At 71.9% G+C, this 103,430-nt stretch carries 78 protein-coding genes, 1 rRNA gene, 1 other RNA gene and 1 pseudogene; 47 read left to right on the top strand and 34 right to left on the bottom strand.

What is annotated here, in order from left to right; translation table 11 throughout:
* Positions 1 to 64: ribosomal RNA gene (gene rrf, locus CW362_RS45835) — 5S ribosomal RNA — on the top strand; the annotation flags it as partial.
* Positions 65 to 216: 152 nt separating this feature from the next.
* Here rrf and CW362_RS12525 read toward each other — a convergent pair.
* From CW362_RS12525 to CW362_RS12505, 5 genes are read right to left on the bottom strand one after another with little or no spacing between them, the layout of a single operon-like run.
* Entirely contained in the window at positions 217 to 1,527 is a 1,311-nt protein-coding gene (locus CW362_RS12525; protein ID WP_103549481.1) for a DUF58 domain-containing protein, read from the bottom strand.
* Positions 1,527 to 2,525 (bottom strand): AAA family ATPase, encoded by a 999-nt coding sequence (locus CW362_RS12520; RefSeq protein WP_103549480.1) that lies wholly within the window; start codon positions 2,523 to 2,525, stop codon positions 1,527 to 1,529. The genes CW362_RS12525 and CW362_RS12520 overlap by 1 nt, the downstream gene beginning before the upstream one ends.
* A complete protein-coding gene (locus CW362_RS12515) occupies positions 2,525 to 3,739 on the bottom strand; it encodes a DUF4350 domain-containing protein (RefSeq protein ID WP_103549479.1) in 1,215 nt (404 codons plus the stop codon). The genes CW362_RS12520 and CW362_RS12515 overlap by 1 nt, the downstream gene beginning before the upstream one ends.
* Positions 3,736 to 4,494 carry a DUF4129 domain-containing protein gene (locus CW362_RS12510; protein WP_103549478.1) on the bottom strand — a complete coding sequence of 253 codons (759 nt, stop codon included), beginning with the start codon at positions 4,492 to 4,494 and terminating at the stop codon, positions 3,736 to 3,738. Before CW362_RS12510 ends, CW362_RS12515 begins: the two co-directional genes overlap by 4 nt.
* Positions 4,495 to 4,498: 4 nt before the next feature.
* Positions 4,499 to 5,812 carry a DUF7847 domain-containing protein gene (locus CW362_RS12505; RefSeq protein ID WP_103549477.1) on the bottom strand — a complete coding sequence of 438 codons (1,314 nt, stop codon included), beginning with the start codon at positions 5,810 to 5,812 and terminating at the stop codon, positions 4,499 to 4,501.
* A 140-nt stretch (positions 5,813 to 5,952) separates the two neighbouring features.
* On the opposite strand from CW362_RS12505, the gene mtnA reads away from it, so the two are divergent.
* The 7 genes from mtnA (at position 5,953) to CW362_RS12465 (ending at position 14,648) form a co-directional block, all read left to right on the top strand.
* Positions 5,953 to 7,098, top strand: coding sequence for an S-methyl-5-thioribose-1-phosphate isomerase (gene mtnA / locus CW362_RS12500; protein WP_103549476.1), 1,146 nt, complete (start codon positions 5,953 to 5,955; stop codon positions 7,096 to 7,098).
* An 8-nt stretch (positions 7,099 to 7,106) separates the two neighbouring features.
* Complete coding sequence (gene mtrA, locus CW362_RS12495) at positions 7,107 to 7,796, top strand: two-component system response regulator MtrA (RefSeq protein WP_192582811.1); 690 nt, start codon at positions 7,107 to 7,109, stop codon at positions 7,794 to 7,796.
* A 1-nt stretch (position 7,797) separates the two neighbouring features.
* Positions 7,798 to 9,882 carry an MtrAB system histidine kinase MtrB gene (gene mtrB / locus CW362_RS12490; protein WP_103549474.1) on the top strand — a complete coding sequence of 695 codons (2,085 nt, stop codon included), beginning with the start codon at positions 7,798 to 7,800 and terminating at the stop codon, positions 9,880 to 9,882.
* Positions 9,872 to 11,716: an LpqB family beta-propeller domain-containing protein gene (locus tag CW362_RS12485; protein WP_103549473.1), complete on the top strand. Its 1,845-nt coding sequence runs from the start codon at positions 9,872 to 9,874 to the stop codon at positions 11,714 to 11,716. The genes mtrB and CW362_RS12485 overlap by 11 nt, the downstream gene beginning before the upstream one ends.
* Before the next feature lie 135 nt (positions 11,717 to 11,851).
* On the top strand, positions 11,852 to 12,688 hold the full coding sequence (locus tag CW362_RS44035; RefSeq protein ID WP_206300939.1) for a ComF family protein: 837 nt from the start codon (positions 11,852 to 11,854) through the stop codon (positions 12,686 to 12,688).
* A gap of 315 nt (positions 12,689 to 13,003) precedes the next feature.
* Positions 13,004 to 13,696, top strand: coding sequence for a ribosome hibernation-promoting factor, HPF/YfiA family (gene hpf, locus CW362_RS12470; RefSeq protein ID WP_376450563.1), 693 nt, complete (start codon positions 13,004 to 13,006; stop codon positions 13,694 to 13,696).
* Positions 13,697 to 13,901: 205 nt separating this feature from the next.
* Positions 13,902 to 14,648 (top strand): response regulator, encoded by a 747-nt coding sequence (locus tag CW362_RS12465; protein WP_103549469.1) that lies wholly within the window; start codon positions 13,902 to 13,904, stop codon positions 14,646 to 14,648.
* A gap of 3 nt (positions 14,649 to 14,651) precedes the next feature.
* Here CW362_RS12465 and CW362_RS12460 read toward each other — a convergent pair whose 3' ends face one another.
* Both CW362_RS12460 and CW362_RS12455 read right to left on the bottom strand, forming a co-directional pair.
* Positions 14,652 to 15,917: a winged helix-turn-helix domain-containing protein gene (locus CW362_RS12460; RefSeq protein ID WP_103549468.1), complete on the bottom strand. Its 1,266-nt coding sequence runs from the start codon at positions 15,915 to 15,917 to the stop codon at positions 14,652 to 14,654.
* A gap of 94 nt (positions 15,918 to 16,011) precedes the next feature.
* Complete coding sequence (locus CW362_RS12455) at positions 16,012 to 16,578, bottom strand: GNAT family N-acetyltransferase (RefSeq protein ID WP_103549492.1); 567 nt, start codon at positions 16,576 to 16,578, stop codon at positions 16,012 to 16,014.
* Between the two features lie 244 nt (positions 16,579 to 16,822).
* On the opposite strand from CW362_RS12455, the gene secA reads away from it, so the two are divergent.
* The gene (gene secA / locus CW362_RS12450) at positions 16,823 to 19,663 is read left to right on the top strand and encodes a preprotein translocase subunit SecA (protein ID WP_103549467.1); all 2,841 of its coding nucleotides are present in this window, start codon (positions 16,823 to 16,825) and stop codon (positions 19,661 to 19,663) included.
* Positions 19,664 to 19,836: 173 nt separating this feature from the next.
* Here the strand turns inward: secA and CW362_RS12445 are convergent, their stop codons facing one another.
* Positions 19,837 to 20,499, bottom strand: a complete 663-nt coding sequence (locus CW362_RS12445) for an Rv3235 family protein (protein WP_103549491.1) — start codon at positions 20,497 to 20,499, stop codon at positions 19,837 to 19,839.
* Between the two features lie 355 nt (positions 20,500 to 20,854).
* Between CW362_RS12445 and CW362_RS12440 the strand changes: the two genes are divergently transcribed.
* Together CW362_RS12440 and CW362_RS12435 are read left to right on the top strand one after the other, a co-directional pair.
* Positions 20,855 to 21,370: a DUF6912 family protein gene (locus CW362_RS12440; protein ID WP_103549466.1), complete on the top strand. Its 516-nt coding sequence runs from the start codon at positions 20,855 to 20,857 to the stop codon at positions 21,368 to 21,370.
* Between the two features lie 57 nt (positions 21,371 to 21,427).
* Complete coding sequence (locus CW362_RS12435) at positions 21,428 to 22,093, top strand: HAD family hydrolase (RefSeq protein ID WP_103549465.1); 666 nt, start codon at positions 21,428 to 21,430, stop codon at positions 22,091 to 22,093.
* A gap of 32 nt (positions 22,094 to 22,125) precedes the next feature.
* Here CW362_RS12435 and CW362_RS12430 read toward each other — a convergent pair whose 3' ends face one another.
* Positions 22,126 to 22,692 carry a DJ-1/PfpI family protein gene (locus tag CW362_RS12430; RefSeq protein WP_103549490.1) on the bottom strand — a complete coding sequence of 189 codons (567 nt, stop codon included), beginning with the start codon at positions 22,690 to 22,692 and terminating at the stop codon, positions 22,126 to 22,128.
* 625 nt (positions 22,693 to 23,317) lie between these two features.
* Here CW362_RS12430 and CW362_RS12425 point away from each other — a divergent pair.
* The 4 genes from CW362_RS12425 (at position 23,318) to CW362_RS12410 (ending at position 33,145) form a co-directional block, all read left to right on the top strand.
* A complete protein-coding gene (locus CW362_RS12425; RefSeq protein ID WP_103549464.1) occupies positions 23,318 to 28,255 on the top strand; it encodes an NAD-glutamate dehydrogenase in 4,938 nt (1,645 codons plus the stop codon).
* A gap of 303 nt (positions 28,256 to 28,558) precedes the next feature.
* Positions 28,559 to 29,029 (top strand): GtrA family protein, encoded by a 471-nt coding sequence (locus tag CW362_RS12420; RefSeq protein ID WP_240657761.1) that lies wholly within the window; start codon positions 28,559 to 28,561, stop codon positions 29,027 to 29,029.
* A 37-nt stretch (positions 29,030 to 29,066) separates the two neighbouring features.
* Positions 29,067 to 31,997: a bifunctional glycosyltransferase/CDP-glycerol:glycerophosphate glycerophosphotransferase gene (locus CW362_RS12415; protein ID WP_103549462.1), complete on the top strand. Its 2,931-nt coding sequence runs from the start codon at positions 29,067 to 29,069 to the stop codon at positions 31,995 to 31,997.
* Complete coding sequence (locus CW362_RS12410; protein WP_103549461.1) at positions 31,994 to 33,145, top strand: glycosyltransferase; 1,152 nt, start codon at positions 31,994 to 31,996, stop codon at positions 33,143 to 33,145. Before CW362_RS12415 ends, CW362_RS12410 begins: the two co-directional genes overlap by 4 nt.
* 112 nt (positions 33,146 to 33,257) lie before the next feature.
* Here CW362_RS12410 and CW362_RS12405 read toward each other — a convergent pair whose 3' ends face one another.
* Together CW362_RS12405 and CW362_RS12400 are read right to left on the bottom strand one after the other, a co-directional pair.
* A complete protein-coding gene (locus tag CW362_RS12405; protein ID WP_103549489.1) occupies positions 33,258 to 34,085 on the bottom strand; it encodes an ABC transporter ATP-binding protein in 828 nt (275 codons plus the stop codon).
* A gap of 4 nt (positions 34,086 to 34,089) precedes the next feature.
* Positions 34,090 to 35,010 carry an ABC transporter permease gene (locus CW362_RS12400; RefSeq protein WP_103549460.1) on the bottom strand — a complete coding sequence of 307 codons (921 nt, stop codon included), beginning with the start codon at positions 35,008 to 35,010 and terminating at the stop codon, positions 34,090 to 34,092.
* Between the two features lie 161 nt (positions 35,011 to 35,171).
* Between CW362_RS12400 and CW362_RS12395 the strand changes: the two genes are divergently transcribed.
* Entirely contained in the window at positions 35,172 to 35,840 is a 669-nt protein-coding gene (locus tag CW362_RS12395) for a TetR/AcrR family transcriptional regulator (RefSeq protein WP_103549459.1), read from the top strand.
* A 246-nt stretch (positions 35,841 to 36,086) separates the two neighbouring features.
* Here CW362_RS12395 and CW362_RS45600 read toward each other — a convergent pair.
* The 4 genes and pseudogenes from CW362_RS45600 to CW362_RS12375 all read right to left on the bottom strand — a co-directional run.
* Positions 36,087 to 36,194: pseudogene (locus tag CW362_RS45600) on the bottom strand (ADP-ribosylglycohydrolase family protein); the annotation flags it as partial.
* Between the two features lie 67 nt (positions 36,195 to 36,261).
* Complete coding sequence (gene galE, locus CW362_RS12385; protein WP_103549458.1) at positions 36,262 to 37,242, bottom strand: UDP-glucose 4-epimerase GalE; 981 nt, start codon at positions 37,240 to 37,242, stop codon at positions 36,262 to 36,264.
* A 121-nt stretch (positions 37,243 to 37,363) separates the two neighbouring features.
* Complete coding sequence (locus CW362_RS12380; RefSeq protein WP_103549488.1) at positions 37,364 to 38,959, bottom strand: glycosyltransferase family 2 protein; 1,596 nt, start codon at positions 38,957 to 38,959, stop codon at positions 37,364 to 37,366.
* Positions 38,960 to 39,014: 55 nt separating this feature from the next.
* Positions 39,015 to 40,343, bottom strand: coding sequence for a glycosyltransferase 87 family protein (locus CW362_RS12375; RefSeq protein WP_103549457.1), 1,329 nt, complete (start codon positions 40,341 to 40,343; stop codon positions 39,015 to 39,017).
* Positions 40,344 to 40,544: 201 nt separating this feature from the next.
* On the opposite strand from CW362_RS12375, the gene CW362_RS12370 reads away from it, so the two are divergent.
* Complete coding sequence (locus CW362_RS12370; RefSeq protein ID WP_240657760.1) at positions 40,545 to 42,098, top strand: glycosyltransferase family 39 protein; 1,554 nt, start codon at positions 40,545 to 40,547, stop codon at positions 42,096 to 42,098.
* Here the strand turns inward: CW362_RS12370 and CW362_RS12365 are convergent.
* Positions 41,992 to 42,489 carry a MarR family winged helix-turn-helix transcriptional regulator gene (locus tag CW362_RS12365; RefSeq protein ID WP_103549456.1) on the bottom strand — a complete coding sequence of 166 codons (498 nt, stop codon included), beginning with the start codon at positions 42,487 to 42,489 and terminating at the stop codon, positions 41,992 to 41,994. The two genes, CW362_RS12370 and CW362_RS12365, sit on opposite strands and share 107 nt — an antisense overlap.
* A gap of 125 nt (positions 42,490 to 42,614) precedes the next feature.
* Between CW362_RS12365 and CW362_RS12360 the strand changes: the two genes are divergently transcribed.
* The gene (locus CW362_RS12360) at positions 42,615 to 43,028 is read left to right on the top strand and encodes an organic hydroperoxide resistance protein (RefSeq protein ID WP_103549486.1); all 414 of its coding nucleotides are present in this window, start codon (positions 42,615 to 42,617) and stop codon (positions 43,026 to 43,028) included.
* 33 nt (positions 43,029 to 43,061) lie between these two features.
* Here the strand turns inward: CW362_RS12360 and CW362_RS12355 are convergent, their stop codons facing one another.
* From CW362_RS12355 to CW362_RS12315, 9 genes are all read right to left on the bottom strand, one after another.
* Positions 43,062 to 44,747 carry a hypothetical protein gene (locus tag CW362_RS12355; protein WP_240657759.1) on the bottom strand — a complete coding sequence of 562 codons (1,686 nt, stop codon included), beginning with the start codon at positions 44,745 to 44,747 and terminating at the stop codon, positions 43,062 to 43,064.
* An 84-nt stretch (positions 44,748 to 44,831) separates the two neighbouring features.
* The gene (locus tag CW362_RS12350) at positions 44,832 to 46,088 is read right to left on the bottom strand and encodes a hypothetical protein (RefSeq protein WP_103549485.1); all 1,257 of its coding nucleotides are present in this window, start codon (positions 46,086 to 46,088) and stop codon (positions 44,832 to 44,834) included.
* Positions 46,089 to 46,306: 218 nt separating this feature from the next.
* A complete protein-coding gene (locus CW362_RS12345; RefSeq protein ID WP_103549455.1) occupies positions 46,307 to 48,517 on the bottom strand; it encodes a bifunctional glycosyltransferase/CDP-glycerol:glycerophosphate glycerophosphotransferase in 2,211 nt (736 codons plus the stop codon).
* A 1-nt stretch (position 48,518) separates the two neighbouring features.
* A complete protein-coding gene (locus tag CW362_RS12340; protein ID WP_103549454.1) occupies positions 48,519 to 50,678 on the bottom strand; it encodes a bifunctional glycosyltransferase/CDP-glycerol:glycerophosphate glycerophosphotransferase in 2,160 nt (719 codons plus the stop codon).
* Positions 50,679 to 50,801: 123 nt separating this feature from the next.
* Complete coding sequence (locus tag CW362_RS12335; protein ID WP_103549453.1) at positions 50,802 to 53,084, bottom strand: bifunctional glycosyltransferase/CDP-glycerol:glycerophosphate glycerophosphotransferase; 2,283 nt, start codon at positions 53,082 to 53,084, stop codon at positions 50,802 to 50,804.
* 152 nt (positions 53,085 to 53,236) lie between these two features.
* A complete protein-coding gene (locus CW362_RS12330; RefSeq protein WP_103549452.1) occupies positions 53,237 to 54,148 on the bottom strand; it encodes a carbohydrate ABC transporter permease in 912 nt (303 codons plus the stop codon).
* Entirely contained in the window at positions 54,145 to 55,485 is a 1,341-nt protein-coding gene (locus tag CW362_RS12325; protein ID WP_206300938.1) for a carbohydrate ABC transporter permease, read from the bottom strand. The genes CW362_RS12330 and CW362_RS12325 overlap by 4 nt, the downstream gene beginning before the upstream one ends.
* Positions 55,486 to 55,492: 7 nt before the next feature.
* A complete protein-coding gene (locus CW362_RS12320) occupies positions 55,493 to 56,899 on the bottom strand; it encodes an ABC transporter substrate-binding protein (RefSeq protein ID WP_103549451.1) in 1,407 nt (468 codons plus the stop codon).
* A 290-nt stretch (positions 56,900 to 57,189) separates the two neighbouring features.
* Positions 57,190 to 60,918 carry an FHA domain-containing protein gene (locus CW362_RS12315; RefSeq protein ID WP_103549450.1) on the bottom strand — a complete coding sequence of 1,243 codons (3,729 nt, stop codon included), beginning with the start codon at positions 60,916 to 60,918 and terminating at the stop codon, positions 57,190 to 57,192.
* Between the two features lie 492 nt (positions 60,919 to 61,410).
* Here CW362_RS12315 and CW362_RS12310 point away from each other — a divergent pair, with 492 nt between their 5' ends.
* The 4 genes from CW362_RS12310 to CW362_RS12295 all read left to right on the top strand — a co-directional run bounded on the left by CW362_RS12310 (position 61,411) and on the right by CW362_RS12295 (position 66,595).
* Entirely contained in the window at positions 61,411 to 63,096 is a 1,686-nt protein-coding gene (locus CW362_RS12310) for a serine/threonine-protein kinase (protein WP_103549449.1), read from the top strand.
* 126 nt (positions 63,097 to 63,222) lie between these two features.
* A complete protein-coding gene (locus CW362_RS12305; protein WP_103549448.1) occupies positions 63,223 to 64,464 on the top strand; it encodes a serine/threonine-protein kinase in 1,242 nt (413 codons plus the stop codon).
* A gap of 99 nt (positions 64,465 to 64,563) precedes the next feature.
* Entirely contained in the window at positions 64,564 to 65,670 is a 1,107-nt protein-coding gene (prfB, locus tag CW362_RS12300) for a peptide chain release factor 2 (RefSeq protein WP_103549447.1), read from the top strand.
* Positions 65,671 to 66,007: 337 nt separating this feature from the next.
* Positions 66,008 to 66,595, top strand: a complete 588-nt coding sequence (locus CW362_RS12295; protein ID WP_103549446.1) for a hypothetical protein — start codon at positions 66,008 to 66,010, stop codon at positions 66,593 to 66,595.
* A gap of 96 nt (positions 66,596 to 66,691) precedes the next feature.
* Here CW362_RS12295 and CW362_RS12290 read toward each other — a convergent pair whose 3' ends face one another.
* Positions 66,692 to 66,883, bottom strand: coding sequence for a hypothetical protein (locus CW362_RS12290; protein WP_103549445.1), 192 nt, complete (start codon positions 66,881 to 66,883; stop codon positions 66,692 to 66,694).
* Between the two features lie 302 nt (positions 66,884 to 67,185).
* Here CW362_RS12290 and ftsE point away from each other — a divergent pair, with 302 nt between their 5' ends.
* The 5 genes from ftsE (at position 67,186) to ssrA (ending at position 71,240) form a co-directional block, all read left to right on the top strand.
* Positions 67,186 to 67,875 carry a cell division ATP-binding protein FtsE gene (ftsE, locus tag CW362_RS12285; protein ID WP_037619290.1) on the top strand — a complete coding sequence of 230 codons (690 nt, stop codon included), beginning with the start codon at positions 67,186 to 67,188 and terminating at the stop codon, positions 67,873 to 67,875.
* Between the two features lie 33 nt (positions 67,876 to 67,908).
* Positions 67,909 to 68,826, top strand: a complete 918-nt coding sequence (ftsX, locus tag CW362_RS12280; RefSeq protein WP_103549444.1) for a permease-like cell division protein FtsX — start codon at positions 67,909 to 67,911, stop codon at positions 68,824 to 68,826.
* A 67-nt stretch (positions 68,827 to 68,893) separates the two neighbouring features.
* Complete coding sequence (locus tag CW362_RS12275) at positions 68,894 to 70,060, top strand: S41 family peptidase (protein WP_206300937.1); 1,167 nt, start codon at positions 68,894 to 68,896, stop codon at positions 70,058 to 70,060.
* 81 nt (positions 70,061 to 70,141) lie between these two features.
* The gene (smpB, locus tag CW362_RS12270; RefSeq protein WP_206300940.1) at positions 70,142 to 70,684 is read left to right on the top strand and encodes an SsrA-binding protein SmpB; all 543 of its coding nucleotides are present in this window, start codon (positions 70,142 to 70,144) and stop codon (positions 70,682 to 70,684) included.
* Positions 70,685 to 70,851: 167 nt separating this feature from the next.
* Positions 70,852 to 71,240: a transfer-messenger RNA gene (gene ssrA / locus CW362_RS12265) on the top strand.
* 95 nt (positions 71,241 to 71,335) lie between these two features.
* Here the strand turns inward: ssrA and CW362_RS12260 are convergent.
* From CW362_RS12260 to CW362_RS12235, 6 genes are all read right to left on the bottom strand, one after another.
* Positions 71,336 to 72,349: a LacI family DNA-binding transcriptional regulator gene (locus tag CW362_RS12260; protein ID WP_206300936.1), complete on the bottom strand. Its 1,014-nt coding sequence runs from the start codon at positions 72,347 to 72,349 to the stop codon at positions 71,336 to 71,338.
* Positions 72,349 to 74,604: an alpha-xylosidase gene (yicI, locus tag CW362_RS12255; RefSeq protein WP_103549440.1), complete on the bottom strand. Its 2,256-nt coding sequence runs from the start codon at positions 74,602 to 74,604 to the stop codon at positions 72,349 to 72,351. Before yicI ends, CW362_RS12260 begins: the two co-directional genes overlap by 1 nt.
* 11 nt (positions 74,605 to 74,615) lie before the next feature.
* Positions 74,616 to 75,437, bottom strand: coding sequence for a carbohydrate ABC transporter permease (locus CW362_RS12250; RefSeq protein WP_103549439.1), 822 nt, complete (start codon positions 75,435 to 75,437; stop codon positions 74,616 to 74,618).
* The gene (locus tag CW362_RS12245) at positions 75,434 to 76,399 is read right to left on the bottom strand and encodes a carbohydrate ABC transporter permease (RefSeq protein WP_103549438.1); all 966 of its coding nucleotides are present in this window, start codon (positions 76,397 to 76,399) and stop codon (positions 75,434 to 75,436) included. Before CW362_RS12245 ends, CW362_RS12250 begins: the two co-directional genes overlap by 4 nt.
* On the bottom strand, positions 76,396 to 77,691 hold the full coding sequence (locus CW362_RS12240; protein ID WP_206300935.1) for an extracellular solute-binding protein: 1,296 nt from the start codon (positions 77,689 to 77,691) through the stop codon (positions 76,396 to 76,398). The genes CW362_RS12245 and CW362_RS12240 overlap by 4 nt, the downstream gene beginning before the upstream one ends.
* A gap of 355 nt (positions 77,692 to 78,046) precedes the next feature.
* On the bottom strand, positions 78,047 to 79,336 hold the full coding sequence (locus CW362_RS12235) for an MFS transporter (RefSeq protein ID WP_240657758.1): 1,290 nt from the start codon (positions 79,334 to 79,336) through the stop codon (positions 78,047 to 78,049).
* 83 nt (positions 79,337 to 79,419) lie between these two features.
* Here CW362_RS12235 and CW362_RS12230 point away from each other — a divergent pair, with 83 nt between their 5' ends.
* The 11 genes from CW362_RS12230 to CW362_RS12185 all read left to right on the top strand — a co-directional run bounded on the left by CW362_RS12230 (position 79,420) and on the right by CW362_RS12185 (position 90,963).
* On the top strand, positions 79,420 to 80,412 hold the full coding sequence (locus CW362_RS12230; protein WP_103549483.1) for a LysR family transcriptional regulator: 993 nt from the start codon (positions 79,420 to 79,422) through the stop codon (positions 80,410 to 80,412).
* A gap of 311 nt (positions 80,413 to 80,723) precedes the next feature.
* Positions 80,724 to 81,737, top strand: a complete 1,014-nt coding sequence (locus CW362_RS12225; protein ID WP_103549436.1) for a hypothetical protein — start codon at positions 80,724 to 80,726, stop codon at positions 81,735 to 81,737.
* The gene (locus tag CW362_RS43255) at positions 81,734 to 81,898 is read left to right on the top strand and encodes a hypothetical protein (protein WP_162684053.1); all 165 of its coding nucleotides are present in this window, start codon (positions 81,734 to 81,736) and stop codon (positions 81,896 to 81,898) included. Before CW362_RS12225 ends, CW362_RS43255 begins: the two co-directional genes overlap by 4 nt.
* Complete coding sequence (locus CW362_RS12220) at positions 81,898 to 84,171, top strand: bifunctional polysaccharide deacetylase/glycosyltransferase family 2 protein (protein WP_103549435.1); 2,274 nt, start codon at positions 81,898 to 81,900, stop codon at positions 84,169 to 84,171. The genes CW362_RS43255 and CW362_RS12220 overlap by 1 nt, the downstream gene beginning before the upstream one ends.
* Complete coding sequence (locus CW362_RS12215) at positions 84,168 to 85,571, top strand: acyltransferase family protein (RefSeq protein ID WP_240657757.1); 1,404 nt, start codon at positions 84,168 to 84,170, stop codon at positions 85,569 to 85,571. The genes CW362_RS12220 and CW362_RS12215 overlap by 4 nt, the downstream gene beginning before the upstream one ends.
* A 416-nt stretch (positions 85,572 to 85,987) precedes the next feature.
* A complete protein-coding gene (locus CW362_RS12210) occupies positions 85,988 to 86,305 on the top strand; it encodes a hypothetical protein (RefSeq protein WP_103549434.1) in 318 nt (105 codons plus the stop codon).
* The gene (locus tag CW362_RS12205; RefSeq protein WP_103549433.1) at positions 86,302 to 87,642 is read left to right on the top strand and encodes a hypothetical protein; all 1,341 of its coding nucleotides are present in this window, start codon (positions 86,302 to 86,304) and stop codon (positions 87,640 to 87,642) included. Before CW362_RS12210 ends, CW362_RS12205 begins: the two co-directional genes overlap by 4 nt.
* A gap of 91 nt (positions 87,643 to 87,733) precedes the next feature.
* Positions 87,734 to 88,357, top strand: coding sequence for a hypothetical protein (locus CW362_RS12200; RefSeq protein ID WP_103549432.1), 624 nt, complete (start codon positions 87,734 to 87,736; stop codon positions 88,355 to 88,357).
* 20 nt (positions 88,358 to 88,377) lie between these two features.
* Positions 88,378 to 89,067, top strand: a complete 690-nt coding sequence (locus CW362_RS12195) for a hypothetical protein (protein WP_103549431.1) — start codon at positions 88,378 to 88,380, stop codon at positions 89,065 to 89,067.
* 205 nt (positions 89,068 to 89,272) lie between these two features.
* Positions 89,273 to 89,929 (top strand): hypothetical protein, encoded by a 657-nt coding sequence (locus CW362_RS12190; RefSeq protein WP_103549430.1) that lies wholly within the window; start codon positions 89,273 to 89,275, stop codon positions 89,927 to 89,929.
* Entirely contained in the window at positions 89,917 to 90,963 is a 1,047-nt protein-coding gene (locus tag CW362_RS12185) for a hypothetical protein (protein WP_103549429.1), read from the top strand. Before CW362_RS12190 ends, CW362_RS12185 begins: the two co-directional genes overlap by 13 nt.
* A 76-nt stretch (positions 90,964 to 91,039) precedes the next feature.
* Here CW362_RS12185 and CW362_RS12180 read toward each other — a convergent pair whose 3' ends face one another.
* Complete coding sequence (locus CW362_RS12180) at positions 91,040 to 92,056, bottom strand: sigma-70 family RNA polymerase sigma factor (RefSeq protein WP_103549428.1); 1,017 nt, start codon at positions 92,054 to 92,056, stop codon at positions 91,040 to 91,042.
* A gap of 156 nt (positions 92,057 to 92,212) precedes the next feature.
* On the opposite strand from CW362_RS12180, the gene CW362_RS12175 reads away from it, so the two are divergent.
* The 3 genes from CW362_RS12175 (at position 92,213) to CW362_RS12165 (ending at position 95,451) form a co-directional block, all read left to right on the top strand.
* On the top strand, positions 92,213 to 92,608 hold the full coding sequence (locus CW362_RS12175) for an SgcJ/EcaC family oxidoreductase (protein WP_103549427.1): 396 nt from the start codon (positions 92,213 to 92,215) through the stop codon (positions 92,606 to 92,608).
* Positions 92,609 to 92,796: 188 nt separating this feature from the next.
* Positions 92,797 to 94,176 carry a nitrate/nitrite transporter gene (locus CW362_RS12170; RefSeq protein WP_103549426.1) on the top strand — a complete coding sequence of 460 codons (1,380 nt, stop codon included), beginning with the start codon at positions 92,797 to 92,799 and terminating at the stop codon, positions 94,174 to 94,176.
* A gap of 123 nt (positions 94,177 to 94,299) precedes the next feature.
* Entirely contained in the window at positions 94,300 to 95,451 is a 1,152-nt protein-coding gene (locus CW362_RS12165) for a uroporphyrinogen-III synthase (protein WP_103549425.1), read from the top strand.
* Here CW362_RS12165 and CW362_RS12160 read toward each other — a convergent pair.
* Entirely contained in the window at positions 95,400 to 95,957 is a 558-nt protein-coding gene (locus tag CW362_RS12160; RefSeq protein ID WP_103549424.1) for an anthrone oxygenase family protein, read from the bottom strand. The genes CW362_RS12165 and CW362_RS12160 overlap by 52 nt on opposite strands.
* A 207-nt stretch (positions 95,958 to 96,164) precedes the next feature.
* Between CW362_RS12160 and CW362_RS12155 the strand changes: the two genes are divergently transcribed.
* The 6 genes from CW362_RS12155 to CW362_RS12130 all read left to right on the top strand — a co-directional run bounded on the left by CW362_RS12155 (position 96,165) and on the right by CW362_RS12130 (position 103,412).
* Positions 96,165 to 96,752: a CGNR zinc finger domain-containing protein gene (locus tag CW362_RS12155; RefSeq protein WP_103549423.1), complete on the top strand. Its 588-nt coding sequence runs from the start codon at positions 96,165 to 96,167 to the stop codon at positions 96,750 to 96,752.
* A gap of 224 nt (positions 96,753 to 96,976) precedes the next feature.
* Positions 96,977 to 97,507 carry a sigma-70 family RNA polymerase sigma factor gene (locus CW362_RS12150; RefSeq protein WP_037619265.1) on the top strand — a complete coding sequence of 177 codons (531 nt, stop codon included), beginning with the start codon at positions 96,977 to 96,979 and terminating at the stop codon, positions 97,505 to 97,507.
* Positions 97,508 to 97,545: 38 nt separating this feature from the next.
* Positions 97,546 to 98,331, top strand: a complete 786-nt coding sequence (locus CW362_RS12145; protein WP_162684052.1) for an anti-sigma factor family protein — start codon at positions 97,546 to 97,548, stop codon at positions 98,329 to 98,331.
* 85 nt (positions 98,332 to 98,416) lie between these two features.
* Positions 98,417 to 100,807 (top strand): HelD family protein, encoded by a 2,391-nt coding sequence (locus CW362_RS12140; protein WP_103549421.1) that lies wholly within the window; start codon positions 98,417 to 98,419, stop codon positions 100,805 to 100,807.
* A 515-nt stretch (positions 100,808 to 101,322) separates the two neighbouring features.
* Positions 101,323 to 102,756, top strand: coding sequence for an NAD-dependent malic enzyme (locus tag CW362_RS12135; RefSeq protein ID WP_103549420.1), 1,434 nt, complete (start codon positions 101,323 to 101,325; stop codon positions 102,754 to 102,756).
* A 374-nt stretch (positions 102,757 to 103,130) separates the two neighbouring features.
* Positions 103,131 to 103,412 carry an HU family DNA-binding protein gene (locus CW362_RS12130; protein WP_103549419.1) on the top strand — a complete coding sequence of 94 codons (282 nt, stop codon included), beginning with the start codon at positions 103,131 to 103,133 and terminating at the stop codon, positions 103,410 to 103,412.
* Positions 103,413 to 103,430: the final 18 nt, after the last annotated feature.

Below are 103,430 nucleotides of genomic sequence, written 5' to 3'. Positions count from 1 at the left end.
TAAGCCTCACAGCGCCGATGGTACTGCAGGGGGGACCCTGTGGGAGAGTAGGACGCCGCCGAACAAATTTTGAAGAAAACCCCCGTGCCGGGGATACCGGTACGGGGGTTTTCTGCGTTCAGGAACAGTTTTCCCGGAACCGAAAGCCGACCCCACGGGCCAGGGTTTCCTCGCTCTCGGTCCTCTACAGGTTCCGTCTTCTACAGGCCCCGTCTCCTACAGACGGCCTGCCGCCTTCAGGGCCAGATAGGCGTCAGCGAGAGCCGGTGCCAGGTCGTCCGGAGTCGCGTCGACGACGGTGACCCCGCGACGCCGCAGTGTTTCGGCCGTACGTCGGCGTCCGGCCTCGGCCTGGGCCGCCGCCGCTGCCTCGTACACCGCGTCGACGTCTCCCCGGGCCTTCGCCATGCGCGCGATGTGCGGGTCCGCGACCGATGCCAGCAGGACCGTGTGGCGCTGGGTGAGGCTGGAGAGGACGGGGAGCAGGCCCTCCTCCACAGGGGCGGCGTCGAGGGTCGTCAGAAGCACGATCAAGGAGCGGCGCGGCGTCGTACGCAGGGCCGTGGCGGTCAAGCCGCGGGCGTCCGTCTCGACGAGCTCCGGTTCGAGGCCGGCCATCGCGTCGACCAGGGACGGGAGGACGTCGCCCGCCGCACGGCCCTGGACGAGGGCGCGTACCCGGCGGTCGTAGGCGAGCAGGTCCACGCGGTCGCCGGCACGGGAGGCAAGGGCGGCGAGGAGCAGGGCCGCGTCCATGGAGGCGTCGAGGCGGGGGGCGTCGCCGACGCGGCCCGCGGAGGTGCGGCCGGTGTCGAGGACCAGCAGGATGTGGCGGTCGCGCTCGGGACGCCAGGTGCGTACGGCGACCGTCGTCCGGCGGGCCGTGGCGCGCCAGTCGATGGAACGGGTGTCGTCGCCGGGAACGTACTCGCGCAGACTGTCGAACTCCGTTCCCTCACCGCGCGTCAGCACGCTGGTGCGGCCGTCGAGTTCGCGGAGCCGGGCCAGTTTGGAAGGAAGGTGCTTCCGGCTGGTGAAGGGGGGCAGGACGCGTACGGTCCAGGGGACCTCGTGGCTGCCCTGACGGGAGAACAGGCCGAGGGGGCCGAACGAGCGGATCGTGACGCGGTCGGCGCGGCGGTCACCGCGGCGCGTGGGGCGCAGACGGGTCGTCAGACGGCGGCGTTCGCCGGCGGGGACCGTCAGGCGGTGGCGGGACGCCTCGACCTCCGTGCCGGGTTCCCAGCTGCTCGGCGGCCAGGCGTCCCGCAGGTGTGCGCGCAGCGGGCGGCCGGAGGGGTTGGTGACGGTGAGCGTGACGTCCGCGGATTCGCCGAGGCGTACCGAGGTGTCGCCGGAGCGGGTCAGGCCGAGGCGTCGTACGGGAGCCGCGAGGGCGGCGTCGCAGGCGCAGGCCAGGGCCAGCGGGACGTTGACGGCGAGGATGCCCGTCCAGCCCGGTCCCCAGATGCCGACGGGGAGGGCGCCCAGGGCCGCCAGGAGGGCGGCGCGTCCGGTGAGTGCCATCAGCGGGGGACGGGGACGTGGGCGAGGATCGCGTTGATGACGGAGTCGGCCGTCACGCCCTCCATCTCGGCCTCGGGGCGGAGCTGGACGCGGTGGCGGAGGGTCGGCAGGGCCAGGGCTTTGACGTCGTCGGGGATGACGTAGTCGCGGCCGGTCAGCCAGGCCCAGGCGCGGGCCGTGGCGAGCAGGGCGGTCGCGCCGCGCGGGGAGACGCCGAGGGTGAGCGACGGCGACTGGCGGGTCGCGCGGCACAGGTCGACGACGTAGCCGGTGATCTCGGGGGAGACCGTCGTCTTGGCGACCGCGGCGCGGGCGGCCTCGAGGTCGGCGGCGCCGGCGACCGGACGCAGTCCCGCGGCGCGCAGGTCGCGCGGGTTGAAGCCCTCGGAGTGGCGGGTGAGGACGTCGATCTCGTCCTGGCGGGAGGGCAGCGGGATCGTCAGTTTGAGCAGGAAGCGGTCCAGTTGGGCCTCGGGGAGCGGATACGTTCCCTCGTACTCGACCGGGTTCTGGGTCGCGGCGACCAGGAAGGGCTCGGGGAGCGGGCGGGGGGTGCCGTCGACGGTGACCTGGCGTTCCTCCATCGCCTCCAGCAGCGACGACTGGGTCTTGGGAGGCGTGCGGTTGATCTCGTCGGCGAGCAGGAGATTGGTGAAGACCGGGCCGGGCTGGAAGGAGAACTCGGCGGTGCGGGCGTCGTAGACGAGCGAGCCGGTGACGTCGCTCGGCATCAGGTCGGGGGTGAACTGGACGCGCTTGGTGTCGAGTTCCAGCGCGGACGCGAGCGCGCGGACGAGCAGCGTCTTGGCGACTCCGGGGACTCCTTCGAGGAGGACGTGTCCGCGGCACAGGAGGGCGACGACGAGGCCGGTCACGGCGGGGTCCTGGCCGACCACGGCTTTGGCGATCTCGGTGCGCAGGGCTTCCAGGGAGGAGCGGGCGGTGTCCGCGTCCCCGGAGCGCCCGGTGTACCCGGCTTTGTCGGTGGTCGGGTCCATCATGAAATGCGTACCTCTCTTTCGAGGGCGTCGAGTTGGTCGGCGAGGGAGACGAGGGCCGCGTCGTCGCGGGGCGGCGGTCCGAAGAGGAGCGGCAGCAGGGCCCCTGAGTCGCCGTCGAGGCGGGCGGCCAGGGCGGGGAGCAGGGTCTCGGGCGCGTGTGCCCGGGCCGGGGATACGCCGATGAGGGGGGCGAGGCGGGTGCGGGTGGCGGAGCGCAGAGCGGCGGCCGCGCGGTCGCGGGCGGAGGCCTTGCGGTAGAGGCGGGCGCGGCCTTCGGTGGTCTCGGAGGCGCGGATCGCGACGGGAAGCCGTTCGGGTACGAGGGGGCCCATGCGGCGTGCCCGCCACAGCGCCGCCAGGACGGCGGCGACGAAGAGCTGCACTGTGCCCCAGAGCCAGCCCGAGGGGATCAGGTCGAAGAAGCTCCGGCCGCCCGTGCCGGTGGCCGAGTCGTCGGAGAGCGAGGGGAGGTACCAGACCAGACGGTCGCGGGAGCCGAGGAGCTGGAGCGCGAGCGAGGCGTTGCCCTGCTCGTCGAGACGGTCGTTGGAGAGGATGTCGGGGGCGCCGAGCACGACGGTGTCCCCGCCCGCGGAGCCGGTCGGCACGCGCAGGAGCGTGGGCAGTCCGTCGCTCGGGTAGCAGGTGTCGGCGTCCGGGTCGGTGGTGGTGTAGCGGATGCCGCCCGTGTCGGCGGGGCCCGCCCGGCGGGCGGCGGGCAGTTCGCAGCGGGGGGAGAGCGTCGAGTCGAAGCTGACCGCGGGGTCGGCGGTGACGCCGGGGACGAGGGTGCCGATGGAGGGCGGTCCGGGGGAGACCAGGACCGTACGGCCGCCGGAGCGTTCCGTCGTCGTGCGCAGGAGGGTCTGCCGGCGCTCGGTCAGCAGGTCGGGGGCCGCGACCAGCAGGGTGGTGTCGGGGCCGGCCGCGGAGCGGGCCTCGTCGAGGGTGGTGACCACGCGGGTGGGGACGCCCCGGTCGGCGAGGAGCTGGGCGAGGGCCCTGCTGCCGGAGGGGTCGGCGGAGCGCGGGTCGAGGCGGCCGTGCCGGGCCTCCGAGCGGACCGCGGCTATCGCGACGGCGGCCACCAGCAGGAGGACGAGCGCGAGGACGACTCCGCGTGTGCGGGTCCACCACTGGCGGGCGGTGGGCGAGGACGAGGTGGGGGCAGGGGGCGAGGACGAGGTGGGAGCGGGGGCGGCCTCGGTCATGAGGTGGCTCCCGGGTGGCCGTCGTGGGCCGTGTTCCGGTCCGTGCCGCGGGTGTCGCCCGCGAGTACGGGCCTGGTGCGCTCCAGGTCGCGGTCGAGCTCGGTGAGGCGCTGGTACGCGCGCGGGTCCCCCGTCCTGCCGCCGTACGTGATGTCGTCGAAGTCGTGTGCGGCGGCGCGCAGCCGGTCGGTGTGGGAGGGCAGGGAGCGGCTCGCCTCCGCGGCTGCCTCGTCGGCCGTGCGGCCGGGGCGCGGGTCGAGGAGGGCGCGTTCCTCCAGGGACCGCACGACGGCGCGCATCCGTTCCTGGACGGCCTGGTTCCAGTGGCCCCGGGCGGCGTGCGCCTCGGCGGCGGCGCGGTGTTCGGCGGCGCTCCTGGGGCGGTCGTCGAAGAGGGCGGCGGACGGGACGGGGGTGCGGTGCGGGGTGCCCAGGCGCCACCACAGGGCGGCCACGACCGCCACGGCCGTGAGGACGATGACGACGAGCCCGAGCGTTCCGCCGGGTGTCGCGGCCGAGGCGGCGCCGAACAGCCGGTCGATCCAGTCCCAGAAGGCGTTCAGGGCACGCCGGACGAGGCCGGGGTCGTTCTCGTGGTACATCCGCTTGGACAGTTCGCGTCTGGCCGCCTCCCGGGCGGCCTCGCGCGGTGTCGTCACCGGTGGTGTGCCGTCGTGCCGTGACGCGAGGGCCGCTGCCGCACCGGTGCGCGGCCCCGCGAGTACCGCCGTGAGAACTCCCCCCGCCCCGTTCAACGCATCAGCTCCCCGGGGTGGTGCCGGAGGTCTCGCCGCCGTAGCCCTGGAGCCCGGCGGCCCGGGCCAGGTCGAGGTCGAGCGCCTCGCGGCGGATGCGCCGGTCGATGTACAGGAGCACCGTGACGCCCGCGGTGATCGGGAAGGTGATCATGGATCCGATGACCGAGCCGACGCCGCTGACGATGAGGAAGGTCCAGCCGAGGTCGCCGCCGGAGCTGTCGAGGAAGCCGGCGAAGCCGTCGCCGCTCAGTGCCGCGGCGAGGACGGCGAAGGGGATCACGATGATCGACGCCACGATGTTGGCGATGATCGTGGCGAGCAGCTGGATCCCGAACACCCGCCACCAGGAGCCGCGGACGAGTTTCGCGGAGCGGCGCATCGACTTCACGATGCCCTGCTTCTCCAGCATCAGGGCGGGAGAGGCGAGCGAGAAGCGGATCATCAGCCAGAGGGCGACGAAGCCCGCGGCGAAGGCGCCGAGGACGGCGAGCGCGACACCGGCCTCGTTCGAGCCGGCCGCCACGACGAGCAGGCCCGGAGCCGCTCCGGCGCCCAGGACCGCGACGGCGATGAGGGGCAGCAGCAGGGTCAGGCCGAACAGCTTGGCCAGCTGGGGACGGGCGTCCCGCCAGGCCTCGCCGGTGGTCACCGGCTTGCCGATCACGGCGCGGCTGGTCACCGAGGTGAGCAGGGCCGTCGCGACGATGGTGCCGAGCAGGGTGACGAGCAGGACGAGGCCGGAGCTGAGGAGGGTGTCGCCCATGGCCCGGGTCAGCTCGCCGAGGGTGGCGCTCGGGTCGTTCAGCGCCTCCGTGCTCGCGCTGTCGTCCAGGACGAAACCCTGGAGCAGGATGACGGCGACCTGCGTGACGACGGCGACGGCCAGGGAGATGCCGAGGACCGTGCGCCAGTAGCTGCGCATGGTCGAGACGGCGCCGTCCAGGATCTCGCCGACGCCGAGCGGGCGCAGCGGGATCACACCGGGCTTGGCGGCGGCCGGCCGGGCGCCCCACTGGCCGCCCCAGCCCGCGGGTCCGCCGGGTCCGGGGCCGTTCCACCCGCCGTGTCCGCCGTTCTGGCCGCCGGGGGGCCGACCGCCCCAGCCGGGTGCGGCGGGGGGCGGGGCCTGCGCGGGGGCCTGGGCGCCGGGCGCGGACCACTGGCCGGGCGGCGGCTGCTCCTTGGACCACTTCGAGGGCTGCTCGGGCGGGGTCGTTCCGTCCTGGTCGGCGGGCTCCGGGGTGCCGGAGGAGTCCGGCTCCTTCGCGCCGGAGGGGGCGGATCCGGGCGACGCCCAGCCCGGAGTGTCGTTCATCGTCGCTCCTTCACGGTGCCCGTTGCGCGGTCGCGGCGGCAGGTCGACAGCCATCGTGTCACGGCGCGCCCGGCGGGGGACGGGCCCCGTATGGGCTGCACACCTTCAATTGTCCGCCGGGTACGGGGCAGACTGGGCGGATGGCCGATCACTACGCGCAACCCCGCGAGAACGACGGGCCGACGGAGACACCCGCGATCCGCTGGCACGAACCGCCCGAAGGCCCCGTGGTGGTCCTTCTCGACCAGACGCGGCTTCCCGCGGAGGAGGTCGAGCTGGTGTGCACGGACGCCCCCGCGCTGGTGGAGGCGATCCGCACGCTCGCCGTGCGGGGGGCACCGCTGCTCGGGATCGCCGGGGCGTACGGCGTCGCGCTGGCCGCCGTACGCGGCTTCGACGTGGACGAGGCGGCCCTCGCGCTGGCCGGTGCCCGGCCGACCGCCGTGAACCTCGCGGTGGGTGTGCGCAGGGCGCAGGCGGCCCACCGGGCGGCGCTGGCCGCGGGCGGCGACGAGGCGGCGGCAGCGGCGGCGGCACTCCACGCGGCGCGGACGCTGCACCGCCAGGACGCCGAGGCGAGCTCCCGCATGGCCGGGCACGGTCTCGCGCTGCTCGACGAGCTGCTGCCGGGCGGCAGTCACCGCGTGTTGACGCACTGCAACACGGGCGCGCTGGTGTCCGGGGGTGAGGGCACCGCGTTCGCCGTGGCGCTCGCCGCGCACCGGGCGGGGAAGTTGCGGCGGCTGTGGGTGGACGAGACGCGGCCCCTGTTGCAGGGCGCCCGGCTGACGGCCTACGAGGCCGCCCGCAGCGGCATGGCGTACACCTTGCTCACGGACAACGCGGCGGGCTCCCTGTTCGCGTCCGGGGAGGTGGACGCGGTGCTGATCGGGGCCGACCGCATCGCCGCCGACGGTTCGGTGGCGAACAAGGTGGGGAGCTATCCGCTCGCGGTGCTGGCCAGGTACCACCACGTGCCGTTCGTCGTGGTGGCGCCGGTGACGACGATCGACCTGGACACGCCCGACGGCGCGTCCATCGAGGTCGAGCAGCGCGCGGGTCATGAAGTGACGGAGATCGCAGCTCCGCAGGTCCCGGTGGCGGGGGCGGAGCCGGGAGGAGGTATACCTGTGGCACCCCTGGGGACCCAGGCGTACAACCCGGCGTTCGACGTGACGCCGCCGGAGTTGATCACGGCGATCGTCACCGAAGAGGGCGTTGTTTCGCCCGTGACGGCTGAGGCTCTCGCCGAGCTGTGTGACTTGTCACGCCAGGTAACGATTTAGTTAATGGGATGATGTCGTTTATGAAGGGACGAGTCCTTGTCGTCGATGACGACACCGCACTGGCCGAGATGCTCGGCATCGTGCTGCGTGGTGAAGGTTTTGAGCCGTCTTTCGTAGCTGACGGCGACAAGGCGCTGGCCGCTTTCCGCGACGCCAAGCCCGACCTGGTGCTCCTGGACCTCATGCTGCCCGGACGGGACGGCATCGAGGTGTGTCGCCTGATCAGGGCGGAGTCCGGGGTGCCGATCGTGATGCTCACGGCGAAGAGCGACACCGTCGATGTCGTGGTCGGCCTCGAGTCGGGCGCCGACGACTACATCGTGAAGCCGTTCAAGCCAAAAGAGCTCGTGGCGCGGATCAGGGCGCGGCTGCGCCGTTCGGAGGAACCGGCGCCCGAACAGCTGTCGATCGGCGATCTCGTCATCGACGTCGCCGGTCACTCTGTGAAACGGGAAGGCATGTCGATCGCGCTGACGCCGCTGGAGTTCGACCTGCTGGTCGCCCTGGCGCGCAAGCCGTGGCAGGTGTTCACGCGTGAGGTCCTCCTGGAGCAGGTGTGGGGCTACCGGCACGCGGCGGACACCCGTCTGGTCAACGTGCACGTCCAGCGACTGCGCTCCAAGGTCGAGAAGGACCCGGAGCGTCCGGAGATCGTGGTGACCGTCCGAGGCGTCGGATACAAGGCAGGACCGAGCTGACATGTCATGGGACAGTGCCGCTTCGGCGTCCGCTGAGCAGGGGGATCGTTCGGGGCGGCCTGTCGGCCGGAAGATGAAGGGCTTTCGCTGGGAGCGGTTCTTCGAGGGAGGGCTGCTCCAGGGCGGGGTCCAGGGCAGCCCGGTCCTCAGGCTGCTCATACGCTGGGTGCGCCGTCCGCTGCTGCCCGTGATGCGGCTGTGGCGGCGCAACATCCAGCTCAAGATCGTCGCGACGACGCTGCTGATGTCGATGGGCGTCGTCCTGCTCCTCGGCTTCGTCGTGATCGGGCAAGTGCGCAACGGTCTGCTGGACGCCAAGGTGAGGGCCTCGCAGAGCCAGGCCACCGGTGGTTTCGCGGTGGCCAAGCAGCAGGCGGACGCCGAGGCGACGGCGAACGGCGACGACCGTTCGGCCGCGGCCGGCCGGCCGTCGAAGAACGTCAGCCAGTGGATGACCGACCTCGTCGTGTCCCTCTCCAGCGGCGGGCAGGGCGCCTTCGACGTCGTGACGCTCAACTCCACCGCCTCGGGCGACGGCAGCGGCGGTCTCGCACCGCGGTCCTCGAGCCAGGTCGACCCGACGGCGAGCATCCCCGAGAACCTGCGGGCCCGGATCGACAAGAGCATCTCCGCGGCGCAGAGCTACACCCGCGTCGTCTACAAGGACGACAAGGAGTCCCAGCCGGCCCTGGTCATCGGCAAGCAGGTGAGCGACCCCAACGGGGACGCGTACCAGCTCTACTACCTCTTCCCGCTGACGCAGGAGGAGAAGTCGCTGAGCCTGGTCAAGGGCACGCTCGCGACGGCCGGACTGTTCGTCGTGGTGCTCCTCGGGGCCATCGCCTGGCTCGTGGTGCGTCAGGTCGTCACCCCGGTGCGGATGGCGGCCGGGATCGCCGAGCGGCTCTCCGCCGGACGCCTCCAGGAACGTATGAAGGTCACCGGCGAGGACGACATCGCACGCCTGGGCGAGGCCTTCAACAAGATGGCGCAGAACCTCCAGCTGAAGATCCAGCAGTTGGAGGACCTGTCCCGGATGCAGCGGCGCTTCGTGTCCGACGTGTCGCACGAGCTGCGCACGCCGCTGACCACCGTGCGCATGGCCGCCGACGTCATCCACGACGCGCGCGTGGACTTCGACCCCGTGACCGCGCGGTCGGCGGAACTGCTCGCCGACCAGCTGGACCGCTTCGAGACGCTCCTCGCCGACCTGCTGGAGATCAGCCGGTTCGACGCGGGCGCGGCGGCGCTGGAGGCCGACGCCATCGACCTCAGGGAAGTCGTACGACGGGTGGTCGGCGGGGCCGAGCCGCTCGCCGAGCGCAAGGGCACGCGCATACGTGTCGTCGGCGACCAGCAGCCGCTGATCGCCGAGGCGGACGCCCGGCGGGTCGAGCGGGTGCTGCGCAACCTCGTCGTCAACGCCGTGGAGCACGGCGAGGGCAAGGACGTCGTCGTCAAGCTCGCCGCGGCGGGCGGAGCGGTCGCGATCGCGGTCCGCGACTACGGCGTCGGGCTCAAGCCGGGCGAGGCGACCCGGGTGTTCAGCCGCTTCTGGCGGGCCGACCCGGCACGCGCGCGTACCACCGGCGGCACGGGGCTGGGACTGTCCATCGCCCTGGAGGACGCACGGCTGCACGGCGGCTGGCTCCAGGCATGGGGCGAGCCCGGCGGCGGTTCGCAGTTCCGGCTCACCCTGCCGCGGACGGCGGACGAGCCCCTCAGGGGATCGCCGATACCCCTGGAGCCCAAGGACTCCCGGCGCAACCGCGGACTCGACGACGCCGGTCTGCCGCACGGCGGCGCCACGAAGCTCGCCACGGTCCCCGTGCAGCAGGCCGGGGCCGCGTCCGACCCGATTCCGCCTCGCGGGGCCATGGCCCCGCGGCTGGCCGGGACCGCGGCCACGGCCGATCCGACCGCGTTGCCGGGCAACGGCGCCCGCGTGGTGCCCCGGCCCGCCGGGACGCTGCGCCGTCAGGAAGAGACATCCGGCACGGGCCGGGAACGGACCGCACAGGAGCGGGGGCAGGACGGCGACACGCCGGAGGAGCTCGGACATGGGGAGGCATTTCGTGGGCGCTGACCGCGGGGGGAACGGTGTCCGCGGACGCCGTTCGGTGAGCGTCGTGGTGTACGCGGCTTGTGGGGCCCTGCTGGTGGCGGGGTGCGCCTCGATGCCGGACAGCGGGGACCTGCGCGGGGTGGAGTCCACCCCGCGCCAGGACCCGCAGGTCCGCGTCTACGCCGTGCCGCCGCATCCCGGTGCCTCGGCGGCGGAGATCGTGCAGGGCTTCCTGGAGGCGCTGACCAGCGACGACGCCAAGTACGAGACGGCCGGCAAGTACCTCACCGACAGCGCGCGCAAGACATGGGACCCGTACCGTTCGACGACGGTCCTCGCGGACGCGCCGGAGCCCGTGGGAGCGCCCTCGGGGACCAAGGACGGCAGTCGTGACGTCCTGTTCCGGCTGAACGGCAGCAAGGTCGCCACCGTGGACGGCCGGCACGCGTACGGGCCGGACTCCGGCCAGTACAGCGGATCGGTGCACCTGACCAAGCTGAAGAGCAACAAGCAGTGGCGTATCGACGGGCTGCCGCAGGGCGTGGTGATGGGCGCGTCGGACTTCCAGCGCAACTACATGTCCGTGAACAAGTACTACTACGCGTCGAACGGGAACTCCGGGACCGGCCGTCCCCTGGGGACCGTCGCCGACCCGGTCTACGTGCGCGCGCAGGTGGACCCGATGACACAGATCGTGCGCGCGCTCCTGAAGGGGCCCACGAGGTGGCTGGACCCGGTGGTCAGGTCGAGCTTCCCCTCGGGCACGGAACTGAAGAACGGCGACGTGTCACTGTCGCCCGACGACCGCAACAGCGTCACGGTGCCGCTGAACGCGAAGGCCGACCGCGTCGGAAGCACCCAGTGCCGGGAGATGGCGGCCCAGATCCTCCTCACCCTCCGGGACCTGACCCCCACGGGCGTCGACGAGGTGGAGCTCCAGCGGGCGAACGGTTCGCAGCTGTGCGTGCTGACCAAGGCCAAGGCCGAGAGCGTCGCCCTGCACGGTACGGGCGAGCACCCCGAGTACCAGTACTTCATCGATCACGACCAGAGGCTCGTGCGGATGCCCGGCGGCAACCGTGACAAGAAGCCCGAGCCGGTGCCCGGCGCGCTGGGCGAGGGCGGCAAGAAGCTGCGGGCGGCCGCGGTGTCGCGGGACGAGGACACCGCCGCGGGGGTGTCGGCCGACGGCCGGAACCTGTACGTCGGGTCGCTGGTGCCGGGCGGTTCGCTCGCCGAGCCGGTGGTGCGCAGCCAGGGCGCGACGGCCGACGACCGGCTGACGACCCCGAGCTGGGACGCGAGCGGCGATCTGTGGGTGGCCGACCGCGACCCGAAGAACCCCAGGCTGCTCCTGCTGCGCAAGGGCGCGGGCGAGCCCGTCGTCGTGCAGGCGCCGGTGCTCGACGGGCGCGTCGAGGCGGTGCGGGTGGCCGCCGACGGTGCGCGCATCGCGCTGATCGTCGAGAAGGACGGGAAGAGCTCGTTGCAGATCGGGCGCATCGAGCGGTCCAAGCAGGACGAGCCCGACGGCGCGTTCATCTTCGAACCGCGCTCCGTGGCGCCCCAGCTCGAGGAGGTCACGGCCATGTCCTGGGCCGGGGACAGCCGCCTCGTGGTGGTCGGCAGCGAGAAGGGCGGCGTGCAGCAGATGCAGTACGTCCAGGTCGACGGCTCCACCCCGCTGGGCACCTCGCCCTCCGCGCTGGCCAACGTCAAGGAGATCGCCGCGTCCGAGGACGAGCAGCTGCCGCTGGTGGCGCACTCGGACACGGACGGGATCGTGCGGCTGTCGGCGGGGGAGCAGTGGCAGAAGGTGGTCCAGGACGGGACGGCACCGGTCTATCCGGGGTAGCGCCGTGTGCGTCAGAGGTGGGCCCGTCCGGTCTCCGGGCGGGCCCACCGCCGTTCCGGGAGCCGTCCACAGCCGGTGCTCCAGGGTTTTCCACAGGGGTGGCCGAACGGGCCGGGCGTCGGCACAGTGGTGGTCATGCGGGGGTGGTGGCGGGACCTCACGGATCTGGTGCTGCCGGCCGAGTGCGGAGGCTGCGGAAGGCCTCGCACGGTGCTCTGTCCCGGGTGCCGTGCCGTCCTGACGGGGGCCGCTCCGTGCCGGGTGCGACCGGCGCCCGAGCCGGCCGGGCTGCCTGTCGTGCACGCGGCGGCTCCTTACGGGGACGAGGTGCGGGCCGTGCTCCTCGCCCACAAGGAACGGGGTGCGCTGGCCCTGGCGGCACCCCTGGGCGCTGCCCTCGCGGGGGCCGTGCGAGCGGGTACGGGGCCGGTGGGACGCCCTGGTCCGGCGGGGCGGTCCCCGGCTTCGCGGGAACGGCCGGTGCTGCTCGTACCGGTGCCGTCGGCGCGGTGGGCGGTCCGGGCGCGGGGCCATGATCCGGTGCGGCGGATCGCTCTCGCGGCGGCGGGCGAGCTGCGGCGCACGGGGACGCCGGCCCGGGTGCTCGGGGTGCTGCGGCAGCGGCGTGCCGTGGCCGACCAGGCCGGGCTGAACTCCCGTCAGCGGGCGGTGAACCTGGCGGGTGCCCTGGAGGTCGTCGCCGGGGGCGAGCGGCTGCTGGCCGGGGGAGGCCGGATCGTGCTGGTGGACGACCTGATGACGACGGGGGCGTCGCTGGCGGAGGCGGCGCGGGCGGTGCGGGGCGCGCGGCCGGACGCGCGGGCGCTGCTATGGACGGGTGAGAGGACGGGACGGGCGGAGATGTACGGACGAATCGTGGGTAGGGAGCAGGCCGAAGGAACGAGCGGTGGCGCGGTCTGTTCGGCCGTGATCGCGGCACCTCTGGACGCCTTCGAAATAAACCGGAACTGACCGAGAACTTGCATCGTTGCAGGTAATACGAGAGTCAATTCACCTGAACGGAGGTACGTATCAGTAGAGGGTGACGACATCCGTCCGGGCGAGATATGTTCGGTTGTGAGGCAATGGCGCAGGCCGTACCTCGCGCATCCGAGTGCCGAAGCGTGACTTTCCGGCAATCACCCGCATCGGTGGGGTGGAGATCTTGTCCTTGGGGGAGGAGGAGGTGAAAGTCACCGAGTCCGAGGTTCCGGGGCTCACCGGAATCTGGTGCAAAAGGGAGATGCTCCGCCAGTGGAGCGGGGCTATCCGGGAACGGAGTTCTGCGTGGACATCGTCGTCAAGGGCCGCAAGACCGAGGTGCCCGAGCGGTTCCGCAAGCACGTGGCCGAGAAGCTGAAGCTGGAGAAGATCCAGAAGCTCGATGGCAAGGTGATCAGCCTCGACGTCGAGGTGTCCAAGGAGCCCAACCCCCGACAGGCCGACCGCAGTGACCGGGTGGAGATCACGCTCCACTCCCGCGGACCGGTGATCCGGGCGGAGGCGGCGGCAAGCGACGCGTATGCAGCACTCGACCTGGCTGCGGACAAGCTCGAGGCCAGGCTGCGCAAGCAGCACGACAAGCGTTACACCCGCCGTGGCAACGGCAGGATCTCGGCAGCCGAGGTCGCCGACGTCGTCCCGGGTGCCGCGACCCTGAACGGCAGCGGCGACGTCGTCCGTGACGAGGAGCCGGACGCCGTGCCCACCAAGAAGATCGGCTCTCTCGAGATCATGGGCGAAGGCCCCTGTGTCGTCCGGGAGAAGACCCACGTGGCCGCACCGATGACGCTCGACCAGGCGCTCTACGAGATGGAGCTGGTCGGGCACGACTTCTACCTCTTCGTCGACTCCGAGACCAAGGAGCCCAGCGTCGTCTACCGGCGCCATGCGTACGACTACGGGGTCATCCACCTCAGCACGGAAGCGATGGTCGCCCAGGGCGGAGCGGACGCGCCGGGCGGCGCGCTCGGCGGCTGACCGTCCACGGTGACGGATGAGCCGGTGCCCCTGGAGCGTGAGTGCGCCCCCAGGGGCACCGGTGTGCGACCACTTCACGTCCCGCTCCGTCACCCCGCCGCCGTCCGGACATGGAATCATGGCCGCACCGGCCCAACCGGTGGGCCGTTGCCTTGGGTTGGCGATGCCACGGAAACACAGGCCACGGCCTTCAGGGGGAGGAACGATGGCGGACAGCTTCGGACCGATGCGTGCCGGTGGTACTGACGACGGAGTCGTCGCCTCCGGCCCGGACGGGGACCCTTCACGTGAGGAGCCCATCAGGGTCCTCGTCGTGGACGACCACGCCCTCTTCCGCCGAGGCCTGGAGATCGTGCTCGCCGCCGAGGAGGACATCCAGGTCGTCGGGGAGGCGGGTGACGGGGCGGAGGCGGTCGACAAGGCCGCCGACCTGCTGCCCGACATCGTGCTGATGGACGTGCGGATGCCCAAGCGCGGCGGTATCGAGGCGTGCACCTCCATCAAGGAGGTGGCCCCCAGCGCGAAGATCATCATGCTGACGATCAGCGACGAGGAGGCCGACCTCTACGACGCGATCAAGGCGGGGGCGACCGGGTACCTCCTCAAGGAGATCTCCACGGACGAGGTGGCCACGGCCATCCGCGCGGTGGCCGACGGGCAGTCGCAGATCAGCCCGTCGATGGCGTCGAAGCTCCTCACCGAGTTCAAGTCGATGATCCAGCGGACCGACGAGCGCCGGCTGGTGCCGGCGCCGCGGCTCACCGACCGTGAGCTGGAGGTCCTCAAGCTGGTGGCCACGGGGATGAACAACCGTGACATCGCCAAGGAGCTGTTCATCTCCGAGAACACCGTGAAGAACCACGTGCGCAACATCCTGGAGAAGCTGCAACTGCACTCCAGGATGGAGGCCGTGGTGTACGCGATGCGGGAGAAGATCCTCGAGATCCGCTAGACGTCACCCCAGGATGCGGACGAGCTCCGCGGCCAGTGGTTCGCGCAGGTCGGGAGCGTCCACCCGCTCGACCCGCACGTCCGTGCAGTCCACCCAGCCCGCGGCCTCCGCCAGGGCCTGAGCCACCGCCGGGACCGCCTTCGCACCGTCCAGGGTGACCTGCCTGGCGACCAGCGTGCGACCCTCCCGGGCCGGATCGACCCGGCCGACGAGCCGGCCCCCGGCCAGGACCGGCATCGCGAAGTAGCCGTGGATCCGCTTCGGTCTGGGCGTGTACGCCTCCAGCCGGTGCGTGAAGTCGAAGATCCGCTCCGTGCGCGCCCGCTCCCAGATGAGGGAGTCGAACGGCGACAGGAGCGTCGTACGGTGGCGGCCGCGCGGGACCGTCTCCAGCGCCGCCGGGTCCGCCCACGCGTCACCGGCCGGTCTTCCGCCCGAACCGCCGGCGCCCTTTCCGGCCGCGGCCCTGCCCCAGCCCTCCACCGTCACGGCGACCAGGCCCGAGTCCGCGATCACCGCGTCGACCTGCTCCAGCTTGAGGCGGTGGTAATCGGCGATGTCCGCGCGGGTGCCGACACCGAGGGACCGGCCGGCGAGGCGGACGAGACGGCGCACGCACTCCCTGTCGTCCAGTTCGTCATGGAGCAGCGGCTCGGGGATCGCGCGCTCCGCCAGGTCGTAGACCCGCTTCCAGCCGCGCCGCTCCACGCACACCACCTCGCCGTACATCAGCGCGCGCTCGACGGCGACCTTCGTGCCCGACCAGTCCCACCACTCGCTGGTCTTCTTCGCCCCGCCCAAGTCCGTGGCCGTGAGGGGTCCTTCGGCGCGCAGCTGCTTGACGACCTGGTCGTAGGCGCCGTCGGGCAGGTCGTGGTTCCAGTGCGGGCGGGCGCGGTAGGCGCGGCGGCGGAACGCGAAGTGGGGCCACTCCTCCACGGGCAGGATGCAGGCCGCGTGGGACCAGTACTCGAAGGCGTGCGGTGCCGGGGGTGTCTCGGCGGACGGTGTGCCGGCGGGCGGCGCGGACGTCCAGTAGGCCTGTTCGACGGTCTTGCGGCCGACGGCGCCGAGACGGGCGTACGGGATCAGTTCGTGGGACCGGGCGAGGACGGAGATCGTGTCGAGCTGGACCGCGCCGAGGTGCCGCAGGACCCCGCGGACGCCCGCCCTGCGGTCCGGGGCGCCCAGGAAACCCTGCGCCCGCAGGGCGATGCGGCGGGCTTCGTCCGCGGAGAGTTCGGTGGTGGGACGCGGGAGACTCGTCATGCCCACACGGTAGGCGGTGCCACTGACAACCGGGGCGCCCGCGGACCGGTCGCGGGGTCCGGCGCGGGGTACGGCGCCGGGACCCGTACGGAGCTCACCTGGCCGGCAGGTACGGAGCCGTCGAGGGGAGGCCCAGGTCGGAGGGGAGCAGCGAGCCCACCCAGCAGTCCCTGCGCACGCCCTTGTTGTTGAGGGCGGAGCGGAGGGTCCCCTCGACGGTGAAGCCGGCGCGTTCGGCCACCCCGCGGGAACCGGTGTTGCCGACCTCGGCGCGCCATTCGACACGGTCGACGGACAGGTCCGTGAAGGCCCAGCGGGAGGCGGCGACGGTGGCCTCGGCGATGTAGCCGTTGCCGCGGTGCTCCTTCGCCGCCCAGTAGCCCACCTCGGCGACGCCCAGGGAGCGCATGGTGATGGAGAGCATGCCCGCCAGCTCCCCGGAGGGGAGGAAGATCCCGAAGGTGAAGGCCGAACCGTCCGCCCAGCCCTCGGGCACCGTCTGGTCCGTGAAGCCCGACGCGTGCTCGAGCAGATAGGGCGACGGGATCGTGGTCCAGCGCTGGATGTCGGGATCCTGGGCGGCCGCGAAGACGGCGTCGGTGTCCTCCACGCCCACGGCGCGCAGGACGAGACGGTCGGTGGTCAGCGTGACGGGGTCCATCGGCCGATTCTGCTCGGGCATCCGGAAGGACGCCATTCCTTTGCCCTGGGTGATCGGTTCGCTACTTTTCGCTGTATGGGCGCGGCACCTTCGGCGGCACCCGTCCGTTGTCCTAGTGGCTGTCACCGGCAGACCTCCCGGCGCGGTGTGGTCCTCGCTTACGATGGCCGTTGCTCAAGCTGTGATTTGAATCTGTCATTGAAACCGACCGTCCCAGGCCCGACCGGCAAGGAGACAAACCCCCGTGTCCGTCCTCTCGAAGATCATGCGTGCAGGCGAAGGCAAGATCCTGCGCAAACTGCACCGCATCGCGGACCAGGTCAACTCCATCGAAGAGGACTTCGTCGACCTCTCCGACGCCGAGCTGAGGGCCCTCACCGATGAGTACAAGCAGCGGTACGCCGACGGCGAGAGCCTCGACGACCTGCTGCCCGAAGCCTTCGCGACCGTTCGCGAGGCGGCCAAGCGCGCCCTCGGCCAGCGTCACTACGACGTGCAGATCATGGGCGGCGCCGCGCTCCACCTCGGCTATGTCGCGGAGATGAAGACCGGTGAGGGCAAGACCCTCGTCGGCACCCTGCCCGCGTACCTGAACGCCCTCTCCGGAGCCGGCGTCCACCTCATCACGGTCAACGACTACCTGGCCGAGCGCGACTCCGAGATGATGGGCCGCGTCCACAAGTTCCTCGGGCTCGAGGTCGGCTGCATCCTCGCCAACATGACTCCGGCCCAGCGCCGTGAGCAGTACGCGTGCGACATCACGTACGGCACGAACAACGAGTTCGGCTTCGACTACCTGCGCGACAACATGGCCTGGTCCCAGGACGAACTCGTCCAGCGCGGCCACAACTTCGCGATCGTCGACGAGGTCGACTCCATCCTCGTCGACGAGGCCCGGACGCCGCTGATCATCTCCGGCCCGGCCGACCAGGCCACCAAGTGGTACGGCGACTTCGCCAAGTTGGTCATCCGCCTGAAGAAGGGCGAGCCCGGCAACCCGCTGAAGGGCATCGAGGAGACCGGCGACTACGAGGTCGACGAGAAGAAGCGCACCGTCGCCATCCACGAGTCCGGTGTCGGCAAGGTCGAGGACTGGCTGGGCATCGACAACCTCTACGAGTCGGTGAACACCCCGCTCGTCGGTTATCTGAACAACGCCATCAAGGCCAAGGAACTGTTCAAGAAGGACAAGGACTACGTCGTCATCGACGGCGAAGTCATGATCGTCGACGAGCACACCGGCCGTATCCTCGCCGGCCGCCGCTACAACGAGGGCATGCACCAGGCGATCGAGGCGAAGGAAGGGGTGGACATCAAGGACGAGAACCAGACGCTCGCCACGATCACCCTGCAGAACTTCTTCCGCCTCTACAAGCGCCACGACCACAACGGCAAGGAAGTGCCCGGTCTCTCCGGCATGACCGGTACGGCGATGACCGAGGCCGCCGAGTTCCACCAGATCTACAAGCTCGGTGTCGTCCCGATCCCGACCAACCGGCCGATGCAGCGCAACGACCGGTCGGACCTGATCTACCGCACGGAGATCGCCAAGTTCGACGCGGTGGTCGACGACATCGCCGAGAAGCACGAGAAGGGCCAGCCGATCCTCGTCGGTACGACGTCGGTCGAGAAGTCCGAGTACCTCTCGCAGCAGCTCTCCAAGCGGGGCATCCAGCACGAGGTGCTGAACGCCAAGCAGCACGACCGGGAGGCGACGATCGTCGCCCAGGCCGGTCGCAAGGGTGCCGTCACCGTCGCGACCAACATGGCCGGCCGTGGTACCGACATCAAGCTCGGCGGCAACCCCGAGGACCTCGCGGAGGCGGAGCTGCGCCAGCGCGGCCTCGACCCCGAGGAGCACATCGAGGAGTGGGCGCACGCCCTGCCCGCGGCCCTGGAACGGGCCGAGGCGGTGGTGAAGGCCGAGAAGGACGAGGTCCACGACCTCGGCGGGCTCTACGTGCTGGGCACCGAGCGGCACGAGTCGCGGCGCATCGACAACCAGCTCCGCGGTCGAAGCGGCCGTCAGGGAGACCCGGGCGAGTCCCGCTTCTACCTCTCCCTGGGCGACGACCTGATGCGCCTGTTCAAGGCGCAGATGGTCGAGCGCGTCATGTCGATGGCGAACGTGCCGGACGACGTACCGATCGAGAACAAGATGGTCACGCGCGCCATCGCCTCCGCCCAGTCGCAGGTCGAGCAGCAGAACTTCGAGACCCGCAAGAACGTCCTGAAGTACGACGAGGTGCTCAACCGGCAGCGCGAGGTCATCTACGGCGAGCGCCGTCGCGTGCTGGAGGGCGAGGACCTCCAGGAGCAGATCCAGCACTTCATGGACGACACCATCGACGCCTACATCGCGGCCGAGACCGCCGAGGGCTTCGCCGAGGAGTGGGACCTCGACCGGCTGTGGGGCGCCTTCAAGCAGCTCTACCCGGTGAAGGTCACCGTCGACGAGATGGAGGAGGAGGCCGGCGACCGTTCCGGTCTGACCGCCGAGTTCATCTCCGAGTCCATCAAGGACGACATCCACGACCAGTACGCGTCCCGCGAGGAGCAGCTCGGCTCCGAGATCATGCGTGAGCTGGAGCGCCGGGTCGTGCTGTCGGTCCTGGACCGCAAGTGGCGTGAGCACCTCTACGAGATGGACTATCTCCAGGAGGGCATCGGCCTGCGTGCGATGGCCCAGAAGGACCCGCTGGTCGAGTACCAGCGCGAGGGCTTCGACATGTTCAGCGCCATGATGGACGGCATCAAGGAGGAGTCCGTCGGCTACCTGTTCAACCTGGAGGTCCAGGTCGAGCAGCAGGTCGAGGAGGTCCCGGTCCAGGACTCCGTGCCGTCCCCGGCCCAGCAGGAAGCGGTCCCCGCGGGCGCGGCGCGGCCCGAGATCCGTGCCAAGGGCCTCGATGCCCCGCAGCGCCCGGACCGGCTGCACTTCTCCGCGCCGACCGTGGACGGCGAGGGCGGCATCGTCGAGGGCGACTTCGCCAGCGACGAGCCCGTGCGGTCCGAGGCGGACGGCCTCACGCGCGCGGAGCGCCGCAAGCAGCAGAAGGGCGGCGTGCGTCGCCGCAAGAAGTGAGTGAGGGTCGCCTGCGGCGGGCAGTACCGCGGCACGCGACCGGATGACACGGGAAGGGCCGGACACCTGGTGTCCGGCCCTTCCCGTGTCCGGGCCACCGTCCGGGGTCGGCTGTGGACACCGCGGGCCGGGGGCCGACGGCCCGTGGCCCGGACGTGGCGCGACGGCGCCGTTCAGCCCCGGGGGCGGGGGGTGCGCGGGCCGCCGAGCTCGATGGCGGTGCAGCGCCAGCGGAGGTCGGGTCCCTGTTCCAGCCGGAAGGCCATGGCGCGGAGCTGGTCGCCGGCGCCGATGCGGGCGAAGGCCTCGACGGCGTCCGGGCGTGCGACGTAGTAGCCGACGTCGCGTACGACGGGACGGGGACCCCGGGTGCGCAGAGGGCCGAGTTCGGCGAGCCGGACCAGTTCGTCGTAGGCCCGGCCCGCGGTGTGGCGCAGCATGCAGTGGACGGGGCGGGCGCCGCTCAGCACGGCCAGCAGACGTTCGGCGAAGACATCGGTGGGGCGGGGCCGGGGAGCCGGACGCAGAGGCGCTTCGGCGGACGACGCGGTGAGCGGCCGGGCCCCGCCCCGCGCCGTCGCCGGGGACCCGTCGTCCTCCCTCACGGTCACCGGCGCGCGGCCACCGGCCGGTGCCAGGAGGGCCGGGGGCCGCGGGGACGAGGGGGTGCGGGCGGGGGACGGGTTCGTGTCCTGCGGCGGGCGTCCGCCCGGGGTCCTGGCGGGGGTGCCCGTGCCCGGGGTGCGGGGCGGGGAGCCGCCGGGGCGCCGGGAGTCCTGACGGCCGGGCGGCCGGGTGCCCGGGTGGCGCCTCGTCCTGGTCATCACCTTGTTCATGCGTCGTCCCCGTTCGTCGTCCGGACCGGTCGGCACCGGCGGGTACCAGTCGGTAACTTTGGTGTCGGGGATCTTGTACGAGCCGGGAGGGGGCCCGCGCAAGGACGGCGGGAGCGCGTCGCGGCGGCCGGAAAGTTCACCTATCAGGGTTGCCGGGAGGGGCGGAACCCTTGGCGGCACGGGGGAGGACCGGGTGAATCGTCGGCGTGGGGTGGACGCCACGGAGAGTGTCGCCGGGACCTCGAAAGGGGACACCCGCACGTATCCTGAAGTCCCTCCCGGAGGCGCGGGACGGCCCTCCCCGGAGTGCTCGGACCGCGTGACCCCGGAGCCCCGACTACGAAAGCGGCCAGCCATGCGCGTCTACGTCCCCCTGACCCTCTCCGGTCTCGCCGAGGCGTACAAGACGGGAGAGCTGGAGACGGGACCGTTCACCGCGTACGCCGTCACGCCCGCCCTGCGCGAGTGGTACCTCTCCGACGACATCGAGGAACTGGAGTACGCGGCGCTGAGCCGCGCCGCACTGGCCTCGCTGCGGCTCCTGGCGGCCGAGCCGGAGGCCGCCCGGCGCCGGGTCGTCGTCGCGGTCGACGTCCCGGACCGGGCCGCGGCCGCCGACCCCGACCGCGGACTCGATCCCGCGGCGCTCGGCGAGGTGCGGGTCTCCCAGGACGTGACCCTGGCCAAGGCGGCCGCCGTGCACGTCGACGCGGCCGACGCCGAGGCGGACGTGACCGCGGCCGCGTCCGCGGTCGGCGCGGCGGACGCCGGGGACGACGACGCCCAGTTCGTGGTCGACGGCGCGGAGGACCACGAACTGCTGTGGTTCGCCACGCAGGAGGTCCCCGGCCTGGTCGGCCTCGGGGAGTAGCCGCCCGGTCCCCTCCCGTCACGCCGTGCTGTCGGTGGCGGGGGGTACTTTCTCCGTATGGGGAAGCAAGGAGAAGCGCACATTGTGTGGGACTGGAACGGCACGCTGTTCCACGACAATGACGCGATCATCGGGGCGACGAACGCGGCGTTCGCCGAGCTGGGACTTGAGCCGATCACCCTGGAGCGGTACCGGGCGATGTACTGCGTGCCCGTGCCGAAGTTCTACGAGCGGCTGATGGGACGGCTGCCGTCGGACACCGAGTGGCAGCTCATGGACGAGACCTTCCACCGGTACTACGCCGAACACCGCAGGGCGTGCGGGCTCACCGTCGGGGTGCCCGCCCTGCTCGCCGGATGGGCGGCGGGGGGCCGCAGCCAGTCCATCCTGAGCATGTACGTGCACGAGGAGCTGGTCCCGCTGGTGCGGGGCTTCGGGATCGAGTCGCACTTCCTGCGGGTGGACGGGCGCACCGGGCCCTCCGGCGGCAGCAAGGCCGAGCACATGGTGCGCCACCTCGCCGCCCTCGCCGGTGTCGAACCGGCCCGGGTGGTGGTGATCGGCGACGCGCTGGACGACGCCACGGCCGCACGGCACGTCGGTGCCGGGGCCGTCCTCTACACCGGGGGCTCCCACAGCCGCGCCAGCCTGGAGGAGGCCGGCGTCCCCGTGGTGGACAGCCTGGAGGAGGCGGTCGAGGAGGCCGGCCGGCTGGCGGCCTGAGGACCGGCCGCGCCCGTCGGTCCACAGGGACGTCAGTCCACCGGGACCCTGGAGCGCAGCACCTTGAGGAACTCGCGCATCCAGGCGGAGTGGTCCGGCCAGGCGCGGGCGGAGACCAGGGTGCCGTCGACGACGGCCTCCGCGTCCTGGAACGTGGCGCCCGCCGCCTGCATGTCGAGTTCCAGTGCGGGGTAGGCCGTGACGCGGCGCCCGCTCAGGCTGTCGACGGACGCGGTCAGCAGGGGGCCGTGGCAGATCTGGGCCACCGGCTTGTCCGCGTCGAAGAACGACTTCAGGATCTTGCGGAGTTCGAGGTCGTTGCGGAGGTACTCCGGGGCGCGCCCGCCAGGGATGACCAGGGCGGCGTACGCGCCGGGGTCGACCTCCGCGAAGGCCAGGTCCGCGGGCCAGGTGTAGCCCGGCTTCTCGGTGTACGTGTCGAAGCCCGGCTCGAAGTCGTGGACCACGAACTGGAGCTTCTTGCGGGTGGGGGCCGCGATGTGGACCTCGTACCCCTCCTCGCGCAGACGCTGGTAGGGATAGAGGACTTCCAGCGACTCCGCCGCGTCGCCGGTGACAATGAGGATCTTCGCTGCCATGGTGCTGCGCTCCCGTCGGCCGTCCTTGAGCGTTCCGTCCGCCGTCCCGGTCAACCGCCTCCGGGGCAGGTGCGTGCCACGGGGCAGAACACTGCCCGTAGGACGACGGTAGCCCGCGGTCGGCCCGCACTGCATGCCGTCGCCTCGTTCGTCCCTGTGCATAGTGTCAAAGTTCCACCCCCGGTTTTGTACACATACGGCTCATGACGACTCCCCGGTCGGGGGCGATAGCCTGGTGGCGTGATCAGCGCGATATCTCGCGGGGGCATCGTCGCCCCTGCCCCGCGCCCGGAGCGCACGGACGACATCCGTGACCGGGCGTCGATCGCTGATTCTCACGGGCGGGACGGGATCATGACGGCTGCCGCATGCGCGAGCGGAAACGCGGCGAGCGCCGGCGACAGCGCGGTCCGTACGTCGACGGCACCCCGGGAACGGACGGCGCCGGAAGCGGCGTCACCGTCTCCAGGGGGGTCGGAAATGGCCGATACCACCCCGCCCATCTCACCTTGCGGCATAGCGTCGGAGCAGACCGGACACCCCGTGTCACGGCGTTGCGTCGGAAGCGACGAGACCGTATTTCCTTCAACGTCACGCAACGGCGCGCGACAGGAGCCAGAGGACAATGCAGACCAAGCTGGACGAAGCCAAGGCCGAGCTGCTCGAGAGGGCCGCCCGGGTAGCTGAGAACAGCCCGGTCGGGGGGCACCTACCGACTGGGACGACGGGCGAGGGCACCCCCGACCGGGACACCGTGCTCGCGTTCCTCCAGCGCTACTACCTGCACACGGCCCCGGAGGACCTCACCGACCGCGACCCGGTCGACGTCTTCGGAACGGCCTTCTCCCACTACAGACTGGCCGAGACGCGCCCTCAGGGCACGGCCAACGTGCGCGTGCACACGCCCACCGTCGAGGAGAACGGCTGGACCTCCAGCCACTCCGTCGTCGAGGTGGTCACGGACGACATGCCCTTCCTCGTCGACTCGGTGACCAACGAGCTGTCCCGCCAGGGGCGCGGCATCCACGTCGTCATCCACCCGCAGTTCGTCGTCCGGCGCGACCTCACCGGCAAGCTCATCGAGGTGCTGCCCGCGCGGCCCTCCGCCGAGGACCTGCCGCACGACGCGCACGTCGAGTCGTGGATCCACGTCGAGATCGACCGCGAGACCGACCGCGCCGACCTGAAGCAGATCACCGCCGACCTGCTGCGCGTCCTGTCCGACGTCCGTGAGGCCGTCGAGGACTGGGAGAAGATGCGCGACGCGGCGCTGCGGATCGCCGAGGAGCTCCCCAAGGAGCCGACCGCCGACGACCTGCGCGACCAGGAGGTCGAGGAGGCCCGCGAGCTGCTGCGCTGGCTCTCCGGCGACCACTTCACCTTCCTCGGCTACCGCGAGTACCAGCTCCGCGACGACGACTCGCTGGCCGCCGTCCCCGGCACCGGGCTCGGCATCCTGCGCTCCGACCCGCAGCACGGCGAGGACAGCCACCCGGTCAGCCCGTCCTTCGAGCGGCTGCCCGCCGACGCCCGGGCCAAGGCCCGCGAGCACAAGCTGCTGATCCTGACCAAGGCGAACAGCCGGGCCACCGTGCACCGGCCGTCGTACCTGGACTACGTCGGGGTCAAGAAGTTCGACGAGAACGGCGAGGTCATCGGGGAGCGCCGCTTCCTGGGCCTGTTCTCCTCCGCCGCCTACACCGAGTCCGTGCGCCGGGTGCCCGTCGTCCGCCGCAAGGTCGAGGAGGTCCTGCGCGGCGCCGGGTTCTCGCCCAACAGCCACGACGGACGCGACCTGCTCCAGATCCTGGAGACCTACCCGCGCGACGAGCTGTTCCAGACCCCCGCCGACGAGCTCCGGGCGATCGTCACGTCCGTCCTGTACCTCCAGGAGCGGCGCCGGCTGCGGCTCTACCTGCGCCAGGACGAGTACGGGCGCTACTACTCGGCCCTCGTCTACCTCCCGCGCGACCGCTACACCACCGGTGTGCGCCTGCGGATCATCGACATCCTGAAGGAAGAGCTCCGCGGCACCAGCGTCGACTTCACGGCCTGGAACACCGAGTCGATCCTGTCCCGGCTGCACTTCGTGGTCCGGGTCGAGCCGGGCACCGAGCTGCCGCAGCTGTCCGACTTCGACAAGGAGCGCATCGAGGCGCGTCTCGTCGAGGCCGCCCGTTCCTGGGCCGACGGCTTCGCGGAGGCGCTGACCGCCGAGTGCGGCGAGGAGCGCGCCGCCGAACTGCTGCGCCGGTACGGCAACGCCTTCCCCGAGGGCTACAAGGCCGACCACTCCCCGCGCTCCGCCGTCGCCGACCTGGTCCACCTCCAGGCGCTCAGCCAGGATCCCAGCAAGGACTTCGCGCTCAGCCTGTACGAGCCGGTGGGCACGGCATCCGGCGAACGCCGCTTCAAGATCTACCGCGGTGGCGATCAGGTCTCGCTCTCGGCGGTCCTGCCCGCCCTGAACCGCATGGGCGTCGAGGTCACCGACGAGCGGCCCTACGAACTGCGCTGCTCGGACCGCACGACGGCGTGGATCTACGACTTCGGGCTGCGCCTGCCCAAGTCCCTGAACGGCAACGGCGACTACCTCGGCGACGACGGCCGCGAGCGGTTCCAGGAGGCCTTCGCCGCCACCTGGACCGGACAGGCCGAGAACGACGGCTTCAACGCCCTCGTGCTGAGCGCCGGACTGACCTGGCGGCAGTCGATGGTGCTGCGCGCCTACGCGAAGTACCTGCGCCAGGCCGGCTCCACCTTCAGCCAGGACTACATGGAGGACACCCTCCGCAACAACGTCCACACCACCCGGCTGCTCGTCTCGCTGTTCGAGGCGCGGATGTCGCCGGAGCGCCAGCGCGCCGGTGTCGAGCTGACCGACGCCCTGCTGGAGGAGCTGGACGCGGCCCTCGACCAGGTGGCCTCGCTGGACGAGGACCGGATCCTGCGGTCCTTCCTCCACCTGATCAAGGCGACCCTGCGCACGAACTTCTTCCAGCGGACGGCCGACGGCACGCCGCACGAGTACGTCTCCATGAAGTTCGACCCGACGGCCATCCCGGACCTCCCGGCGCCGCGCCCGGCGTTCGAGATCTGGGTGTACTCGCCGCGCGTCGAGGGCGTGCACCTGCGCTTCGGCAAGGTCGCGCGCGGTGGTCTGCGCTGGTCCGACCGGCGCGAGGACTTCCGCACGGAGATCCTCGGCCTGGTCAAGGCGCAGATGGTGAAGAACACCGTCATCGTGCCGGTCGGCGCCAAGGGCGGCTTCGTCGCCAAGCAGCTGCCCGACCCGGCCGTGGACCGCGACGCGTGGATGGCCGAGGGCATCCGCAGCTACCGGACCTTCATCTCCGCGCTGCTCGACATCACCGACAACATGGTGGCCGGCGAGGTCGTCCCGCCCGCCGACGTCGTCCGGCACGACGAGGACGACACCTACCTCGTGGTCGCTGCCGACAAGGGCACGGCGACGTTCTCGGACATCGCCAACGAGGTCGCCCAGTCCTACGACTTCTGGCTCGGCGACGCGTTCGCCTCCGGCGGCTCCGCCGGGTACGACCACAAGAAGATGGGCATCACCGCCCGCGGTGCCTGGGAGTCCGTGAAGCGGCACTTCCGGGAACTCGGCGTCAACACCCAGACGCAGGACTTCACCGTGGTCGGCGTCGGCGACATGTCCGGCGACGTGTTCGGCAACGGCATGCTGCTCTCCGAGCACATCCGCCTGGTCGCCGCGTTCGACCACCGGCACATCTTCATCGACCCGAACCCGACGGCGGAGACCTCCTACGCCGAGCGCCGCCGCCTGTTCGAGCTGCCGCGTTCCTCGTGGGCCGACTACGACGCCGAGCTGATCTCGGCCGGCGGCGGTGTCTTCCCGCGCAGCGCCAAGGCCATCCCGGTCAACGCGCACATCCGCGAGGCCCTCGGCATCGAGTCGAACGTCGCGAAGATGACGCCGGCCGACCTGATGCGGGCGATCCTCCAGGCGCCCGTCGACCTGCTGTGGAACGGCGGCATCGGCACGTACGTGAAGTCGTCCGCCGAGTCGAACGCCGAGGTCGGCGACAAGGCCAACGACGCGATCCGCGTGGACGGCGCCGAGCTGCGCGTCAAGGTCGTCGGCGAGGGCGGCAACCTCGGTCTGACCCAGCTCGGCCGGATCGAGTTCGCCCAGCACGGCGGCAAGATCAACACGGACGCCATCGACAACAGTGCGGGCGTGGACACCTCCGACCACGAGGTGAACATCAAGATCCTGCTCAACGCGGTGGTGGCCAACGGCGATCTGACCGTCAAGCAGCGCAACAAGCTGCTCGCCGAGATGACCGACGAGGTCGGCGCCCTGGTGCTGCGCAACAACTACGCGCAGAACGTGGCGATCGCCAACGCGCTGGCCCAGTCCCCGAGCATGCTCCACGCCCAGCAGCGCTTCCTGCGCCACCTGGTCCGCGAGGGGCACCTGGACCGGGCGCTGGAGTTCCTGCCCAGCGAGCGGCAGATCCGCGAGCGGCTCAACGCCGGTCTGGGGCTGACCGGTCCCGAGACGGCGGTCCTGCTCGCGTACACGAAGATCACGGTCTCCGTCGACCTGCTCGCCACCTCGCTGCCCGACGACCCGTATCTGCACAGCCTGCTGCTCGCGTACTTCCCGACGGCGCTGCGCGACCAGTTCCGCGAGCAGATCGAGGGGCACGCGCTGAGCCGTGAGATCGTGACGACCGTCCTGGTCAACGACACGGTCAACACGGGCGGTACGAGCTTCCTGCACCGGCTGCGCGAGGAGACGGGCGCCTCGCTGGAGGAGATCGTCAGGGCGCAGACCGCGGCCCGCGCGATCTTCAACTCCAGCGCGGTGTGGGACGCGGTGGAGGCGCTCGACAATGTCGTCGCCGCCGACGTCCAGACCCGGATCCGGCTGCACTCGCGCCGTCTCGTCGAGCGCGGCACGCGCTGGCTGCTCAACAACCGGCCGCAGCCGCTCCAGCTCGCCGAAACGATCAGCTTCTTCACCGACGGCGTCGAGCAGGTGTGGTCGGAGCTGCCCAAGCTGGTCCGCGGCACGGACCTGGAGTGGTACCAGCAGATCTACGACGAGCTGACGGACGCCGGCGTGCCGGACGAACTCGCCACCCGTGTGGCCGGGTTCTCCTCCGCCTTCCCGGCGCTGGACATCGTCTCGGTGGCCGACCGCACGGGCCAGGACCCGATGGCCGTCGCCGAGGTCTACTACGACCTCGCCGACCGTCTCGGCATCACCCAGCTCATGGACCGCATCATCGAGCTGCCGCGCGCCGACCGCTGGCAGTCCATGGCCCGCGCGTCGATCCGCGAGGACCTGTACGCGGCCCACGCGGGGCTCACCGCCGACGTCCTGGCGGTGGGCAACGGGGCCTCCACTCCCGAGCAGCGCTTCGAGGCCTGGCAGGAGAAGAACGCGGCGATCCTCGGGCGGGCCCGCACCACCCTGGAGGAGATCCAGGGATCGGACTCGTTCGACCTCGCCAACCTGTCGGTGGCGATGCGGACGATGCGGACGCTGCTGCGCACGCATTCCTAGAAGCCGGTCATCCACCGGCGGTTCCCGGGCCCCACGGCCCGGGCGGTACGCGGACGGGGGCGCCCCGGGTCACCACGACCCGGGGCGCCCCCGTTTCGCACGGGGCGACGGTGCCCGTTCCCCAGGCGTTCTTTCTTTCCGGCCTCACGCGAAACTCCGGCTCGCAATTTACCTATACCTGGTAAATAGGACATTTGGCTTATGGTTGGCTCGGCCGACGGCCCGACCGGCGGCTCTACCGACGGACAGACGCGTGGAGGTTCCGGACTCGTGGCAGTGCACCTCACCGAAAGGCGGGCCCCCGTGGCGGCACCGCCCGTCATCGGCCCCCAGAGGGCCCCGAAGGCGCCGAAGGACCGGAAGGCCGGCCGGCTCGTCCTGGAAGTGGTCCGGTTCTCCGTCGTCGGCGGCAGCGGCGTCGCCGTCAACATCCTCTTCTTCAACCTGGCGCTGCACGGCCTGGAGTGGGCCCCGATGGCGGCCACGGTGGCCGCCAGCTGTGTCGCCATGGGGACGAACTACCTCGGCTTCCGCTATTTCGCCTACCGGGACCGCGCCTCGCGGACCCCGCGTCAGATCGTCCTCTTCTTCGCGTTCAGCGGGCTCGGTGTCGCCATGGAGAGCCTGCTGTTCTACGTCGGCTACCACGGCCTGGGGATGAGCGGCCCGCTCGGCTCGAACGTCGCCAAGGCGCTGTCGATCGTCCTGGCCTCGGCGTTCCGCTTCACGGTGTACCGGACGTGGGTGTTCCAACACGCGAAGAGCGTCCGATAACTCCCCTGAGTGCGGTGCGATGTCTACGATTAATAGGATGAATGTGGATCAATCTCGCACGTTCGCCGAGGACGGGGCGGAGCCGACCGCCTCCCCGGCCGGGTCCACCGGGTCCGGTCCGGGGAGGCCCGCCGTCTCCGTGGTCGTCATCGTCTACAACGACGCCGCCCGGCTGCCCACGGCCGTGCGCTCCGTCCTGGACCAGACGCTGCGCGACGTCGAGGTCGTCGTCGTCGACGACCGGAGCACCGACGGCTCGTACGAGGTGGCGCGCGGACTGGCGGCGGCGCACCCCGACCGGGTCCGCGCCTGCCGGCTCCCCGAGAACAGCGGAGGCTGCGGCGCCCCCCGCAACCGCGGCATCACCGAGGCCCGCGGCACCTACGTCCTCTTCCTCGACAGCGACGACGTCCTGGAGCGCAACGCCTGCCGCAACATGCTGGAGGCCGCCGAGGCCACCGGCGCGGACCTGGTCTCCGGCCTGTGCGTGCGGGTGCACGTCGACTCCCGCACCGGCAAGGAGGTCAAGTGGTACCCCTGGCTGTACGAGCGCACCCGGACCCTGGAGTCGATCTCCGAGCTGCCCGACCTGCTGGTCTTCGACACCCTGTCGACCAACAAGTGCTACCGCAGGCGGTTCCTGCTCGACGAGGGGCTGCGCTTCCCGGTCGGCATCCACTACGAGGACCTGCTCTTCTCCGCCCAGGCGTACGCCACCGCCCGCCGCATCACCCTCATCCCCAACCGGGTGTACGACTGGAGGGTCGCGGACAAGGCGGAGACGAAGTCCATCAGCAACCGGCGTGACGAGATCGCCAACTTCACGCACCGCATGGAGATCCACCGCCGGGTCGACCGGCTCCTCGCGGACAGGGGGCTCCTGGAACTGAAGTTCGCCAAGGACGTCAAGTTCCTCAAGCACGACCTCGTGCTGCACCTGCGCGAACTGCCCTTCCGTGACGCCGCCTACCGCGAGGAGTTCGCGGCGATCGCCCGGGAGTACCTCGAGTCGATCGACCGCACCGCCTTCGACGAGACCGAGCCGATCCACGCCATCTGCGCCTACCTCCTCCAGGTGAGCGACTGGGACAACCTGCTGCCCGCCGTGGACACGCTCACCAACCGCGACAAGATCTCCTCGCCGCTCGTCGAGCGCGACGGCCGCGTGTACTGGTGCGCCGAGCACCTCGACGACCCCTTCGGCCGGCACGTCCTGGACGTCACCGAACTCGGCCACCACGTCAAGCCGGTCGACAGGATGTTCCTGCGCAACGAGCTGACCTCGTACGAGAGCGGCGGCACGACCGTGCGGCTCGCCGGGAGCATCACCAACCCGCTCGGTGTGATCCCGCCCGGCGCCCGGCTCACCGGGGAGCTGGAGTTCTACGCCCGCCGCCCCGGAGTGCGCTTCCAGACCTTCCGCTTCCCCGTGGCGAACGTGGGGCACGCGGGCGGGACCGTCGTCTGGGAGGGCTCGGCGGACCTCACGACGGTGCGGCCGCTGGGCATCGTGGACGCGGTGTGGGACGTACGGCTCCACCTCGACGTCGACGGCGTGCGCACCACCACGAGGCTCACCGCGGCCGAACCCGGGCTCGCCACGGGCCGGCTGCCCGTCCGGCCCCGGCTCACCCGGCTGGTCGCCGACCGCATCGAGCCGGTCGTCTCCTCACGGGGACACCTGTCCTTCCGGCTGGTGCCCGGCAAGAAGGCGGACGCCGTCGTGCGGCGCGGGGTGCACGGCCGGGCCGCCACGCTCGCCAAGACCGGCTACCGCAAGGCCCGTTCCCTCCGGGGGCGGCTCGCCTCCGGCCAGACCAAGATCCGCCTCTACCACGAGGTCTTCAGCCGGCTGCCCGTCCGCAAGGGCCTCGTCGTCTTCGAGAGCCACCTGGGCCGCCAGTACAGCGACAGCCCCCGGGCGATCTACGAGGAGATGCGCCGCCAGGGGCTGGAGTTCGAGCCGGTGTGGGCGTACACCGGCGGTCCGGCCGGCTTCCCGGACGACGCCACCCTCGTACGCCGCTGGTCGCTGCCCTATCTCAGGGCGCTCGCACAGGCCGAGTTCTGGGTCGACAACCAGAGCTACCCGCTGAAGCTGACCAAGCGGCCGGAGACGACGTACATCCAGACCTGGCACGGCTCCGCCCTCAAACGGATGGGCTTCGACGAGGCCGAGTGGAAGCTCAAGTCCCGTGAGGAGCAGGCGGAACAGCAGAAGGTCCTGGACCGCTTCGACCGGTTCCTCGTCCGCTCCGAGCACGACGTGCGCACCCTCGCGCGGGCGTTCCGGCTCCAGGAGCGGACCCTGCTGCGGGTCGGCTACCCGCGCAACGACGCGCTCGTGCGGGCGAGGCGGCGCGAGGCGGCCGGCGCGGGACGCGAACGCGGCCCGCTGGCGGCCGAACTGGGCGTCCCCGAGGACCGGCAGGTCCTCCTGTACGCCCCGACCTTCCGCAGCCGCGGCGACGGACGGAAGCGGTTCGAGCTGCCCTTCGACGTCGAGCGCTTCGCCGACACCTTCGGCGACCGCTACGTCCTCCTGGTCCGCTCCCACTACCTGAACCACGTCGTGCTCCCGCCGTCCGTGCGCGGCCGTGTCGTCGACGTCACCGCCCACCACGACGTGACCCCGCTGCTCGCCCTCGCCGACGGGCTGATCACCGACTACTCGTCCGTGATGTTCGACTACGCCCTCCTCGACCGCCCGATGTTCTTCTTCGCGTACGACTACGACGCCTATGTGCACGAGGACCGCGGAACCTACTTCGACCTGCTGGAGCGGGCGCCGGGCCCGGTGCTGCGGACCGAGGACGAACTGCACGCGGTGCTCGGCTCGCTGGAGGAACAGGCCGTCAAGTACGCGCCCAGACGGGAGCAGTTCGTCGCCGAGTTCGGCGAGTACGACCAGGGGACGGCGGCCCGGGACGTCGTCGACCAGTTCTTCGGACACCGGAGGCGTGGATGACGGGCTCCGCGGGACGGGACATCTTCTTCGTCTCCAACAGCGTCGACGAACTGGGCGGGGTGACCAGCTGGTCGCACCAGATGGCCCGGCTCTTCACCGAGCGCGGTCACCGCGTGCACGTGGTGGGCGTCACCGAGCCCGCCGTTCCCCAGGAACTGGGCGAAGTCCCGTACCCCACCACGACGTTGTACGACGTGCACCCGCCGAAGGTCCGGCCGGCGCGCGGACTCGGGGGGCGGTTCGACCTCGCCTCACGGCGGCTGCGGGCCGAGCGGGCGGCGGGCATGCGGGAGAAGGCCGCCGAGCTGACCGCGCTGTTCCGGGCCGCGCGTCCCGGCGCGGTCGTGATCGTCACCCAGGTGTGGGCCATGGAATGGGTGGAACTCGCCGACACCGGCGGGCTCACCGTCATCGGGATGAGCCACGAGTCCTTCGAGTACTGCCGGAAGACCTCGCGCTTCAGGCGGGTCCTCGAGCACTACCGGGACGTCGACCGGATGCTCGCGCTCACCCGCGAGGACGCCGACCTGTGGATCAGGGAAGGCCTGAACAACGCGTCCTTCATGCCGAACCCCCTTCCGTTCGTGCCCGAGGTGCCCTCGCCGCGCACCGGGAACGCCGTCGTCAGCGTGGGCCGGCTCAGCGACCAGAAGGGCATCGACATGCTCCTCGACGCCTGGGCCGAGGTCGCCCCGCTCCATCCCGGCTGGCGGCTGCGGATCTACGGCTCCGGTGAGGACGAGGAGATCCTGAGGAAGCAGTGCACCGCCCTCGGGCTCGACGGGTCGGTCGACTGGGCGGGGCGGACGAACGACGTGCCGGGCGCGCTGCGCGGCGGCTCGGTCTTCGTGCTCTCCTCACGCGGCGAGGGTTTCCCGCTCGCCCTCATGGAAGCCATGGCCACCGGCCTGCCGTGCGCCGCCTTCGACTGCGCGCCCGGCGTCCGCGAGATCGTCCGGGACGGCGAGGACGGCCTGCTGGCCACCCTCGGCAACACCGGTGAACTGGCCCGCCGGCTGGACACGCTGATGTCCGACAAGGCCCTGCGGGACTCCATGGGCGAGGCGGCGCGCGCGAACGTCCAGCGCTTCACGACGGACGAGGTCGTCCGCAGGTGGGAGGAACTGTTCGCGTTCCTGGAGCGCTGAACGGCCGGTGCGCTGAGCGGCCGGTGCGCGGAACGGCCCGGGGCGGGAGCCGTCGACGGCTCCCGCCCCGGGCCGCTGCCCGCGGGTCACGTGCGTGCCGGACCCGGTGCGGCTACTTGCCCGTGAACTTCTCGTACTCCTTGAGGACGTCCTCGGTCGGGCCGTCCATGCGCAGCTCGCCGCGCTCCAGCCACAGCACGCGGTCGCAGGTGTCGCGGATCGACTTGTTGTTGTGGCTGACCAGGAACACCGTGCCCGCGGTCTTGCGCAGCTCGCGGATGCGCGCCTCGGACCGCTTCTGGAAGGAGCGGTCGCCGGTGGCGAGGGCCTCGTCGATCATGAGGACGTCGTGGTCCTTGGCCGCCGCGATGGAGAAGCGCAGCCGGGCGGACATGCCGGAGGAGTAGGTCCGCATCGGCAGGGTGATGAAGTCGCCCTTCTCGTTGATGCCCGAGAAGTCGACGATCTCCTGGTAGCGCTCCTTGATCTGCTCGCGGGACATGCCCATCGCGAGGCCGCCGAGGTAGACGTTCCGCTCGCCGGTGAGGTCGTTCATCAGGGCCGCGTTCACGCCGAGCAGCGAGGGCTGGCCGTCGGTGTAGATCTTGCCGCTCTCCACCGGGAGCAGGCCCGCGACCGCCTTGAGCAGCGTCGACTTGCCGGAACCGTTGGTGCCGATCAGGCCGATGGCCTCGCCGCGGTAGGCGGTGAAGGAGACGCACTTGACCGCGTGGACCCGGCGGACGCCCGCCGCCTTCTCGGACTGCTTGCGGCGCAGGATGCGGTTGAGCGCGGCGGTGGCGCTGCCGCGCCCGGCGCCGGTGCCGTTGACGCGGTACACGATGTCGACGCGGTCCGCGACGACGGTCGGGACGCGCTCGGCCCCGGCCGCGGAGGCGGCTCCGGCGGCGCTGTCCTGCGGCTGGGTGTCCTGCGCGATGATGTCAGCCACGGCCGTACGTCTCCTCAGCCTTCCAGAAGTAGATGAAGCCGCCGACCCCGGCGAGCAGGGCCCAGCCGATCGCCAGCGCCCACACGTGGTGCGGCAGCTGGTGGGCGTGGAAGCTGTCGATCAGCGCGAAGCGCGTCAGGTCGATGTAGACGGCGGCCGGGTTGCTCTCCAGGGCGACCTCCGCCCAGTGCGGCATGTGGCTGTTCTTGACCGTCGCGGCGATGCTCCACATGACGCCGGAGACGTACATCCAGGTGCGCAGCAGGAACGGCATGAGCTGTGCGATGTCCGGCGTCTTGGCGCCCATGCGCGCCACGACCATCGCCACGCCCGCGTTGAAGAGGAACTGCAGCGTCAGGACGGGCACGACGAGCAGCCACGACGCGCTCACCGGGACGCCGAAGCAGAGCAGGATGACGACCAGCGCGGCCATCGAGAACAGCAGCTGCTGGAGCTGCTGGATGGCGTACGACACCGGCAGCGCGGCCCGCGGGAAGTGCAGGGCGCGCACCAGGCCGAGGCTGCCGGAGATCGCCCGGGTGCCCGCCATGATCGAGCTCTGGGTGAAGGTCCAGATGAAGACGCCGGTGACCAGGAACGGCACGAAGTCCGGCACGCCGTGCTTGGTGCCGAGCAGGACGCCGAAGATGAAGTAGTAGACGGCCGCGTTCAGCAGCGGGGTCATCACCTGCCACACCTGGCCGAGCTTGGCCTGGCTGTACTGCGCGGTGAGCTTGGCGGTGGCGAACGCGGTGATGAAGTGGCGTCGTTCCCACAGCTGGCGGACGTACGCGGGCAGGCTCGGGCGCGCGCCGCTGACGGTGAGACCGTACCGGGCGGCGAGGGCGGCGGCGTCGCCTGTGGGGGAGGCCGATGACGCCGTCGGGGGCGGTGTGTTGAGGACCTGGCTCACATCCGTTGCTTTCGCTCGGGGGGTGGGGGCGCGCGGTCGGTCCCCGGACGTTTCCGACGGCGTTTCCTGCCGTTTTCTTGCGTCGGGACGGGACCGTATCGTCGTAACGCGAGAGTAGGCCCAGTCGACGTCGGAACGCAACCGTTTCGTCGTAACGCCCTATGCTGGTCCGTATGACGACGAACGCCGATACGGCCGCGAGTGCCGCCACGCCCGCGCCTGCCGACGGGAAGGCCAGGCGTCGCCGGGCCCCCGCCGGTGCGGCCGTCCTCCGTGAGGACGTCACCGAGGCGATCCGCGCCGCCGTCTTCGCGGAACTCGCCTCCGTCGGCTACGCCAGGATGTCCATCGAGGGCATCGCCCGCCGCGCGGGCGTCGGCAAGACCGCGGTGTACCGGCGCTGGCGCTCCAAGCTCCACCTCGTGCTCGACCTGGTCTCGGCGATCGCGGTCCAGGGGCTCCCCGCGCCGGACACCGGCTCCCTCGAGGGAGATCTGCGGCTGCTGTACGAGGTCACCTCGCGCGCGCTGCGGCACCCGGTGGCCGGCCAGATCATCCCCGACCTCCAGGCCGAGGCGGCCCGCAACCCCGAGATCGCGGACGCCATGCAGCGGGCGCTGAAGGAGGGGCAGCAGTCGGTGTCGAGCGGGATCGTCGCCTCGGCCGTGGCGCGCGGCGAGATCCGCGAGGGCGTCGACGTCGAACTCGCGCTGGACCTGATGTCCGGGCCGTTGTACTGGCGTGCGGTGGTCGTCCGCGGCCCCAAGGTCCCGAAGGGCTACCTGGCCAGCCTGGCCCGCGCGACGGCGGCGGCGCTGAAGGCGCTCTGACCCCGGCCCGGACCGGGAACCCCCGCTCGGCGCCGGTCCTCCCGGACCGACCGCTCGCCGACGGGCCCGGCTCCCCCGGCGGGCCGCCGCTCGGCCGGCCGGACCGCGAGATCCGCGGGGCCGGCCGCTCCCGCGGCACCCGTCCGCCGGAACCCGGCAGGGGCACGTGCGGCGGCTCGGTCCGGCGGGCGGGGCCGCGTCCCCGTGCCCCGCTCCGGCGAGCGGGCCCGTCACCGCCGCGACGGCGTCCGTGTCGCCGCCGAGGCCGGTCGCGGCGCGCACGGCGCCCTCGGCGGAGTCCGTGGTCCGCGGCGCCCGCACGGCCGGGCCGGGACGGGGCCACACGGCTCCGCCGGACTCGGTCGCCCGGGAAGGGAGCCGGGAAGGGGACCGGGAGGTGCCGGTCCGGCGGGCGTCGGGTTCAGGTGCGGCTCGCGCCCGGGTGGTGGCGGAGCCAGCCGGACCAGGCCGAGGTGATCATGTCCTCGACGTCGTAGCGGGCCTTCCAGCCCAGTTCGTCGGCGATGCGGTCGGCGGAGGCCACCACGCGGGCCGGGTCGCCGGGACGGCGCGGGGTGGTGACCGGGGGCCGGTCGTGGCCGGTGAGGGCGTTGATGCGGTCGATCATCTCGCGCACCGAGACCCCCTCGCCGCGGCCGATGTTGAGGGTCAGGGCGGCTCCGGGCGAGGCCGTGAGGGCGCGGGCCGCGGCCACGTGGGCCTCGGCCAGGTCGACCACGTGGATGTAGTCGCGCACGCAGGTGCCGTCCGGCGTCGGGTAGTCGTCGCCGAAGATCCGCGGCGGGGCGTTCCCGGTCAGCTTCTCGAAGACCATGGGGACGAGGTTGAAGACGCCCGTGTCGGCCAGCTCGGGGGCCGCCGCGCCGGCCACGTTGAAGTAGCGCAGACAGGCCGTGGACAGACCCGTCGCACGGCCGGTCGCCCGCACCAGCCACTCGCCCGCCAGCTTCGTCTCGCCGTACGGGCTCATCGGCGCGCACGGGGTCTCCTCCGTCACCAGGTCCACGTCCGGCATGCCGTACACCGCGGCCGAGGACGAGAAGACGAACGCGGTCACGGAGGCGGCGGTCGCGGCCTCCAGCAGGACGCGCAGGCCCTCGACGTTCTCCCGGTAGTAGTGCAGGGGCAGGTCCACGGACTCACCGACCTGCTTCTTCGCCGCCAGGTGGACGACACCGGTGACGGAGTGCTCCGTGAGGGTCCGGGCCAGCAGGTCGCCGTCCAGGGTCGAGCCGACCACCAGCGGGACGTCCGACGGCACCCGCTCCGCGATCCCCGTGGACAGGTCGTCGTACACCACGGCCCGTTCGCCCGCCTCGCGCAGCGCGCGGACGACGTGCGCTCCGATGTAGCCGGCGCCGCCGGTGATCAGCCAGGTCATGTGCGGCCGTCCCCCTCGTGAGTGAGTCCGTGGTCCCGGACCGTGTGCCCGCGGCCGGGGAAGGGGAGGGCGTGCGTGACGGTGTCCGCGTCCGTCCCCCGTCCGTCCCCGCGTCCGCGTATCAGTGAAGCAGGCGCCGGAGCCTTCGGGACACCACCTCGCTCATGCCCCGCCAGCCGGACGCCGTCCGCAGACCGAGCGCCCCCGCGTGCGTCCGGTAGGGCTGTACGAGGAGAACGCCGTGGTGGGCGTCCGGAACCGCGCGGCGGCGCAGCAGGCCGGGGCCGCCGAGAGCGTGCGCCGACGTCTGGCGGCTCGTGCCGTCGCGAAAGCGCACGGACAGGCGCAGGTCCCAGACGCCCGCGCCCAGCGCCGACAGCTCCACCGGCGTCTCTGCGGACCAGGAGCCGCCGTGGCGGTCGGCCACCAGGGGTGCCGTGCCGCTCAGCCCCACCCTCCCCTCCTCCCGGTGGACGAACTCCACGTCCACCGCGGTGGGACCCGCCTCGGCCATCCGTCCGTACAGCTCGTGCAGGCGCAGCCGCAGCCGGGTGCCCCGCGCGCGGGGGCGCAGTTCCGCGTCGACGGCGGCGGGCAGCAGACGGGCCGGCCGGTCCAGGAGGTGCTCCAGGCTCACCTCGGGGAGGTCGGCGGACCACACCGGGGTGCCGTCGCCGTCGCGGGCGTAGGGCGGGAGCAGCCGGGCCGGGCGGGCCGCCAGCTCCTTGAGGCGGGGCAGGTCGCGCGGGGCGGGGCGGGCGAGGATCACGCGGGCGACGAGGCGGCCGGGGGCGGCCGGGTCGACCCCGAGGTCGGCCGCGTCGAAGGTCGACAGGTACGCCCGCGTGAGGTCCCACCAGGCGCTTCGGTAGTCGGGCGTGCGCAGTTCCAGTTCGCGCGTGTACATCCGCAGCTCGTGGTCGAGGAACTTGGCGCGCACGGCCCGCGCGAGCCGCTTCTCCCCGGCGCCCAGGAGGATCTCGTGCGCCGCCCGGTTCGCCTCGGTCCGCGCCCGCCAGTTGTCGATGCCGGCGCGGTCGAGCGAGATGGACAGGCGGTCGGCGGCGCGCCGCACGTGCCATACGTACACCGTGTCGGGGATCAGCACGATGCGCGGCGCGGCGGCCAGCACCCGCGCGGTGAACACGAAGTCCTCGTAGGGGTGGCGGCCCTCGGGGAAGCGGATGCCGTGCTCGCGCAGGAAGTCGGTGCGGTACAGCTTGTTGACGCAGAGGGTGTCGTGGGCGAGCCGCGGGCGGCGCGAGGGGTGGGATATCAGGGCGGGCCGCGCGTAGAGCGCGCGTTCCCAGGGGACCTCGCGGCCCGAGGGCAGTTCGCGGCGCACGCACAGTCCGGCCGCGACCTGGACGTGGTGGGCCTCGGCGGAGCGGAGCAGCGCCTCCACCGCGCCGGGCGGCAGGACGTCGTCGCTGTCCAGGAACATCACGTAGGGGGCGGTGGCCGCGTCGATGCCGTCGTTGCGCGGGCTGCCGCAGCCGCCGCTGTTGGCCGGCCGGTGGATCACCCTCAGGCGTGGCTCCCCGTCGGCGAGGGCGTCGAGGAGGGCCGCGCTGCCGTCCGTCGAGCGGTCGTCCACGGCGACGACCTCGCGCACGGCCGGGCCCTGCGCGAGTGCCGAGCGGACGGCGTCCGCCACATGGGCGGCGTCGTCGTACCCGATGACGACGACGCTGACCTTCGCCTGGTGAGGGGTCATGTGATCCACGGGCCGGAATCGTAAGTATTGCGGGTAATTCTCCGTTAAGAGATGGTCACTGTCTCGTTCGGAGACCGGCGGGAATCCGGTGTGTGTCCGCTCCGGCCCGCTCCCGCCCGGCCGGCCCGGCGTCGTGCGGGGCTTCCGTGGACGGGCCCGACCGCCACAGCCGTAGGAACGACCACCCCGCCGCCGCGGCCAGCAGGCCGTTGCGCACGAGCATCAGCAGGCAGCCCGTCCAGGTGCTGCGCACCACTTCGCCGTACATCCCCGGGTACACCACCGAACTGACCGCCGTCGCCGCCACGACGAGCACCGCGACCGGGCGCTGCGTGGTGTGCCGCGAGGTCAGGCAGACGGCGGCGAGGCCCAGCAGCCACACCATGTACTGGGGGCTGATCACCCGGCTCGTCACGGTGAACAGCAGGACGGCCGTGAGCGCCGCGTCGTAGGGGGTGGCGCTCGTCCAGTGCCGCGCCCGGACCCGCCACAGCAGCACGAGCCCGAACGCGACGGCCGTCAGGGCCAGCGAGCAGGCCGCGACCGCGCCGGTGTACGGCCCGACGAACTCCATCGCGCCGTACTGGTAGCGGGCCGTCCCCGGCCAGCCGGCGTGGCGCGCGAAGCCCAGGACCGTGCCGCCGAGGGACTCGATCTGGACGCCCCGGCCGCTCTGCTGGCGCAGGAAGTCGAAGGGAGTGCCGAAGGCGGCCGCGAGGACGGCGAGCAGCGCGGCGGCGGTGACCGCCGCCGAGGTCCACACCTGGCGGGTGGTGCGGCCCCGGGGGGTGCCGATCAGGGCCAGCGCGGGCCAGACCTTCACCAGGGCCCCCGCCGCGGCGAACGCGCCGCACGCGCGCGGACGGCGCGAGAGCGCCAGCAGGGAGACGACGGCGAAGGCGGTGACCTGCACGTCGTACCGGGCGAGCGGGACGTGGAGCAGGAGGGGCAGGCCCAGTACCCACAGCCAGGGACCGCGCGGACTGCGGCCGGACCGCAGCCCCGCGCGCGCGAGGGCGGCGGTGACCACCGCGTCGGCGGCGAGCGTGCAGGCCACGAACGCGGTGAAGTACGTCAGCCCCGGCAGCAGTCCGGGCGCCAGCAGCACCGGACCGGCGCCCGGCGGGTACTGCCACAGCCGGTCGCCCACCGGGAACGCGCCCTGCGACAGGACGCCGTACCAGTGGAAGTACAGCTGCCTCACCTCGCGGGACACCCCGCCCCGGCCGAGCGGGGCGAGCCGGTCGTGGGCGAGGAGCCACAGCATCAGGGCGCGGGTGGCGAGCCAGGCGGCGGCGAGGGCGAGGGCGTGTCCGCAGGGTCGCGGGGCGGGCGGGACTCTGCGGACGCGCCCCGGAGGGCGGTGGTTCCGGAAGGCGCTCATCAAGCCCGGATCGTAAGCCGCATGGATGGGTCATGACGTGCGATACGCCGTCAATACCGCCCAAAGGTTGTTTAATAGCAAAAAATCGTCCCCATGGTGTATGCGTGGATGAGGCTGCCGACGACCCGGCGACCGACGACCCGGCGACCGGTGGCCCGACGTCCGGTGGCCCGACGTCCGGCGGTCCGGTGCCCGCGGGCGGTGGCCGCCGCCTCGTCCGTCCTCGTGCCCGTCGTGGTCATGCTCGGGATCGGCCTGTGGGGGCTCGACCGCGGCGGCATGTGGCGCGACGAGGCGGTGACCTTCCAGGTCGCCCAGCGCTCCGTGCCCCAGATCTGGCACCTGCTGCACACCGTGGACGCCGTGCACGGCCTGTACTACCTCCTCATGCACGCCGTCCTCGCCCCGCACCCCGGCGAGGTCGCCCTGCGCCTGCCCTCCGTCTGCGGCGCCGCCGCGACCGCCGGGCTCGTGGCCGCCCTCGGCGTCCGCCTCGGCCGCCCGCGCGTCGGCCTGTGGGCGGGCCTGCTGTACGCCGTCACCCCCATGACCGGCCACTTCGCCCAGGAGGGCCGTTCCTACGCGCTCGTCGCGGCGGGCGCGGCCGGGACGACCCTGCTGCTGGTCCGGGCCGCCCGGTCCACCCGGCCCGGACCCTGGTGCGCGTACGGAGCGACGGCCGCCGCCACCTGCCTGCTGCACGAGATGGCGCTGCTCCTGCTCCTCGCCCACGCCACGACGCTGGCGCTCGCCCGCGTACCGGGGCGGGTGTGGCGGGCCTGGCTCCTGGCCGCCGCGGCCGTGGTCCTGGCGCTGCTGCCGCTGGTCCTCGTCTCCCACGGCCAGGCGGCGCAGGTCGCCTGGCTGGCGCGCACCGGCCCGGCGAGCGTGAGGCGTCTGCTCGGGCTGTTCACCGGACCGGCCCGGCTCGTGATCGTGCCCTACCTGGTCCTCGTCGCCCTCGCCTTCCGGCCGGAGCGGACCCCGCGCGGCGAGTTCTCGCTGCCGGCCGTCGCCCTGCCCCTGGCGGCCGTGCCCCCGGGGGTGCTGCTGGCGGTCTCGCACTGGCGGCCGCTCTACGACGAGCGTTACGTCCTGTACGCCCTCGCCGGGGCCCCGCTGCTCGCGGCCGCCGGGGCCGACCACCTCGCGACGAGGCTGCCCCGGCTGCTGCCCCACGCGGTCCCCACCGGCGTCCTCGCCGTGGCCCTCGTCCTCGCCGTCCAGCTCCCGCTGCTGCGCGAGGACCGCCGCCCCGACCGCCGCCCCGACGACCTGGCCGCCGTCTCCGCCGTCGCCCACCGCGAACTGCGCCCCGGCGACCCGGTGCTGTTCCTGCCCTCGCTCGCGCGGCGAGCGGCACTGGCGTACCCCAAGGGCTTCCGCGGCATCCACGACATCGCGCTGGACGTTCCCGCACCCGCCTCCGGAACCCTGTACGGCCGTGAGGCGGACCCCGCCGAACTGCGCCGCAGGCTGGAGCGGCTCGACCGGGTGTGGCTGGTCGCCGCGCCCTTCGCGACGCGCCGGGCCTGGCGTCCGGGCGAGGCGGCCGAGCGCCTCAAACTCGCGGTGATCCACGAGCAGTTCGTGCCGCTGGAGCGGATCGTGCGCAGAGGTGTGACGCTGCGCCTCTACGCGCGCCGGACTACGTACAGCCCGGGGCCCGGTTCAGGGCTGCCTCGTCCAGTGCCGCCGTCAGCCGGTCGAGCCGGGCCCGGAGCGCTCGGATCTCCTCCAGGTCCGCCCCGGTAGCCGCCGCGATCCGGCGCGGCACGTCCAGCGCGCGCTCCCGCAGCGCGGTCCCCTCCTCGGTGAGCCCCACCTGCACGGACCGCTCGTCGCGCGCGCTGCGCTCGCGCCGGACGAGCCCCGCCGCCTCCAGCCGCTTCAGCAGCGGCGACAGGGTCCCCGAGTCGAGCCGCAGATGTTCGCCGACCTTCTTCACGGGCAGTTCGCCGTGCTCCCACAGCACCAGCATCACCAGGTACTGCGGGTAGGTGAGCCCGAGGTCCTTCAGCAGGACGCGGTAGACACCGCCGAAGGCGCGCGAGGCGGCGTTCAGCGAGAAGCAGATCTGCTCGTCGAGGCGGAGGAAGTCCCCGGTGGCGGGGGCCCCGGGGCCCGGAGCGGGTGTCGCGGTCATGCCCTCCAGGGTAGCCCTGGTGGACAATTAAGTTGTGCACAACTGAATTGCGTGCTCTAATTCTGGTCGTGGGGCCGCCGGACCGGCGGCCCCCGCAGGATCTCGACTTGAGAGGGATGGTCCCCATGGACGCGCTCTACACCGCCGTCGCCACCGCCACCCACGGCCGCGAGGGCCGCGCCGTCAGCTCCGACGGCACGCTCGACCTCCAGCTGGGCATTCCGGCGCAGATGGGCGGCAGCGGCCAGGGCACCAACCCCGAGCAGCTGTTCGCCGCCGGGTACGCGGCCTGTTTCGCGAGCGCCCTCGGCCTGGTCGGCCGCGCCGCGAAGGTCGACGTCACGCAGGCCGCCGTGACCGGCGAGGTGAGCATCGGCAAGCAGGGCGAGGGCTTCGGCCTGGCCGTCACGCTCCGCGTCGAGCTGCCCGACACCGTGGACGAGGCCACCGGCCGCAAGCTGGTCGAGCAGGCCCACCAGGTCTGCCCCTACTCCAACGCCACCCGCGGCAACATCCCGGTCGAGCTCGTCATCGAGTAACCGGCACCGAGCGGGCCGGGGCGGGACGGTCCGTCATCGAACGGCACGGACCCCCGCGCCGGCCTTCACCCCGGCACCCGCACCGCCCTTCGCGCCCGCCCCTGCACCGGCCGGCGCGTCGGCGCGGGTGCCGGGCCCCGGACCGATCCGGGCCAGCACCTCCCCGGTCTCCCGGCTCCACGCCACCACCGTCGCCTCCTCGGGCACCGGCCGCCAGCGCGTCAGCAGCAGCCAGCGGGCGTGGTACCGGCGGGCGACGGCGGTGCGTTCGGCCCGGGTCGAGGACGGGTCGAGGTAGGCGCGGACCGCGGCGAGCCGGCGCAGCCGCTCGCTCTCGGCGAGGGCGGCATCGGGCCAGGCGGGCGCGGCGAGGTCCGGGCCGTAGCCTGCGAGCAGATGCACCGAGTAGTACCCGTCCGCGATGACCGGCTCGCCGGGCCGGATGTGCCGCGCGGCCCAGTCGTACGTCGGCCAGCGCGGCGGCTGGTCGAAGCCGACCGGGTCCAGGGAACGCGGCACCACCGCCCCGGCGTGCACGGTCAGGAACCCGGTCAGCGCGCCCGCGGCCGCCGCCCCGCCCAGCAGCCGCCGCCACGGCCCCCACGGCCGCGGCCGGGCCAGCTCCACCCCGAGCGCGAACTGCAGCGGCACCAGCGTGAGCCCGAGGATCCTGCCGTACGTGTAGTGCCCGCTCACCCAGCCGTACGTCACCGCCGCGCACTCCAGCGCGAACATCAGCACCAGCGGATCGCGCCGGCCGCGCCCCCCGTCCCGCCGGGCGCGCCGGACCCGCAGCCACAGCGCGGGCACCCCGGTCAGCGCCAGCCAGAAGTGTCCGGGCATCCGGTCGTAGAGCTGCTCGTGCATGGCGTCGACGCTGCGGTCCCCGGCCAGCGCGAAGACGTCGAAGTACGGCCACGCGTACGCGACGAGGAGCGCCACGGCGCCCGTGAGCAGCCACCGGCCCGCCACCGCCGGGCGCCATCCGCGCTGCCCGCCCGCCACGAACGCCACCCCGCCGAGCACCGCCGCCACCGACGTGATCGGGTGCACGAGCAGGATCAGTCCGTACAGGGCCCCGAGGGCCGCGTACCCCCACGGGCTCCCGAGGCCGCCCGGGCCCACGAACCGGACGGGACCGGCGGCGCCCGCCGCGCGCCGCCCCGTGAACGCCCAGGCCCAGAAGGCCAGTCCGATGGCGAACGTCGAGGGATAGCCCAGGTCGCCCGTCATCGACATCAGACCCAGGTAGCCGCTCCACCAGGCCCGCTCGGTGCCCCACAGCAGCACCATCGCGAACAGGCACAGGACCGGGGCGAGGCGACGGCGCGTCAGCACGCGGGTGAAGCGGCCGATGCCCGTCAGCAGCACCAGCAGGTTGACGGGCCCCGACAGCCGCACCACCGCCCAGCCGCCGAGACCGGTCAGCCGTGAGAAGGCGCCCTGGGCCACCGCGTACGGCGAGTAGTACGGACTGCCGGCGCCCGGCAGGTCCGCCATCGGATGCCGAGGATGCAGCAGGTCCGCCCGCAGGCGTTCGACGACCGCCGCGTGCTGGCCCGCGTCGCAGCACAGCGGGACCCGCCAGTGGGCGAGCGTCATCACCAGCCAGAACAGGCCGCCGACGACCTGGTACGGCGTCGGACGCCAGGCTCCCCCGCCGCGCAGCGCGGTCGCGCCGCGGACGGCACCCCGCCGGGTGACGACGTCGGCGTTCACCGGGCGGCGGGGAAAGGAGCACGGGCGGTTTCTGGCATTTGCCCTATATCCCCGCCGTGATCGGCGGCCTAGCCCGGGATCACCTCATCGGGCGACCTCGCTCTCCCCACGCGAGGGCCCCGGGACCAGGCCGCCGAGCGCACGGGAGCCCGGCCGGACGACCGTGTCCAGGAGCAGCGGGAGGCCCACCGCCGGCAGCAGCCACAGCAGCACGATCAGCCGCCCGCCCCAGACGGTGATGTCGGGGTGCGCGGCCTGGTTGAGCACCCCGGTGCCCGCCGCCGCGATCAGGAAGACGGCGAAGGCGCGGTGCCTGCGCAGCGCCCCCCACCCGGCCGCCACCACCGAGGCGAGGAACAGCGGCTCCCACAACTGGCGGCGGATCCACTCGATCCAGAAGGCGGCCTCCAGATGGAGGAACTCCGGCCACGGATGGACGCGGTCCGGACGTGCGTAATGCCCGGTGAGCAGGTCCTGCACGCTCTCCGACTGGGACGGGTAGTGCAGCGCCCCCGCGAGCAGCACGGTGGCCGCGACGCCGCAGCCCGCCACCGCGCCGAGGGTCCGCAGCGGCCCGTCCCACCGGCGCCGGCGCGCCAGGAGCACCGCGCAGGCGGCGCCCAGGCACAGCCCGAGGAACAGCGCCTGCGAGTGCTTCACCGTGAAGAGGACCGCCAGACAGCCGCCGACCAGCCAGGTCCCCGCCCGTGCCCGGCCCTCCAGGACCAGGGCGCAGCCCCACAGCGCCGCCAGGGTCACGGCCATCATCAGGCCCTCGGTCATCGGGCGCATCGCCGTCGTACCGCACGGCAGGACGTAGTAGAGGACCTGTCCGGTCAGGGCTGCGCCGGTGGAGGCGCGCAGGGTGCGCAGCAGGAGGAAGACGAGCACGCCCCCGGCCACCGTCACGACGACGGCCGAGGCCCACAGCCCCCAGGTCACCCCCAGCAGCGTGACGAACGGCACCAGGAACACCGGATACCCCGGCCGCACCTCGAAGATCCGCATGAAGCGGGGCGGCGTGAACGGCACGATGTGCCCCGCCGTCCGCCCGGCCGCCAGCCGCGCGGACACGCCCCGCCACTGCTCGCGCCGGCACTCGGCGACGACCCGCCGGGTCGGACTCGCGCGGTGGAAGCGCACCACGTCGACGGCCTGGTTGCGCCGGGCGACGGACGCCTTGCCCGCGCAGACGTAGTCGATCGTCAGGGCGGCGGCCCGCTGCTTGCTCTCACCGCGCAGGTCCAGCGCGTACGAGAGGTAGTTCTTGGTGTCGGGGGTGTCCCGGCTGACGGGGTTGGCGAGCTGGAGGACGGCGAAGACGACGGCGATCAGGATCACCCGGGCGCGGGCCGAACGCGGCGCGCGCGGGACCCGCGGCCGGAACCGGCGCGAACGCGCGGCCCCGGGGACGCCACCGGAGCCGGTCACCGTGCCGCCCGTCGTGCCGATCGCCGTGCCGTTCACGGGCTTCTTCACGGGCCCGCCCGCGGATCCGCCCGTGGATCCGTCCATGGGTCCGTCCGCGGACCACTCCGAGGGGCCGTTCACGGGGCCGCTCATGAGGCAGCCAGGACGTCGTGGCCCGCCTGCGCGGGCACCGGGACGACCGCGGCCGGCGACACGGGCCGCTCGCCGAGCATCAGCGTCCGCACCACCCGCTCGGCGGCCCGGCCGTCGTCGAACTCGCAGAACCGCGTACGGAACCCGGCCCGCAGCCGCTCCGACTCCCCGTCCCGCCAGGCCCCCGAGGCGAACAGCCGCGCCAACTCCGGCTGGGACCGTGCCACATGACCCGGCGCGTCGGCCGTGATGTCGAAGTAGGCGCCCCGGCTCGCCGTGTATGCGCCCCAGTCGTCGGCGAGGAGCACGATCGGCCGGTCGAGGTTGGCGTAGTCGAACATGAGGGCCGAGTAGTCGGTCACCAGGGCGTCGGAGGCCAGCATCACGTCCTCGACGCGGAGTTCGTCGGTCGCGTCGACCACGACACCGCGCCGGTGCAGCTCGGTCAGCCCCATCCCGCGCGCCGGACCGTCCGCGAGCGAGGGATGCAGCCGCACGACCAGGGTGTGGCCCGCGCCGAGGCCGTCCGCGAACGCGGCCAGGTCCAGACGCTCGGCATGCCCGCCGCGGACGTACTCGCGGCGCGTCGGCGCGTACAGCACGACCCGGTTCCCGGCCGGGATCCCGAGGCGGGCACGGGCCGCCGCCCCCTCCTCGGGCCGGGCCCGCACCAGGACGTCGTTGCGCGGGCTGCCGCTGCGCAGCGAGGTGAAGTGACAGGGGTAGGCGCGCTCCCAGACCAGCTCCGAGTGCCGGTTGGCGACCAGGCTGTAGTCCCAGCGGTCGGCGCGGCGCAGCATCTGCGGAACGTCGAGGCCGTGCCGCGCGCCCGGCTTGTGCAGCAGGTCCGCGGCCATGTACTTCAGCGGGGTGCCCTGGTGGGTGTGGATGTGGACGCTGCCGGGGCGCTTGACCAGGGAGCCGGGCCAGTTGACGTTGTTCACGAAGTACGTGGCCCGCGCGGTGACACGGTGGTAGGCCAGCGAGTCGAGCAGGACGTACTCGGTCTCCGGCGGCAGCAGCGCCGCCTGCTCCTCGTCGCGCACCACCCACACCCCGCGCAGGTGCGGGGCGAGTTCGCGTGCCGCGGCGTACACCGCGGCGGGATCGCCGAGGGCCCCCCGGTGCGAGAACGCCGAGTACACCGCCAGATGCGGGTCCAGCGGCCGGTGCCCGTGCGCCGCGGACCAGCCGTGCTTGACCCGCGCGGCCACGGCCCGGCGCGCCTGCTGCCCCCGCCGGCCGAGTTCCCGGCCCGCGCGGGCCGCCTGCCGGCGCACCCGGTAGCGCGTGAAACCGCCCTCCAGCAGCCGCAGTTCGGCCGGCACGGGACCGGTCCCGTGCTTGCGCAGGAGCGCGGCCGTCAGCCGGAAGAACTCGGCCTTGTCCGCCTCGGGCAGCCGGTCCTCCTTGGAGAGGATGTCGAGGCAGTGCTCGCCCATCTTGCGGTGCAGGTACGGGCCCCAGTGCGACAGCTCCGGTCTGGAGCCGATGAACGCGAAGACCCGCTCGTACTGGTCGTGGATGTCGAAGTGCTTGCGGCTGGTGGTGGACAGGATGTTGCCCTGGCGCCGCTGGCGGTAGGCCAGACAGATCCGGTCCAGGGCGGCGATCCGCTCCGCGCTGAGCATCACCGGGAACGTCCAGGGCGTGTCCTCGTAGTACCCGGGCGGGAAGGCGAAGCCCTCCCGTTCGACGAACGCGCGGCGGTAGGCCTTGTTCCACACCACCATCAGCAGGTCCAGGATCTCCGGGTGCCCGGCCGCCGAGAAGGTGCCCTCGCCCGCCTCCGCGAGGACCCGCGCGAGCACGTTCCTGCGGGTGCCGCCCCACCAATAGGTGCGCGCGTAGTCGAAGACCAGCACGTCCGGGTCGGACGTCTCCTCCAGGCGGTCGGCCATGGCGCGCAGCGCGCCCGGGGTGAGGGTGTCGTCGCTGTCGAGGAAGAGGAGGTAGTCCCCGCCAGCGAGCGGCATCCCGGCGTTGCGGGCACGGCCGAGCCCCACGTTCTCCGGCAGGTGCAGCACCCGCATCCGGGGATCGCGGGCCGCGTACTCGTCGAGGATCGCGCCGCAGCCGTCCGGGGAGCAGTCGTCGACGGCGATGACCTCGATGTCCGGGTACGACTGCTCCAGGACCGAGTCGAGACACTCGCGCAGAAAGCCCTGCACCTTGAAGACGGGGACGATGATGCTGAAGCGGGGCACGTCAGTTCCTTACGAGGGTGGACGCGGCGGGCGCGGGGACGCGTTCGGCGAGCGGCAGGACGGGCGGGATCGTCTCGGGGGACTCGCCCAGCAGCACTCTGCGCACGACCCGCTCGGCGGCCCTGCCGTCGTCGAACTGGCAGAAGCGCTCACGGAAGCGGGCCCGCAGCGCGGCGGCGGCCGGGTCCGCCCAGGAGCCCTCGGTGAACAGCGCGGCCAGCTCGTCCGGGGTGCGCGCCACTTTGCCCGGCGGTTCCTCCAGCACGTCGAAGTAGACGCCCCGGGTCTCCCGGTAGACCTCCCAGTCGTCGGCGTACACGACGACGGGGCGGTCGAGGTTGGCGTAGTCGAACATGATCGACGAGTAGTCCGTGATCAGCGCGTCGGCGGCCAGGCAGACGTCCTCGGAGGATCGGTGCCCGGTCACGTCGATGATCCGTCCGCTGCCGCGCCCGCGGCCCTCGTCGTAGAAGTAGTGGGCGCGCAGCAGGACGACGAACTGCTCGCCGATCGCCTCGCAGAAGGCCTCCAGGTCGAGCCGGGACTCGAAGCCGCTGCTGTGGTCGCGGTGCGTGGGCGCGTACAGCAGCGCCGTCCGGCCCTCGGGCACCCCGAGCCGTTCGCGGACCCGGGCCACGTCCTCGGCGCTCGCCGTGCAGTAGACGTCGTTGCGCGGATAGCCGTACTCCAGGGCCTCGTAGCCGCCGGGGAAGGCCCGTTCCCACATCTGGGTGGAGTGCCGGTTGGAGGAGAGGTTGTAGTCCCAGCGGTCCACCCGGGCCAGCAGCTTGGTGAAACTGCCGGTCGCGGCGGCCACCACCGGGAACGTCGACTGGTCGACGCCCATCCTCTTCAGCGGTGTGCCGTGCTGGGTCTGGAGGTGCACGCTGCCGGGTCGTTTCACCACCGCGTCCGCGAAGTTGGCGTTGTTGACGAGGTACTTGGCGCGGGCCAGCACCTCCCAGGCGCGCCTGCTGCCGATCACCGCGTGCTCAACGTCCTTCGGCAGCGCGTCCACCGCCTCCGGCTCGACCAGGAACACCGAGCGGACGTGCGGGGCGAGTTCACGGGCCTTGGCGTGGATGGCCGCCGGATTGCAGGCGTAACCCCGGCCCCAGTAGGCGCAGTACACCGCGAGGTTCTCGTCGAGGGGACGGCGTAGCTGGAGGGCGTAGAACGCGCGGGTGCGCAGCCCCCTCGCGCGGGGCACCCGTCGCAGCACACCGGAGACGGCCCGGTTCGCGCCGCGCAGTGCGCGGAACGCGCCGTAGGCGCCCGCCGCGAGCAGCCGGTGCTGCACGCCGAGGCTGCCGGCCGGGGTCCGGAACCCGGCCGGGCGGTGCCGCCGGTAAAGCCTGCCCGCCCGGCGGAAGAAGGCCCGGCGGCGGCCCGCGGGTACCCGGGCGGGGTGCGCGGCCGTCTTCAGGACCAGGGAGAAGAGCTGGCCGAACAGCGCCTTCGACCGGGCCGCGGGCAGGGGCCGCCGCGAGGCTCGATCGAATACCCGCTCGATCTGGTCGAGGAGTTCGAAGTGGTGCTCGCCCGGCGCGCTGAGGCGGCTGCCCTGGCGGCGCGGACGGTGCCGTACGCAGACCGTGCGCAGCACGGCCGGCCGTTCGGCCGTCACCGTCACCAGACCGCCCCAGCCCTCGTCCGTGAAATGCCCCTCGGGGAAGGAGAGTTCCCGTTCGGCGACGAAGTCGCGGCGGTACGCGGCGCTCCACGCCGGAACGTGCACGCCCAGCACCTCGGGGGCCTTGTCGAGCGGGGGCGTGCTGGGCTCGCCCTCCCACCAGTGCACCCGCCGGTGCCCGAAGTAGAGGACGTCCGTGTCGGCCGGGATCCCCGTGTCCAGGGCGTCCAGCGCGCCCGGCACCAGCTCGTCGCCGCCGTCGAGGAAGAGCAGGTACGCGCCCTTCGCCGCCGCGATCCCCGCGTTGCGCGCCGCGCTCAGCCCGCCCGACGGCGGCGAATGGACCGGAACCACCCGGGAGTCCCGGTCCGCGTACGCGGCGGCGACCGCCGCGGCCGGGGAGTCCGGCTCGGCGCAGACCGGGATCAGCTCGAAGTCGCCGAAGGACTGGGCCAGGACCGAGTCCAGCGCGCGGGCCAGGTGCCCGGCGGCTTCGAGGGTGGACACGATGACGCTGAAGCGGGGCATTCTGCTCTTTCTCTCAAGGGGCGCCGAACGGGGGGTTCACCGGCCGGGGCGCCCGGTCGGCCGCCAGGTGGAGGGCCGGGTGGGTGTGGGCCGCGAGGGGCTGGAGGGCACGCGGGCTCCGGTTCAGAGGGTCTCGGTCAGGGGGACGGCGGTGTTCGGGGCCGGCACGCTCCCGAGCGGCCGCTCGGGGTCCGGCACCCGCGCGAGGGCCGCCGCGGCCGGGGGGACCGGGCGGCGTTCGGCGAGCGGGACGAACGGCGGCAGGCGGTCGCTCTCGCCCAGCACCACGTGCCGGACGACCCGTTCGGCGGCCCGCCCGTCGTCGTACGGGCAGAACCGCTCGCGGAACGCGGCCCGCAGCCGGGACGAGCGCTCGTCACGCCAGCGCCCGGTCGTGAAGACGTCGACCAGCTCGTCCTCGCCGTGCGCGAGGGCGCCCGGCGGGAAGGCGTGCAGGTCGAAGTAGGTGCCGCGGGCCGCCTCGTACGCCTCCCGGTCGTCCGCGAGGACGACGATCGGCCGGTCCAGGACCGCGTAGTCGAACATCAGGGACGAGTAGTCGGTGACCAGCACGTCCGAGGCGAGGCACAGCGACTCGACGCCCGGGCGGCCGGACACGTCGATGACCCGGCCGCCCGCCGTCCGCGTGGGCGGAGCCGTGTGGGCGGGATGGGCGCGGGCCAGCACGACGAAGCCCGGGCCCAGCCGGTCCAGCACCCGCTCCAGGTCCAGGGCGTACGGCTGGGCGCGCCGGTAGTCCCGGTACGTCGGCGCGTACAGCACGGCGACGGCGTCCGCGGGGACGCCGAGCGAGGCGCGCAGCCGGTCCACGTCCGCCGGGGTCGCGTGCTGGAACACGTCGTTGCGGGGCAGCCCGTACTCCAGCGTCGTGTACGAGGAGGGGAAGGCGCGCTCCCAGACCAGGGTGGAGTGGCGGTTGGCGGACAGGCAGTAGTCCCACTTGTCCGCACCGCGCAGCAGTTCGGCGAAGTCGGTGCCGTGCGCGGCGGCCGGACGGTCCTGGAGGTCGAGGCCCATCCGCTTCAGCGGCGTCCCGTGCTGCGTCTGGATCATGATCTGGCCGGGCCGCTTGACCATCCGCCGGTCGAAGTCGACGTTGTTCACCAGGTACTTGGAGCGGGCGAGCGCCGTCCAGTACGCCGCGGTGCCGGGGCGCACGTGCCGGGCCCGGTCCGGGACCGTGCGACGGTGCTCGGGGTGCGCGATCCACGACGTGCGGATGTGCGGCGCGAAGCTGCGGAACGCGGATTCCAGGGCCCCCGGGTTGCAGCCGTGGCCCCGGCCCCGGTGGCTGGAGAAGACGGCGCGGTCGGCGCGCAGCGGGAGGCACCGCTGCAGCCGGTAGTGGAACCGGAGGGCCGCGTCGCGCAGCGCGTGCCGCGACCGGGCGGTGAGCCGCACGGCTCTTCTGCGGATCCGCGACAGGAGGGAGAGCAGCCGGTACGTGCGGTGCGTGCCGAGGCCGATCATCAGGTGCCGCAGCCGGGTGCGCGCGGTGGCCGGGGCGCCCGGGACGCGGTAACGGCGGTAGTGCGCACGGGCCCTGCGCAGGAACTCGGCGCGGGCGGCGCGCGGCAGCCGGCCCCGCTTCACGAACACCGTGGCGAAGTGGTCGAGCATGCGCCGGAACAGCACCGGGCGCCACCGGTCCAGCTCCGGGTGCGCGGCGACGTGCGCGAAGAGGCGGTCGTACTGCTCGAAGACGTCGAAGTGCCCCCGGCCGCTCGTGCCGAGGATGCTGCCGTGGCGCCGCTGGCGGTAGTGCACGCAGACCCGGTCGAGGGTCGCGATCGTGTCGGCGGACATCAGCGCCGGATACGTCCAGGGCGTGTCCTCGTAGTAGCCGGGCGGGAAGCGGAAGCCCGCGCGCTCGACGAACTCCCGGCGGTAGGCCTTGTTCCACACCACCATCAGCAGCCCCAGCAGTCCGGGCCGCTCCTCCAGCCGGAAGGGCGCCGGGCCCTCCTCGGTCAGCTGTGTCGCGACCTGATTGCGGACGGCCTCGCCCGTCCAGTACGTGCGGGCGTAGTCGTAGACCAGGACGTCCGGGTCGCCGGTCTCCTTCAGCCGGTCGGCGACGGCCCGCAGCGCGTCCGGAGTGAGGGTGTCGTCGCCGTCCAGGAAGACCAGGTAGTCGCCGGTGGCGCGTTCGAGCCCGGCGTTGCGGGCGTGCCCGAGTCCCGCGTTCTCGGGCAGGTGCACGGCGAGCACGCGGGCGTCGCGGGCCGCGAACTCGTCGATGACCGCCCCGCAGGCGTCCGGGGAACAGTCGTCGACCGCGATGAGTTCGAGGTCCGGGAAGGACTGTCCGAGCACGGATTCGAGACACTCGTGCAGGTACGCCTGAACCTTGTACGCGGGGACGATGACACTGAACCTGGGCACGGGACATCCATGGGTCGGCGCGGGCATACCTGCCCGGAAACGGCCGAAGGGGTGACTTGGTTACGCCAGATGTGGCATCCGGGGGATGCCGGGTGAACGGCGAGGGGCGGGCCGATGTCCGGCCCGCCCCTCGAAATACGCCCGGAACCTGCCTATTTGACCGCGCCGGCCATCACTCCGGACACGAACTGCCGCTGGAACGCGAAGAAGACGGCCAGCGGGACCACCATCGAGATGAAGGCGCCCGGCGCCAGAACGTCGATGTTGTTGCCGAACTGGCGTACCTGCGTCTGGAGCGCGACCGTGATCGGCTGGCTCCCCGAGTCGGAGAACACCAGCGCGACCAGCATGTCGTTCCACACCCACAGGAACTGGAAGATCCCCAGCGATGCGATCGCGGGACCGCCGAGCGGCATCACGACCCGTGCGAACAGGCGCAGTTCACCCGCGCCGTCCAGCCGGGCCGCCTCCAGGAGCTCCCTCGGGATCTCCGCGAAGAAGTTCCGCAGCAGGAACACCGCGAAGGGCAGTCCGTACCCGACGTGGAAGAGGACCACGCCGGTGATCGACCCGAAGACGCCGATCTTCCCGAAGAGTTCGGCGATCGGGATCAGGGCCACCTGCACCGGCACGACCAGCAGTCCGACCACGCCGAGGAACCACCAGTCGCGGCCCGGGAACTCCATCCAGGCGAAGGCGTAGCCCGCCAGCGAGCCGATCACGACGACCAGCACGGTCGCCGGGACCGTGATGAGCACCGTGTTGAGCAGCGAGTTCGTGATGTCGCCGTTCTCCAGCAGCTTCTGGTAGTTGTCCACGGTGAGCTGCGAGGGCGCGGTGAACACCTTCCACCAGCCGCTGCCGTTCATGTCCTCGGGACTGCGCAGCGAGGACAGCAGCAGCCCGATCGTCGGCACCAGCCAGAACAGGCCGACGAGCAGCAGGAAGACGCGCACGACGCCGCCGCCGACCCCGCTCGCGATCCGTGAACCGAGCGAGGGCCGGGTCCTGTTCACGGTCGTGGCGGGCGCGGTCTTCGCCAGCCGTCCGGCATGCGTGGTCATCGCCGTACCTCCCGCCTGAGCCGCCTCACGTTGAAGGCCATCACCGGGATCACGAGCAGGAGCAGGAACACCGCGATGGCGCTCGCGACACCCGGGCGGCCCTCCGAGAAGCCCTTGCGGTACAGCTCCAGGGCCAGCACGTTCGCGTCGTCCTGGGAGGAGCCCGGCGCGATGATGAACACCAGGTCGAACACCTTCAGCACATTGATCATCAAGGTCACGGCGACGACCGCGAGCACCGGCGCGAGCAGCGGCACGGTGACCCGGCGGAACACCTGCCACTCGTTCGCCCCGTCGACCCGCGCGGCCTCCAGGAGCTCGCGCGGCACGCCCGCCAGTCCGGCGGCGATCAGCACCATCGCGAAGCCCGCCCACATCCAGACGTAACTGCCGATGACGGCCGGGGTGACCAGGGACGGGCCCAGCCAGTCGACCCCGTTGTACGGCTCCGCGAAGTTGCTCGCCGGGAGCCGCAGCCGCGCTCCGTCCGCCTTGCCCGAGAGCGTGAACGTGCCGTCGGCGCCGGCCTTCGTCGAGTCGACGACCTCGCCGTCCTTGACCGCCTCGATCCGCATCCCGGAGTAGCCCAGTTCGCTCGGATCGACCCGGCCGAGCGTGCCCACTCCCTTGCCGCGGGTGAAGTCCTGCCAGGCCGTGCCGGTGACCCTGCCCGGGTCGGTGGCCGCCTGGACGGCCTTCCCCGCGCCGTCCGGCATCACGTCCGGGGCGACGCCCACCAGCGGCAGGGTGACGGACTGCCCGGCGTGCACGGGGTCCCGGGTGATGAAGCCGCCCTTGTCGGCCACGAGCGGCGACCGCCGGCCGGGGTGGGCCTTGGGGAACGCCGACGACGGGGCGAAGGTGTCGTGCACCCCCACCCAGACCGCGTTCGCGACGCCCTTGTCCGGGTCCTGGTCGTACACCAGCCGGAAGATGATGCCGGCCGCGAGCATCGAGATCGTCATCGGCATGAAGACGACCAGCTTGAACGCCGTTCCCCAGCGCACCCGTTCGGTGAGCACCGCGAAGACCAGCCCGAGCGCGGTCGCGACCGTCGGGGCGAACACCACCCAGATGACGTTGTTCTTGAGCGCGGTGCGGATGCCGTCGTCGGTGAACAGCGCCCTGTAGTTGTCGAACCCGGCGAACCCGTCGCCCTGTTGGTCGTAGAAGCTGCGCACGACCGAGTACCCGATCGGGTAGACCACGAGCGCGCCGAGCAGCACCAGGGCGGGCAGCAGGAACAGCGCCACCACCGCCTTGCGGGTGCCGGTCACGCTCTTGCGTGTACGGGCCGGGGGCACCGGTGCGGTGCCCCCGGCCGTCGCCGACGTCATGGCCGGATCAGCCCTTGTAGGCCGCTGCGGCGTCCGCTTCGAGCTTCGCCTGCGCTCCCGCCACGTCCTTCGGGTTCTTCAGGAAGTCCTGTAGGTCCTTCCACTCGCCCTTGCCGGGCGTCCCGCCGAAGGCCTGCGGGGCCTGGTCGGACATGTCGAAGCGGAAGTCGTCGCCGGCCGCGATCAGGGCCTTGGCGATGGCCCGCTGCACGGCGTTCGGGTAGGCGGAGTCGGCCACGTTCTTGTTGGGGGAGAGGTAGCCGCCGAGCTTCGCCTGGATCGTCGCCGCGTCGGGCGAGGCGAGGAAGGTCAGCAGCGCCTGGGCCGCCTTCGAGTCCTTCAGGACGACGGCCGCGTCACCGCCGCTGACCACCGGTGCCTTGTCGCCGACCGCCGGGAACGGGAACACCTTCGCGTCCGTCCCGATCTTCGCCTTGGTCTCCGCGATGTTGACGCCCACGAAGTCGCCCTCGAAGACCATGCCCGCCTTCGGCTGGTCGCCGCCGGTGAACGTCTGGGTGACCGAGGCCGGGAACTCCGTCTGGAGCGCTCCGTCCGGGCCGCCCGCGACGAGGTTCTTGTCGCCCCACAGCTGGGCCAGCGTGGTCAGCGCGTCCTTCACGGACGGATCCGTCCACTTGATCTCGTGCCGGGCGAGCCGGTCGTACTTCTCGGGGCCCGCCTGGGAGAGGTAGACGTTCTCGAACCAGTCGGTGAGCGTCCAGCCGTCGGCACCGCCGACCGAGACGGGGGTGACCCCGGAGTCGTACACCGTGCGCGCGGTCGCCAGGAACTCCTTCCAGGTGCCCGGCTCCTTGGCCCCCGCGTTCTCGAAGACCTTGGCGTTGTACCAGACCAGGGACTTGTTGGCGGCCTTGTAGTACACGGCGTACTGCTTGCCGCCGACCTTGCCGAGGTCCTGCCAGCCCTGCGCGTAGTTCTTCGTCAACTGCGCCTGCGCGTCCGGCCCTACGGGCTTGGCCCAGCCCTTGTCGACGGCCTGCTTCACCGCACCGACCTGGGGGAGCAGCGCCACGTCCGGGGGAGCGCCGCCCGCGATCTTCGAGCCGAGGAAGTTGATGATCGGGTCCTGCGCCGGTACGAAGGTGACCTTCGCGCCCGTGCGCTTCTCGAACTCCGCCAGCACCTTCTTGAAGTTGGCCTGTTCCGCCCCGGTCCACACGGCGGCGACCTCCAGGGTGGCCCCGTCCAGCTCGGGCAGGGCCACGGAGCCGGCACCGCCGTTCTGCGCGCCCTTGCCGTCGTCGTCGCCCTTGCCCTTGTCGCCGTCGCCACCGCACGCGGTGAGTGCCAGGGCACCCGCGACGACGGCGGCCGCGGCGGCCCGCACGGCTCTGCGCGAGCGGCGCCCGGAGTGACTGGAAGACCTGCGTACACGAGGATTGCTGCGCATCACTGCCCCGTTCTTCGCTCGTCGTCGAACGCCAAAGCGAGTGTCCCGATCACTCCGGTCTACGCCTGGTCCTTCACGGGCGGCAAGACCGCCGGGGCTGTCAAGTACGCGATCGTGATTGGGTCGTGACGTCCAGTCACGTGAATCGGGGTGTGCCGGGTCCGTCGGCGGGGCTCGGCGGGCGGCCCGTTCGCGCGCACGACGCCGGGTTCCGAGGACGGTGACGCGCGGGTGCCGGCGCCGCTCCGCCGCGAAGGGACGGGAACGGCGCCGGCACCGTGACGCGCGGGCTACAGCAGCGAGGGCATCTCGGCCGCGGAGACGGAACGCGCGGCCCGCTCCAGGGCGCTGGCGAGCAGGGCCAGGTCCGTGGGTCCGTTGCCCAGCTCGCGGACCGGCCGGCGGGCCGGCGGGTCGCCCATGCGGTGCCATTCCAGGGGGACGACCGTGGGGCGCAGCGTCGCCGTCCGGGGGATGCGGCCCGTGACCCGCCCGCCCTGGAACGGCGTCTCCCGGCCGTCCGGACGCAGCAGGCGGCCCCGCCCGGGGGCGGGCTCCTCGGGTCCGGGCGACGGGGCGTCGAGGGTGACGCGCAACGCGGCGGAGCGCGCCAGTTCCGACGCGGCGGTACGGCCGCCAGCGCCGGACGCCGCCACGAGGTGCACCCCGAGCCGGTCCCCTTCCCGGACGACGGCCTCCAGCGCCCGTACGACCGAACCGGCCGCCGGGCGGCCCGGCGACCCCAGCGGCGGTGTCAGCAGGGCGTCCAGATCGTCGACCACCACGACCAGCCGGGCCAGCGGCGGCCCCGGCTCGGTCCGCTGCCGTGCCGCGGCGGGGCGCAGCCGCAGCGTCGAACTGGGCGGCGTGTCGAGGTCCGAGGCGCCCAGGGACGAGGCGCCCAGGGACGAGGTCCCGCCCGAGCGCTGGGCCACGATCCGGCCGGGGACCGTCCGCCCGGCGTGCCACTCCGCGAAGCCGAGACGGCCCAGCAGTTCGGAGCGCCGCTTCAGCTCGGCACTCAGCGACTGGGCGAACTCCCGCATCCGGACGGGGTCGTTGGCCGTGAGGTGCGTGGTGACGTGCGGCAGGTCGGTGCAGACCTGGAGTCCTTCCCCGCCGCCCGCCGCGTTCTGGCCCGCCGTCGCGTCGCGTCCGTCCATCAGGACGATCCCGAGCCGGTCGGGCCGCTCGGCGGCGGCGAGCGACGCGGCGACCGAGCGCAGCAGTTCCGTACGGCCGCTGCCCGGCGGGCCCTCGATCAGCAGGTGCGGGCCCTCGACGGACAGGTCGACGGCGACGGGTCCGCGCGGGCCCGCGCCGAGCACCGCCCGCGTCCGTCCGCCGAACGCCTCGCTGTCGTCCGCGGCGTCCGCCCAACGCGCCATCAGGGAGGCGGGGGTGGCCCGCGCCAGTCCCAGCTCGTCGAGCAGCCGCGCCGTCTGGGGCAGGGGCGCCGACACGCGCGTGTGCCGGTCCCCGGGCGCGGAGTCCGTCCGCAGCGGCGCGAGGGACCGGGCGAAGCGCTCGGCCCAGGCGTGGGACACGGCGTCCACGGCGGCGACCGTGCCGTGTCCCACGGGCCCCCGGGGGAGCTGCCCGGCCGCGGGGCGCGGGACGCCGGTGCGGGCGGCCCCCGCGTCACCGGGGCCGCCGGGCCGGAAGCCGGCGGGAGAGGAACCGGACCGCGGCGCCCCCTCGCGTTCGCCGCCGCCCGGTGCCACCCGCATCAGCCGCAGCGCCGTGGCCACGTCACCGCTCAGCAGCGCCACCGCCCCGCACTCGCGGAACGCCGGCGACGCCGCGCACGCCGCCTCGTAGGTCTCCGTCACCGGTGAAGCGGGGGAGGCGGCGGCGGTCTCGGCGAGGCACACCAGATGGATCCCGGCCCGCGAGCCCTCCCGCGCGAGGCGGGCCACGGCCTCCCGCAGGTCGGAGCTCCCGGGGTCCCCGTCCACGATCACCACCGTGGACGGGCCGTCGTGACCGTCGTCCGTGTCGTCGGTCCGCGCCCAGGCCGGCCTCCGTGCCGTGCCCCGCGAGCCGCCCCCGCCGGACGGGGCGGGGCGTTCGCCGTGTCCGGCGTCGTCGTGCCTCCCGGAGCGGGCGGCCGGAACCGTGGCACCGGCGCCCGCGGGCAGCGGGCCACGGCCGTGCGGCCCGCCCTCCGCCTCCAGGCTGTCCTCCAGGCGGCGCAGGAGTTCGTCCGTGCGCGCCGCCGCCTGTTCGCGGTCGTACGCGAGGAGCAGACGGCAGTCCTGGCCGTGGGCGGGACGCAGATGGGGGAGCCAGCCGAGCCAGGACCACTCGGCGGTGCGCTCCTCCACCGGGCGGGTCCGTTCGGTGCTGATGAGGACGATCTCCAGGGTGTCGGGGGAGTGCAGCGCGGCGAGCTGCGCGACGACCGAGCGGGCCAGCCCCGACAGGCGCGCCCGCGGTCCGGCCAGGCCCAGCGAGCCGGCCTCCCGCAGCCCGGCGGTCACCGGCACCGCGGGCAGCAGGCCCGAGCCGTCCGGCGCCGTCCGGTCGGCCGTGCCCAGCCGTACCGTCAGTGCCTCCGGGTGTCCCGGTCCCCGCTCCCACAGCCGGGGACCGGGTCCCAGCGCGGTGAGCAGCAGGATCGCCGGGTCGGGCCAGCTCTCGGGCGAGCGCCGCACGGCGGGGAGCATCTCCTCCACCGCGAGCGCCCCGTCCTCGTACGCCTCGCGCGCGGTCCGGTCCGGTCCTCCGCGGCCGCTGGCCAGACGCCGGGCCCACGCGCCGATCCCGCCCCGCCTGCGCACTCCCGGAGGGACGTCCGTGCCCCGCGCCGGCGTGCCCTTGCGCGCGCCGGGGACGCCCGCTCCGAGAACGCCGGGCGCGTCCGCGGCTCCCGTCCCGTCCGGGCCGTCCTGGTCCGCGGGCCCGCCGGGGCCGAGGCCCTCCGCCGCCGAGCCTCGCGGTCCGTTCTCGATCCGGGGCGCCCCGCCCTGCTCCGGAACGGCTGGGGGCGCCGACCGGCCGTGCTCCAGCGCTCCGGGCACGCCGCCGGCGGAGGTCCCCCACTCCGCGGTCCCGTAGGCGTGGTGCGTCTCGCCCGCGGGCGGCGGGGCACCGCCCTGCGAGAGGGTGGCGCTCCGCCCGCGCGCGTGGGGCACGGCACCGCGCGGGTGCGGGGTGTCCTGCGGGGGCGCGGGCGGCGCGGAGGAGGCCGCGTCCGGTCCGTCGGCGGAGCCGTCCGGCGAGCCCGCCGCCGGGAGGCCGCCCCGGGCGGCGGGGACCGTGCCCCGCCGGGCGCCGGTTCCCGCGGCGGCCGGGTCACCGTGTCCGTCGGTCCGGGAGGGGGTGTCCCCGGCCGATCCGGCCCGCACCCTCACGTGGCCCTCGCCGTCCGGAGCCGTCTCCACGGCGCCCGGGCCTCCCGGCAGGGCGAGCCGCAGGGCGGACTCGCCGACGCGCAGCAGCGCGCCCGCGCCGAAGGGGACGGGCCGGCCGCCGACGCGGGAGCCGTCGAGCGTCGTGCCGTTCGTGGACCCGATGTCGGCGACCGAGACGCGGCCCTCGGGGGTGACGGTGACCGCGCAGTGCAGGCGGGACACGTCGGGGTCGTCCAGGGGCACGTCGGCGTCCGCGGAGCGGCCGATGCGGATCTGGCCGCCGTGCAGCAGGTGCACGCCGCCGGCGTCGGGGCCCGCGACCACGTGGAGCTGGGCCGAGACGTCGTCCAGGTCGGGACCGGGTTCGGCGGGCGCGCCCAGACAGAGCACGGCGCCGTCGGTCAGCGGCGGTTCGCCGAGGGTGCAGCGCTGGGCGTCGAGCCGCTCCGCGCCCGCGTAGAGCACGATCTGGCCCCCGCCGGACTCACGGCCCCGCTCGCCCTGGGAGGCGCCCCCGCCCCCGACCGCCGCGGCCAGTCCCGACGCGACCGCGGCCAGCGCCGTCCCGGCGGGCGCGGTGACCAGCACATCGCAGGCAGTGGCCCGCCCCCGCGGCTCCGGGGGCGGGCCCAGCGGGTCTACGACGGTCAGCCGGATCTGCATCGCCGTCAGGGATCCCTCCGCGCGGGTGTCCGCGACGGGGACGAGGCTGTGCTGCGGTCCCCCACCGCAGCTCCCCCCACCGCACACGGGCACGTCGGCCAGTAACTGGAGGCATCCTCGCACCTGCCGCAGACAACGCGCCCGCTCCCCACCCGTAAGTGATCTTGATTGGTCGGCTCTGCCCGTAAAAGTTCCTGGCCAGTGCCCGCTCGATGTCGGCTTGAGATCGGTCACGCCCGGTCCCGGCAACCAAGTGACCGAAGTGAGCGTCTATCCGTCGAGCGCATGCGGACGGCTTTCCGTCGAACATGGACAGGAGCGGCTACGTATGCGCTCGTGCGGACCACCGGTACGCACGGGATCTATGGGAAAGCACACCAGGAGGACAGCCCTGTGCCGGGCGGAGCGGCACTACAGTTGGGTCGGAAAACTCCTGTACCACGGTGATCACGGTGGACGGACCAGGCAAGCAAGCAACAGGGAGCGCATGACGTGCGGCCGGTAGGGAGCAAGTACCTCCTTGAGGAGCCGCTGGGGCGCGGCGCCACAGGCACGGTCTGGCGAGCCCGCCAGCGGGAGACCGCGGGCGCCGAGGCGGCCGTCGCGGGACAGCCCGGCGAGACCGTGGCGATCAAGGTCCTGAAGGAAGAGCTCGCCGGCGACGCCGACATCGTGATGCGCTTCCTCCGTGAGCGGTCGGTGCTGCTGCGCCTGACCCACCCGAACATCGTGCGGGTGCGCGACCTCGTCGTCGAGGGTGAACTCCTCGCCCTCGTCATGGACCTGATCGACGGCCCCGACCTGCACCGCTACCTGCGCGAGAACGGACCGTTCTCGCCCGTCGCGGCCGCCCTGCTCACCGCCCAGATCGCCGACGCGCTCGCCGCCAGCCACGCCGACGGCGTCGTGCACCGCGACCTGAAGCCCGCGAACGTCCTGCTCAAGCAGCAGGCCGGCCAGATGCACCCGATGCTGACCGACTTCGGCATCGCGCGGCTCGCCGATTCGCCCGGCCTCACCCGGACCCACGAATTCGTCGGCACGCCCGCGTACGTCGCCCCGGAGTCCGCCGAGGGACGCCCGCAGACGTCGGCCGTCGACATCTACGGCGCCGGCATCCTGATGTACGAGCTGGTCACCGGGCGTCCGCCGTTCGCGGGCGAGTCCGCCCTCGAAGTGCTGCACCAGCACCTGAGCGCCGAACCGCGCCGCCCCTCGACCGTCCCGGACCCGCTGTGGACCGTCATAGAGCGCTGCCTGCGCAAGAACCCGGACGAACGGCCCAGCGCCGAGAACCTCGCGCGCGCACTGCGTGCCGTCGCCGCGGGCATCGGGGTGCACGCGTCCCCCGCGCAGATCGCCGCCGCCGAGGGCGTGGGCACCCTGCTCGGGCCCGACATGGCCCCGGCGCAGGTCCCGGACCTGCCCCCCGGCTCGGCCGACGCCACCCAGGTGCTCCCGCAGGGCGCGGGCTCCTACGACCCGTACGGCGCGACCAGCGTGCTGCCGCACACCGCCGGAGCGGCCGACCCGACCGCCGTGCTGCCGCCCGTGCCCCAGCACCAGCCGGGCGGACCGGGCGGAGCGCCCGGACAGGGCGAGGACCCGCACCCCTGGCAGAGCCAGCTGCGCGCGGCCCGCGACCGCAACGAGCAGACGCAGGTCCAGTACCTCGACCCGAACGAGGACCCGCTGCGCCGCCGTCCGCAGCGCCAGGTGGCCCGCCCGCAGCAGCAGCCCCAGCCGCAGCAGCAGCGCCCGCAGCGGGGCCAGCAGCCGCCGCCCGGCTACGGCTATCCGCAGCAGCAGCAGCAACAGCAGCAGTACGCGCCGGGGCCCCAGCAGCAGCAGCGCTACGCCCCCGCGCCCCAGCAGCAGCCCCAGCCGCAGCGGTACGCACCCGAGCCGCAGCGGCCCCAGCAGCCCGCCCCCCGCCAGCCCCGGCAGGGCAGCGCCAACCCGATGAAGATCCCGGGACTCGGCTGCCTCAAGGGGTGCCTGTTCACGATCGTCATCCTGTTCGTGGCCGGCTGGCTGATCTGGGAGTTCAGTCCCCTCCAGGACTGGATCGGCTCCACCAGGAGCTTCTGGGGCCAGCTCACCCACTGGTACGACCAGGTCAGCGGCTGGATCGGGGATCTCGGTTCGAAGGACCCCTCGGGCACCTCGGGCAACTGATCCCCGGCCCCGGGCGGCCGACTCTGGGGATTTGTCGACATCCGACGGGTGATTTCGGTCCTGGGCGTGAAGGTTGGCTCCGCGGGCGCGTACTTTAAGCGGCAACACGCGTCTGTAGGAGCAGTCTTGGCACGCAAGATCGGCAGCAGGTACACCGCGCACCAGATCCTGGGGCGGGGGAGCGCCGGCACGGTGTGGCTGGGGGAGGGGCCCGAGGGGCCCGTCGCCATCAAGCTGCTCCGCGAGGACCTCGCGTCCGACCAGGAGCTGGTGGGGCGCTTCGTGCAGGAGCGCACCGCGCTGCTCGGTCTCGACCACCCCCATGTGGTGGCGGTGCGCGACCTGGTGGTGGACGGCAACGACCTCGCCCTCGTCATGGACCTCGTCCGGGGCACCGACCTGCGCACCCGGCTCGACCGGGAGCGGCGGCTCGCCCCGGAGGCCGCGGTCGCGATCGTCGCCGACGTGGCGGACGGACTCGCCGCCGCGCACGCCGCCGGGGTCGTCCACCGCGACGTGAAGCCCGAGAACGTCCTGCTCGACATGCAGGGCCCGCTCGGCCCCGGCGGCTCCCACCCGGCCCTCCTGACCGACTTCGGCGTGGCCAAGCTCATCGACTCGCCGCGCCGGACCCGGGTCACGAAGATCATCGGTACGCCGGACTACCTGGCGCCCGAGATCGTCGAGGGCCTGCCGCCGCGGGCCGCCGTCGACATCTACGCGCTGGCGACCGTGCTCTACGAGCTGCTCGCCGGGTTCACGCCCTTCGGCGGCGGACACCCCGGCGCGGTCCTGCGCCGCCACGTCACCGAGACCGTGGTCCCGCTCCCGGGCATCCCGGACGAGCTGTGGCAGCTGATCGTGCAGTGCCTGGCCAAGGCGCCCGCGTCCCGGCTGCGGGCCTCCGAGCTGGGGGCGCGGCTGCGGGAGCAGCTGCCCCTGCTGGCCGGGATGCCGCCGCTGGACGTGGACTCGCCGGACGCGGAGGCCGAGGACGGGGACGAGGAGCGCGAGGAGAGCGCGGAGCCGTCCGCGCCCGCCGCGGCGCGCGAGCGGCGCGGGGCCGTGCCCCTCGTGCCGGGGGCCGCGCCCGACTCGAACCGGGACACGCACACCTCGATGCGGGTGCCCGCGCCCGACGAGCTGGCCGGCGGGGCCCGGGGAACGGCCCGGGTGCCCCGTGCCACGGGCGCGCCCCGTCCCGGCTCCGCCCGGCACCGCGCCTCCGCCCGGCGGCGGCGCGTCGTCCTGGGGGCGGCGGCCGTCGCCCTGGCCGCCGCGGTGGGCGTCGGCGCCTGGCTCGCGACCTCGGGCGACGACGACGCGGCCCCCCAGGACACGAAGAACTCGGCCCCCGCCTCCCCCTGACCTCGCCCCTGCGTCCCCCCGGCCTCGCGGGCACGGGCGGGGCGGGCCCCTCGGGGGCGAGGGGCGAGTCCCGGTTGCCGCAACCGTTACGCTGGAGGCGTGGCAGTCGTCGATGTATCCGAAGAGCTCAAGTCCCTCTCCTCGACCATGGAGTCGATCGAGGCCGTCCTGGACCTCGACAAGCTGAGGGCAGATGTCGCCGTGCTCGAGGAGCAGGCGGCCGCGCCGTCCCTGTGGGACGACCCGGACGAGGCGCAGAAGATCACCAGCAAGCTGAGCCACCTCCAGGCGGAGGTCAGGAAGGCCGAGGCGCTCCGCGGGCGCATCGACGATCTGGGCGTGCTCTTCGAGATGGCCGAGGAGGAGGACGACCCGGACACCCGTGCCGAGGCCGAGAACGAGCTCGCGGCCGTCAGGAAGGCGCTGGACGAGATGGAGGTCCGCACCCTCCTGTCCGGCGAGTACGACTCCCGTGAGGCCGTCGTCACCATCCGCGCGGAGGCCGGCGGCGTGGACGCCTCGGACTTCGCCGAGAAGCTCCAGCGCATGTACCTGCGCTGGGCCGAGCGCCACGGCTACAAGACCGAGCTCTACGAGACCTCGTACGCGGAGGAGGCGGGCATCAAGTCCACCACCTTCGCCGTGCACTCGCCGTACGCGTACGGAACGCTCTCCGTCGAGCAGGGCACGCACCGGCTGGTGCGCATCTCGCCGTTCGACAACCAGGGGCGCCGCCAGACCTCCTTCGCCGGTGTCGAGATCCTGCCGGTCGTCGAGCAGACGGACCACATCGAGATCGACGAGTCCGAGCTGCGGATCGACGTGTACCGCTCGTCCGGCCCCGGCGGCCAGGGCGTCAACACCACGGACTCCGCGGTGCGCCTGACCCACCTCCCCACCGGCATCGTCGTCTCCTGCCAGAACGAGCGCTCGCAGATCCAGAACAAGGCCTCGGCCATGAACGTCCTCCAGGCCAAGCTCCTCGAGCGGCGCCGGCAGGAGGAGCAGGCCGCGATGGACGCCCTCAAGGGCGACGGCGGCAACTCCTGGGGAAACCAGATGCGTTCGTACGTCCTGCACCCCTACCAGATGGTCAAGGACCTGCGCACCGAGTTCGAGGTCGGCAACCCCGAGGCCGTGTTCGGCGGCGAGATCGACGGCTTCCTGGAGGCCGGAATTCGCTGGCGCAAGCAGCAGGAGAAGTAGGCACACGGCACGAGCGGTGCGGGAGGACACTCCCCACCCCTGCTGAAACCTCTTTGTCGACAAGGCAACTGCCGCCCATCGGGCGGCAGTTGCCTTCGTTTGTATGGGCTGTATGGGTTTTCCGTCACAGTCACATGTCCCCAGGCCGGGCAAACGATGGTGTTCCGGACATCGCGTACGCAACGACCTTGACGCTGCTTCGGAAACTGGGAAGGGTGAAGTTTGGCATGCGCATCTCCGGGGTGCATGTGAACCGGGGGGTCGAGCGAAGCCTCCTGTGACGCCGTGGCCCCGGGCGCTGCTCCATCGACGATCAGCTACTGGGGGTAGCAGGCAGATGACCAAGAAGACGCGGATCCTCGCGGCACGAATAGCCGCCGGCGCGATGATCGCCGCAGGTGCTTCCCTGGCCGCGGCGGGTGTCGCCTCGGCCACCGGGTCCGACGGCCCGACCCCGACGCCCACCGAGACGGGCATTCCCACCACCAGCGCCGAGCCCACCGAGCCGGCCCCGACCGTGACCGAGCCCACCGAGCCGGCTCCCACGGAGACCGAGCCCACCGAGCCGGCCCCGACCGTGACCGAGCCCACCGAGGACCCGGACCCGACCGCGACCGAGCCGACCGAGGACCCGGACCCGACCGACGAGCCCACCTCGGGCAGCAGCTCGGCCCCCGCGGAGAACGGCACGGGCGGCAACGACGCCGACCCCGACGGCGGGTCCAGCGCCCAGGAGGAGGGCTCCTCGGCCCTCACGGACACCGGTTCCGACACGAAGGCCCAGGGCAAGGACGGTGAGCTGGCCGACACCGGTGCCGGCCGGACCACGTTCCTGGTCATCGGTGCCGCCACGATGGTCGCCGGCGGTGTCGGCTTCCGTCTGCTGCCGCGCCTCGCGGGCGGCCGCGGCGGTGCCGCCGCCTGACGCGCGCACGACGTGACGAAGGGCCCGGAGCAGCTCGCTCCGGGCCCTTCCCGCGTCATGGGTGGCGGCGGCCGCGCCCGGCCGTCCCCGCGGCTCTCACACCGTCTGGTGGGCCACCAGCGCCAGCGCCGCGATCAGTACCACGAGCAGGGCGATCAGCGCCATGGGGTTGAGGCCCGCGAAGGGGCTCTCCTGCTGGAGCCGCTCCCGGTTCGCACGGCAGACGGGGCAGCGACCCTCGCTGACGGGTGCCGCGCAGTTAGCGCATACCAGTCGGTCGTACGTCATGCGCCGGCCCTCCTTGCGACATCTCCGCGTACGCAGCGCTCTCGCGTACACATCGCTACTCATAACGCTGCGGCGAACGCAACCGTTCCCCTACCACTGTGCCAGGTTCCGCGGATTTCGGCGCGGCCCCTCTCCTCCTGCCCCGCGCGGAGCGCCGCCGACCCCTCGGACCGGGTGTGAATCGCGCCTCAGATCTGTGACAAATCGTGCAAGCCGCGCGCAACCGTGTACGCCGACTGCGCTCGCACACCCGGTTCGCGTATGGTCACGCACACCTACCCCCGGCGACCCGTGGTGCACCCGTGATCCGATTCGACAATGTCTCCAAGGTCTACCCCAAGCAGACCCGCCCCGCTCTCAGGGATGTCTCCCTGGAGGTCGAGCGCGGAGAATTCGTGTTCCTCGTGGGGTCCTCCGGCTCCGGAAAGTCCACCTTCCTGCGGCTGATCCTCCGCGAGGAGCGGACCAGCCAAGGCCAGGTGCACGTCCTGGGCAAGGACCTCGCGCGCCTCTCCAACTGGAAGGTGCCGCAGATGCGCCGCCAGCTGGGGACCGTGTTCCAGGACTTCCGCCTCCTGCCCAACAAGACGGTCGCCGAGAACGTGGCCTTCGCCCAGGAGGTCATCGGCAAGTCCCGCGGCGAGATCCGCAAGTCCGTGCCCCAGGTGCTCGACCTCGTCGGCCTGGGCGGCAAGGAGGACCGGATGCCCGGCGAGCTCTCCGGTGGTGAGCAGCAGCGCGTGGCCATCGCGAGAGCCTTCGTGAACCGGCCCAAGCTCCTCATCGCCGACGAGCCGACCGGAAACCTCGACCCACAGACCTCCGTGGGCATCATGAAACTGCTCGACCGGATCAACCGGACGGGCACCACGGTCCTGATGGCGACGCACGACCAGAACATCGTGGACCAGATGCGCAAGCGCGTCATCGAGCTGGAGAAGGGCCGTCTCGTCCGTGACCAGGCGCGCGGCGTCTACGGCTACCAGCACTGATCATCGTCCACGGAAAGGTCTGAGGAAGACGCCATGCGCGCGCAGTTCGTTCTGTCGGAGATCGGTGTCGGTCTCCGCCGCAACCTGACCATGACCTTCGCGGTCGTCGTCTCGGTCGCCCTCTCGCTCGCCCTGTTCGGCGGCTCGCTCCTGATGAGCGACCAGGTGAACACCATGAAGGGCTACTGGTACGACAAGGTCAACGTCTCGATCTTCCTCTGCAACAAGAGCGACGCCGAGTCCGACCCGCACTGCGCCAGGGGCGCGGTGACCAGCGACCAGAAGAAGCAGATCGTCGCCGACCTGGACAAGATGTCGGTGGTCCAGAAGGTCACCTACGAGTCCTCGGACCAGGCGTACAAGCACTACAAGGAGCAGTTCGGCGACTCCCCGCTGGCCAGCTCCCTCACGCCGGACCAGATGCAGGAGTCGTACCGGATCAAGCTGAAGGACCCGGAGAAGTACCAGGTCATCGCGACCGCCTTCGACGGCCGGGACGGCGTGCAGTCCGTCCAGGACCAGAAGGGCATCCTGGACAACCTGTTCGGGCTCCTGAACGGCATGAACTGGGCCGCGCGCGCGGTGATGGCGATGATGCTCGTCGTCGCGCTGATGCTGATCGTCAACACCGTGCGCGTCTCGGCGTTCAGCCGACGGCGTGAGACGGGCATCATGCGGCTCGTCGGCGCCTCCGGCTTCTACATCCAGGCGCCGTTCATCGCCGAGGCCGCGGTGGCCGGACTGATCGGCGGCGGGGTCGCCTGCGGGTTCCTGCTGATCGCCCGGTACTTCATCATCGACCACGGTCTGGCGCTGTCCCAGAAGCTCAACCTGATCAACTTCATCGGCTGGGACGCCGTGTTGACCAAGCTCCCGCTCATCCTCGCGACGAGCCTGCTGATGCCCGCGCTGGCCGCTTTCTTCGCGTTGCGCAAGTATCTGAAGGTGTGACGCATACCAAGAGGGCCGTACCGTCAACCGGCGGTGCGGCCCTTCGCGTTGTCCTAGACTCACCGGCATGTCAGGCCGTGACCTGTTCTGCGAGCCCCGCCGCATCCGCCGCGGGGCGGCCCTGACATTGGTGTTCGCGAGCATCTTCGTCGCCGGGGCGGCGACCGGATCGTTCTCCGACCCCGCCCGGAAGACCGGGGCCGAGGCGCCCGGTTCGGCCGCGGCACGCCGTCACGACGAGGTCACCCGGGCCGCCGCCGAGGCGATGGCCGACGGCAAGTCCCCCATGGAGGCCGCCGAGAGGGCCGTCAGCCGCAGCGGGGACCGCTGGGGCGCCGTCTACTCCCAGGGCGAGTACCAGGAGTTCGAGGAAGCCCTCGACGGCCAGTACACCGGCGTCGGCCTGTGGGCCCGCCGCGAGCGCGACGGACGGATCGAGGTCACCCGCGTCAGCGCCGGCTCGCCCGCGGCCGCCGCGGGCATCCGCAAGGGCGACCTGCTGCGCACCATCGACGGCGCGAAGGTGGACGGCCGGCCGGTCACCGAGGTGGTCTCGTTACTGCGCGGCGACGCGGCCGCCGCGGCCGCCGGCACGAAGGTCTCCCTCGGCCTGGAGCGCGGCGCGCAGTCGTGGAGCCGGACCCTGCGCCGGGCCAGGCTCTCCACGGACTCCGTGACCGTCAGCAGGCTGCCCGGCGGGGTCACCCTGATCAAGGTCGACGCCTTCACCAAGGGCGTGGGCGACGCCGTACGGACCGCCGTCGGCCGGGCGCCGGGCCGGACCGGGGTCGTCCTCGACCTGCGCGGCAACTCCGGCGGTCTGGTCACCGAGGCCGTCACCACCGCCTCCGCCTTCCTGGACGGCGGCCTCGTCGCCACGTACGACGTGAACGGCGCCCAGCGCGCCCTGCACGCGGACGCCGGCGGCGACACCGCCAGGCCCCTGGTCACGCTCGTGGACGGCGGCACGATGAGCGCGGCCGAGCTGCTCACCGGCGCCCTCCAGGACCGCGGGCGCGCGGTCGTCGTGGGGTCCAGGACCTTCGGCAAGGGCTCGGTCCAGATGCCGAGCCGGCTGCCCGACGGCTCCGTCGCCGAGCTGACCGTCGGGCACTACCGCACCCCCGCGGGCCGCTCCGTCGACGGCCGGGGCATCACCCCCGACCTGGAGGCGGACAAGGAGCCGCTGAAGCGGGCCGAGACCGTGCTGACCGGTCTCGGGGACCTTTCCTGACCCGTCGGCCGCGGGCCCGGTAATCGGCTTTCCCCCGAGCCCCTCCGTAGTGCGAAAATGGCCAGCACTATGAGCAAGGGAATGTACGTACCGAAGGAGTCCCAGCCCAAGCAGGGTGGGGCTGCCGCCAAGTCCAAGGACGGCGAGAAGGGCGGCAAGCGCAAGATCGTCGCGCAGAACAAGAAGGCCCGCCACGACTACGCGATCATCGACACCTACGAGGCCGGGCTCGTCCTGACCGGCACCGAGGTCAAGTCGCTGCGCCAGGGCCGGACCTCGCTGGCCGACGGGTTCGTCCAGATCGACGGGGGCGAGGCGTGGCTGTACAACGCCCACATCCCGGAGTACAGCCAGGGCAGCTGGACCAACCACTCCGCGCGCCGCAAGCGCAAGCTGCTGCTGCACCGCGAGGAGATCGACAAGCTGTCCGTGAAGTCCGAGGAGACGGGCCACACGATCGTGCCGCTCGCCCTGTACTTCAAGGACGGCCGGGCGAAGGCGGAGATCGCGCTCGCACGGGGCAAGAAGGAGTACGACAAGCGGCAGACCCTGCGCGAGAAGCAGGACCGGCGCGAGTCGGACCGTGCCATCGCGGCGGCCAAGCGCAGGCAGCGCGGCGAGTAGGGCGCCGGGAGGCCCGGCGGGCGGTGCCCCGGAGGGCCGGACGGCACGGCGGGCGGGTCCGCCGGAATAGGCTGGCACCGTCGTGCGTTGGTCACGTACGATGGCAACGCACCCCACAGCGGGTGCGGGTTCCTCCCCGGAGGGGCCGCGCTTTGAAAAATCAACATGGGGATGATCGGTTTCGACAGCGGCTGTTGAGCCAGGGGAAGCGTGTCGAGGAAGCGGCAATGATCTCGTAAACCATATGTCGCAAAAAATAATCGCCAATTCCAAGAGCGATTCCCAGTCCTTCGCCCTCGCTGCCTGATAAGCAGTGAGTGAAGGACCCTTAATGGGTGTCAGCCCGGGGGTGTTCCCGACCCGGACCCTGGCATAATCTAGGGAACTAAACCATCGAGCCCGGTCACGGGGTTCGCTGGGAAATCAAACAGTGACTGAGCCCGTCGGCGACTTGTTCGCGTGATCGCCGGGGCTGAGAAAATCGCAGCGAACTGCACACGGAGAAGCCCTGATTCTGCACCGTTGGACGCGGGTTCGATTCCCGCCATCTCCACTCATCCCATGTTTTAATTGAATAGCGTGACGAAGGCCCCGCTGCCCAGGCAGCGGGGCCTTCGCCGTTCCCCGGGACATCCCCGTACACCCCTGCCCTCAGGAACCCAGCGTGCGGGGTGCGGTGCTGGAGCGCTCCGTCATCCGGGGGGTGAGCAGGGTCGCCTCCGGGCAGGGCGTGCCGTTCAGCTTCCTCATCAGCAAGTCGACCGCCCGCCCGCCCACTTCGGCGGACGGGATGGCGATCGAGGTGACCGGGACACGCAGGTTCCCGGCGAGTTCGTCCGGGCAGATCGCGGTGACGGACAGATCGGCCGGGACCCGCAGGCCGAGCTGCTCGAAGGCGTCGACCAGCGGTTCCAGGAGCGGCTCGTTGTGGACGACGACACCCGTCAACGCGGGCTGCTCGCGCAGGAGTCGCTCGGCGATCCGGCGCGCGGCGGCGGGCGAGGCCTCACAGGGGTGGACGGACGAGACCAGACCGTTCCGGTCGGCGGCGGCCGTGAACCCCTGCACCACCCGCTGCGCGAACGCCGTGCCCCGCACGTACACCTCCGGCGGAGAGCCGACCAGCGCGACGACCCGGTGACCGAGCCCCGCGAGCCGCTCCACGCACAGCTCACCGGCCGCCTTGAAGTCCAGGTCGATGCAGGTGAGCCCGTCCGGGGCGGCCGGGAAGCCGATGAGCACCGACGGCCGGTCCAGGGCGCGCAGCAACGGCAGCCGGGGATCGTGGAGCTGGACGTCCATCACGATCAGCGCGTCCACCAGCGCGGTGTCCGCGACCCGGCGCAGTCCCTCCTCGCCCTCCTCCTGGGTGAGCAGCAGGACGTCGTGGTCGTGCAGCCGGGCCGCCGTCACCACCGACACCGCGAACTGCATCACCACCGGCACGTGGATGCCCGCCCGCAGCGGGACGACCAGCGCCAGGACGTTCGACCGGCTGCTGGCCAGCGCCCTGGCCCCCGCGTGCGGACGGTAGCCCAGCCGGCGGATGCTCTCCTCGACGCGCTGCCGGGTCTCCTCGGAGATCGGCCGCTTGCCGCTGAGGGCGTAGGAGACGGTGCTCGGGGACACCCCGGCGTGCCGTGCCACATCGGTGATCTTGACCATCACTCCGACTCCAGTTCCAGGGAGAGGAAGCCCGTCCCGGCCCGGGCCCGTACCTCGCGTCCGCCCGCGGCCAGCCCCCAGGGAGCCGACGGATCGTCGCAGGACGCGCGCAGGGTGTTCCCCTCGCGCACGACGGTGAAGGCGACCCGCCCGGCCCGCACCGACACCCGGGCTCCCCGCTCCAGCCCGTACGCGCGCAGGGTGACCCCGTCCGCGTAGTCGTACTCGGGGCGGTCGTCCACCGCGCCGACCGGGATCACCGCGCCCGGCCGCACCAGCAGCGGCACGCTTCCGAAGCCGTGCCGCTCGCGCACCCAGCGCGGTCCGGTCACCGGCGGCCCGCCGAGGTAGGGGGTCCAGGTGCCCTCGGGCACGTAGTACGAGACGTCCCCCTCGTCGTTGAAGACGGGAGCGACCAGCAGATCGGGGCCGAGCATGTACTGCCGCTCCAGATGCGCGCACCCCGGGTCGTCCGGGAACTCCAGGACCATCGCCCGCATCATCGGCACCCCCTCCGCGTGGGCGGTGAGGGCGGCCTCGTACAGGTACGGCATGAGGCCGAGCTTGAGCCGGGTGAACAGCCTGAGGACGTCCACGGCCTCCTCGTCGAACAGCCAGGGCACGCGGTACGAGGAGGAACCGTGCAGCCGGCTGTGCGAGGACAGCAGACCGAAGGCGATCCACCGTTTGAACAGCGCGGGCGTCGGCGTCCCCTCGAAGCCGCCGATGTCGTGGCTCCAGAACCCGAACCCCGACATGCCGAGGCTGAGCCCGCCGCGCAGCGACTCGGCCATCGACGCGTACGTCGCCTCGCAGTCGCCGCCCCAGTGCACCGGGAAGCGCTGGCTCCCCGCGGTCGCCGACCGGGCGAAGACGACGGCCTCGTGCTCCCCGCGGTGTTTGCGCAGCACGTCGAACACGGTCCGGTTGTAGAGGTACGTGTAGTAGTTGTGCATCCGCTCCGGGTCGGCGCCGTCGGCGTAGGCCACGTCCACCGGGACCCGCTCGCCGAAGTCGGTCTTGAAGCAGTCGACGCCCTGCTCCAGCAGCGCCTCCAACTTCGAGGCGTACCAGTCCCGGGCGGCCGGGCTGGTGAAGTCGACCAGGGCCATGCCCGGCTGCCACAGGTCCCACTGCCACACGCTGCCGTCGGGCCGCCGCAGCAGGTGCCCGAGGGCCCGTCCCTCCGCGAACAGCGGTGAGCGCTGCGCGATGTAGGGGTTGATCCAGACACTGATCCGCAGCCCCTTGTCCTTCAGCCGCGTCAGCATCCCCTCCGGGTCGGGGAACACCCGCGGATCCCAGCGGAAGTCGCACCAGTTGAACTCGCGCATCCAGAAGCAGTCGAAGTGGAACACGGACAGCGGGAGTTCGCGCTCCCGCATGCCGTCGATGAAGGAGGTGACGGTGCCCTCGTCGTAGGAGGTGGTGAAGGACGTCGACAGCCACAGGCCGAAGGACCACGCGGGCGGCAGGGCCGGACGCCCAGTGAGCGCGGTGTACTTGCGCAGGATGTCCTTCGGGGTCGGGCCGTGGATGACGTAGTACGTCAGCTCCTGGGTCTCCGCGCTGAACTGGACCCGGGAGACGGCCTCCGAGCCGACCTCGAAGGAGACCCGGCCGGGATGGTCGACGAAGACGCCGTAGCCCGCGTCCGTCAGATAGAACGGCACGTTCTTGTAGGCCTGTTCGGTGGCGGTGCCGCCGTCCGCGTTCCACATGTCCACCACCTGGCCGTTCTTGACGAGCGGCCCGAACCGTTCGCCGAGGCCGAAGACCTGGGTGCCGACACCGAGGTCCAGCTGCTCGCGCAGGTAGTGGGCGCCGGTCGTGTCCCGCATGATGCCCATGCCCTTGGGGCCGCTGCTGGTGAGGACGCGGCCGTGCGCGAGGAAGTCGACGTGCCAGGGGGCGGTGCGGGAGACCCGGACGGAGAGGGTGCCCGAGGTCAGGGTCGCGTGCTCCTCGTCGTACTCCGCGTGCGCGGTGAACTCGTCCGCGCGCAGTTCGAACCGGGGCCCGCGCGGCTCCTCGCCCTGGAAGTGGGTGAACGTGACGCCGATGACGTCGGGCAGGGGCGCGTGGGCGCTGATCGTCACGACCGGTCCCTTCAGCAGGTCGCCGCGGTGCCGGATGGGCTGCGTCGGCGCGTGGATCTCCAGACCGCCGGGGTCCGAGGTCACGTCGAGGACCTCGACCGGGTGGGCCGCGGTGACGCCCTCGCGCAGCAGCCAGTAGCCGTCCGTGAACTTCAAGGCCGTACCCCTTACTTCACCGCGCCGGCGGCGATGCCGCGGGTGAGGGTCCGCTGGAAGACGAGGAAGAAGACGATGGCGGGCAGCACGCCGAGGAGGGCGGCCGCGTTCGTCATCGTGGCGTCCATCAGGCGCTGGCCCTGGAGGACACCGAGGGCCACCGACACCGTCTGGTTGTCGTTGGAGATCAGCATGACCAGCGGCAGCAGGAACTCGTTCCACGTCCAGACGAAGAAGAAGACGAGGAGCACGCCGATCGTGGGACGGCTGACCGGGACCACGATCCGCCACAGCACCTGCCACCGGTTCGCCCCGTCGATCCGGGCGGCCTCGATGATCTCGCGGGGGAACCGTCCGAGGACGGAGGAGAGGAGATACGTGCCGAACGCCGACTGGATCACCGTGAACACGATGATCACGCCGAGTCTGGTGTCGTAGAGGCCGGCCTGCTTGCTCAGGTGGTACAGCGGGTAGACCAGCGCCTCCTGCGGCAGGGTGTTCGCGAGGACGAAGAAGGCGAGCACCCAGGCGCGGCCCCTGATCCGGCCGATGCCGATCGCGTACGCGTTGAGGACGGACAGCACCGCGGCGCCGACCGCCACCGAACCCGAGATCAGCACCGAGTTGAGGAGCTTGCGGCCGAAGTCGACGCGCTGCCAGAAGTCCTCGACGCCGTCGAGGTAGAGGCCGTGCGGAAGGCCGAGGGGGCCGTGCGCCGAGTACTCGGCGGGCGACTTGACCGCGTTGAGCGCGACGACGGCGAAGGGCAGCACCATGAACAGCGCGCCGACGGCGAGGGCCACGAGCACCGGGTAGCGGCGGAGCGCGGTCATGCGCGGACCCCTTCCTCGGCGTCCTCGGCGCGGGTCTGGAACCTCAGCCCGATCAGCGCCAGCGCCAGGATGATCACGGTCAGGACGGTGGAGATCGCGGCGCCGTAGCCGACCTGGGTCTTCTCGAAGAAGGTGGTGAAGGAGAAGTACGACGGCACGTCCGTGGCGCCGCCCGGTCCGCCCTTCGTCAGGACGTAGACCGCCCCGAACACCTTCAGCGCGGCGATCGTGCACCACAGCAGGACGACCGAGATCTCCGGGCGGATCTGCGGCAGCGTGATGTGCCAGAAGCGCCGCCACCAGCCGGCGCCGTCCAGCTCGGCGGCCTCGTACAGCCCCGGGTCGACGCGTTGCAGGCCTGCCATGAAGACCACGAGAGGGAAGCCGAGCTGTACCCAGACCATCACCCCCATCACGCTGTACAGCGCGAAGTCCGGGTCGCCGAGCCAGTCCTGCTGCCAGGAGCCGAGACCGACGGCCTCGAGCAGCGCGTTGAGCGAGCCGTCGTCGGGGGCGAGGATCCAGCTCCACACGATGCCCGCGACCGCGATCGGCAGCACCTGCGGGAGGTAGTAGCAGGCCCGCAGCACCGCCACGACCCTGCTGCCGAAGTGCTTGCCGATGTGGTCGAACAGGGCCGCGGCGAGGACGAGTCCGACCGCGGTGGGTATCGCGGCCATCGCGAGGACCATGAACAGGCTGTGCCGGAAGGACGCCCAGAACTCGGTGTCGGCCCACAGCTCGCGGTAGTTGGCGAGGCCGGTCCACGAAGGGGTGCCCACCCCCTGCCAGTCGGTGAAGCTGGTCCCGGTGTTCATCAGGAACGGCACGACGACGACCACCGTGAAGGCGAGCACGCCGGGCAGCAGGAACAGCGCGTAGGTCTCGCGCGGGCGCCGCGGGTGACCGGCCTTCACCCGGCCGGCCACCCGTCGCCCGCCGCGGGCGGCGGTCGTCGTCATCGCCGCGGTACGCCCTTGTCGTACGCCTTCTGGAGGTTGTCCAGGTAGGCGTCGGGCTTCTCGCTGCCGGTGATCAGCTTCTGCGTCTCGGAGACGAGGGTGTCGTAGAAGCCGGCCACCGGCCAGTCGGGGTAGAAGGCCAGCCCGTCACGGTCGGAGAGGGTGTTGTAGTCCGAGATCAGGGTCTTGGCCCTGGCGTCGGTGATCGCGGAGGTGTCGGCGGCCACCGGGACGCCGCCCTTGTCGCCCAGCAGGTTCTGGATCTTCTTCGACATGGTGATGTCGATGAAGTCGTAGGCCAGTTCCTTGTTCTCGGCGCCCTTGGGGACCACCCACAGGTTGCCGCCGGAGCCCAGGGTGAGGTTCGAGCCCGGGAACAGGCCGGAGTCCCAGTCGAACGTGGCCTCCGACTCGAAGCGGCCGTACCACCAGCTGCCGGAGAACAGGATCGGCGACTTGCCCTGGATCCAGGACACGCCCGCGTCCTCGGCCTTCGTGCCGCTGGACTTCTTGGAGATGTACCCCTTCTCCACCCAGTCGGCGAAGGTGTTCGCCGCGTAGCTCCATGCGGTGTCGTGGAAGTCGTTCTTGCCCTTGTACAGCTCGTACTTGTCGACCCACGAGCGGTCGGCCCTGGAGAGGGCGAGCTGGTAGAGGTACTGCTGGGCCATGTACTCGGCGCCCGCGTTGGCGAGCGGGGTGATGCCCTTCGCCACGAACTCGTCCATCGCGGAGACCAGTTCGTCGTACGTGGTCGGCTCCGCGATCCCGTACTTCTCGAACAGGTCCTTGTTGTAGAAGACCATCGTGTACTCGGCGTAGTTGGGCACGCCGTACCACTTGCCGGAGCCCATGACGCCGTTGGCGTCGTACCGGCTCGTGGTCTTCACGCCGGAGCTGAGCTTCTTGTCCCAGCCGCGCTCGGTGGCCTCGGCGGTGAGGTCGGTCAGCAGTCCCTGTTCGGACAGGAGCCCGGCGGTCGCGTTGCCCTTGTTGTACTCCATGATGTCGGGGGCGTCGTTCGAGTTCAGGACCATGGGCGCCGTCTTCTGGATCTGCTCGAAGCCCTTCTCCTCGAACTTCACCCTCACACCGGGGTGTTGCGCTTCGAATTCCTTGATGGCCTCCTTCCAGGCCACCCCCATCGCGCTGTCCGGCCCTTCGTAGTGCCACAGCCTCAGTGTCCTGCCGTCGGAGGAGCCACTGTCCGAACCGCCGCAGGCCGTCGCCAGCAGGGCTCCCGTCACGGCCGCCGCCACCGCCGCCGTCATGCGCCGTCGTTTCGTCAACATCCACTGCCTCCAGAGGAGTTGGATGGGTATCGGGCTGTCCCGCGTCGCTCGTCGAACCGTTTCGACGCGGGACGTCGAAGCGCTTCGACGGGGGAAGGTAGGTGGGAGCCGTGGACACGTCAATGGGTCGGACCGGAATTACGGCAGCGGTTCGACGGGCCGGACGGTGGGGGTGGGGTGTTCGACGGGCCGGGCCGAGAAGCGTGCGGGCCGGGACGGGGTGGTGGTCCGGTGTCCGCCCCGGCGGAGCGGTGGTGCCCGGTGCCCGGCCCCGGCGGCGGGGGAGTCCGGGTGTTCGCGGGGGCGGGGCCATGGGGTGTTCGCGGAGGCGGTGCGGCCGAGTGCGGGGAGCGGATCACGGGGTGTTCGCCGGAACGCGTTCGACGTGGCGCTCCCCGCACTCGGCCGCACCGGCGCCCATGCCCGCATCCGCACCCGTGCCCGTGCCCCTCCCCGCGCTCAGCGCGGCGATCGCGAGCGCGGTCGTCGCCGCCGCGACCGGGACCGTGTACCCCGCGGCCGGTGAGACGTGTTCCACCATCCATCCGCCCGCCGCGGAGCCGCCGGCTATCCCGCCCAGCAGGCCGGTCACCGCGAGCGTCATGCCCTCGTTCAGCCGGCCCTCGGGCGTGCGCCGCTGGACCAGCGTCATGCCGGTGACCATGGTCGGAGCGGTGGCCATGCCGGCCACGAGCAGCGCACCCGCGAGCACCGGGAGCGAGCCGGTGAGCCGGACCGCGAGGAGGGGCAGCGTCAGCAGGACCGCCATCGCGCCGACGCACACCGCGAACCGCCGCGCCGCGGACGCCCCGGTGTCGGACGCGCCACCCCGCTTCACCACGCCGAACAGCAGGCCCGCCACGCACGACCCCGCCGCCTGGAGGGCGAGCACCACGCCCGCGGCGGACTTGTGCCCCCGCTCGTCCGCGAACGCGATCGTGGCCACCTCCATCGCGCCGAACACCGCGCCGGTGGCGAGGAAGGAGAGCAGCAGCGGAGGCATCCCGGGTGCGAGCACGGGCGACCCGGAGGTCGCGGCCGGTCGGAGCGGCGGTTGCGTCGAACGCTGTGCGGCGAAGAGCAGGACGCCCGTCATCAGCAGCGCGGACCCCACGAGCATGCCCGCCTCCGGGGAGAGCGCCGTGCACAGGAAGGCCGCGAGCACCGGGCCCAGCATGAAGCACAGTTCGTCCACGGCCTGCTCGAAGGAGTTCGCGGTGTGCAGCGCCGCCGCGTCCCCCTCCAGGAGGTGGGCCCAGCGCGCGCGGGACATCCCGCCCGTGTTGGGGGTCGTGGCGGTGGCGGCGTACGCGGCGAAGAGGGTCCAGTCGGGCGCGCCGAGGCGCACGCACGCCACCAGCCCCGTCCCGCCGAGCAGCGCGAAGGCCGTGGCGGGCACGGCCACCTCGGCCTGCCCGTACCGGTCGACGAGCCGGGCGGTCCAGGGGGCGACCACGGCCGTCGTCGCGAGACCCGTCGCCGTGACGGCGCCGGCGAGCGCGTAGGAGCCCCGCGCGCCGGCGATCATGATGACCGCGCTCACGCTGAACATGCCCATGGGCAGGCGGGCGACGAGGTTCCCGAGGGTGAAGGCGCGGGTGCCGGGCAGCGCGAAGAGACGGCGGTACGGGGTGAACGGTGACATGGGTGAACCCTCGCCCGGCGGTCCGGGAGAGGTCCAACACTTACTCCGTCGCGATTGACGCACTTGCGTTGTAGGTTCACGTGGTGCCTGGTCAACGCCCCTTTCCCGGTCATCTGGACCCCCGTCTGCTGCGCGCCTTCCTCGCGGTCGCCGAGGAACTGCACTTCACCCGTGCCGCCGCCCGTCTGTTCGTCGCCCAGCAGTCCCTGAGCCGTGACATCCGGCGGCTGGAGCGGGAGCTGGGGGCGGAGCTGTTCGTACGGACGACCCGGCAGGTGACGCCGACGGTGGACGCCGAGCGGCTGCTGCCGTACGCGCGCCGGGTGCTGGAGGCGCACGACGCGCTGCTGGACGCCTTCGCCCGGCCCGGCGGCGAGGAGCGGCCGCTGCTCGTCGACGTCAACACCCCCGGTCTGGTCTCCAGCCGCATCCTCGACCGGGCCCGCGCCCTCGCCCCCGACAGCGAACTGATGGCCCGTTACGAGACCGGGCTCACCGGCGCGGCGGCGGACCTGCTGGCCGGCCGCCTGGACGTGTCGTTCGGCCGGTTCGCCGGGCTCGACCCCTCCGTCCGGGCCCGGCTGGAGCAGCGGCTCGTGCGCTACGAGCCGATGGCCGTCGTCCTGCCCGAGGACCATCACCTCGCCGCCCTGGACGCGGTGCCGCTGGCCGCGCTCTCGGGCGAGACCGTGTACGCGGGGGCGGGGAACCCCAGAACGCTGGAGTGGACCGATCTGGCACATCACCTGTTCGAGGGACGGGGCATCAAACTCGCGTCACCCGCACCGGTGGCGGTCGGACCCGAGGAATTCCGGCGGATCATGGCGAAGTGGCGGACTCCCGTCCTGGCCGTGGTGGAGTTTCCGGCCATGCCCGGGTCCGTGTCGAGGCCCCTGATCGACCCCGTACCCCTGTCACCCGTGTCGCTCGTGTGGCGCAAGGGACTTGTCCATCCAGGGATCGACGCGCTCGTACGAGCCTCCACCGAACTCGCGAGCGAAGAAGAGTGGCTCCTGAGTCCCCGGAACGGGTGGATTCCGGCCACCGACGCCCTCATTTTCATGCCCCGTACATGAGACGTAACCACACGAGTCCCCCACGTGCGTTACATTTTTCGTCCGGGCGCGGTGTGGTATTGGGAGCGCTCGGACCGGGCGAGAGGCTCGGTCCGTACGGCATAGACAGCTTTTGCCCGGAGTCGTCGCGCACCCGTTGACCGTCCCGTGGGGGGATGCGCGTGCGCGTTGAGAACTGGCGGAAAGAAGCCCAACCGGACGACCGGGAAACCGATCCGGAGGGCGGGCGCCGAATCGATCCGTCACCTGAGCGAGAGGCCGGAGAGCCGACCGCCCGGCCGAAGGGCGACGGAAAGATCTCGTGGCCGGATATGGGAGTCGGCAGCGGTCTGGAGCGCAGGGAACGCGCCGGGCGAGCAGTCGGCGGACGTCCCGGGCGAACCCCGGAGCCGGGGACCGGACCGCTCGTCGGCCGTGCGGCGAAGCCGGACGCGTCCTCCGGCCGCCGACCCGAGACGGGACCGCTGCCCGAGCGTGAGCCGGGGGCGTGGTTCGGTCCCAAGGGCGCGCGGACGGCAGCGCCGTCGTCCCCCGCCCGTACGGTCCGCACGCGGCCCTCCTTCAGGGACACCCCGGCGACCGGACCGCTCCCCGACACCGCGCCGGACCCCGGCCGTCCGCTGCCCGGCTCCCGGGAGGACTCCGGTGAACCGGCGAGCGGCCACGACCCGCACGAGGTCACCGTCCAGCTCGACAGCGCGAGCGTCGGGGCGGACGGCCGGACGGTCCGGCCGGGCAAGGACGCCCCGGCGGCCGCCGGGGCCTCGGACGTCCCCGTCTTCGTCGACGAGTCCGGCCGCCGCAGCCGCCGCTTCCGCCGCCTCGGCATGTTCGTCGCCGTGGCCTGCGCGGTCTACGCCGTCGTGATCGTCGCCACGCTCCTGTCGGGCAGCTCGAACGCGCCCTGGCTCCCGGTGCCGGGCCAGGAGGAGGACGCGCCCGCCGGCCGGGCCGAGACCTCGCCCCGGCCCGCGCAGCCGGTGAACCCGTCCGGCACGCCCGGCGCCACCGCCCCCGGCGCGGTGACCACCGCCACCGACGGCACGACGCCCTCGTCCGGCCCGGTCCCCACGACCTCCGCCTCCGTCTCCGCCTCGGCCTCCGCCACGGGCGCGTCCAGCAGTCCCCGGCCCAGCACGTCGGCGACCAGGAAGTCGGACCCCGGCGTCACCACCAAGAGCCCTGCCCCCGACCCCGAACCGTCCTCCTCGGCGGACGGCCGGCCCACACCCTCGGCCCCGGCGACGACGCCCGGCGCCACGCCGACCCCCACGGAGACCACCGGCCCCACCGGTTCCACCGGAGAGGGGGCCGGTACCGGATGAGCGACCCCCGCCGACGCGCACCCGCGGGGCGGGAGCCCGCTCCCGCCACCGCGTCCGGCGCGGTGACGAAGCCCGTACGGGACCCCCTCACGGCGTCCGGGTCCGGCCGCCCCGGTTCCCCGCACACCCTCTCCCCCTCGTTCCCGGAGACCCTCCTCTGATGCCCAGCACCAGCCGCCACGGTCCGTCGCCCGGCACGCCGGGCGACGGCCACGAGGCCGCCCCACGAGGGGACCGCGGTGCCCGGCGCCGCCGTCTCCCCATGCGTTTCCTGCTGCCCGTCCTCATCCTGGTCGCGATGATCGCGATGCTGATGCTGCGCGGCTACGTGCACAGCGAGATCCTCGCGGACCACCGCGTCCGGCCCGAGGCGGCCACGGACGAGGTGCCGCAGAAGATCCTCGACGGCGGCCCGGTCATCGACACCCGCAGCGGCCGCACCGCCAGCCTCAGAGTCCCGGACCACCGTCTCGTCCTCACCTTCGACGACGGCCCGGACCCGACCTGGACCCCCAAGGTCCTGGACGTCCTCAAGGCGAACCACGCCCACGCGGTCTTCTTCGTCACCGGCACCATGGCCTCGCGCTACCCGGACCTCGTCGAGCGGATGGTGAAGGAGGGCCACGAGGTCGGCCTGCACACCTTCAACCACCCCGACCTGTCGTACCAGTCCAAGAGCCGCATCGACTGGGAGCTGTCGCAGAACCAGCTCGCGCTGGAGGGCGCGGCGGGCATCCGCAGCTCCCTCTTCCGCCCCCCGTACTCCTCGTTCGCCGACGCCATGGACGACCGGTCCTGGCCGGTGACGCAGTACGTCGGAACCCGCGGCTACATCACCGTCGTCAACGACACCGACAGCGAGGACTGGCGGAAGCCGGGCGTCGACGAGATCATCCGCCGGGCCACGCCCGAGGGCGGCAAGGGCGCCGTCGTCCTGATGCACGACTCGGGCGGCGACCGCCACCAGACCGTGCAGGCGCTGGCCGAGTTCCTTCCCCGACTACAGGCCCGGGGCTACGAGTTCCAGAACCTCACCGAGGCGCTCGACGCGCCGAGCGCGAACACCCCGGTGACAGGCCTCGACCTGTGGAAGGGCAAGGCCTGGGTCTTCCTGGTCCAGGCCTCGGAGAGGATCACCGACATCCTGGTCGTCGGCATCGCGGTCATCGGCGTGCTGGTCTTCACCCGCTTCGGGATGATGCTCCTGCTCTCCGCGCTGCACGCCCGCCGGGTCCGCCGGGAGGACTTCCGCTGGGGCGCCGCGCCGGTCACCGAACCGGTGTCGGTGCTGGTGCCGGCGTACAACGAGGCCAAGTGCATCGAGAACACCGTGCGTTCCCTCATGGCGAGCGAGCACCCCGTCGAGGTCCTCGTCATCGACGACGGATCGAGCGACGGTACCGCCCGCATCGTCGAGGACCTGCGTCTGCCGAACGTGCGCGTCGTGCGCCAGCTCAACGCCGGCAAGCCCGCGGCCCTCAACCGGGGCCTCGCGAACGCGAGCCACGACATCGTCGTGATGATGGACGGCGACACCGTCTTCGAACCGGCGACCGTCCGTGAACTCGTCCAGCCCTTCGCCGACCCGAAGGTCGGCGCGGTCGCGGGCAACGCCAAGGTCGGCAACCGGGACACCATGATCGGCGCCTGGCAGCACATCGAGTACGTGATGGGCTTCAACCTCGACCGCCGCATGTACGACCTGCTGCGCTGCATGCCCACCATCCCCGGCGCCGTCGGAGCCTTCCGCCGCACCGCGCTCGAACGCGTCGGCGGCATGAGCGACGACACGCTCGCCGAGGACACCGACATCACGATGGCCCTGCACCGCGACGGCTGGCGCGTCGTCTACGCGGAGGACGCGCGCGCCTGGACCGAGGCCCCGGAGTCCGTCCAGCAGCTGTGGTCCCAGCGCTACCGCTGGTGCTACGGCACCATGCAGGCGATCTGGAAGCACCGCGGCGCCCTGGTCGAACGGGGCCCCTCGGGCCGCTTCGGCCGGGTCGGCCTGCCCCTGGTGTCCCTCTTCATGGTCCTGGCCCCGCTCCTCGCGCCCCTGATCGACGTCTTCCTCCTGTACGGCGTCGTCTTCGGCCCCACCCAGAGGACGATCGTCGCCTGGCTCGGCGTCCTCGCCGTCCAGGCGGTGTGCGCGGCGTACGCGTTCCGCCTGGACAAGGAACGCATGATCCATCTGGTCTCGCTCCCCCTTCAGCAGATCCTCTACCGGCAGTTGATGTACGTCGTCCTGCTGCAGTCCTGGATCACCGCCCTCACCGGCGGCCGGCTGCGCTGGCAGAAGCTGCGCCGTACGGGCGTCGTGGGGGCGGCGCCGGGGGCGGCGCCCGGAGCGGCGCCTGGAGCGGTGGCGCAGCAGTCGGCGTCGCGGCAGCGGGTGTCACCCGCCGGGAACGAACGGAGGCCGGTCGGATGACCACGCACGAGTACCCGGCGGGGGCGACTCCGCCCTCGGGCACGCCGAAGGCGGAGGTCCCGCATTCGCGCACGTACCCGGCACCGCTGTCCGGGACGGATCCGGCACCGCCGTCCGCGGTGGGTCCGCTTCCCGGGACCGCGGTGGATCCGTTCCCCGGGACCGGGGTGGGCCAGCTTCCCGGGACCGCGGCGGAGCCGGACGGACCGGAGCGCAAGCCCGCCCCGCGCCGCCCCGGCCGAGACCGCTACCTGGACCTGCTCCGCTCCCTGGCGCTGCTCCGCGTGGTCGCGTACCACCTGTTCGGCTGGGCGTGGCTGACGGTCCTCTTCCCCTCCATGGGCGTGATGTTCGCGCTCGCGGGCTCCCTGATGGCGCGCTCGCTGAGCCGGCCGTCGCTGAGTGTGATCCGGGGACGTCTGAGGCGCCTGCTGCCCCCGTTCTGGGCGTTCGGCGCGGTGGCGCTGACCATGATGTTCGCGGCCGGCTGGAACCCGGTGAAGGACCCCGACCTCGGCGGCACCTGGGGCCTGGTCGAGCTGTTCGACTACATCGTCCCGATCGGCGCCCCTCCGTACCCCTGGCACCTCGGCTCCCCGTCGGGCCTGTTGGACGACACCTGGGCGGACCAGGCCGCGGGCGTGCTCTGGTACCTGCGCGCGTACCTGTGGTTCGTGGTCGCGTCCCCGCTCCTGCTGTGGGCGTTCCGCCGTGCCCCGTGGGCGACCGTGCTGGCTCCCCTCGCCCTGACGGCGGTCGTCGGCACCGGGCTCGTCACCATCCCCGGTGAGACGGGCAACGCCGTCACCGACTTCGCCGTCTACGGCGGCTGCTGGATCCTGGGCTTCGCCCATCAGGAGGGGGTGCTCGCGAAGGTCCCGCGCTACCTCGCCGTCTCGTGCTCGAGCCTGGTGATGGCCTTCGCCCTGTGGTGGGCCTCGGGCCATCAGGGCTCCGAGGGCTGGGACCTGAACGACATCCCGCTGGCCGACGCGACGTGGTCCTTCGGTTTCGTGGTGATCCTGCTCCAGTACAGCCCGTCCTGGCGGGAACTGCCGGGCCGCCTCGCGCGGTGGGACAAGCTGGTGACGCTGTCCAACAACCGGGCGGTCACGATCTACCTGTGGCACAACATGCTCATCATGGCCACGTTCCCGATCCTCGACCGCCTGTACGACCTCCCCTTCATGGAGAGCGACCGCGCGACGGCGGTCCTCGACTCGACCTACAACCTGTGGACCTTCGTCCTGGTGTGGCCGCTGATCGGCCTGGCCGTCCTGTCCTTCGGCTGGATCGAGGACATCGCGGCGAGGCGAAGCCCGCGCCTGTGGCCGAACGGTTCCGAGGGGCGCAGGTCCAGGGGGCGACCAGAGGCCCGGGGACACCGGGCCAGGGCCTAGCGGCAGCGGTTCGGCCGCGCCGGGCCAGGACCCGGCGGCAACTGTCCGGCCGCGCCGGTGCCGGTCAGGGCCCGGCGGCAGCCGAACCACGGGGGTGTCCGGAGAGCCGGCGTGTGACCGCGCCCGACTCGCCGGACACCCCCGTCCCGTTCGTCCCGCGATATCACCCGATCGAAGGTTTAGGTCGGCCGCTTGCGCATGTTATGAACCTGTATGTCCACCCGCTCGGCACCCTCGGTCCTAGTGCCGCCGTACGGGCTCCCGCTAGCGTGACGCTGCCCTCCCGCCAGCCCCCCGCAGCCCAGGAGCCCACCGTGGACCGCCGCCCCCGCCTGCCCGCCGCAGCCGCGGCAGCCGCCGCCGGAGCGGCGGCCGCTCCGCTCCCGGCCCGCTGAGATCCGGCCGGGGCGGAGGGCGTGGCAGAGCGGTTGGCCGTCGACGGCGACGAGTTGTCGCACTTCATGAGGATGCTCAGGGAGTCGACCGAGTCGTTGCGGGGCCTGCGCAGGGCGCTGGAGGACGCCACGGTCACCGGTCTGGGCACGGACGATCTGGACTGCGCCTGCGAGGACTTCCAGGACGACTGGAAGTACGGCGCCGACCAGATCGGTGAGCAGACCGAGGACCTGGCCAAGATCATCGAGAAGAGCAGGGACAGCTACCGCGAGGTGGACGAGGCCCTGGAGCGGGCTCTGGGGGAGGCCGGGAACGGCGGGGGCGGTGGTACGAGGTGACCTATCCGCCCGAGGAGACGGGAGCGGCGCTCGACCCGCGCTCCTTCGCCGACCGGGACAAGCCGCAGGGGCTCAAGTCGGTCCCGCGCATCCCCAACCCCGACCACCCGCATCTCGGGTTCGATCCCGTGCCGGGCAGCACGGAGACCGTGGGCGGCCTGTGCAAGAAGCTCAGGGGGTGCGCGAAGGTCCTCGAGGAGACGCACGGGCTCGTCACCAGGCTGATGGACGGCAGCTACTGGAAGGGTGACGCGGCCGTCGCCTTCCGCGAGCAGTTGGACGGCGGTCCGCTTCCCCTGAACCTGAAGAACGCGGCGCACTCCATCCGCAAGGCGGCCGGCCAACTCGACCGCTGGGAAGGCGAACTGGACGACTTCCAGCGGCGGGCGAGGCGACTGGAACAGGAGGCGGAGGAAGCGCAGGCCGCCGTCGACCGGGCGAAGGGGCATGCCGCGAAGGCGGGTGCCGACCCCGACCTGGACGGGAAGGGTGCCGGGCACGACGAGGCGCGGAAAGCGTTGACCAGGGCGAGATCGGCGGTGGAGGACGCGGAGGACGCGCTGCGCAGGATCCGCGACAAGGCGCGTGGACTCGCGGACGAACACGAGCGCCGGGCCCGGCTTCGAGCAGGAAAGATCCGCGACGCCACGAAGAAGCTGACCCCGCACGAACCGGGCTGGTTCGACTCGGCACTCGACTGGGTCACCGAGAACCTGCCGGACATCTTGAGTACTTTGGGGGCGGTGATCGGGTTGGTCGCGTTGTTCGTGGTGTCGGGTGGGGTGGTGGCTGCGGTTTTGTTGTTGGCTGCGTCGGCTCTCAGCGCGACGTCGTTGACCATCCGAGTATCTGAGCATCCCACTGTGTGGGCATCGTTGAGAGACGGCTTTGCGAAGGGTGAGCTCGACACTGATTTCTGGAGCAACCTCGTGACTGTCGGCGGTGACGCCCTTGGCATGGTTCCTGGCATTGCCGCAGTCGGCAAGGGCACCGCAATGGGGCTTCGGGCCGTGAGCGAGACGGGTGATGCGGTTTCACTTGGTGAGCGGGTCGTCAGGTTCGGAGGCAGCACCATGGAGCACGCGAAATCCATTTCCGGTTTGGACAACGCACTGCTCGGTTTCACGGTTCGCGGTGCCAGAGCGGCGCAGATCACGAAAGGGATTGAGGTCGCCTCGGCCTCGATGGGTGTGGGCACCGCAGGATTCGGCCTCGCCATGACCGCTGTGGACACCGACGACGACGGCATCAAGGACGGCTCGGTGGCGAGTATCGATGGCGCCAGGCTTGGCCTCGATGCCGGAGGGCTTGTCAATATCGCCCGTCATGTCTTCTGATTTCCGAGCAGAAAGAACGCACCATATGGGGCCGGCCGAGTACCCGACTGCGTGGGATCACCCTCCGACCAGAAGGGCTTTCGCTCAGCACTTGATCTTGATCGTTCTGCGTCTGGTGGGCTGGATCGGTGTCTGGATCGGCTCGTTGGCTGTTCTGGTGGTCTTCCTGTCTCCGGGCTTCACCCTGTTCTTCGTCCCACTGCTGGGTTATTCAGCCTTCCGGGCCGTCCTCCAGCTCGCCTACGTCCGTCCCTCCATCTACGTCCAGCGCGTCCTCTGGAATTACCCCTGGCAGCTTCTGACGGATGTCCCCCGGGGGCGGAACAAGCATCCTCGGGTTCAAGAGGACGAGATGTGGCTGGAGTTGCCCAACCCGGAGGATCCGGGGGAGCGGATTCCGCTGCTGTTCCTTTCCGGCATGCGTACCTTCTGGTGGATGCGACGGTTCGGTACGGCTCGTACGAAGCCGGAGCTGAAGGCGGAGATCGAACCGCTCTGGTTCGCCGGCGACCCCCGTTTCATCGCCGTCATCGCGGCTTCCGGGCGGAAGGGCAAGGCACCCAAGCGGCTCCATCTGCTGTACCAGCGCACGGCCACGGGACGCCGGGGCATCGAACCGACCGACTGGAACGCGAGCCCGGCCGCCCTGGAACGGGCCCGTCGTTCCGGCGCTCACGTTCCCGACGCGGTGCGCCCGCACTCGCACCCCCACTGACTCGTACCCGGCAGGACTCGATGACCACGGCCCCCCACTTCACCGTCGCCGACTCGGCCGAAGATCCCGACGCCGACATCTGGTTCGCGGAGCCCGCAGGCTTCACCGCTGTACCCCTCGATGCGTTGCTTCCACCACCGGGCTCTCCGGCCGCAGATGATCTGCGTACCGTCCTCGAACCGCTTCTCCGAGCTGCTCCCGATGAGTTGGCGCGACAGCGGTTCATCGCCCGGCTGGCCCAAGGGCAGCAACTGCTCGGCGCGTTGAGGGAGGAGGGGACCGTCCATTGCTCGATCGGACTGCACCGTGATGACGTCGGCGAGGGCGCCGTGTGCGACGGCCGGCCGCTGCTGTCGTTCTTCACCGTCTCCTGGCGCGCCACGGCGGTGGCGCCGCGCGCCGTGACAGCCGCCCGTGCGGTGAGCGGGCTCGACACCCAGGCGCGCATCGAGTACGTCGAACTTCCCTGTGGACCCGTCGCGTTCAGCGAGACCGTTCTCGTCCCCAGGGGCACCGGCGGACTTCCCCGGACACCCTTGATCCAGCTCCGCGCTCACCTGCCGCATCCGGATTGCAAGCAGCTGGCGGTGTTCGCGCTGAGCACCGCGGCCGTCGACCGTCGTGATCAATACCGTGAGATCCTCCGCCAGATCGCGACCCTGACCACCTTCGACAATCCGCTGCGGCAGGCCTCCCCGGAGGAGCCGTGACCACGGGCCGAGGGCTTTGCGGACAGCAACCGGGTGAACCGCCCTGTTGCTCGATTGACGTTGCGGTGAGGCCAGTTGACGACGTTATGGGCCTCTATGGCCGACCACTGTTACGCCCTTGGCACCATTCGCGCTGGTGTCGTCGCACAGGCCACCGCTAGCGTGTTGATGCCCTTCCGCACCCCACGTCGCACAGGAGTCCGCCGTGAACCGCCGTTCCCGTCTGCTTGCCACAGTCGCTGTCGGAGCGTCAGCCGTACTGCTGTTGACGGCGTGCGGCGGGGGTGATGACAAGCCGAAGAGCAACGACAAGATCGCCGGCGCGGACACCGGGGACAAGTCCTCGGCCTCACCCAGCGCGAGCGCGACGCAGTCGCCTGGCCGACCGAAGATCGAGTTGCCTTCCGACCTTCACTACAACTTCGAGTGGCGCCAGACAGGCGACAAGGACAAGGACGCTGTTCTGGCCGACGGCGAGCTGTTCATCAAGGCCACGGACCAGGCCATTGCCAACCAGGACCCACTTGACCCTGCGTATCGCTTCTACTCGGCGGAAGAGCTCGCGGCTGCGACGCAGAAGTATGTGCAGCGCTTTGTGGACCATAAGGCTCGCACCACTGGCGTTTACCGCTTCTACGACGAGTCTGTGACCTTGCTTGGCGAGGGATCGGCGGCGCTCACATACTGCGAGGACCAAGGTAAGGCGTACAACAAGTTCGTCAAGACCGGGAAGATCAACAAGACTCCGGTGACGAAGAACAGCTACGTCTTCTACAACACGAAGCTGAAGCGGAATTCGGACGGGGTCTGGGTGACGCAGGACATGCTCTCGGAGAGGGGTAGCAGCAAATGCCAGCCGTGAAATGGTGCGGGGTCGTAAGCGGCTCTGCAATTGCGGTACTTCTCTTGATCAATGCCAACCCTGCCTCTGCCGACGACGACTTCGGCAACGGTAGCCAGAAGCCTGGTGATACTCACGCCTCTGGTAACAGCGACGGCAAGGGCAACCTCACGGCCACCGCCGGCGCCGTCGTCTTCGATCGTTCCAAGAACGGGTCGGGTGACTCCGCCGGGCCGGTGACCTCCTCGTCCGGCAACTGGACTCCGCCTGCCTGCTATTACGCCCCCAAGTACACGCCGGACGAGCTGCAGAAGTACCTGGAGCCGATCTGGAACGCCGAGTCCACCGGTTCCCAGTGGGACCAGGAGCAGCGGGACAAGTACGTCAACGGCGGCGAGGCCAAGGACTTCAACAAGGCCAAGACCGGCAAGGGCTACTGGTGGGACTCGTACGTCACGCCGGGCCGCGAGGGCGACCCCCACGCGCTGGACTGCAACAAGGGGATCTTCTGGGTCGACGAGGGTGCTGACCCGCCGGCGGACGCTCCGCAGGCGATCACTCCGGAGATGCTGGCGCAGCTCGCGTACGGCGAGATACGGGTTCCGTCGACGAAGGTGGACCTCGCTCCCGCGGGCACCACGAAGGTGAACCTGCCGACGTGGGCCTGGTTGGACACGGCGAAGTTCAAGCCGGTGTCGGTGACCGCGTCGGTACCCCTGCTCGGTGTGACGGCGACGACGACGGCCGAGCCGGTCGCGTTGAAGATCGAGCCCGGCACCTCGGACGCGCAGACGTATCCCGCGTCGGGGGTCTGCGAGATCACGGGGGACCGCATCGGCGAGGCGTACGCGAAGGGCAAGGCCGGGGAGACGCCCCCTTGCGGGGTGAAGTACCTCCGTTCCTCGGGCGACGGCTCGTACAAGCTGAGGGCCACCATCACCTGGAAGATCCACTGGACGGGCACCGGCGTGGCCGAGGCGCGGAACCTGCCGGACGGCACCTTCGGGGCCAACCAGGACGTCGTCGTTCAGGAGATCCAGTCCGTCAACCGTTGAGTCCCGGACCGTCGGCCGGCCCGCCCGAGCCCGTACCGCCGCAGCCGCCCCGGCAGCTCTAGCGGTCCCGGCGCAGTCACCCCTCCCAGGTTTCCGGCAGGCCGAACGCCTCGAAAACCGTAGGGAGTTGGAACACCACCGTACGGCTCACCGCTGCGGAGGTCGTCGTGAAGACCTGCAGGGTGTGCAGGCGGTGCGTGTCGTCGTCGGGGGCGCGGACGTAGGCCGCCAGGGCGGGCTGGCCGTTCGCCGAGGTGGGGCGCAGGCGCCAGTCCGTGCCGCGCATCGCGAAGACGCGGGCGATGAAGGCGACGTAGGCGTCGGGGCCGACGTACCAGTTGAGGACGGGGGGCATCTCCAGGACGACGTCCTGGGTGAGCAGGGTGCGCAGGGCGTCGAGGTCGGCGTTCTCGAAGGCGCGCAGATAGCGGTCGACCACCGTGCGCTGCTCGTGGTCCGGCGGCTCCGTCACCTCCTCCTCCGTCAGACCGGCCTCGCCGATCCGTGCGCGGGCCCGTTGGAGCGCGCTGTTCACCGAGGCGGTCGACGTGTCGAGCGCCTCGGCCACCTCGGCCGCCGGCCAGGCCAGTACGTCGCGCAGGATGAGGACCGCCCGCTGCCGCGGGGGCAGCAGCTGCATCGCGGCGATCAGCGCGAGGCGCAGACTGCCCCGGGCGGCGACCACGCCCGCGGGATCCCCGGCCGCGCCCCGGTCCGGGAACGGTTCGAGCCACGGCACCTCCGCCCCCGGTGTCATCGGCGCCCCCGGATCCTCCAGCGCGCCGACCAGGCCCGACGGCAGGGGTCTGCGGGTGCGGCCGCGCAGCGCGGTCAGACACCGGTTGGTCGCGATGCGGTACAGCCAGGTGCGCAGGGAGGCGCGGTCGGCGTCGTAACGGCCGTACGCGAGCCAGGCCCGGAGCATCGTCTCCTGCACCAGGTCCTCGGCCTCGTGCACCGAACCGAGCATCCGGTAGCAGTGGGCCAGCAGCTCCCGGCGGTGGGGCGCCGTCCGCCTCTCGAAGTCCTCGCGGTCCTCGCGATCGCCGTGACCCTCGAAGTCGTCGTGGCCGTCGTCGTCCCGTGTCCCCATGGTCTGCCCCTGCCCCTCTGCCCCTCGGCCGTGTCCCGTCGCTCACCGGTACCTACCTCCGGGCCCGCCCGAACTCATCGTCCCGGCACCGATGAGTTCACCGCGGCCCCGAGGTACATACCGGCGACCCGATCCGATCGAGCAGGAGGAACCATCATGACCAGCACCGACGCCGGCCAGGACGTCCGTGGCGTCCTCGACCGTCTCTACGCCGCCTGGGCCGACCACGACGCCGACGCCTTCGCCGCGCTCTACACCGAGGACGCGACCGTCGTGATGCCGGGCGTCTTCAACGACGGGCGGGAGGAGATCCGCGCCTACATCAAGGCCGGGTTCGAGGGACCGTTGAAGGGGTCCCGGCCCCTCGACGAGCCCCGGCGGATCCGGTTCCCGCGGCCCGGCACCGCCGTCGTCGTCAGCGAGGCCGGGATCCTCCAGGCCGGGGAGAGCGAGGTCCCCGCCGACCGGCGGCGCCGGGCGACCTGGGTGCTCGTCCGCGATCCCGCCGACGGGGCCTGGGCCATCACCTCGTACCACAACGCGGCCGTCTGACGGGTCCGGAGGAGACCTCCGTACCCCCCGCCCCCGCCCGCTCCCGGTCCCGTCCTCACCGCCGGGCCCGGGACCGGGTGAGAGCAACGTTCCCTTCAGGTCACTCACAGCCACAGGGCGGAAACGCGCCCTCCCTACCTTCGGGATCAGGAGGCCGGCAGGCCCGGAGAACCATATGGAGGCGTGTGATGACTGCCCCAGCCACGAGTACGGCCCCCGCGCGGGGCGGTCGCTGGATCGCGGAGTGGGATCCGGAGGACGAGGTCTTCTGGGCGGAGAAGGGGGAGAAGGTCGCCCGGCGCAACCTGCTCTTCTCCGTCCTGTCCGAGCACATCGGCTTCTCCGTCTGGACGATGTGGTCGGTGCTGGTCCTGTTCATGGGACCGGAGTACGGGCTCACCCCGGCCGACAAGTTCCTGCTCACCTCGATGGTGACGCTGGTCGGCGCGGTCGTGCGGGTCCCCTACACCTTCGCCGTCGCGCTCTTCGGCGGCCGGAACTGGACCATCGTGTCCGCGAGCCTGCTGCTCGTGCCGACCGTCGCCGCGTTCGTGGTGATGAAGCCCGGCACCTCGTTCACCACGTTCCTCGTGGTCGGGCTGCTGGCCGGCGTCGGCGGCGGCAACTTCGCCTCCAGCATGACCAACATCAACGCCTTCTTCCCGCTGCGGAAGAAGGGCTGGGCGCTCGGCCTCAACGCGGGCGGCGGCAACATCGGCGTCCCCGTCATCCAGCTCGTGGCGCTCGCGATCATCGGCGCGAGCGGCGGTCCCCGGGTGCTCCTCGGGATCTACATCCCGCTGGTCGTCGTGGCCGCCGTGCTCGCCGCCCTCTTCATGGACAACCTCGCCACCGTGAAGAACGACACCGGCGCCGCCCTGGACGCCGCGAAGGACGCGCACACCTGGATCATGGCGTTCCTGTACATCGGGACGTTCGGCTCGTTCATCGGCTACGCCTTCGCCTTCGGGCAGGTGCTCCAGGTCGAGTTCGGGCGCACCCCGCTCCAGGCCGCCTACCTCACCTTCATCGGCCCGCTGCTCGGATCCCTGATCCGGCCCGTCGGCGGCCGGCTCGCCGACCTCTACGGCGGCGCCAGGATCACCCTGTGGAACTTCGTCGCCATGGCCGCGGCGACCGGGGTCCTGGTGTTCGCCAGCAGTGAGAAGTCGCTGCCGCTGTTCGTCTCGGTCTTCGTGGTCCTCTTCGTGCTCAGCGGCCTCGGCAACGGGTCGACGTACAAGATGATCCCCGGCATCTTCCAGAACAAGGCGCTGGAAGCGGGGCTCGAGGGGGAGGAGGCCGCCCGTCACGGACGGCGGCTCTCCGGTGCCGCCATGGGGCTCATCGGCGCGGTGGGCGCGCTCGGCGGCGTCGGCATCAACCTCGCCTTCCGCCAGTCGTTCCTCGAATCCGGCTCCGGCACCGGCGCCTTCGTCACCTTCCTCGGCTTCTACGCGGTCGCCTTCGCGGTCACCTGGGCCGTATACCTTCGCCGCCCGGCCGCCGCGACCCCGGCAAGTGCCACCGCCGAGTCGAAGCCCCAGCTCAGCTACGCCGAGGTATGACGTAACACGCCTGACATCACCTTGATCCGAGCCTGTCATGGTCCGTTGACAGGCTCGGATCAGCCACGACGTACGACAGCACAGACCCGTACGACGACTCGACGAGCGCGAGACGAGAACCCCATGTACGACGAACAGCAGCGACCCGAGCACGGGCCACTCTCCGGGTTCACCGTGGGGGTGACCGCCGCACGACGGGCCGACGAGTTGGGCGCGCTGCTCCAGCGGCGCGGGGCCACCGTCGTGCACGCGCCGGCCCTGCGGATCGTGCCCCTCGCCGACGACGGCGAACTGCTCACCGCGACGAAGGAGTTGGTAGAGAACCCGCCGGACGTGGTGGTGGCCACCACCGCCATCGGATTCCGCGGCTGGGTCGAGGCGGCCGACGGCTGGGGCCTGGGCGAGGAACTGCTCGCCCGGCTGCGGGGCGTCGAACTGCTCGCCCGCGGGCCCAAGGTCAAGGGCGCGGTCCGGGCCCAGGGGCTGACCGAGGAGTGGTCGCCGTCCTCCGAGTCGATGGCCGAGGTGCTCGACCGGCTGCTCGAAGAGGGCGTGGACGGCCGTCGCATCGCCGTACAGCTGCACGGGGAACCGCTGCCCGGGTTCGTCGAGTCGCTGCGGGCCGCCGGTGCCGAGGTCGTCCTCGTGCCCGTGTACCGGTGGATGCCGCCGGAGGACATCGCCCCGGTCGACCGGCTGCTCGACGCCGCCCTCACCCGCGGCCTGGACGCGCTCACCTTCACCAGCGCCCCCGCCGCGGCCTCCCTGCTGTCCAGGGCCGAGGAACGGGGCGTGCACGCGGAGTTCCTCGCGGCCCTGCACCACGACGTCCTGCCCGCCTGCGTCGGCCCGGTCACCGCGCTGCCGTTGCAGGCCCACGGCATCGACACCGTCCAGCCCGAACGCTTCCGGCTCGGTCCCCTCGTACAGCTGCTCTGCCAGGAACTGCCCGGCCGGGCGAGGGCGTTGCCCATCGCCGGGCACCAGGTGGAGATCCGGGGGCACGCGGTGCTGGTGGACGGGCTGCTGCGGCCCGTGCCGCCCGCCGGGATGTCGCTGCTGCGGGCCCTCGCGCGGCGGCCCGGCTGGGTGGTGGCGCGGTCCGAACTGCTGCGCGCGCTGCCGGGATCCGGGCGCGACGAGCACGCCGTGGAGACCGCGATGGCCCGGCTGCGCACGGCGCTCGGCGCGCCCAAGCTGATCCAGACGGTCGTCAAGCGGGGCTACCGCCTCTCGCTCGACCCGGCCACGGACGCCAAGTACGCCGACGGCTGAGGCGGCCGCCGGTGCCGCAACAGGGCACGGGTGAGAAGGGCCGTCGCGAGCGTCGACAGCACCGCCCGGACGACGTTCCACGCCACCCACGGGTCCTCGAACCGGTCGCGCACCGCGGCCGGATCGGCGATCCGCGCGGGGGCGCCCGCGTTCGCGAGGCCGTCGTTGAGCGGGACGCTCATGGTCACGGTGATCAGGAACACGAGCGCGTACGCGGCGAACGCGGCCAGCACCCACCTGCTCCCCGGCGTCCCGCGCGACTGCCACGCGGCGAGCGCCGTCAGCGCGAGCGCCCCGAAGAAGCCCAGGAAGAAGACCGGGTTCTGGATCACCTCGTTGATGTTCTGCATGACCTCGATGAAGACGCGGTCGCCGCTGCGCGCGAGCGCCGGCATCACCGCGCAGGCGAAGATGTAGAAAACCCCGGCGACCAGGCCCGTCGCGACCGTGGCCGCCCCCAGTACTCCCGCCGCCGTGTCATGCCGTCGTGTGCTCTCGTCCGTCATGCCGTCCAGTCAACCGGCGCCCGGGAGCGGGGGACATGGCCGAGAGGCGCGGGGGCATAAGCGGGCGTCCACGGTCCGCCGCGCCCCGGGCACGGTAGGTATCCGGTGGGCATCCGGTACGGGACCGGTACCGGCTCTTCCGGCGGGGCGCCGGGGGATGCACTGTAGGGGTACGACGGCGGGTGACCCCAAGGCGGTGACAGGCGCATGGCATCGGGCACGGCCACAGCCTCGTACGAGCTGCGGTTCGACTCCGGGCGGATCTGCCTGGACCTGACGGCGACCACGCATCCCGAGGAACGCCTCGACTCGGCCGCCCGGTTGGGCGTCTGGGTCGTCGCGTCCGGGCTGGTGCCCGAGGGAACCGCGCTGACCGCCGTGGACTCCTCCTGGCTGCTCGGCTTCCGGGAACTGCGCGGACATATCGCCCAGTTGGTACGAGGTGAACTGGACGGGCGGCCCGCGGACGGCGCGCTCGCCCGTGTCAACGCCGTCGCCCTCGCTCCGCCGCCGGCCCCCTGCGCCGTCCGCGGCGACGACGGTTCGCTGAACCGGGGGCTGCGCGTCCCGCCGCACTGCGGTGAACTACTGTCTGTGGTGGCCAGGGACGCCCTCGATCTGCTCACCGACCCGCGTGCGCGCGCGAGTCTGCGGCAGTGCGAGGGCGACAACTGCCCGATCGTCTATCTGGACACCTCGCGCGGCAGGCGCCGCCGTTGGTGCTCCAGCGAGGTGTGCGGCAATCGGGAGCGAGTGGCCCGGCACCGGCGGCGGGCGGCTCTGGCGCGTGCCTGATCACATCCGTGCGTGATCTTCCAGTGACGTGCGGTGATCGGAACCATTCTTTTCGCTGTCTACACATCTTCACCAGAAAAAATCCTGAACACTTTGAACACCCGAGTACCAGCACACGTACCCGGTGATGAGCGACCGACTGGGGGAACCCCCGGACACCGGAGGTAGGCGTGCGCAAGGATTCAGCCGTGGCTGATGAACACAGGCCAAGAGCCCGACATCGCATGTCTCAGCAGTCCTCGTCGACCGAACCCGACGAGGAGCTGATGCGTGCGCTGTACCGGGAACACGCGGGGCCGTTGCTGGCCTACGTGCTGCGCCTGGTGGCCGGAGACCGGCAGCGCGCCGAGGACGTGGTGCAGGAAACACTCATCCGTGCCTGGAAGAACGCCGGCCAGCTCAATCGAGCGACCGGTTCGGTACGCCCCTGGCTGGTGACGGTCGCCCGGCGCATCGTCATCGACGGCCACCGCAGCCGGCAGGCCCGGCCGCAGGAGGTCGACCCGTCGCCGCTGGAGGTCATCCCCGCGGAGGACGAGATCGACAAGGCGTTGTGGCTGATGACACTGTCGGACGCGCTGGACGACCTGACCCCTGCTCACAGGGAAGTACTGGTCGAAACTTACTTCAAAGGGCGTACCGTCAATGAGGCGGCCGAAACGCTCGGCATTCCCAGCGGAACCGTGCGCTCACGGGTTTTCTACGCCCTGCGGTCGATGAAGCTGGCGCTTGAGGAGCGGGGGGTGACGGCATGAACACGTACGGGGGTTACGGAACAGGTGGTCCGGGAGCCATGCAAGGTCCACGAGGACAGCAAGGATCCGGGGACAACATTCATGAGACTGTCGGCGCCTACGCGCTCGGCATTCTCGACGACATCGAGGCCACGGCCTTCGAGGAGCACCTCGCCTCCTGCGAGTGGTGCGCCCAGCAGCTCGACGAGCTCGCCGGGATGGAGCCGATGCTCGCGGCCCTCGCCGACCTGCCCGCCTCGCAGGGCAGCCCGGCCATCGCCGAGTCCCTCTCGGCCCGCCCGAGCCCGCGGCTCGCGGAGCGGCTGGTGGACGAGGTCTCGGCGCGCCGCGCCCAGAAGCGCCGGCGCGGCATGTACCTGGTGGCGGCCGCGGCCGCGCTGATCATCGGCGGCCCGCTGACCGTCATGGCGGTCAACGGCGGCAGCGACACCGGGACGGGCACGCCGCAGGCGCACGCGACCAGCCCGGCCAAGGCCGCCTTCCAGGACATGACCGACAAGGCGTCGGCCACGGACCCGAAGACCAAGGTCAACGCCGTCGTCGCGATCGAGCCGAAGGACTGGGGCACCCACGCGGTCCTCCAGCTCAAGAACGTCACGGGCCCGGAGAGGTGCTCCCTGATCGCCGTCGGCAAGAACGGCGAGCGCGAGACGGTCACGTCCTGGTCGGTCCCGGAGTGGGGTTACGGCACCCCCAACGCGAAGACCGAGCAGGCCAAGGAGCCCCTCTACGTCCACGGCGGCGCGGCCTTCACGCCGAACCAGATCGATCACTTCGAGGTCATGACCTTCTCGGGCAAGCGTCTTGTCGAGGTGAAGGCCTGAGCGTCCTCCGGGCGCGGACGTAGCCCGGCAGGCCTCCCTTCGCGTACGGTTGACGGCTGCCCAGCACGTCAGAAGGGGGCGCCCGGTGGCCGCTCAGGCTCAGCAGGAAACCGCGCTCGGCTCGGTCCGCACATCCGCACCGGAGGAATCCGTCAAGGACGACTCCGTACGGGACCGTGAGATCGCTGTCGAACAGGAACATCTGGACCGGGTCTACCGGCGCCTCGAGGAGAAGATCCACGAGGCCGAGTTCCTCATGCACGACGCCGCCCAGCGCGGTCACGTCGGCACACCGGGGGCGCTCGCGGAGCGGGACGCCCAGGTGTTCCGCGCGGGAATCCACCTCAACCGTCTCAACAACGAGTTCGAGGACTTCCTCTTCGGCCGGATCGACCTGCTCCGCGGCAAGGACGGCGTGAAGGGGCCCGACGGCGCCTACACGGCGGTGGAACCCGCCGAGGGCGCGGTCCGCGAGGACAACACCGCCGACATCGCCGAGACGCTCCACATCGGCCGTATCGGTGTCCTGGACGCCGAGTACGCGCCGCTGGTGATCGACTGGCGGGCACCGGCCGCGGCCCCGTTCTACCGCTCCACCCCGGTCGACCCCGGCCGGGTCGTGCGCCGCCGGGTCATCCGCTCCAAGGGCCGCAGGGTCCTCGGTGTCGAGGACGACCTGATGCGCCCGCAGGTGAAGGCATCCCTCGGTGGCCGAGAGCTGCCCGTCATCGGCGACGGCGCGCTCATGGCCGCGCTCGGGCAGGCCCGCAGCCACACCATGCGGGACATCGTGGCATCCATCCAGGCCGAGCAGGACCTGGTGATCCGCGCGCCCGCCGCGTCCGTGACCTACGTCGAGGGCGGCCCCGGCACCGGCAAGACGGCCGTCGCCCTGCACCGGGCCGCCTATCTCCTCTACCAGGACCGCCGCCGGTACGCGGGCGGCATCCTGATCGTCTCCCCGACCCCGCTGCTCGTCGCCTACACCGAGGGCGTGCTGCCCTCGCTCGGCGAGGAGGGGCAGGTCGCGATCCGCGCCATCGGCTCGCTCGTCGACGGCGTGGCCGCCACGCTGTACGACTCCCCGGCCGTCGCCCGCGCCAAGGGCTCGTACCGGATGCTGAAGGTGCTGCGGAAGGCGGCGCGCGGAGCGCTGGAGGCCCCGGCCGGCACGGCGGGCGGCGGCAACGGCCAGCTCGCCCTCGGTGAGCCGGACCCGGCCCCCGCGGGTGCTCCCGCCCGGCTGAGGGTCGTCGCCTTCGGGCGCCGGCTGGAGCTGGAGTCCGCCGAGCTGGACCGCATCAAGCACAACGCGCTCGGCGGGACCGCGCCGGTCAACCTGCTGCGCCCGCGCGCCCGCAGGCTGCTGCTGGACGCGCTGTGGGCGAAGTCGGGTGCCGGGAGCCGCCATTCGGACCCGGAACTGGCCGCCGAGCTGCGGTCCTCCTTCGACGAGGACGTCACCTCCGAGGACAGCTTCATCGCGTTCCTGGACGCCTGGTGGCCGGAGCTGACCCCGCGCGGGGTGCTGGCCGCCATGGCCGACGAACGGCGCCTGGGGCGCTGGGCGCGCCGGATCCTCAACCCCGGAGAGGTCCGCCGGGTGGCCCGCTCGCTCAAGCGGGACGGGTTCTCCGTGCACGACGTGGCGATGCTGGACGAGCTGGAGGCGATCGTCGGGGCGCCCGCCCGGCCGAAGAAGCGCCGCGACCTGGACCCGCTGGACCAGCTCACCGGCCTCGAGGAACTCATGCCGGTGCGCGAGGAGACGCAGCGCGAGCGCGCCGAGCGGCTGGCCCAGGAGCGGACCGAGTACGCGCACGTCATCGTCGACGAGGCGCAGGACCTCACGCCCATGCAGTGGCGGATGGTCGGCCGGCGCGGCCGGCACGCCACCTGGACGGTCGTGGGCGACCCGGCCCAGTCCTCCTGGTCCGACCCCGACGAGGCGGCGGAGGCCCGGGACGAGGCGCTCGGCACCCGTCCCCGGCGCCGCTTCACCCTCACCGTCAACTACCGCAACCCGGCGGAGATCGCCGAGCTGGCCGCCAAGGTCCTTGCCCTGGCCATGCCGGGCTCGCCGTCGCCGTCCGCCGTGCGGTCCACGGGCATCGAACCCCGGTTCGCGGTCGCGGGGGACTCCCTCGCGCGGACCGTGCGCGCCGAGGCCGCCCACCTCCTCGACCGGGTCGACGGCACCGTGGGCGTCGTCGTCGCCATGAACCGGCGCGAGGAGGCCGCCCGCTGGCTCGCCGGGCTCGGGGACCGCGTGGTGGCCCTGGGGAGCCTGGAGGCCAAGGGCCTGGAGTACGACGCGACGGTGGTCGTCTCGCCCGCGGAGATCGCCGACGAGTCGCCCGCCGGGCTGCGGGTGCTGTACGTGGCGCTGACCCGGGCCACGCAGCAGCTGACCGTGGTCTCCAGCGGCCGTGACGAACCCGACGCGGACGGCGTGCCCGACCTCCTGCGGGACTGACGTCCCGCGGGACCGGCGTCCCGCAAGGCCCCCGCCCGCCCGGCCCGCGGGTGGGCGTCCCCTCGTCCGGACCGCCGTCCGTCCACCGCCCGCCTCCTGCCCGCCCCGCGTCCCGTCCCGGCCGAAAAGATCTCCCGGGACGGGAATTGCTCCACGGGAATCCTTTGTTACCTTTGACGTGGCACCGGCCCGATCCAAGCCCCCGGGCCCAACCTTCGTCGCTACGAGCGACCACTTGCCGCGAGGCGAGCATGGCGGGTCGGTGTCATTAACGTCGTCCTTCACCGAAGGACAGGAAGAGGCCCACGTCACCATGACGTGGGCCTCTTCCGTCGTGTCGGGGCGCCCTTCGGCACGCGGACCACCCTCTCGTATGGTGGAATCCGCTTTCCGGAACCGCACGCCCCCGGCGAACAAAACGTTCGCAATCCGGGGCGACTACCGCGTACTCAGGGGTAGGTGCGACGATCGGACGGCACAAAGCAGTGTCTCGGTGAAAGCAGAGGAAGTCGGCCATGGCAACGGCGCCCAGCGTCTCCTACTCGATGACGGTCCGGCTGGAGGTGCCCGCGAGCGGAACCGCGGTCTCCCAGCTCACCACGGCCGTGGAGTCCAGCGGAGGCTCGGTGACCGGCCTCGACGTGACCGCGTCCGGCCACGAGAAGCTCCGGATCGACGTCACCATCGCCGCGTCCTCCACCTCGCACGCGGACGAGATCGTCGAGCAGCTGCGGCGCATCGAGGGCGTGACCCTCGGCAAGGTCTCCGACCGTACGTTCCTCATGCACCTCGGCGGCAAGATCGAGATGCAGTCCAAGCACCCGATCCGCAACCGTGACGACCTCTCCATGATCTACACCCCGGGCGTGGCCCGGGTGTGCATGGCGATCGCCGAGAACCCCGAGGACGCCCGCCGCCTCACCATCAAGCGCAATTCCGTTGCGGTCGTGACGGACGGCTCCGCGGTGCTGGGCCTCGGCAACATCGGCCCGAAGGCCGCGCTGCCCGTCATGGAGGGCAAGGCGGCCCTCTTCAAGCGCTTCGCCGGCATCGACGCCTGGCCGCTGTGCCTGGACACCCAGGACACCGACGCGATCGTCGAGATCGTCAAGGCGATCGCCCCCGGCTTCGCGGGCATCAACCTGGAGGACATCTCCGCGCCGCGCTGCTTCGAGATCGAGGCCCGGCTGCGCGAGGCCCTCGACATCCCCGTCTTCCACGACGACCAGCACGGCACCGCGATCGTCGTCCTCGCCGCCCTGACCAACGCACTTCGCGTCGCGGGCAAGGCGATCGGCGACATCAGGGTCGTCATGTCCGGCGCCGGAGCGGCCGGTACGGCCATCCTCAAACTGCTGATCGCGGCGGGCGTGAAGAACGCCGTCGTCGCCGACATCCACGGTGTCGTGCACGCGGGCCGCGCCGACCTCGTCGACGCCGACCCGGACTCGCCGCTGTGCTGGATCGCCGACAACACCAACCTCGAAGGCCTCACGGGCACGTTGAAGGAGGCCGTGCGCGACGCCGACGTGTTCATCGGCGTCTCGGCCCCGAACGTGATCGACGGCGACGACGTGGCCTCGATGGCGGAGAACGCCATCGTGTTCGCGCTCGCGAATCCCGACCCCGAGGTCGACCCGGCAATCGCCCGCCAGACCGCGGCAGTTGTGGCCACCGGCCGCTCCGACTTCCCCAACCAGATCAACAACGTCCTGGTGTTCCCGGGCGTCTTCCGCGGCCTCCTGGACGCCCAGTCGCGTACCGTCAACACGGACATGATGCTGGCCGCCGCGACCGCGCTCGCGAACGTGGTGACCGAGGACGAGCTCAACCCGAACTACATCATCCCCAGCGTCTTCAACGACAAGGTCGCGGGCGCGGTCGCCGGAGCGGTGCGCGACGCGGCGAAGGCGGCGGGGGCGGCGGACGCGGCCGGCGCGACCGCGTAGCGGGGGCCGGGCCGGCCGCGCGCCCGTGCCGCACCGGCCGTCGGCCCGCCTGTGACGGGCGCCACGACCGCCCGGAACCCGGCGCGTCGCGGAACGCGGGGCCAGTGGCCGCCTCTAGGGTGGCGGCCAGGCTCAGGCCTCGCAGGGGCCTCTTCGTGTGACCCCCAAGGGTGTTCGTGTGACTCCCAAGGGTGCCGGATTGGCTTTCCCGCCGCAGGTGGGGGCAGGATGCGTCTTTGGGCGCCCACGGTCCGGCCACGGACCCGGGTCCGGGAGCCGACCGAGGACCCTGGCAGCATCGGCTTCACTGTGCCCGATATGCGGCTCCGCCGCGTGGCACGCCTCAACAGCAAGAAGAACACGGGAGTAACAACATGAACCGCAGTGAGCTGGTGGCCGCGCTGGCCGACCGCGCCGAGGTGACCCGCAAGGACGCCGACGCCGTTCTGGCCGCTTTCGCCGAGACCGTCGGCGAGATCGTCGCCAAGGGCGACGAGAAGGTGACCATCCCCGGCTTCCTGACCTTCGAGCGCACCCACCGTGCCGCTCGCACCGCGCGCAACCCGCAGACCGGCGACCCGATCCAGATCCCGGCCGGCTTCAGCGTCAAGGTCTCCGCGGGCAGCAAGCTCAAGGAAGCCGCCAAGGGCAAGTAAGCCCGGCGCCGGCACGTG

This window comes from Streptomyces populi, from assembly GCF_002911015.1.
Lineage (GTDB): Bacteria > Actinomycetota > Actinomycetes > Streptomycetales > Streptomycetaceae > Streptomyces > Streptomyces populi.
Note: the sequence above shows the minus strand (reverse complement) of the source record. Positions and strands in the feature narration are given on the sequence as shown.

Coding starts and splice junctions, on each gene's coding strand:
- CW362_RS12525 (WP_103549481.1), bottom strand. CDS start 1,527: ATGGCACTCACCGGACGCGCCGCCCTCCTGGCGGCCCTGGGCGCCCTC.
- CW362_RS12520 (WP_103549480.1), bottom strand. CDS start 2,525: ATGGACCCGACCACCGACAAAGCCGGGTACACCGGGCGCTCCGGGGAC.
- CW362_RS12515 (WP_103549479.1), bottom strand. CDS start 3,739: ATGACCGAGGCCGCCCCCGCTCCCACCTCGTCCTCGCCCCCTGCCCCC.
- CW362_RS12505 (WP_103549477.1), bottom strand. CDS start 5,812: ATGAACGACACTCCGGGCTGGGCGTCGCCCGGATCCGCCCCCTCCGGC.
- mtnA (WP_103549476.1), top strand. CDS start 5,953: ATGGCCGATCACTACGCGCAACCCCGCGAGAACGACGGGCCGACGGAG.
- mtrA (WP_192582811.1), top strand. CDS start 7,107: ATGATGTCGTTTATGAAGGGACGAGTCCTTGTCGTCGATGACGACACC.
- mtrB (WP_103549474.1), top strand. CDS start 7,798: ATGTCATGGGACAGTGCCGCTTCGGCGTCCGCTGAGCAGGGGGATCGT.
- CW362_RS44035 (WP_206300939.1), top strand. CDS start 11,852: ATGCGGGGGTGGTGGCGGGACCTCACGGATCTGGTGCTGCCGGCCGAG.
- CW362_RS12465 (WP_103549469.1), top strand. CDS start 13,902: ATGGCGGACAGCTTCGGACCGATGCGTGCCGGTGGTACTGACGACGGA.
- CW362_RS12460 (WP_103549468.1), bottom strand. CDS start 15,917: ATGACGAGTCTCCCGCGTCCCACCACCGAACTCTCCGCGGACGAAGCC.
- CW362_RS12455 (WP_103549492.1), bottom strand. CDS start 16,578: ATGGACCCCGTCACGCTGACCACCGACCGTCTCGTCCTGCGCGCCGTG.
- CW362_RS12445 (WP_103549491.1), bottom strand. CDS start 20,499: ATGAACAAGGTGATGACCAGGACGAGGCGCCACCCGGGCACCCGGCCG.
- CW362_RS12440 (WP_103549466.1), top strand. CDS start 20,855: ATGCGCGTCTACGTCCCCCTGACCCTCTCCGGTCTCGCCGAGGCGTAC.
- CW362_RS12435 (WP_103549465.1), top strand. CDS start 21,428: ATGGGGAAGCAAGGAGAAGCGCACATTGTGTGGGACTGGAACGGCACG.
- CW362_RS12430 (WP_103549490.1), bottom strand. CDS start 22,692: ATGGCAGCGAAGATCCTCATTGTCACCGGCGACGCGGCGGAGTCGCTG.
- CW362_RS12425 (WP_103549464.1), top strand. CDS start 23,318: ATGCAGACCAAGCTGGACGAAGCCAAGGCCGAGCTGCTCGAGAGGGCC.
- CW362_RS12415 (WP_103549462.1), top strand. CDS start 29,067: ATGAATGTGGATCAATCTCGCACGTTCGCCGAGGACGGGGCGGAGCCG.
- CW362_RS12410 (WP_103549461.1), top strand. CDS start 31,994: ATGACGGGCTCCGCGGGACGGGACATCTTCTTCGTCTCCAACAGCGTC.
- CW362_RS12395 (WP_103549459.1), top strand. CDS start 35,172: ATGCTGGTCCGTATGACGACGAACGCCGATACGGCCGCGAGTGCCGCC.
- galE (WP_103549458.1), bottom strand. CDS start 37,242: ATGACCTGGCTGATCACCGGCGGCGCCGGCTACATCGGAGCGCACGTC.
- CW362_RS12380 (WP_103549488.1), bottom strand. CDS start 38,959: ATGACCCCTCACCAGGCGAAGGTCAGCGTCGTCGTCATCGGGTACGAC.
- CW362_RS12375 (WP_103549457.1), bottom strand. CDS start 40,343: ATGAGCGCCTTCCGGAACCACCGCCCTCCGGGGCGCGTCCGCAGAGTC.
- CW362_RS12365 (WP_103549456.1), bottom strand. CDS start 42,489: ATGACCGCGACACCCGCTCCGGGCCCCGGGGCCCCCGCCACCGGGGAC.
- CW362_RS12360 (WP_103549486.1), top strand. CDS start 42,615: ATGGACGCGCTCTACACCGCCGTCGCCACCGCCACCCACGGCCGCGAG.
- CW362_RS12340 (WP_103549454.1), bottom strand. CDS start 50,678: ATGCCCCGCTTCAGCGTCATCGTGTCCACCCTCGAAGCCGCCGGGCAC.
- CW362_RS12330 (WP_103549452.1), bottom strand. CDS start 54,148: ATGACCACGCATGCCGGACGGCTGGCGAAGACCGCGCCCGCCACGACC.
- CW362_RS12325 (WP_206300938.1), bottom strand. CDS start 55,485: ATGACGTCGGCGACGGCCGGGGGCACCGCACCGGTGCCCCCGGCCCGT.
- CW362_RS12320 (WP_103549451.1), bottom strand. CDS start 56,899: ATGCGCAGCAATCCTCGTGTACGCAGGTCTTCCAGTCACTCCGGGCGC.
- CW362_RS12315 (WP_103549450.1), bottom strand. CDS start 60,918: ATGCAGATCCGGCTGACCGTCGTAGACCCGCTGGGCCCGCCCCCGGAG.
- CW362_RS12295 (WP_103549446.1), top strand. CDS start 66,008: ATGACCAAGAAGACGCGGATCCTCGCGGCACGAATAGCCGCCGGCGCG.
- CW362_RS12290 (WP_103549445.1), bottom strand. CDS start 66,883: ATGACGTACGACCGACTGGTATGCGCTAACTGCGCGGCACCCGTCAGC.
- ftsX (WP_103549444.1), top strand. CDS start 67,909: ATGCGCGCGCAGTTCGTTCTGTCGGAGATCGGTGTCGGTCTCCGCCGC.
- CW362_RS12275 (WP_206300937.1), top strand. CDS start 68,894: ATGTCAGGCCGTGACCTGTTCTGCGAGCCCCGCCGCATCCGCCGCGGG.
- smpB (WP_206300940.1), top strand. CDS start 70,142: ATGTACGTACCGAAGGAGTCCCAGCCCAAGCAGGGTGGGGCTGCCGCC.
- CW362_RS12260 (WP_206300936.1), bottom strand. CDS start 72,349: ATGGTCAAGATCACCGATGTGGCACGGCACGCCGGGGTGTCCCCGAGC.
- CW362_RS12250 (WP_103549439.1), bottom strand. CDS start 75,437: ATGACCGCGCTCCGCCGCTACCCGGTGCTCGTGGCCCTCGCCGTCGGC.
- CW362_RS12245 (WP_103549438.1), bottom strand. CDS start 76,399: ATGACGACGACCGCCGCCCGCGGCGGGCGACGGGTGGCCGGCCGGGTG.
- CW362_RS12240 (WP_206300935.1), bottom strand. CDS start 77,691: ATGTTGACGAAACGACGGCGCATGACGGCGGCGGTGGCGGCGGCCGTG.
- CW362_RS12235 (WP_240657758.1), bottom strand. CDS start 79,336: ATGTCACCGTTCACCCCGTACCGCCGTCTCTTCGCGCTGCCCGGCACC.
- CW362_RS12225 (WP_103549436.1), top strand. CDS start 80,724: ATGGGAGTCGGCAGCGGTCTGGAGCGCAGGGAACGCGCCGGGCGAGCA.
- CW362_RS43255 (WP_162684053.1), top strand. CDS start 81,734: ATGAGCGACCCCCGCCGACGCGCACCCGCGGGGCGGGAGCCCGCTCCC.
- CW362_RS12220 (WP_103549435.1), top strand. CDS start 81,898: ATGCCCAGCACCAGCCGCCACGGTCCGTCGCCCGGCACGCCGGGCGAC.
- CW362_RS12215 (WP_240657757.1), top strand. CDS start 84,168: ATGACCACGCACGAGTACCCGGCGGGGGCGACTCCGCCCTCGGGCACG.
- CW362_RS12195 (WP_103549431.1), top strand. CDS start 88,378: ATGACCACGGCCCCCCACTTCACCGTCGCCGACTCGGCCGAAGATCCC.
- CW362_RS12185 (WP_103549429.1), top strand. CDS start 89,917: ATGCCAGCCGTGAAATGGTGCGGGGTCGTAAGCGGCTCTGCAATTGCG.
- CW362_RS12180 (WP_103549428.1), bottom strand. CDS start 92,056: ATGGGGACACGGGACGACGACGGCCACGACGACTTCGAGGGTCACGGC.
- CW362_RS12175 (WP_103549427.1), top strand. CDS start 92,213: ATGACCAGCACCGACGCCGGCCAGGACGTCCGTGGCGTCCTCGACCGT.
- CW362_RS12170 (WP_103549426.1), top strand. CDS start 92,797: ATGACTGCCCCAGCCACGAGTACGGCCCCCGCGCGGGGCGGTCGCTGG.
- CW362_RS12165 (WP_103549425.1), top strand. CDS start 94,300: ATGTACGACGAACAGCAGCGACCCGAGCACGGGCCACTCTCCGGGTTC.
- CW362_RS12160 (WP_103549424.1), bottom strand. CDS start 95,957: ATGACGGACGAGAGCACACGACGGCATGACACGGCGGCGGGAGTACTG.
- CW362_RS12155 (WP_103549423.1), top strand. CDS start 96,165: ATGGCATCGGGCACGGCCACAGCCTCGTACGAGCTGCGGTTCGACTCC.
- CW362_RS12150 (WP_037619265.1), top strand. CDS start 96,977: ATGTCTCAGCAGTCCTCGTCGACCGAACCCGACGAGGAGCTGATGCGT.
- CW362_RS12145 (WP_162684052.1), top strand. CDS start 97,546: ATGCAAGGTCCACGAGGACAGCAAGGATCCGGGGACAACATTCATGAG.
- CW362_RS12135 (WP_103549420.1), top strand. CDS start 101,323: ATGGCAACGGCGCCCAGCGTCTCCTACTCGATGACGGTCCGGCTGGAG.
- CW362_RS12130 (WP_103549419.1), top strand. CDS start 103,131: ATGAACCGCAGTGAGCTGGTGGCCGCGCTGGCCGACCGCGCCGAGGTG.